An 86,411-nucleotide genomic window follows, 5' to 3' on the forward strand; every position below is an offset into this window, starting at 1 on the left:
CGCTGAGGCAGAAGCGGGAGTTGACGTTGCGGGTGATGCCGGTCGGCAGGCTGTCCTTGTCGGGGATCTGCGTGCCGATCAGGATGATCACACCCAACGCCCGGCCGAGCTTGATGACCTTTTCTAGGAGTTCCCCGGCGTCTTTGCCGTACTTGCTGGTCATCAGCTCTTGCAGCTCATCGAACCACGCCACCAGGGGGTGAAGCCCCGAGCCCTTGAGCGACGCCAGTTCGGGGGTGACCTTGTTCTCCGGTGCCTTGCCGAGCCTTGCGTAGTGCTCGATGCGCTTGGAGCGGCGGCGGCATTCCTCGTACAGCCACTCGATGAAGGCGAAGCAGCGGGCGAGGGTTTCGTCGTCGAAGCCGTTGCCGTACTCGGCCATGACCGGTTCCAACACGGCGAAGTCACCGACGCCCTTGAGTTCGTAGCCGCGGATCTCCGTGCGGGGGTCGAGGGCGGCGGCCAGGATCAGATCCCGCAACGCGAACGTCTTCCCGCTACCGGGCTGACCACCGAACAGGAAGTTGCGGAACATCAGGTCCACGCTCACCACGTCGAGGCGGGGTGTGGTGGCGAACGGGAACGGCTTGAACACGTCCACCTTCACCCCGGCGTTGAGCAGCGGCCAGGCGGGTTGCTTCATCTGCGACGCCGGTTCATACCCCACCCACAACGCCAAGCGGCCCGTGTGACCGGGGGCGGGTTCGGGCCACACCTGATCCAGCGGCAACCGCATCGCCGACGCCAGCTTGCCCCGGCGGGCGACCACCTCGGCGGCCTCCACCCCGTAGGGCAGATCCACGATGGCCAAATGGCCGGGGCCGTCCCGATGGATGTCGACCGGGAAGCTGATGGCCTTCGGGTCTTTGGCCACCGCCGAGTTGATGGCGGGCATTTGCAGCGACGTGAGGGCGCGGCGCACCAGGTCGGCGGTCAGCTTGCGGTAGCGGGTGCCTTCGGTGACCCGGTCCGTGATCGGCCGGTCCGCCGGGCGGCCTCGGGTGGCCAGCCACGGCACCACCACCGCGCCGGCCACCGCCGACCACCAGCCCGGCCCGGCCGCGAGCACGATGATGCCGGTTCCGGTGCCCGCGGTTCCGGCCGCGAGCACCCACCACCGCCACACCGACTGGCGCTGACGGCGCGCGTCGAGCTTCAACCAGGTGTCGGCGTCACCGCGTGAGGCGGCGGCTTGTCGTAGGTGCCAGTTCCCTTCCTCGGCGGCGGCCCAGCGCAGGGCTTGGCCGATGCTGCGGACCGCGCCGATCGGTGCCCATGCCAGGGCTTTCACCGCGTACTTCGGCAACCGGACACCGTGATACGCGACCACATAGCCGGCGTCCTTGCTCTGATGCTTCACTGCCGCGCGCAGGGCACGGCCGGAACGCGCCCACTCGGCCAGGATCGGCCGACGCTCACGCTGCCGGGCCACCACTTCGGCCGGGATGTCGTCGGCCATGTCCACCGGCCCGCCGACCCGCTCCGGTCCGTCATCCACCGTTTCGGCGTCGGCGGTGTCGGGGTCGGGGTCGGCCGGTGGGCGGGGACGGGGAGCACGACGGGCGCGGGCGTCATCGAGGTCGACCACCTCGGCATCCGGGCCGATGGTGAGGTCGTCTTCGGTGGCGTGCCAGTCGAAACGGTCGTTATCGGGGGCAGTCATGATGGGGGTTCCTCCAACGGTCTGTCGGATCGGTAGGGGCCGGCGGCACGGCGCAGGTTGGGAAGCCAGGGGCCGTGCCGCCGGGCGGGGTCAAGGACGGGCGCCGGGTCGGGGCGGCCGGGTCGCCATCGCGGCCACCGCGAACGCGGCGGTGCCGATGGCGTGCAGCACGCGGCCGGCGGTGTCGTCGGCGGTGACCATCAGGACCAGGTTGGCCAGGGCCAGCAGGTTGAACAGGTGCCACACGCGGCCGGCGGGGCGGCGGGCCGGCGGCAGATCAGCGGGGTTAGTCATCGGTCAGTGGTCCTCTCGCACAAGGTGAGCCAGAGCAGCGCCCATGCCAAGCACGGCCACAGGCAGAACGGAAACGGCAGTGGTGATCCACCACGGAGCACCATCGGGCGGCGCTACCAGCAGGTGATAGGCAACCTGCCCAGCCGCACCGACCAGCAGCGACGCGATGGCGGACCACTTCGCGAACCGGCGCGCCCGGTCCGGTACCCGGCCGGACAGCCACACGTACAGGGCGTACGCGCCGTACGTTTCGACACCGATCGGCAGGGTGATCGCGGTGTTGATCTGGAAGCTGTCCCAGATACCCGGTAGCGGGTGCACCACCCCGAACCCGGTGAGTCCACCGAGTCCAACCCACCCGGACCACACCGCCACGAACGCGGGCAGGGCCAGCAGCACCACCGGCCACGCGACCACCGGCCGAATCGGCTTGACCGGCGTGGGCGGGGTGGGCGTGTCCGGGTGACCGACCGGCGTGGCCTCGGCCGACGGCGCGGGCGGCGCGATCATCGGCGGGGCGGTGGCCGGTGGCGTGTGCTCGGGTACGGCCGGTACCGGTGCCGGGTCCGGGCCGATCGGCTCGGCGTAGTCCAACCGAGGTACGGCCGGTGCCTCGGTGTCGGTGTGGGTCTGCTCGGCTCGCAGTCGGGCCAGCAGTTCGTCGGCCTTCGGTGCGCCGATGCGGAACTCGCGCATCAGCCGGTTGCGTGACGGGAGCTCCTGCCCGTCGGGCAGGTCCAGGGCGCGGGCGGCGGGCAACAGCGTTTCGATGGGTTGTGGGTAGCGGGTGCCGTTGAGGGTGGGGGCAGTCATGACGGGGTGTCCTCCCGGTCAGTGAGTGAGGATGTCGGCGATCAAGTCGCGGTGGGCCGCGAACACCTGCCCGCCGTAGGTGTCGGCCAGGTGGGCGGTGAGGCTGGCGTAGTCGGTGGCGGGGAGCCAGGCGGCGCGGCGGGCGTCGTCGCGGCCGGTCACCGGTGGTGGGGTGTGCCAGCCTCGGCCGAGGTCGATGCGTACGGGGGTGGTGACCATCCACGACTCGTCGGAGGCGCGGGGGTCGGGTACGTAGCGGGCCGGCAGCGTCCTTACCCACGGGTCGGTGGGGTCAGCGGTCAGGCCGGTTTCCTCGGCCAATTCACGGAACGCGGCAGTGGTGGGGTCTTCGCCGGGATCGACGTAGCCGCCGGGCAGCGCCCACCCGTGCCCGTCGCTGCGCTCGATCAGCAGCAGCCACCGCGTGTCGTCGGTGTCGACGGCGGTGACGATCGCGTCGGCGCACTGCTGCTCACCCCAATGGCCGAGCTCGTTGCGGCCGTGTCGGATACCGGTTGGCGCGTACGGGTTGACCGGCCGTCCGTCGACCAGCGGGAACGGGATCGCGGCGGCGGCGCGGCGTGCCGTCCAGTCGATGTCGGCGGGGTTCATGGTCGGATCGGCCCACGGTGCTCTGGCGGTGATACCGGCCAGCACGGAGGGATGGGTGAACGTCCGGGCGGTCATCAGGCCACCGCCAGCGCGGTGAGCCGGTCGATGGTGGTCGGGTCGAGGTCGGGGCCGGTGGTGTATTCCTTGGCGTGGGCGTAGATCTCCCACCCGTGCAGGGTCGGGTAGGCGTACATGACCTGCCAGGGGCGGCCGTCGTCGGTGGTGCCGGTGTGCTCGGCGGTGAGCGTGTCCGGGGTGTTGAGTCCGGCGAGGTGAAGCCAGGACCGTAGTTCGGCAATGCGGTCGAAGGACACCGCCAGGGCTACGCCGTCGGTGTGGGTGCGGATCTCCGCCGGGTCGGCCAACAGCAGGATCTCGGCCATCACGGCACGTCGGGTCTTACGGGGGCTGTTCACGCGGACTCTCCTTCGGGATAGGCACAGTCGACGCACTCACCGAGCGAGCGCGGAATGCAGTACGCCCGGACCACACCGCAGACACGGCAGGTACGGCGGGCGGTCAACGCCGCGCGGATCGCGCGCAGCTGCGCGGGGGTGGCGGTGCGCTTCGGCCGGGCCAAATCCAGCCGGTACAGGTAGGCGGTGCGGGTACCGCCGACGCCGCGCCACAGGATCTGTGCGGCGATGGGTTGGCCACCGGGGCGTAGGCCGGCGGCGCGGAGTTGACGGCGGGTGGCGTAGCCGGCAGGTGCGCCGCGCCACCAGTAGGTCGGGATGCCGTACTTCGTCCCGTCCGGGTCGTAGTAGGCGGCACGGATGCGCGACATCAGGCCGCGCGCTGCGGGTCGTTGGTGCGGGTGGCCACCTCGGCGGCGGCACGGGTCACGCGGGCCTCAGCCCGGCGCAGCCTGCGCCAGTCCAGGGCGGTCGGTCCGCCGTGGTCTTCGGCGTAGATCAGGGTGATCTGCGCGTCCAACACGTCCAGCTCGGCGGCGATCAGCGGCCACTCGGTGTCGATCGCGGCCAGGTCGGCCGCGGTCGGCTCGGCGATGACGAGAGCGAGGTGCTTCCTCACGGGGAACCTCCGGTGATAGGTACGAACGGGTGAAGCGCGGCGGCACGGACCAAAGCCCGCGCCGCCGCGCGAATCAGGTGGAAGAGATGCACGGCCCTCAGCCGTGCGAGGCGACCTTTTCGGTGGGAGGTGCAACCCGATGCAGTTTTCAGCGGTACGACCAGACACGGCGGCTCGTAGGCGCGCAGCGCAAGCGCTGCCTTCCTCGGCGACCACCAGCTATGTCGAGTCCGTCCATACTGACTAGACAATGACTCTGGGCACAGGCTGCCAGGCGGCCGATGCGGGTGTCAAGGGTCTTGCCTAAACTGTCTAGACAGATGTGAGCGCGAGAGGGGGCGGCATGGCCGCAGCGAGGCAGGGCAGGGTGTCGGTGTGGGCTCAGATCGCCGAAGACCTGCGGTCAAAGATCGCGGACGGCACCTTGGCCGCCGACAGCCGGCTACCCACGGAGGCGGACCTTACGGCGCAGTATGGCGTAGCCCGTGCAACGGTCCGGCAGGCGCTAACAGCCCTTATCAATGAGGGGCTGATCGTTCCGCAAGCGCCGCGAGGCTACTTCGTCAGACATCGCAAACCGCTTTTTTACCGGCCCCAGACGGAGTTCCGGCCGCAGCCAAAGACTCCGGAAATGGACCGCTTCATGGCTGAGCATTCTGCGGACGGTCGTGAGCCTCGCCAGACGATTGATGTTGCAATCGTAAGCCCACCCCCCAACGTGATGCAGCGATTAAGGCTTGAAGCAGGCGAGTTGGCGCTAGTGCGCCGCCGAGTGCGCTACCTCGACGGCGAGCCATTCAACACAAACGACAGTTACTATCCGCTGCACCTAGTGCAGAGTACAGAGATCATGCACCCTGTCGACATCGCGCGCGGCGCCAATCAAGTGCTCGCCGATCATGGCTATCCGCAGGTGCGGGCGCTAGATGAGATCTACCTCCGGATGCCAACGCCGGAAGAGGTGCAACGCCTCGAATTGACCCCCGGAACTCCTGTCGCCTGTCATATCTGCACGGGGCTTTGCCCCGACGGCACGCCCGTTCGTGTCGTGGTAAACATCCTGCCGGGTGATCGGCATGTCATCGTCTACGAACGGGATGGGTTAACAGTGGACGGCGATGAGTGAGTTACGGATACGCGCCGCTACCCCAGATGATGCCCAACGGCTCCTAGATCTGTACGAGAGTGCACAGCGATGGCTTATCGGCCAGGGCACCGACCAGTGGGCAAACAATACGCGGGAGAAGATGCACCCAAGGTTCATGCGCTCCATCAAGCAGGGCGAGTGCTACGTCGCAGAAGATGACGCCGGACTGGTGGGAATGGTGACAGTTGACGAATACGCCGATCCGGAGTTTTGGCGGCCTGAGGATGAACCCGCCGATGCGCTATATGTGCATCGTATGGTCGTAGACCGGGCCAGGGCTGGCGGGGGAATTGGCGCTGCGCTTTTAGATTGGACGGCCAAGGTTGCGGCATCAAAGGGGCGCTGCTGGCTAAGGCTTGACGCCTGGCGGACCAATATCCCGCTTCACAGCTACTACGAGAGGCAGGGCTTTACTCCGGTCCGCATCGTTGAGCTTGCGCATAGAGGATCGGGAGCACTCTTTCAACGCCGCGTGAACTCGGCAGGCTAGCAGCGGAGTGATTTCCGCGCAGCGGTGGCGCTTCAAGGCGGCAGACCTTCCAGCCGCCGCTAATGCCACGCTCTGGCCTCGTGCGGAATCGCCATTCATAGGAGTCCCACTATAGAACGTTGCGCGTCCGCCACATCCGTGAATCGGAAGCTGCCCATTGCCGATCCGATGACCGTCGTCCGTCGTCCAGTCGGTTGACTCTTCCGACTCCCGCAAGGGAATTCGAGGTAGCTATTCTCTACTCTCCCTTATAGCCTGGACTGTTCGGTCCGGGCTCGCCCAACTGATGGCGAAGATGGATAAGCTTTTCCCGGGCCGACAATATCGTGCCTTCTAAATCGACCAGCTCCCGCTCCTTCAGTGCAATTTGCGCAACGACTCTCTCATGCTCGGTGTTGATACGCTCAAGCATGGCGTGCCGCCGATTGGCCTCCATCGGGCTAACGTCGCTCAGGCCAGTCTGTAAGCCGTAGGCACGCGCTTGAAGAGCTTGTAGCCGGTCGTACAAAGCCGCCATTTCGCTTTTCGAGATCTTTAGCGCTTCCTCGGCTGTGCGCATCCACGTTGCAAGCGCGGCCAAATCCTCCCGAGCGGACTCGATTTCTCGCAGCTCCCCTGCCTGCCGGATAGTCTCATTGCTAACGTCGGCGTTCAGGTACTTCCTGGCGTGATGCAGCAGTGTTTGCGTACTCATCAGTACGAGCTGCGCGTTACAGAAATCCCTAGCCTCCTGAGCGAGTTGAGGGTCCGCAATATGTTTGCCTTTCACCTTTAGGTACCAGTCATCTTTCTGGTCATTGGTGACGAAGACGAGGTGCTGGGCAGACCGGCGCTTCGCTTCATCGAGGGTCTGACGCCACAAAAAGTAGTCGCCGTAGAATTCCGGCTTGTCTGCATCTTTAAAGCCTGGCGGAATTCTTGCCACCTTCCTGCGCTCAGCCTCCTGCAAGGCATCCTTCCTTGCTTCCGCCGGGAAATCCTCACCGATGTTCTCACCGATAATCGAGTGAAGGCGTAGAAGGATAGGATCATCATCATGAATCTCGATGGCGCTGTGATCGTCATTCAATCGCTCGACCATTTTCCTGAGCGGCTCAAGGCCGTCTTCAAGTTGGCCAAGTAGAGCAAGCCTGTCCTGCCCGGTCAGCGCTGCCCTGTTGGAAAGTTGCCTAATTGAGTCTCCAATCTCCTTGCTCAACTCTGACTTGTGTTTGACGATCAGCCCCAATACAGTCTCGTACGCCGCACGCTGTTCGGCTATAACGTCAAGGCGGCGGCGGTGAAATTCGAGACCAACCCTGTGTGGCACCCACACCCGATCCTTCAGCTGATCCATCGTGGACAACAATTGCTCGCGGGCTTGCGGAGCAAATCGGTATGCCGAAAGAAGGACGTTCGTGTCAAAGACGACCATGCCAGTGGTAAGTGCCGTCTTGACGGCACGCTCGCTAGGCACTAGGTAGTGGGTAAAAGAAGAGCTGAAGGTGCGTGACATCGGCACTCCTTAGCAGGTTCTTGGCCACGCGCTAGTCGCTAAAGGTTACGGCCTGCGACTCAAGGAGCAAAGATCGCCACTCCTTCCGTAAGGGCTGTCGGGGGTCGGTTGGCCGCCAGGGGGCACACCACAGGCAGCGAGACCCGCGTTCTCTGCGCCATATACGTGCCCAAGTCACCCGAACTCTGGCACGTCAACTGGCGTAGGCCCAGCTCAAGGGAGGGGTGAGGCCGAAAGCAACACATCCCTCCGGAGGCGGGGGCGCAGGTTCGAATCCTGCCGGGGGCACCAGATTCGACCAGCACGAAAAGGCCGCTGACTCAGGGGGAACCCGATCAGCGGCCTTAGTCGTATGTCCGGTCACAGTTGCCTGACCTTCGGCACCTCAGAGGGCGTTCGCCCAGCTCAGAGGCGGCTCATACACTTCCCGCATGCCAGATGATCATCACGGGATCGAGCGGATGGCGCGAGCCGCCGCCAGCGGAGACCGGGACGCGCTGGAGACGCTGCTCGCGCAGGTACGGCCGGAGGTGCTCCGGCTCTGCGGGCGGTTCCTACCCAACCGGGAGGACGCCGAGGAAGCCTGCCAGGACACGCTGCTCGCGCTGGCCACCGGCATCGGGTCGTTCGACGGGCGCTCGTCCTTCCGGACCTGGCTCTACCGGGTCGCCGCCAACCGGTCCCGTTCGACCTATCACGTCCTGCGACGCCGGTGGATGGTCGAGACCGTAGGTGCCCTGCCTCCGGACCGGGCCGATCCCGCTCGTACCAGCGTGATCGCCGGTACCCGGCTGGACCTGTTGGAGGGACTCGACGCCATCGGCGCCGACCTCGCAGAGCCGGTGGCGCTGCGGGACGTGCTGGGGTTGAGCTACCGCGAGGTCGCCCAACTACTGGGGTTGCCCGAGGGCACCGTGAAGTCCCGCCTTCACGAGGGACGGCGCCGGCTGCGCGCCCGACTCACCGACGCCGGGTAGCACTTCAACGGCCTCCCAACGGGCTGAGGGCCAGGTCACAGCGGGTGGACCGAACAATCCCGACGCGGAAGTGGACCAACACTATGAAGATCCACTGACCCAAGGAGATGACCGCATGCCTCGCCGACCCCTCCGGCGTCTCTCCCAGGCCATCGCTCTGGCGGTGGCCATCCCGGTGCTCGCTGCCGGATGCGCCACCGAGGAACCTGTCGCCCCGCTCGACGATCAACAAGCCGCCGCAAACCTCGATACCGAACCCGACACATCGCCGACGCCGGGCGCACCGGTCCCGCTGGCGGGCTTCATCCCCCGGTCGATCTCGTACCTGAACGCCGAGATCACCGTGACCGGGGTGGAGGTGTCCCAGCAGACCCCGCGCAGCTACGGCGACGCGACCGGCACCCCCGAGTACGGCGATGCCCACTACGCGTACCTTGCCGTGAAGGTCGCCAACCAGCTCAACTTCACCACCTTCCTCGTCCAGGACGGTGTCTTCCTGGCGCTCGCCGACGACGAACTGATCCCGCTCGACTCCTCGGGCAGCCCGGCGACCGACGTGATCGCTCCCGGTGCGACCGCCACCGGGTGGTACGCCTTCGAACTGCCCGCCGGGGCAAGCCTGGAGAGGGCTTCGCTGGTGTTCGGCCCGGCCGGTCACCGGCAGGAACATCTGCCGCTGATCGGCGACCTGATCGAACCGGACTACCCGAAGCCGATCACCGTGGCCTCACCGGGCACCGTGCTCACCGGCAACAGCGGCTGCCCGCTGAAGGTCGAGGTGGAGGAGGCGTACCTGGCCCACTGGGTGGGCTTCGACCAGGACGGCCGGTCGCACACCACCAAGCAGGCCGAGGCCGGCCGGCTCAAGCTGCACCTCGGGCTCGCGGTCACCGGGCCGGCCGACCGGAGCGGCTGCTTCATCGCCACCGGCAGCGGCGGTGACGTCCACCTGATCGTCGACGGCGACCGGCTGGGCGACTACCCCGAGCTGGGCGGCACCACGAACGTCGCCGCCGGAGCCACCGACCGCCAGTACCTCGTCTACGACATCCCCGACTCCGGCCAGGTCGAGATCGAGTGGGGCCGGCTCGGTGGCAAGCAGGTCCGGATCCCGGTGCCGCTGCCCTGAGTCACCCGGATACGCGCACCCCGGCAAGCAGCGAGTCGACAAAACTCGTCCCGCCGCCTGCCGGGGGCGCGACCTGCACATACACCAGTCGACTGCCGTCCGGGGTGAGTCCTGCGGCCTCGATGACCTCCGGTTTGCCGTGCGAGCAGCCGGTGAACGACGCCACCACCCAGTCGATGTCGGCCTGGCGAGTGGTACGCACCCCCGAGGCCACACACTGGGCGTGTTCCCGGTCGGTGACGAGTTGGCGCGGGGTGGTCCGAGCTGCCAGCTGAGCGGACGCCCCGACGAACGCCCCCGGCACACCCGGGTCCGACGCCCAGCGGTCCGGGTCGGGCGAGATCAGCATCGCCGGCTCCAGCCCCCCGTCGGCGTTGCGCTGCCCCGACCAGCCGGAACCGGTGACGCGCCAACCGTCCGGCAGGGTGACGCTGACCTGTCCACTCTGGTCCGTGCCGGTCTGCGGACCCCGCTGAGACCATGCCCAGGCCGCGCCGCCGATGGTTCCCGCGAGCGTGAGACCTGCGACGGCCGCCGTCGCGCTCACCATTGCCAGGCGACGGCGCCGGGGCGGCGTGGGAACGCCCGGCTCGGCCACCTTCGACGGCACCGCGAGCGCCTTGTCGAGCGCTGCGCCGAAAACCGCCGCGTCCGGGTACCGATCGGCCGGGACCGCAGCGGTCGCCGTACGCAACACCGCCGCAACCGCCGAGGGCACCTCCGGCCGCAACCGGAACTTCGTCGACGGCTGCTGCCCGTCCTGGGGCACGGCCAGCAGCGTGACACCGAGACGGCCGAGGCCGTAGACGTCGGCACGGGCGTCGACGATCGCCAGCGGATCGTCCTGTTCCGGTGCCATGTAGCCGGGGGTACCGGCCCGGGCGGTCAGACCGGACGCGGCCGCGAGCGCCTTGGCCAGGCCGAGATCCGCGATGAGCACCTGTTCCTCGCCGGTGGCGCGGGTCCGGAACAGCACGTTGCCCGGGGTGATGTCCCGGTGCACGACGTCGCTGTCGTGGAGCACCGCCACGCCCGCGGCCACCTCGCGCAGCAGCCGGACACTCTGCGCTGCCGGCAACGGTCCGTCCGCGAGGCGGTCGCGCAGGCTACCGCCGTCCGCCCAGGCCAGCACCGCGTACGGCCGACCGTCGTCCAGTGCGCCAACCGCGTGCACGCTGACCAGCCGCTCGTGGTCGAGCCGCCACAGCAGTCGAGCCTCCTGGAGGAACCGTTCGCGTACCCGCAGGTCGTGACTCCAGTTCTCGGCCAGCACCTTGATCGCGACACGCGCGTCGAGCGACTCGTCGTACCCGAGCCAGACCGTGGCGAAAGAGCCGACCCCCAGCAGCCGCTCGATGCGGTAGGAGCCGATCCGGGTGGGCTGCACAGCCCGCACCGTACCAACCACCCCGTCGCGGCCGGCCCGGCAGCTGACCGGCTGCCGCCGCCGTACTCGGTCGACGCTCGCCCGGTGGCGTCATCGGGTCTGGAGCAGCCCGCGTTCGGTCATGAAGGCGCGCAGCGTCTCGGCGTCCTCGGCGGACATCAGCCAGCGCGGAATCACGGTCGCCGGCATCCCGCCGACGTACACGATCCAGAAATCCGGGGTGCCCTTCACCCGGGCGACGCCGTCCCAGGCGATGCCCCCGGACTCCGTACCGCTGCGCATCAGGATCTGCTCATCGGTGATCTCGTAGCTGCCGTCCACGGCGTAGCCGCTGGAGCGGCGTCGAGCCCGCAACTGCAACCACGGCCAGTAGAGCATCGCCAGCAGGCCACCCACGGCCATCGTCACCCAGAACGGCGAGATCAGCTCACCCCAGGAGGTCCCCCGGGAGACGACGAACCCGATCGCCCCGACCGCCGTGAGCACGGCGCCGGCGTAGCCGTACCTGCGTAGCCGGTCACCGCTGAGCGCAGCGGCCACCCGGCCCGGATAGGCGGGATCCGCGGGGACGTCGAACCGGATGTGCACGCCAGAACCTTACCGGCGCGCAGGTTCGGCGCTCCGCTGGCCGCCTACCGCCACCACGGCGGTACGGGAGCCGGGGCTGAACGTACCCCCTCAGGTCGGGACCTTGGTCCCGGTGGCCTGGGGTGTTCCGGCCCGCGCGGCGGCACCGCCTCCGGGGCGACAGTAGTGGTGACGGAAACAGACACCGGAGGCAACGATGACCATCCACCACAACACCCAGCGTTCGATCGAGCGGCCCCTTGAGCGGGCGGAGATGCCCGGCTCGATGTTGACCACCACCGCCGCCCGCGCCCTGGCCGTGCTGCGGGTCGCCACCGGCCTGATCTTCGGCTGGGCCTTCCTGGACAAGATGTTCGGCCTCGGCTACTCGACCCCGACCGAGCGGGCCTGGATCAACGGCGGCTCCCCGACCAAGGGCTTCCTGGCCAACGTCGACGTCGGGCCGTTCCAGTCGATCGCCCACTCGATCGCGGGCACCTGGTGGGCGAACCTGCTGTTCATGGTCGGTCTGGCCGCCATCGGTGTCGCTCTGCTCGCCGGCATCGGCCTGCGCATCGCGGCCGCCTCGGGCAGCCTGATGATGGCGCTGATGTGGCTGGCCGACTTCCCGCTGGCCCGGTTCAACGCCGCCGGCGACCCGACCGGTTCGACCAACCCGGTTGTCGACTCCCACCTGATGTACGCCGTGGTGCTGGTGGTCCTGGCCGCCGCGTACGCCGGACACACCTGGGGTCTCGGCCGGCGCTGGGCGCAGCTGCCCTTCGTGCAGCGCAACCGCTGGATGCTCTGACCTGCTCGACCACCGGTGCGCCGGACCGTCACCACGGTCCGGCGCACCGCCATGTCCGGGACAGCTCGACGCGATCTGCCGAAAGACCGGCGTGGCGGCCAGCACGGGAGCAGCGGTCGGCCCTGGCGTAACAGCCAGCGCGGGAGTAGGAGCAGGGTGCGGGTGCCGTCGGGTCAGTCGGCGGCGGCGCGGCGGGCAGCGGCGCGGCGGCGGCCCTCGTGCATGGCCTGCACTCGGGGCACCGGGATGGCCCGGCCCTCCTCGATCAGGTCGGCGGGAAGGGCTTGCGGTCGCGGCATCAGCTCCACCCACGGGTCACGCCGGGCCAGCAGACCCGGAACGGTACGGATGGTGAAGTCCGCCGGGGTCACGGAGGCCAGTTCGTCCCAGGGCACCGGGAAGGAGACCGGTACCTCCGGACGCAGCCGTGGACTGTAGACGCCGACGACGGTCGCACCCCCGGTACGGGTGGGATCGATGAAGACTCTGCCGCCCCGGTCCTCACGGATGAAGGCGGTGGTTGCCAGCGCCGGGTCCAGCCGTTGCGCCCGGGCAGCCAGCGCCCTGGTGGCCGCGGCCAACTGCTCGGCATCCGGGCCGGGTGCGATCGGAACGAAGACGTGCACGCCCTTGGCGCCGCTGGTCTTCACCGCACCGGCCATCCCGGCGTCGGTCAACGCCTGCCGGACCAGCAGTGCGGCGGCCACCCCGGCGGCGAAGCTGTCGCCCTCCGGCGGGTCGAGATCGAGCACCAGGTGGGTGGGGCGGCTCAGGTCGTCGACGGTGGCCAGGGTCGGGTGGTACTCGACCGCCCGCTGATTGGCGAACCAGAGCAGGGTACGGCGGTCGTCGCAGAGCGCGTACGCGATCTCCCGCCGGGACGCCTCGGCCCAGATCGGCACCCGCCGCACCCAGTCCGGGGTGTACCGGGGCAGGTTCTTCTGCATGAACGGGGGCTGCCCCGGGCGTACCCGGACCACCGACAGCGGCCGGTTCCGCAGCTGCGGAAGAATCCGGTCGGACACCGCGTCGAGATAGTCGACCAGGTCGCGCTTGACCGCCCCCGACCCGTCGAACAACGCCTGACCCAGGTTGGTCAGCGCCACCCCGTCCCGGGTCTCGTCCGCCCCGCTCACCCGACCACCATCCCGGTTGGACGCTCGGCGGTCAACCGCAACACGGCGATACCCGTGCGACGCTCGCGCAGCGCCAGCCTTCGCGTGCCGCCCGGCTCACCCGTCGATCCGTTCGCGCTGTCAGCTCGACAGTGCCCGAACCAGGCAGAGCGTCGGCCGGCGACCGCAACGCACCGTCCGCCGGCGGACAGACCGCTCAGGCGAGCCGGTCTCCAGCGGCGACCGAGGCGAGCAGTCGGGCGGTGTGCGCTTGGGTGGCCGCGTACAGGCCGGGGCCGTAGCTGATCCGGGCCACGCCGAGGGCGGCGAGCTCGGCCGGTGCCGGTGCCGCCGGGCGGGCCAGCACATTCACCGGACCCGGCACCGCCTCGATGAAGGTACGCAGCTCGGCGGGGTCGGCGAGGACGATCGGGTAGACACAGTCGGCACCGGCCGCCCGGTAGAGCTGGGCCCGGCGGATCGCCTCGTCGAGTCGTTCGGCCGGATCGCCGTACGCCCGGAGGAAGACGTCCGTCCGCGCGTTGATCACGATCGGCACCCCGGCGGCGTCGGCCGCGGCCCGCACCCCGGCCAGCAGCTCGGCCTGCGCCTGCGGGTCCACCATGGAGCCGTCGTGCGGTGCGGAGTCCTCCAGGTTCAGCCCGACGGCCCCGGCGTCGAGCAGCCGTTCCACCAGCTCGGCCGGCGGCAGTCTGTAGCCCCGCTCCAGATCGGCGGTGACCGGCACACCGACCGCGCGGGTGATCCGGGCAACCGCGGCGAGCATCTCGCCGACCGGGGTGCCCTCGCCGTCGGCGTACCCGAGTGACTGGGAGACGGCGGCGCTGGCGGTGGCGACCGCGCCGAAGCCGGCCTCGACCACCGCGCGGGCCGAGCCGGCGTCCCAGACGTTCGGCAGCACCAGCGGGTCGCCGGGTCGGTGCAAGGCACGCAGGGCGGCCGCCCGGACCGCCGGGGAATTGGTCATGGTGACGATTCTCGGCGATCCGCAGAAAGCTGGCGGAGATCCAATCCAGGGGCGGTGGTTTGTGGGGAACGCCACGAATCTGACCGTTCGGTCAGCACCTGACCGAACGGTCAGGCATGCTGATGGTCATGGCCCGCCCCACCCCGCAGACCCACGACGAGATCCTGGCCGCCGCGGCACGGCGTTTCGGCGTCACCGGCTACCGGGGCACATCGTTGCAGGACATCGCCGGCGAGGTGGGCTGTTCCAAGGCGGCCGTGCTCTACCACTTCGCCAACAAGGAGGCCATCCTCACCGAGCTGATGGCCCCGGCGATCGGGGCGTTGCGCTCGCTCGATGAGCGGATCATGGCCCAGCCGGACCCGGCGACGGCCCAGCGGGTCGCCGCCGAGGGCTTCGTCGATCTTGCGGTCCGCTTCCGCACCGAGATCGCCCTGCTTCGCGGCGAGTTCCCGGAACTGCTCCAACAGCCCGTCTTCGCGCACATCCAGCAGATCTCCGAACGGCTGATCGACGCCCTCGCCGGGCGCTCCGAGCGGGCACCGGCGCGGATCTGCGCGCTGGTGCTGCTCGCCGGCATCGCCGAGACCTGCGGCGAGTTCGCCGACGTACCCGACGACGACCTGCGCGACGCCCTGCTGGCGTTGCTGCGGCGGGCGTTGGAGCCCGCCCGTTGACCCGTCCCACCATTCACGATTGAGGGAAAGGACCTCATGGCGACCCTGCTCTACCGGCTCGGCCGGGGCTCGATGCGCCGGCGGCGACTCGTCGCCGCGATCTGGCTCGTCGTACTCGTCGCGCTCGGCCTGGCTGCGGCGACCCTGCGCGGCCCGACGGCCAGCAACTTCTCCATGCCCGGCACCGAGTCCCAGCGTGCGCTCGACCTGCTCGCCGAGCAGTTCCCGGCGGCCGCCGGCGCGACCGGCACGATCGCCGTCAAGGCTCCGAACCCCGGCCAACTCGGCACGCCCGAGGGCCAGGCGGTGGTCCAGACAGTCACCGAGGAGGCCACTGCCCTGCCCGGCGTGGTCGGCGCGGTGAATCCGTTCCAGGTCGGCGCCGTCTCCCCCGACGGCCAGTACGCGCTGATCCAGGTGCAGTTCAGCGGCGGCGCGGACACGGTCACCGACGAACAGCGGGACGCCTACGAAAAGGTGGGCGCCCAGGCGCAGGAGCAGGGTTGGCAGGTCGCCCCCGGTGGTGAGGTGCTCAACACCGAGCCCGAGGTCGGCTCCACCGAGGCGATCGGCGTCGCGGTGGCCCTCGTCGTCCTGATCATCACCTTCGGCTCGTTGGTGGCCGCCGGAATGACCATGCTCAACGCCCTGATCGGCGTCGGTGTCGGCATGGCCGGCCTGTTCGCGCTCAGCAGCGTGGTCGAGTTGACCAGCACCGCGCCGATCCTGGCGCTGATGCTCGGCCTCGCCGTCGGCATCGACTACTCGCTGTTCATCACCTCCCGCTACCGGCAGAACCTGCTCGACGGACTCCCCGCCGACGAGGCGGTGGGTCGAGCGGTCGGCACCGCCGGCTCGGCGGTGGTCTTCGCCGGCGCCACCGTGGTCATCGCCCTGGCCGGTCTGGCCGTGGTGAACATCCCGTTCCTGACCGTCATGGGTCTGGCCGCCGCCGGCACGGTGACCGTCGCGGTGCTGGTGGCGATCACGCTCCAGCCTGCGCTGCTGGGCTTCGCCGGTGGCCGGGTGCTGCCCCGGCGGCTGCGCTCCTCGGTCCCGGTGACGACCGAGGACAGTTCCCGGATCGCCGACGGCGCCGGCAGCGCCTCGACCGACCATGCGGCGCCGGAAGCGGCCACCCTCGCCGGTGAGGACCGCTCGGCCTTCGGGTTCCGCTGGGCCCGGCTGATCACCCGGTTCCGGATTCCGGTGATCCTGGTCGGCGTACTCGGTCTCGGGTTGCTCGCGCTGCCCGCGCCGGACATGCGGCTCGCCCTGCCGGACGCCGGCACCGCGCCGGCCGGCTCCCCCGCCCGGGTCTCCAACGACCTGATCACCGAGGGCTTCGGGCCCGGCTTCACCGGCCGCCTCGCAGTCGTCGTGGCCAGCGACGATGCTCAGGCCACCGCCGCGGCGATCCCGCAGGTGACCAACCTCGTCCAGGGCACCGAGAACGTGCTGGCGGTGGCCCCGCCGCAGTTGAGCCCCGACGGCAAGACGGCACTGCTCGGCGTGATCCCGCAGACCGGCCCGACCGACCCGGCCACCGAGACGATGGTGCACAACATCCGTACCGCCGTCGCCGACGTGCCCGGCGCCGACGTGCTGCTGACCGGCGTGACCGCGATCGGCATCGACATCTCGGAGAAGCTCTCCGACGCGATGCCGATCTACCTGGGCCTGGTGGTCGGGCTGTCGATCCTGCTGCTCATGCTGGTGTTCCGCTCGCTGCTGGTGCCGGTCAAGGCGGCGCTGGGCTTCCTGCTCACCGTCGCCGCCACCTTCGGCCTCACGGTGGCGGTGTTCCAGCAGGGCCACCTGGCCGACCTGGTCGGCCTGGACACCCCGGGCCCGCTGATCAGCTTCCTGCCGATCCTGCTGATCGGCATCCTGTTCGGCCTGGCCATGGACTACGAGGTCTTCCTGGTCTCCCGGATGCGGGAGGATTTCGTGCACGGCGACACCGCCCAGCAGGCCACCATCAACGGGATGGGGCACGGTGCCCGGGTGGTCACCGCCGCCGCGCTGATCATGACTGCGGTCTTCGGCGGTTTCGTCTTCCTCGACGACCCGGTGATCAAGTCGATGGGCTTCGCACTGGCCATCGGGGTGGCGATCGACGCCTTCGTGGTCCGGATGACCATCGTTCCGGCGGTGATGTCCCTGCTCGGCAAGGCCGCCTGGTGGCTGCCGCGCTGGTTGGACCGGGCGCTGCCCAACGTCGACATCGAAGGCGAGAAGCTGCGCGCCGAACTCGACGACAAGGCAACGGTGTAAGGAGGGGCCCCCTGTTAACGCCTCGTGCATAGCAGGGGGCCCCTGTTAACAACGCGTACCCGGCACGGCGTCACACGCCGGCCGGGTACGTTTCCATCTCGCCGGGCGTGGTGAGTGCGGGCAGCGGATGCAGCGCGGTCGTCTCGTCGCACCAGATGAACGCGTCGTACCGCTGCCCCAGCCGGGTCGGCACGTAGTTGCCCCACGACTCGAAGGACGGGTCGTACACCACTCCGATCGCCCGGTGGTCGAGCGTGTCGGTGACCCAGCCCGGCTGGTCGGGGCCGCCGAAGACCAGCACCGCCCGCTTCGGCATGAGCTGGTGCAGCAGATGCTCCACCGAGCCGGACCGGGCCGGCGGTACGACCATCGCCTCGGCCGGCGAGCCCCACCGCGGCGCCGCGATCACCGCGCCCCGCCAACTGCCGAATCCGATCAGTACGACCTCGTCGGCGCCGTGGCGTTCCCGGGCCAGCTGGCCGATGTTCACCATCCCGTCGGCGGCCATGTCGGTCGCCCGCGCGTCACCGATGTGCGTGTTGTGCGCCCAGACCACCCCACGGGCGTCCGGGCCGTAGCGTTCCAGCAGCCGGTCCAGCGTGTCGGCCATGTGGATGTCCCGGACGTTCCACGACCCCGGACCACCGGCGACCATCTCCCGGTAGTAGCGCTCCGCCCCGGCCACGACCTCCGCGTTCTGCCAGGCCGAGAAGGCGTCCGGCCCGTCGGTGGCGGCGATTTGCCGGGTACGCGCCAACAGCCGCACCACCTCCTGTTCACAGCGGGCGGAGACGAACCGGCTGGCCATCCCGTACTCCTCGACCCGTTTGCCGTACGGCTCGAAACATCGGTACGCGTCCTGCGCCGCCTCCAGCGACGCCGGGTCCTCCTCGCCCAGGTAGTCGAAGATCGCCTGCATCGACTCCCACAGGCTGTAGACGTCCAGGCCGTGAAATCCGACCCGGGACGGCTCAGCCCGATCCAGGTTCCACGCCCGCAGCCAACTACAGAAGCGGGCCACCTCGGCGTTGGCCCACATCCAGGTCGGCCACCGCTCGAAACGCTCCAGCGCGACCTGTGGCTCGACCGCGCCGCCCGCCGCGGCGACCACGCAGCGGTGCACCCGGTCGCAGTCGGGCCAGTCACCCTCCACCGCGACGAAGTCGAATCCGCACTCGGCGATCAACCGCCGGGTGAGCTGCTCGCGGATGCGGTAGTAGTCGTGGCTGCCGTGCGTCGCCTCCCCGATCATCACCACCCGGGCGTCCCGGGCTCGCTCCAGCAACGGGTCGAGGTCGCTCGGCGCACCGAGCCGCTGTACCAGCATGCCTGCGGCTACCCGGCACCCGGACGGGCAAACGCGAGGGCCGTCCGGGTGGTGTGCCGACCCGGTTACGTGGGTAGATCGGACGTCATGACCGAGCGCGGCGGCGCCTTGCCGGAGTACCTCGCGGGGCTGGACTATCCCGTCTCCCGCGAGGACCTGATCCGCTGGTGCCAGGAGAACGGCGCGAGCACCGAGCAGCTACAGGCCGTACGGGCCCTGCCGGTGGAGCAGATCGGCTCCGCCGCCGAGTTGTCCGACGCCCTGCCCGCCCCGTGGGGCCATTGATTCAGCGGGCCGGCAGGTCGATGAAGGTGCCCCGGGCGCGGGCGGTCTCGGCGGCGGCGAGCACGGTCACCACGTCGCGGCCGAAGCGCACGTCGCACCGGTGGTCCCGGGTGCCGGCGTCGACCTCGGCGAGCAGTTGGTCGATCGCCACCCCGAAGGCCGTCGCCGGGCTCGCGCCGCCCGGCGGGAGGGTCTCGATGCCGTTGTCACCGTAGAACGTGAACTCCGCCGCCACCGCCGCGGGCGGGGCGTCCAGGGTGAGCGACACCGTGCTGGTGGCACCGCCGTCGTGGGTGAGCAGCAGATGCACCAGGCCACCCGGCCCGTCGCCGGCCGCCACCCGGGTCACCCGACCCAGCACCGGCAGCAGGATCGCCAGCGCGTGCGGACCGATGTCCCACAGCGCGCCGTGTTCGCGGCGCCAGGGCGACTGGGCGTACGGGCTGCCGGGCTGGAAGATCGAGGCGAAACGGATCGCGTTGGCGGTGTGCCAGCCACCTGCGGCAGCCGCTGCGGCGACGAAACCGGCCACGTCCGGCTGGTAGCGGCCGGTGAAGAAGACCACCGAGGCCACGCCCGAGCGGGCCGCCGCGTCGACCACCCGGTCGGCGTCGGCGACAGTCAACGTGAGCGGCTTGTCCAGCAGCAGGTGCCGCCCGGCGACGGCGGCCCGCACGGCGATCTCCGCCTGCACGTCCGGCGGCAGCGCTACGGCGACCGCCTCACACGCCTCGATCAACGCGTCGACCTCGTCGAACGCCGGTACGCCGTACCGGGTGGCCAACGCGGCGGCCCGGTCCCGGTTGCGCCCCCACACGCCGACCAGTTCCGCCCTCGGGTGCCCTTCCAGCGCCGCCGCATGCGTCTGGGCCGCCCAGTGGCCCGTGCCGAACAACCCGAACCGCATCACACGTACCTCCAGCGTCGTCTGCGCCCACGCTAACCGCTGGCGCACCAGCACATCTGACCGCCGGGAGGCGGGCGCGCCGGCTCGTCTTACTACGCGGGTTAGTAGAGTGGTCCGGTGATCGGAACCAGCACCGGACGGGTCAGGTGAACGCCGCCGGGTCGCCGGTCGACGGTGCACTGGCCGTCGCCGCCATCGTGTTGTCCCTGCTGGTCGCCGTATGGGCGCTGATCGCCACGCTGCGCCACCGGCCCCCGGACTTGATCCAGCTGATCGGGCTGGGCGTACTGGAACTCGCTCTGCTCGGGCTGGCGGTGCTGGCGGGCGTGGCTCTGGCCGGCGGCGAGCAGCCGGGTGAGCCGGGGGCCTTCTTCGGCTATCTGGTGACGCTTGTCTGCCTGCCGCCGCTGGCCGGGGTGCTGGCCCGGATGGAGCCGACCCGCTGGGGCTCGGCGATCGTCTGCGCGATCTGCCTGGTGACCCCGGTGGTCGTGGTACGGCTCCAGCAGACCTGGGAGGTGCTCGGTGGCTGAGGTGCGTACCGAACAGCCGATGCGGACCAACAGCGGTCCCGGCCGGCTGCTGATCGCGGTCTACCTGATCTTCGCGATCGCCGCCACCAGCCGCGCCGCCCTACAGATCGTCACCCGGTTCGACGAGGCCCCGCTGGCGTACCTGCTCTCCGCGCTCGCCGCGGTGGTCTACATCGTGGCGGCGGTGGGCCTGGCCCGGGCCGGGCACGCGGGCCGTCGTGTCGCCCTGGCCTGCTGCGCCGTCGAACTGGTCGGCGTGGTGGGGGTGGGCGCGTTCAGCCTGGTGCGGCCGGACCTGTTCCCGGACGAGACGGTCTGGTCCGGCTTCGGCAGCGGATACGGATACATCCCCCTGGTCCTGCCCGTCCTCGGCCTCGCCTGGCTCTACAAGACCCGGTAAGGAAGGGCCCCTTCTTAACGCCTGCCGCATAGGAAGGGACCCTTCTCGACATCGGGTCGCGTCGCGGTGGGGTCAGTCGCGGGGGCCGCCGGCTACGTAGATGACCTGACCGGAGACGAAGGACGCGCCCTCGCTGGCCAGGAACGAGATGGTGTGGGCCACGTCCTCGGGCCGGCCGACCCGCCGGACCGGGATCTCCGACTCGGCGTGCTTCTGCATCGCCTCGAAGTCGATCTTCATTCGGGCGGCGGTGGCGGCGGTCATGTCGGTGACGATGAACCCGGGCGCGACCGCGTTCGCCGTCACCCCGAACGGCCCCAGCTCGATGGCGAGCGTCTTGGTGAAGCCCTGGAGGCCGGCCTTGGCCGTGGCATAGTTCGCCTGCCCCCGGTTACCCAGCGCGGACGTGCTGGAGAGGTTGACGATCCGGCCCCACTTCGCCTCGACCATGTGCTTCTGCGCGGCCTGACTGAACAGAAAGGCACCCCGCAGGTGTACGCCCATGACCGTGTCCCAGTCGACGTCGGACATCTTGAACAGCAGGTTGTCCCGAAGCACACCGGCGTTGTTGACCAGCACCGTCGGGGCGCCCAACTCGGCGGCGACCCGTTCCACGGCGGCCTCCACCTGGGCCCGGTCGGACACGTCGGCGCCGACCCCGAGGGCACGGCCGCCAGCCGAGGTGATCGCGTCCACGGTCTCCTTCGTCGCCGACTCCTCGATGTCGACCACAGCGACGGCCAGGCCGTCGGCCGCCAACCGGCGGGCGGTCGCCGCGCCGATGCCACGTGCGGCTCCGGTCACGATGGCGATGCGGGGCTGCTCCGACATGCTTACCTCCCGGTAACTTATGCTCGATCGGAGGAGCTTAACCCAGCCGTACGCCCTCTCCGGGCCGGCGAAGGCGGAGCCGGATCCGGTCCCGGCCCTTAGCCCGCGCCTACCGTTCGTGGCCCAGGCGCAGCCGGATCCACCGGTAGCCGTGGCCGGCGAGCTTGAGCCGGTCGAGCTTGCCGACGTCCTCGTAGTTGCGGTCGCTGAGCACGTCGATCGGCTGGTCCGCCTCCGAGGCCAGCATGCTCAGGTCGACCTGGACCTCCTCGGTACCGAGGTTGTGCAGGAAGACCATCGTCCCGGTACGCCCGTCGGCGCGGTGCGCCAGCACGCCGGATGGCATCGGTACGTCGATGTGGGTGGTGCTGCCGGAGCCGGTCTCCGGCGCCTCCCGCAGCGTACGGATCATCCGTTCGAACCAGCCCAACAGCGAACGCGGATCCTTGCGCTGGGCGGTGACGTTGACGTGCTGGTAGCCGTACTCCCCCTTGTCGATCACCGGGCGGACCAGCTTCTCCGGCTCGGCGGTGGAGAAACCGGCGTTGTCCTGATAAGACCACTGCATCGGGGTACGGATCGCGTCGCGCCCGTCCAGCTTCAGGTCCTCCCCCATCCCGATCTCCTCGCCGTAGCGCAGCACGGGGGTGCCGCGCAGTGAGAACTGGAGCGAGTAGGCCAGCTCGATGTGCCGGCGGTCGTTGTTGAGCATGGGGGCGAGCCGACGGCGGATGCCCCGGCCGTAGAGCTGCATGTTCTCGTCCGGCCCGAACTTCGCGAGCACGTCGTTGCGCTGGTCGGCGGTGAGCCGGGACAGGTCGATCTCGTCGTGGTTGCGCAGGAAGGTCGCCCACTGGCCACCGGTGGGCAGCGTCGGGGTGTCGCGCAGCGCCTCGATGATCACCTCCGGATCCTCCCGGGCGAGGGCGAGCATCAGCCGGCCGTTGAGCATGAAGTCGAAGAGCATGTGGATCCGGTTGCCCGAGCCGCTGCCGTCGCCGAAGAAGGCCGGCAGTTGGTCCGGCTCGACGTTCGCCTCGGCCAGCAGGACGGCATCCCCGCGCCGCCACTGCACGTGCTGGCGCAGGTCGGTGAGGAAGTCGAAGTCCTTGGGTGAGTTCGGATTGCCGGGTTCGGTGCGTTCGATGATGAACGGCACCGCGTCCATCCGGAAGCCGGAGACGCCAAGCTGAAGCCAGAACGAGGTGATCTTCTTGATCTCTGCCCGGACCTGCGGATTCTCGATGTTCAGGTCCGGCTGGAACTTGTAGAAACGGTGGTAGTACCAGGCCTTGGCGGTGCGGTCGTAGGTCCAGGTCTCGTGCTGCTCGCCTGGAAAGACCATGCCCTGGTGCCGGTCCGCCGGCTCGTGCTCGGACCAGACATACCAGTCGCGGTACGGCGAGTCGGGCGAGGACCGGGCGGAGACGAACCACGGGTGCTGGTCGGAGGTGTGGTTGACCACCAGGTCGATGATGACCCGGATGCCCCGGTTGCTCGCCTGGTGCAGCAGTTCGGCGAAGTCGCCGAGCGTCCCGAGTCGCGGGTCGACGTTGTAGAAGTCGGTCGCGTCGTACCCGTCGTCCTCGTTGGGCGAGGGATGGATGGGGTTGAGCCAGAGGCAGGTCACCCCGAGTCGGGCGAGGTAGTCGAGCCGGCCGATCAGACCCTGGAGGTCGCCCACCCCGTCGCCGTCGGAGTCGGCGAACGTGTCGATGTCGAGGCAGTACACGACCGCCTCCGAGTACCACCTGTCAGACATGCCCCAGTACCTTCTCCCGACCGGGGCGGCAGCAAACCCGAGGGCCCGTTACGGTTCCGTGATGCGGAGCATCGAGTGGTCCGGTGGCAGTTGGCACCGGCAGCCGGTACGGGCAACCGAGGACGCCGACGGTGGGTTGTGCGTGCAACCGGACGCAGGCAGCGACCTGTGGCGGCACACCAGCTACGGGTTCGTGCACGACGACGCCCCGGCCCTGCTCGTCGACTTCCCGGTCGGCAGCGCGGTCGAGGTGGACTTCCGGCTGGACTACGCCGAGCAGTTCGACCAGGCCGGGGTGCTGGTGCGGGTGGACGACCAGAACTGGGTGAAGGCCGGGGTGGAGGTCAGCGACGGCCAGCCGCAGGTCGGCGCGGTGGTGACCCGGGAATTCTCCGACTGGTCGGTCGCGCCGGTGCCGCAGTGGGCAGGCCGGGAGGTGACCGTACGCGTCAGCCGGGCCGCAGACGCGCTGACCGTACGCGCCCGGGTAGTCGGCGAGCCGTGGCAGCTGGTCCGGCTCGCCCCGTTGTCCCCGGACGCCCCAGCAGCCGCAGGGCCGTACTGCTGCTCGCCCAGCCGTGGCGGGTTGACCGTCCGGTTCAGTGGCTGGCGGCAGGGCCCGGCCGACGAGGCGCTGCACCCACAGGGGTGACGGACCCCGCGGCCTGGTGTTTACCGGCGCCCCACCGGGTAGGAACATCGGCACGCCGACTACCCGCGGAGGCATCAGCATGGCACTCGCCCAGGATGTCGATCCCGGTCAGATCGGTGGGCTGACCGGCTGGGTGGCCGGAGTGATCGACGCGGCCGGCCCGCTGGGCGTCGCCCTGCTGGTCGCCCTGGAGAGCATCATCCCGCCGATCCCCAGCGAGATCGTCCTGGCGATGGCCGGCTATCTCGCCGGCGAGGGCCGGTTCAACGTCGTGGTGGTGACCGTCGCGGCCACCATCGGCTCGGTGCTCGGCGCGCTGGTGCTCTACTGGCTCGGCGCCGCGCTCGGCGAGGACCGACTCAAACGCTGGCTCGACCGGCTGCCGCTGGTGGACCTGGAGGACCTGGAGAAAGCCGACCGGTGGTTCGAGCGGTACGGCCGCTGGGCGGTCTTCTTCGGCCGGATGGCCCCGGTGGTACGCAGCCTGGTCTCGGTGCCGGCCGGCGCGAACCGCATGCCTCTCATCGAGTTCATCACCCTCACCACGCTGGGCAGCGCCCTCTGGAACGGCCTCTTCATCGCCCTCGGTTATGCGTTGGGCTCCCGCTGGGACCAGATCGACCGCTACAGCTCCTGGTTCGACTACGCGATCCTGGCGATCCTGGCCCTGATGCTCGCCTCCTGGGCCCTGAAGAAGCACCGCCGCCGCACCCACCCCCGCACCCCCACCCACCCCCACCCCTAACCGCCCCCACCGCCCCACCGCCCTTCGCCCGTCGCCCCACCGCCCTTCGCCCGTCGCACCCCTCGCCCCGCCGCCCCGTCGCCCCACCGCTCCGTCGATCTTGCACTTTTCGTCGGGTCAGATCGGGGCATAAGCCTCGTAATGGCGACCGGAAGTGCAAGATCGACGGGCCGAGCCGGGCGGGGACGGGCGGGCGGGCGGGCGGGGACGAGGGGGGACGGGGTTAGGGGAGGGTGCGGAGGTGGGGGGCTACGGTGCGGGCGAAGGTGTTGTTGTGGGTGACGTCCCAGTTGATGGACCAGGTCATGGCGCCGCGTAGGGCGGGGTAGGTGCGCGGGGGACGGAAGCTGCCGCAGTTGGTGCCCCGGGTCAGGCAGTCCAGGGCGGCGTTGACCACGCTGGGCGCGACGACACCACCACCGGCCGCGCCGGGACCGGCCGGCAGGCCGAGCCCGACCTGGTCGGGCCGCAGGCCCGCCTCCAACTGGATGCAGGCCAGCGCGACGATGAAGTTCACCGACCCCTGGGCGTACGCGGCGTTGTTGTCGCAGCCGAGCATCGCCCCGGAGTTGTAGAACTGCGTGTTCACCACCGTCAGGATGTCTTTGATGTCCAGCGCGAGCTTGAAGTAACTCGTGGTCGGGTTCTGCATGTCGATGGTCTGCGGGGCCATCGCGATGATCAGTGAACTGCCCACCTTGGCCCGCAGCGACCGCAACGCCTGCGCCATGTAGGTCGGGTTGAGGCCGTTCTCCAGGTCGATGTCGACGCCGTCGAAGCCGTACCGCTGGATCAGCGCGTACACACTGTCGGCGAAGGCCACCGCGGACGCCGAGCTGTTGACCACCACCCGGCCGGTCTCACCGCCGACCGAGATGATCACCTTCTTGCCCCGGCTCTGAAGGGTGCGTACGTCGGCGGAGAAGTCGGCGTCGGTGTAGCCGCCCAGCGACGCGGACAGGCCCGGGTCGATGGCGAAGCCGACCGCGCCCGGCGTGCCGGTGGCGTCGGCGAAGGCGACCGCGACCAGGTCGTACTCGGCGGGCACGTCACGCAGCCGCAGCTCGACGGCCGGATTGTCGAAGTTGTGCCAGTAGCCGGTCAGGATGTGCTTCGGCAGCCCGGTCACCGGCGGCGGACTCGTCGGCGGTGGCGTGGTCGGCGGCGGGGTCGTCGGGGGCGGCGTGGTCGGCGGCGGCGTGGTCGGGGTGGTCCCGCCGGTGCAGGCCACGCCGTTCAAACGGCAGTTCGACGGTACGCCGGAACCGCTGCCCAGGAAGCCGAAGGAGACCGACGCGCCGGGGGCGATGGTGCCGTTCCAGGACCGGTTGGTGAAGGTGTAGCGCTGGCCGCTGGAGGTCAACAGCGCGTCCCAGTAGGTGCCGACCGTGCTGCCGGTGGGCAGGTCGAAGCCGAGGCTCCAGCCGTTGACGGTCGCGGTGCCGCCGTTGGTGATCGTGTACTTGCCCTCCCAGCCGGACCCCCAGTCGGACGTCTTGACGAAGCTCGCGGTGACTCCGGCGGCGTACGCGGCCGGCGCCAGCCACACCACTCCCAGAGCGGTGGCCAACGCACCGACCACCGACAACACCAGGGCTCTGGACCGTTTCATGTCTGCCTCCAGACCGGACATACATCCATGTACATCAACCTGGCGCCTATTATTAGGAGTGTTAACTATTCATGTCCAGCACTGGCGCTGGTTTTGTTAACAGGGGCCCCCTGCTCTACCGGAGGCGTTAACAGGGGGCCCTTCCTTGCACCTCAGCGGCGGAAGTGGAACCAGTTGACGTTGACGAAGTCGTTGGGCTGGCCGCTGCTGAAGGTGAGATAGACGGTGCGTCGACCGGTCACCGACGACACGTTGCCCGGCACCGACCGCCAGCTCTGCCACCCGCCGGTGTTCGCGATGGCGAAGCTGCCGATCGGCGTACCGGTCGGGCTGTCCAGCCGCACCTCGACCAGGCCACTGACCCCGCCCGCCGCACCGGAGGCGACCCGGGCCACGAAGTCACGCGGCCCGCTGGAACCGAACTCGACGTTGTCGTAGCGCACCCAGTCGCCGTTGCGCAGTGCGCCGATGTTCTGCCCGCCCTCGGAGCAGGCTTCCACGAGCACGCCGTTCTGGGCGTTGAACGACTCGGCCTGGATGGTCGCGTACGCGTCCCGCACGCCACCGGGCGGCGGGGTGGTGGGCGGTGGGGTCGTCGGCGGCGGGGTGCTGCCGCCACCTCGGCTGTAGACGGCCACGTAGTCGACCAGCATCGGTCGGCCGGGCACGGTCGCCGAGGTGGGCGTGGCGCTGCCGGCCACCCCGTTCGGGAAGGCCCCACCCATCGCCACGTTGAGCAGCAGGAAGTAGCCGGCGTGGCTGGTCATCTGCGACCAGTACGGCTCACCGACGCGGGTCTGGCTGACGGTGTGGTAGAGCTGCCCGTCGACGTACCAGCGCAGTTGTTGCGGGCTGACCGAGGCGTCCCACTCGAAGCGGTAGGTGTGGAACGCCGACTGGCAGGTGCTGCCCGGGCAGGCCCGGGAGGCGCCGATGCCGTTGAACTCGTCGCACGGGCCGCCGGGCGCCACACCGCAGTGCAGCACGCCCCACACCGTGTTGAGCCCGTTGACGTTCTCCATCACGTCGAACTCACCGATGCCGGGCCAGTTGTGATAGTTGCCCCGGTACGGCGAGCCGAGCGCCCAGAACGCCGGCCAGTAGCCGGAGGCGGCGGCGCCGGTGACGTTGGGCATCTGGATCCGGCCCTCGATGGCGAGCACTCCGCCGGCCGGGGCCTTGAAGTTGCTGCGCACGGTCTCGATGCGGGCCGAGGTCCAGTTGCCGGCGCCGTCGCGTAGCGGCGTGATCCGCAGGTTGCCGGCGCCGTCGTGGCTGACGTTGGCGGTGCTGTTGGTGTACGTCTGGATCTCGCCGGTGCCCCAGTTCGGTGGGCCACCCGGGTAGCTGGTGCCGGTGTCGATGATCCAGTTGCTGGCGGACGGGAGCGTGCCGGCGGCGCCGGTGAAGTCGTCGCTCCAGACCAGGCTCCAGCCGGACGGGGGCGGCGGCACGGCGGCGTCGGCGGTCGCGGCGAGCCCGGCCAGGCCGGTGGTGGCGGCGACGAGCACGGCCAACGCCAGCGGCAGTCGGCGTCTGGCGGGCGGGGCGGCAGCGGCCGCCGAGGTAGGTGTCATGGGCTTTGCCTCTCTGCGGGACGGTTGAGAGAGCGCTCTCTGGAGGAGTTGTACGTCCCACCCGGACAGTTGTCAATGTCGATCTGCCTTGTCCGGCCGACCACGGCCGAACCGGCCGAGTCGTACGCCACGCGGGGGCGGCGTTTCCGAGGGCCGCCACTACGGGTAATTGCCCGCCCGACCCGGTGCGGACCTACCGCCCCGGTTGAGGCGGACGGTGGTGGCGATGGTCAGGCAGCCTACGGTGGCTCCGAACCCTCCGGCGGAACAGACCGACCTGCTCACCGTCGGTGTCGAGGAGGAGTTCCTGCTCGTCGACCCGGACACCGGGGCCGCGGTGCCCGCCGTCGACGAGGTGCTGGAGCAGGTCCCGCCGGAGTTGCGCGGGCAGGTGGAGCGCGAGTTCCAGACCAGTCAGATCGAGATCGGCAGCCCGCCCGGGGTGGAACTCTCCTCGATCCGGCACTCGCTCGGCCTGCTGCGCGCCGCGCTCGCCGCCGCCGCCGAGCGGGCCGGCGTACGGCTGCTCGCGATCGGTACCGGGCCGGTCGACGGACCGGTACCGCCGGTGGTCGACAAGCCGCGCTTCGACCGGATGGTGGAGCGGTACCGGTTGCTGGTCCCCGGGCCGGGCAACAACGGGATGCACGTACACGTCGGGGTGCCCGACCCCGACACCGGTGTGCAGGTGCTCAACCACGTACGGCCCTGGCTGCCGATCCTGCACGCGATCACCGTCAACTCGCCGTTCAGCCGGAGCGCGGACACCGGCTACGCCAGTTGGCGTTCGATCGAGTGGGAACGGTGGCCCTCGGTGGCGCCGACGCCGTACCTGGCCTCGCACGAGCACTACCGAAGGCTGATCCGCCAGCTGATCGGCAGCGGCGTGATGCTCGACGAGGGGATGCTCTACTGGTACGCCCGCCTGTCGGCCAAGTACCCGACGGTGGAGCTACGCATCGGTGACGTCTGCCCGACGGTGGACGACGCCGTCCTGGTCGCCGCCCTGGTCCGAGGCCTGGTGGCGACCGCGTTGGACGACATCGCCGCCGGTCGGCCACCCCTGTCCACCGACCATCACCTGCTGGTCGGTGCGCACTGGCGGGCCGCTCACGACGGGTTGGAGGGCAGTGCGGTCGAGCCGACCAGCGGCGAGGTGCGACCGGCGTGGGACCTGCTGCACCAACTGGTCGGGCGGCTCGGCCCGGCCCTGGAACGGCACGGCGACCTCGCCGAGGTGACCGGGCTGTTGGAGAGACTGCGCGAGCACGGTACCGGCGCGGCGCGGCAGCGGATGGTGTACGCCCGTACCGGACGGTTGGAGGATGTGGTGGCGCAGGTTGCGCTACAGACCCGGGGCGAGGCCCGGGCGTGACAGGAGGATTGCGGTGGCCGAACGTTTGATCGTCATCGGCGGCGACGCCGCCGGAATGGCGGCCGCCGCCCAGGCCCGCCGCCGCCGTGACCGGGACGACCTGGAGATCGTCGCGTTCGAGCGGGGGCATTTCACGTCGTACTCGGCGTGTGGGATCCCGTACTGGATCAGCGGTCTGGTGCCCGAGCGCGATCAGTTGATCGCCCGGGATCCGGCAACCCACCGGGAACAGTTCGGCATCGACGTACGGATGCGGCACGAGGTGGTCGCGATCGACCTGGACCGCCGCGAGGTGACCGCGGTGGACCTGGAGGGCGGCGGCGAGGTCCGCGAACCCTTCGACATCCTGATGTACGCCACCGGAGCGGTGCCGACCAAGCCGGACTGGGCGCGGACCGACGCCGCCGGAGTGTTCGGGGTGCAGACGCTCGACGACGGATCGGCGCTGCGCGAGTGGCTGGACGCCGACCCGCGGCCCCGGCGCGCGGTGGTGGTCGGCGGCGGCTACATCGGCGTGGAGATGGCCGAGGCGCTGGTGCTGCGTGGCCTGTCGGTCACCCTGGTCGAACGGGCCGAGCAGCCGATGTCCACCGTCGACCCGGACATGGCCCGGCTGGTCACCGATGCGATGCGCGGGCTGGGCGTGGACATCCGCACCGGCGTGCAGGTCACCGGGCTGTCCGAGCGCGACGGCCGGGTGGCCGCCGTGCAGACCGACGCGGGTTCGATCCCGGCCGACCTGGTCGTCCTCGGGCTCGGCGTACGCCCGAACACCGCGCTCGCCGAGGCGGCCGGCCTGCCGGTCGGACCGACCGGTGGACTGCGGGTGGACCGCCGGATGCGGGTCTCGGGGGTGCCCGGAGTGTGGGCCGCCGGTGACTGTGTGGAGACGCTGCACCGGGTCAGCGGAATGCCGGTGCACGTACCGCTCGGCACGCACGCCAACAAGCAGGGCCGGATCGCCGGTATCAACATCGGTGGCGGGTACGCCACCTTCGCCGGGGTGATCGGCACCGCCGTGACCAAGGTCTGTGACCTGGAGGTGGGGCGTACCGGGCTCCGCGAGCGGGACGCGCTGGCCGCCGGTTTCGAGTTCGTCTCGGTGATCGCCGAGTCGACCAACCGGGCCGGCTACTACCCGGGATCCTGCCCGATGACGGTGAAGCTGATCGCCGAACGGCCCAGTGGCCGGCTGCTCGGGGCGCAGATCGTCGGCTGGTCCGAGGCGGCGAAGCGAATCGACACGCTGGCCGTGGCGTTGTGGAACCGGATGACGGTGGACGACATGACCGCGCTGGATCTCGGCTACGCCCCGCCGTACGCCCCGGTCTGGGATCCGGTGCTGGTCGCCGCCCGCAAGGCCGTCGACGCACTCGCCCGCTGACCGTTTCTTGTCGGTGGGGGCGGTTAGCGTTTGCCCGCCGCCCGGTCAGGGTTGGCGTCACCCCTCGGAGGAATGCCCCATGTCGCAGGAGACGACCTACCTCGAACTGTCCGAAGTGGACGGTGGAGCGCACAAGTTCTACGAGGTGGTGGTCGAGGACACCACGATGACCGTGCGCTACGGCCGGATCGGCGACCAGGGCCAGGTGAAGATCTCCGGCTACCCCGACAACGCGCGGGCGCGGGCCGCCGCCGCGAAGAAGATCGGCGAGAAGGTCCGCAAGGGGTACGCCCCGGCGGTGCCCGGCGTACGCCAGAAGCGGTCGGTCTCCCGGCGGCAGATCGTCAGCACCCGCTCCACCGCCCGCACCGCCCCGGTGCTCTGGCGGTACGACTCCGGCGCACCCGCCTTCGGCATCTTCATCGACGACCGCACCTGCATGGTGGGCAACGAACGCGGCGTGATCACCACCCTCGACCACGACGCCCGGGTGCTGGACCAGGTTCGCCTGCCCGACGGGGTGAAGTGCATCGTGGCCGACGACGCCTGGATCTACGCCGGCTGCGACGACGGCAACGTCTACGACCTCTCCGGCAAGATCCCCCGGGTGGCGTACGCGATCGCGCCCGACATCGACATCTACTGGCTGGACATCCACGACGGCGTGCTCGGGGTCTCCGACGCGGACGGCGGGATCGCCGCCATCGACCACGAGGACGAGTTCCTCTGGCGCCGGGCCGGGCGCGGCCGGTCGGCCTGGATGGTGCGCTGCGACACCGACGCGGTCTACCACGGCGACTCGACCGGGGTGAGCGGCTACGACTGGCGCACCGGGCGGGAGCTGTGGCACACCCGCACCGGGTCGGTGCTGTTCGGCTGGCAGGAACGCGACGCGGTGTTCGCCGGCACCGCCACCCGCGAGGTGGTCCGCGTCGGCAAGGACGGCCGGGCCGAGCAGACCTACCGCGCCGACGCGCCGGTCTTCTCCTGCGCCACCGCCTCCGACGGCCGGTACGTCTTCGCCGGTGACAGCCAGTCCTCGATCTACTGTTTCGACGCCGACGGCACCCGGCTGTGGAAGCTCGGCACCGGCTGCGGTTCGGCCTACTCGATGCAGTACCACGACCAGCGCCTCTACGTGGTGACCACCAGCGGCCACCTGGCCTGCATCGACGCCAGCGAGCCGGCGATCCGGGCGGCCGAGGCGGGCAGCGTGCCCGAGGTGGTCGACGTCAAGGCCCCGGCCCGACTGCCGGAGCCGGCCGCGTTCACCCAGGTCGAGGTGGTCAGCGGCGGCGGTGACGGGGTGATCGTGGAGTGCGTCGAGCGCGGCGGACGGCTGCGGGTGCACGTGCTGTCGACCGGCTACCACCGGGACTGGTCGGTGCAGTTCCCCAAGGGCATCCGCGAGCCGGGCGCCCGCTACCTGGTCACCGAGATCCGTGCGTCCGGCCGGGGCGGCTTCTACCGCGCGTACGGCGACATCCGCCGCCTGCGCTGACGCCTGTCGAAGACAGATCTTGGTACGAAACTGCCCCGTGCGGGGCGGAAGCGCACCAAGATCTGTCCGGCGGGCTGTGTCAGGCGGCCTGGCAGGTGGGGCACCAGTAGAGGTTGCGGGCGGCGATGGTGCCTCGGTTGATCGGGGTGGCGCAGACGTGGCAGGGCTGATCGGGGCGGCGGTAGACGTACACCTCTCCCCCGTGCCGGTCGACGCGGGCCGGGCGACCCATCGCCTCGGGCAGGTGTTCGGCGCGAACGGTGTCGATCCGGCCGGTGCCGACCGCCAGCCTCATCAACTCCACCAGGTCGGCCCAGAGCGCGTCCCAGCCGACGCGGGTCAGCTTCCGACCGGGCAGGGTCGGCGGGAGCCCGGCCCGGAACAGCGCCTCGGTCACGAAGATCAACCCGGTGCCGGCCACCACCGACTGGTCCAGCAGCAGCGCCGCCAGCGGCGTCGAGCTGCGGGAGATGCGGGCGTACCCCCGCAGCGGGTCGGCGTCGCCGCGCAGCGGGTCGGGACCGAGGCGGGCCCGCAGCACCGCTGCCTCGGGTGGGGTCAGCAGTTCGCAGGCGGTCGGTCCGCGCAGGTCGAGCCAGTGCCGGTCACTGGCCAGCCGCAGGCGGATCTGCCCGACCGGCTCCGGCGGCTCACCGTCACCGTCGGTGACCTTGCCGTACAGGCCGAGGTGCACGTGCAGGATCCGCTCACCGGCGTAGTGGTGCAGCAGGTGCTTGCCGTACGCCTCGGTCTGCTCCAGGACGGATCCGGAGAGCAGCGCGGCTCCCTCGGCGAACCGGCCCTGCGGGCTGGTGGCGAGCACCTTGTCCCCGGCGAACAGCTCCGCGTGTCGGGCCGCCAGGCGATGAATCGTGTGTCCCTCTGGCACGACCACCAAGCGTAGCCACCCCCACTGCTGGAAAGGAGGGGCCCCTTGTTAACGCCTCCGGTATAGGAAGGGCCCCCTATTAACAATCCGGCGCAGCACACACGGCTACTCAGCGCGAGGTGCGGTGCGGTGCGGTGCGATGCGGTGCGGTGCGGTGCGGTGCGGTGCGTGCGGTTCAGCTTGCGGCGGGCGCGGCCCGGGCCGTGCCCCGACCTCGCCGAGGACGGCAGCCCACCACTACTCGCCGGTAGGGATCGGGCAGGAACGTCTGGTTCAATTGCGCCTCAGGACGCCGGGGACGGCGGATGCCACGCGGTGCGAAAAGGGACGGTGGTCATGACGGATCGGCTGCGCTGCGCGGTGGTGGTCGGCAACAGCGACGGGATCGGGCTGGCGTTCACCCGTCGGCTGCTGGCCGACGGGTGGCGGGTCGCCGGACTGTCCCGCCGGGACAACACCATCGCCGTCCCCACGTACACCCATCACACCGTCGACGTGACCGCGCCGGACTATCCGGAGGTGCTCGGCAAGGCGATCGACGAGCTGGGCCAGGTCGACCTCTGCGTGTACGCCGCCGGCATCGGCGAGCCCGTCGACCTGGCCGACCTGGACACCCAGACCCGTACCTTCGAGGTCAACCTGATGGGCGCGGTACGCACAGCGGCCACCGTCGTACCCAGGATGACGGCGGCCGGTGACGGGCACCTCATCGGACTGTCCAGCCTCGCCGACCGGCTGGTCTCCGGGGATGCACCCGGCTACGCCGGTTCGAAGGCCGGGCTGTCGTCGTACCTGATGGGGTTGTCGGCGGCACTGCGCGGACAGGGCGTGAGCGTCACCACCGTCCGGTTCGGCTTCGTGGACACCAAGATGGCCAAGGGATCGGTACGGCCGCTGATGATCTCGGTCGACCAAGCGGTCGAGGTTCTCGTGCGATGCGTACGCGACCGCCCGGTGCTCGTCTCCCGGCCGCGCCGCCTGGCCCTGCTCACCTCCGTCCTCTCTCCCTTCACCCGCCCCCGCCGCTGAAATCGGCTGATCTTGGTGCGAAACCGCCCTCGGGCAGGCGGTTTCGCGCCAAGATCTACTATGGGAACGTGTCGGCAGGAGGGCGGGTGGGTACGTCTGGGTCGTATTGGCGCGTGCAGGTGGTAACGGGGTGGGGCCTGCCACGCATGACCAGGAGGTGACACCTATGAGATTTCCTTCGCTGTCCCGCCGGACGGAGCCGGCGACGACGGTCGACGAGGACGCCGACCGCAGTGCCACGGTCGCCACCGACACCCGTCCCGCCGCGGAACGTGACAACGGTGGGACCTACCGCGGCGGCACGACAGCCCTCACCGCCGAGCGATCCGCCACCCCGGCCACCGCGGGCCGCCCGGCCGACCAGACCACCACCAGGCGCGGCACGGCCACCGGCGGCGCCACGGAAGCTGCGTCCGGGCAGACCGGCAGCAGCGCCGAGCAGCCTGCCGCCGAGCGAGCGGCCGCCCGAGCCGCCACGGCCCGTTCCGGCGTCGACGGCTCCCGCCGAGCCCGCGCCACCGCCCCCGCACCACCCCGCGACCGCACCACCACCCCGGACCGCACCACCACCCCGGACCGCACCACCACCCCGGACCGCACCACCCAGGAGCGCACCACCGGCCAAGACAACACCACGGCCCGGAACGGCGTGGTCGACCGGGACCGTACGGCCGATCTTGAGCGCGACGCAGAGGTTGAGCGGGACGGCAGCACCGAGCGCGGCCGGAAGCCGGCCGTCGCTGGGGACGACCCGCAGGTGGTCTCCGATCGTCGGCGGCCTCGGACCAGCCTGCTGGCCACCCTCGGCCTGATCGTCGGGGTCGCCGGCCTGCTGTTCGTACTGACCGGGACACTCGCCGGGTACGGCATCGGCATCGGTGCGTTCGGCGCGGTCCTCGCCGTACTCGGGCTGATCGCAACCCGGCGTCGGCACATCGCAGGCAAGCCCGATGCCCTGTTCGGGATCGCCTTCGGCCTCGGCGCGGTGGTGCTGGGCGTGCTGGCGATGACCGGGCAGTACGACTGGCCGACCACCGACGGCGACACGGTGGCCCGGCTGCGCGAGTGGCTTGATTCACAGTTTGTGGATCGAATCTAGCGGGCACTTCTCGCCGCGCCGGTGGTTCACCGGCGCCCGGCCGGTGAGGAACCGGCCGCCGGCCCGACCAGTTCTGGTGGTTCACCAGCCGGGCACACACTTCGTCAGGGGCGGCGTTTCGCCGCCCCTGACGTGTGTCCTTCGCCGTTTCGCCGGGATGCCGGTATCGAGACAGGCCGGATACCGCCATCCCGGCGAAATGGTGTCGATCAAGCGGGTCCGACGCGGCGGACCGGCGTCGATCAAGCCGGGCCGACGCGGCGGATCGGTGTCGATCAAGCCGGGCCGACGCGGCGGATCGGTGTCGATCAAGCGATGCCTGCAACGATCAGTCGGTAGAAGCCGCTCAAACGCAACGATCAGCTGCTTCCTGCAAGGCTCAGCGGTGGATCCTGCGGGTCGGCGCCGCATACCGTTGAGCCACGCGCCAGCCCGTGGGCCGACGGTGGCCAGGGCGCGCGGAGACCCTGGGAGCAGGACAATGACGATGGACGCCACCCGAGCGCGCTTTCTGATGTGCCGGCCGACGTACTTCGCCGTCGACTACGCGATCAACCCGTGGATGGACCCGACCGCCCCGGTCGACACCGACCTCGCCATCCGGCAGTGGGAGCGGCTGCGGCAGGTCTACCGGGACCTGGGGCACACCGTCGAGGAGATCACCCCGGTGCCGGGCCTGCCGGACATGGTCTTCGCCGCCAACGGCGGCACCGTGATCGACGGCAAGGCGATGGCGGTGCAGTTCCGCGACCCGCAGCGCGCCGACGAGGCCCCCGCCTACCGTGCCTGGTTCGAGCAAGCCGGCTTCGAGATGTACGACCCGAAGCACGTCAACGAGGGCGAAGGCGACATCCTGCTGGCCGGTGACTACCTGCTCGCCGGCACCGGATTCCGTACCGCACACGCCTCACACGCCCAGTTGCAGGAGGTCTTCGGCTATCCGGTGATCACCATGCAGTTGGTCGACCCGCGCTTCTACCACCTGGACACCGCGCTGACCGTGCTCGACGAGCAGACCGTGGCGTACCTGCCGGAGGCGTTCTCCCCCGGCAGCCAGGCCGTGCTGCGTCGCCTCTTCCCGGACGCGGTGCACGCCACCATGGCCGACGCCCAGGTGCTCGGCCTCAACGCGGTCAGCGACGGCCGGCACGTGGTGCTGCCCGAGCAGGCCACCGGCTTGGCCGCCAAGCTGCGTGACCGGGGCTACCAGACCATCGGCGTCGACCTGTCCGAGCTACGCAAGGCCGGCGGTGGCCCGAAGTGCTGCACGTTGCGACTCCGTCAGGGAAAGGCAAGCCGATGATCGAGGACATGCTGCGGACCCCAGCCGCGGTGCAGGACGCGGAGCGCCACACCGCGCACAATTACCACCCGCTGCCGGTGGTGATCTCCTCCGCCGAGGGCGCCTGGGTGACCGACGTGGACGGTCGGCGCTACCTGGACTGCCTGGCCGGCTACTCGGCACTGAACTTCGGCCACCGCCACCCGACGTTGATCGCCGCCGCGCACGCCCAGCTCGACAGGCTGACGCTGACCAGCCGGGCGTTCATCCACGACCAGTTCGCCGACTTCTGCCGGGAACTGGCCGCGCTGTGCGGCAAGGACCTGGTGCTGCCGATGAACACCGGGGCCGAGGCCGTGGAGACCGGCATCAAGGTGGCCCGCAAGTGGGGCTATCAGGTCAAGGGGGTGCCGGCCGGTCAGGCCAACATCGTGGTCGCGGAGGGCAACTTCCACGGGCGTACGACCACCATCGTGAGCTTCTCCACCGATGCCGACGCCCGCGCCGACTTCGGGCCGTACACCCCGGGTTTCAAGATCGTCCCGTACGGCGATCTCACCGCGTTGGCCGAGGCGGTCGACGAGCACACCGTCGCGGTGCTGCTGGAGCCGATCCAGGGCGAACAGGGTGTGGTGGTGCCGCCGACCGGCTACCTGCCGGGGGTGCGGCAGCTCTGCACCGAGCGCAACGTGCTGTTCATCGCCGACGAGATCCAGTCCGGCCTGGGGCGTACCGGTGCCACGTTCGCCTGCGAGCAGGAGGGTGTCGTACCGGACATGTACCTGCTGGGCAAGGCGCTCGGCGGGGGCATCGTGCCGGTCTCCGCAGTGGCGGCCGACGCCGACGTGCTCGGCGTGCTCAGGCCGGGCCAGCACGGCTCCACCTTCGGCGGCAACCCGCTCGCCTGCGCGGTGGCCACCGAGGTGGTCCGGCTGCTGGCCACCGGCGAGTTCCAGCGCCGCTCGGCCGAGCTGGGCGAGCGGCTGCACGCCGGGCTGCACGCCCTGATCGGCAAGGGTCTGGTCGCCGTACGCGGCCGGGGCCTGTGGGCCGGGCTGGACATCGACCCGGCGCTGATGAGCGGCCGGGAGGCCTGCGAGCGGCTGATGGAGCGCGGCGTACTGGCCAAGGACACGCACGGCTCGACGATCCGGCTGGCACCACCGCTGACGATCACCGCCGAGGAGATCGACCACGCGGTCGAGCAGTTGGCGGCCGTACTGGCCGGCTGAACAGCCGTACCGACGCGGGTGGGTGCCAGGTCCCGGGCGCCCACCCGCGTCGCGGCGTCGGGTCAGCGGGGCAGGCGCATCGCCATCGTCGGGGCCTCGGACATCACCGAGTCGGGGTTGTACGGCGCACCCGTCGGCAGCGCGGCCGGACGACCGATCTGCACTCCCGGGTACAGCTCCACCATGTCGCCACTGGCCAGCACCCGGGACTGTTGCGGGGCCAGCGGGATGCGGTCCGCGTCCGCCAGCGAACCGGCCGGGCGGATGCCGGAACCGTTGGTACTCACGTCGGTGATCACCACGTCGCCGCCGCGCAACTCCAACCGCAGGTGGCTGCGACTGATCCACCGGCGGGCCTCGTCGTTGAGCCACTGGCCGAGCATGATGCCGCCGGTGCCGTCCGGCGCCCGACCCACCAGCACCGACTGTTCCTCGGTAAGCACGAACCGACGCCGGATCAGGCCACCGACGCGTACCGCGAGGACCTCGCTGCGTGGCCGGGGACCGGCGTCACGCAGCCGGGTGCCGTGCCGGGGACAGGTCGGTACGCCGTTGCGCAGCGACGGCGGCGGCTGACCGGTCGGCGCCCGGTCCACCCGGGCCAGGTCGGCGAAGGCACCACCGCCTCCACCGCCACCGAACAGGTTGCAGCCGGATTCGGAGCAGCGCCATTCACGGGCGAGCAGTTGGGCTGCGGCCGGCGCCGGTGGCCCGGCCACCGGCGTGTGACCGCCACCGACGTGGGCGATGAACACCGGCCCGCCGGCACCCGGGACCGGGGCGAGCACCCGACCAGGCTGCTCGACCAGCCACGGGAACCGCCCGCGCAGGCCGTCGAAGCGCACCCGGCTGAGCATCGGCAGGCCGAGCAGGTCGGCCACCTCCAGCATCCGGTCACCGGGGTTGTCGAGCACCTCGACCAGGCCGTCGTCGGCCCAGCGACGCACCACCATCCGCTCGTTCGAGGTCAGGTCCGCGTCGGAGAGCACCCCCCGGTGCACCACCGCGTAGACCGGGACGCTGTCCTCCTCCAGGCTGCGTGCCAGCGCGTCGATGACCATGCCGAGGCGCAGCGTGCTGGCCGGACGACCACCGTCGAGGTCCTGATACCGGATGATCTCGGCCAGGTCGACCACTGCGCGGGCCAACTGCGGATCGGTGCATACCCGACCCTCGATGGCGTCCAGCACCTTGCTGATCTCGAATCTCACCGGTCGTCTCCCACGATCTCGTCGATCCGCCGAGCCAACTCGATGTCCCGCCCGGTGACGCCCCCCGCCGAGTGGGTCACGCAGTGGAAGGTCACCGTGCGCCAGCGGATGTCGATGTCCGGGTGGTGGTCCAACTCCTCGGCCGTCACGGCCACCCGATCGACCAGCGCGATGGCGTCCGGAAAACTGGCCAGCTCCACGGTGCGGGTGATCCCGGCGGAGTCCTGCGACCAGCCCGCCAACCCACCCAGCTCGTCTCGTACCGCCTCAGCGGTGAGCACCTCTGCCATGGCCAGACCCTACCGCTGCCCTCCGCCACCACGCCGACCAGCAACGATCGATCGGCGGTGACCGCACCCCGCTCCGGCCGGCAGGCGGCTCGGGTCCGTGATCAACTCCGTTCTGCCGGCTTCAGCTCATCCGGCTGACCGTGGCGCGGAGGCGGAGCAAATCGCGGCGGCGACGCTCGTAGGTGGTGGCCAGGGCGATCAGGGCCAGCCCGGCGGCGCCGAGGTAGGCCCATCGGGGCAGCAGGTCCCAGCTGCGTACCAGCTCGTGCAGGGCGAGCACGGCCAGCGTCATCCCGCCGAGCAGCACCGGCGCCTGCCAGCGCCGGCTCGCCCCGAGCAGCGTCGCGGCGAGCGCGGCGGCGCCGAGCAGCAGCCGCCGCCACGGTTGCGGGTCGGCGCCGAACAGCACGGCGGCCAGGCTGGGCAGCAGCACCGCGGCCAGGCCGGGACCGAGCGCGAGCCAGCTGGTCAACCCCGGTCGGGTACGCAACGCCGCCGTGCCCGCACCGAGCGCCAACACCGCCAGCGGCACGGTGTACGCCTCCAGCACCGTCACGCCACCGGCCACCAGCAGCAGCCAACTGGCGAGCAGCACGTTGCCGGCGGAGATCGCGGCGAAGACCCACCGCCGCGCGGTCGACTCGCCTCGGCCCAGCAGCCGCAGTCCGACCGCGACGGCCCAGAGCACGCAGACCGTGGCGGCGTGCCGGGACGCACCACTGGTGAGCAGGAGCGCGACCAGCGCCACCGCCTGCGCGGCGGCGTCCAGTGCCCGGCTCAACAGCGCCGCCGGCGGGGCCGGCACGCCCGAGGTCTGGCCGGTGGCCCGGCGGGCAGGCCCGATCGCGGCCAGCGCCAGCACCACAGCGGCCACGCCGAGCACCGCGAACGCCGCCACCCGTAGCGGCAGCCCGCCGGCCAACGGGGCGGTGATCGCGAAGCCGGTCGCCGCGGTGACCGCGATCAGCCAGCCGGCCATCCGCACCGCGAGGCGCCGGGCGGCCATCCCGGCCACGGTCGCCGCCACCACCAGCAGGCCCAGCGCGGCGAGCGTCCCGGCCCGGGTGGCCTGGAGGTTGACCAGTCCGGCCCCGGTCAGCACCAGCCCCACCGGCACACCGACCGCGACGAACACAGTCGCGGCAGACCGCAGCGCGATGACCAGCAGCAGCGCCACGCCACCGAGCAGGGCCATCCCCGGCACCAGCGGCCACGGTGCGCGGGCGGCCACCAGCAGCACCGGCCCGGCGAGCGCCACGAACGGCAGCACCGCCGCAGCGAGACGCCACCCGCCGGCCCGGTCGGTCGGCCAGGCCGCCAGCACCGCTGCCAGGGCCAGCACCGCCAGGGCCAGACCGACCGGCACCGCGCCCGCGACCGACTGCACCGGCGGTGCACCGGACCAGACGGCGGGCGGCGGTCCGTACGGGGTCATTAGCGCGGTCAGGGCCACCGGGACAGCGGCCAACACCGCCACGGCGGCCAGCCCGAGGCCGGCCACCGACAACGCGACCGAGGGACGGCAGCGGAACCCGGCCAGCGCGACCAGCAGCGCCGCCCCGGCCGTGTAGAGGGCCAGCGGTTCGTCGGCCGGTACGGCAACCGACGCGAGACCGGTCAGGGCGGCCACCACGGCGAACCCGGTCGAGGCGTACGCCCGCAGGTCGGGCCAGTGTGCACGGAGGGTGAGCAGCGCGACCGCCGGCAGCGCGAGGGCCGCCAGTGCCGCCCGGGCCTGCCACCAGGGCGGCGCACCGGCGCCGATCAGCGCGATCGCCGCACCGGCCGGCACCACGAGCACCGCCGCGAGCAGGGCGTACCCGGCCACCACGCGTTGTGCGGGTACGCCGCGACGCCCCACGGCGGCCACCCCGAGGCCGGCGATGAGCACCACCGCACACGCCGCACCGGCCCCGGCCGGAGCGGCCAGGCCGACCAGCAACCCGTGCCCGAGCAGCACGGCTCCGGCCAACGCCGAGGCCAGCACCGTCGCCCGGCGCACCGGGCGGGCCACCGAGGCGGCCAGCAGTGCCACGGCGACCAGCAGGTCCAGGGCCACCACGGCCGGCCACGGGGCGGCCCAGGCCACCGGGAGGGCGAGCGCCGTCGCGGCGACGCCGACCGCCGCGATCGCCGGACGGGCGGCCCGGGGCAGCAGCCAGGCCACCGCCGCCGCACTCAACGCCACCGCGACCGGCAGCTGCCAGCCCCAGGCCAAGACCGGCCCGGCCGTGGCCCCCCGCCACGGCGGCAACGACCGGCCGACCGCGGCAACCGCCCACACCAACGTGATCAGCATGGTCAGCTGCGCAGCGGCGGCGGCCACCAGCACGGCGCCGATCCGGGGACCGGACTGCCAGCTCACCGGAAGCAGTCGCACCGCACCGGCCAGCACCGCCACCACCAGTGCCGCCACCACCAGCATCACCGACCCGCGCAGTTCCCCGACCGGGCGGATCAGCGCCAGGGCGAGCACCGGCACGAGCGCGCCAGCCGTCACCGCCCGCGCCGTCGAACCGCCGAGCAGCAGCGCCGCACCGAGCAGGGCCAGCGCCACCAGCAACATCGGTACGCCGGCCAGCACCGCCACCCCACCGGCCCGCCCGACGAGCAGCGGCACCAGCGCACAACCTGCGGCCAGCAGCAGCGCCACGGCGTACCCGGCCCCGGCGGTCACCTGGCCGGCGATCCGCACCGCCGAGGTCGTCGTGGCCCCCTCGCCCGCGACGTCCCCCGGCCGGCGCCGCAGCGCGACCAACACCGCCAGGTCGACCAGCGCCACCCCGACGAAAACCACCGCCAGACCGGCCGTCTCCGGCCGGGCCTCGGCGGCGAGCAGCGGCAGCACCGGCTGCCCGGCGAGCAGCGCCGCGAACCACGGCACGGTCAGCCGGCTGAGTCGGGCGTACCCGACGGCCAGGGCCGCGCTGACGGCCGCGACGAGAGCGGCGTACCGGCTGCCCGGCCAGCCGGTCACCCCGAACAGGTCCACCGACCAGGCGGCGTACCCGTCGAGCACCACCAGCAACAGCCCGACGGCGGCGAACGTCTCGGCGGTGCCGCGCAGCCCACGCCAGCGCGCCACCAGCGGAACGGCGAGCAGCAGCATGGTGAACGCCAGCAGGATCAGTGCCCGGCCCGGCACCCCCACCGAGGCCCAGGCCACCGCCGTGAACACCGTCGCGGCGGTGCCCAGCAGCAGCCCACCCAGGACGAACAGCAGCCCCTGCACGGTCCGCGTCGAGGCCTCCGCACCGCCCGGACGGGTCGCCGGGCCGACCGGCGTCATGCCGGGCCACCCGACCGGCCCCGCCCCCGCCCCGCCCGGCCCGTGCGCTGCCGGCGACGGCACGGCGCCCGGCACCGGAGCCGGCGGTACGACGCCGGGGTGGACGGCGATGCCCGGCGCACGGGTCACGATCGGCGTCGGGAACTCGGTGCGTATCGCGGCGGCCAACTCGGCGCGTCGCTGCTGCGCCGCCACGAGCCGACCGGTCAACCCTTCGTACGCCGCCCGAGCCCGCTGCGTCTCCGCGCCGAGCCGGAGGATTTCCTGGTCGAGCCGGATCACCTCGGCTGCGGCCGGGTACGGCGGGCGGCCGCAGCCGGGACAGCCCGAGGTGAGGTTCGCCGACGCACCACACGCCGGACAGGGGTAGCCGTTCACGCAGTCATCTTTGACTCGCGTGGCCGGTCGCACCAGAGTCCGGGTACTCAGGGACGGGTGTGTTCGAACACCCAGGCGGCGTACTCGGGGTGGCCGCAGTCCACCCGGCTGACCAGGATCTCCGGCACCTCGTACGGATGGCTGGCGCGGATCTGCTCCACCAGAGCGTCGGCCCGGTCCGTTGCGGTCTTGAACTGCACCGACCATTCGGTGCTGGTCTCCACCCCGCCCCGCCACCAGTACGTGCTCTCCACCTGGCCGCCCACCTGAGCGCAGGCCGCCAGCCGTCCGGCCACGGCAGCGGCGGCCAGCAGGTCCGCGACCGAACGCGCGTCGACCACCGTCGTCACCACGCTGATCTGGTCCATTCACGAACCCTACGCGGCGCCGTCCCGATTCGCGGCGATCCACGCGTCAATCTGACTCCACCAGTCGTACAACCAGTCGATGCGCTGTTGCCGCTCGGCCGGGATCTCCTCCGGCGGCACCGACCAGAACCGCATCAACAGCTGCTTGTCCATCGGCAGTTCCCGCCACACGTCACCGACGGTGAGCATCTTGTCCAGACCGGTGTGCGCCACGAAGATCACACCGGCGTCCGGTGCGGCGTCCAGCGCCGCCAGCAGCCCGCCGGGCTGCGGGGCGAGCACGTGCCGCATGGCCTCCGCCTTGAGCGCCATCCGATGGTGTCCCCGGTCCCGCAGCCGCTCGATGGCCCGCACCCGGCGTCTCGGGGTGAAGTTGCCGCCTTCCGGGAAGATCACGAAGGCGTCGTCGTCGTCCAGCCCGGTGGCCAGGTGCCCGACCTGCTCGCTGAGCGAGCCCCGGCCCTCCCGCCCGGGTGCGATGAAGCGACTCGGCAGCCGGTTGAGCAGCACGTCGATCGCCGGATCCCACTGAAGGGTGTCCTTGAGGACGATCCGTGGCTCCCGCTGGAACCAGTTCACCAGGGCGTGGATCAGGATGAACGAGTCACCCGGCCCGGCGTGCCGGCTGACGACCAGCTCAGGACGGCCCGGCAGGGCGGTGTCCGGGTCGGTGCCGACCACCTCGATGCTCAGTCGAAGCGCCCACCGGGCCTGCCAGAAGAACACCCGCAGGAACCAACCCGCCAGCACGTAGTGGGCGCGTTGGAAGGCCGGCGCGCTGACCCGCCAACCGAACCCGGACGCCAGCCAGAGCACGAACAGACAGATCAGTGCCGCCGCGTCCCAGATCAGGTAGAAGAAGCCGATCCAGAGCAACCGCAGCGGGCGCAGCCGCCCGGGTACGAACGGCGAGGCGGCCAGAGCGAGCAAGGCCCAGAACGGCACCGTGGTCACCAGCAGGGCGGCCAGCAGCACCACGCCGGGTGCCAGCAACAGACGGCGTAGCCACCTGGGCGGTAGCGGCATCAGCGTTCCAGGTTCGCCAGGTAGTGCCGGGACGCCGCGTAGGCGCGGCTGATCCGCCGGCCCACCGCCGCCATGTCCCGGTACGCCCACGGGGTGTCGTCGCGCGGCTCCAGGCCGCCGGTCGGCAACACGTGCACCTCCACCCCGTCGGGCAGGGCGGCCATCTCCCGGGCGAACCGGTGCCGGCGCGCGATCTCGAACGCGACCTGGGCGATCTCCCAGGGCCGCCGGGGCGGGGTCAGCGCCCGCTCGATCCGGCCCACCTGGAGTACGAAGATGCGGCTGGCGCCCGCCGCGACCGCCTCGCCGATCGGGATCGAGTTGACGATGCCACCGTCGACGTAGTGCTGGTCACCGATCCGTGCCGGCGGCAGCAGCCCGGGCACGGAGGCCGACGCGAGCACGGCGGGCACCACCGGGCCGCTGACGAACCAGTGCTCGGCAGCCCGCTCGATGTTCGCCGCGCAGCAGCGGAAGGGGATCTTCAGGTCGGCGAAGGTGGTCTCCGCGCCCAACTCGCTCTCCAGCAGCTTGCGCAGCGGTCGGGGCGAGTGCAGGTGGGTACGGGCGGCGAACCGGCGCAACTGCCGGGCGACCGAGTCGCCGTACACCTCGCTCGCCTCCGGCGAGGCCCAGAGCCGGACCAGCCGGTCGGTGACCGCCTCGGACGGATCGGCGGCCACCAGTGCACCGTTGACCGCACCGATCGACGTGCCCAGCACCATGTCCGGGCGGATCTCCGCCCGGAACAGCGCACGCAACATGCCCACCTCGACCGCGCCGAGCACTCCCCCGCCGCCGAGCACGAACGCCACCGGTCCCCGCGCCATGCCGTTCATCCTGGCACGCCCAGGCCGTAACCCGTTCACCCTGGTACGCCAGCCGGCGCCACCCCAAGCCCGTTGACAGGACGGCAACATTCGCGCAACCTGATACCGCTCCCAGCTATGAGGCAGGTGCAAAACGTGAAGCCGGCACTGCAGCCCGGCCGGTTGCTGGCCACCCGATACCGGCTGATCGACCAGATCGGCGCCGGTGGCATGTCGGTCATCTGGCGAGCCCACGACGAGGTCCTCGACCGGGTGGTGGCGCTGAAGGTGCTCGCCCCGTCACTGGCCGCCGACGCCCGGTTCCGCGACATGGTCCGCGAGGAGGCCCGGGCCGCCGCGCAGCTCGTCCATCCACACGTGACGTCGGTCCACGACTACGGCGAAACGGTGTCACCGGACGGCACCATCACCTCGTTCGTGGTGATGGAGCTGCTCTCCGGCGAGGAACTGGAGTTCCGGCTCACCGAAGGGCCCCTGCCCTGGCCTGAGGCGATAGAGATCGCCGCGCAGGTCGCCGACGCTCTCGCCGCCGCGCACCGGCTCGGCATCGTGCACCGGGACGTCACCACGGCCAACGTGATGATGACCCAGGTCGGGGCGAAGGTGCTCGACTTCGGGATCGCGACCCGGATCGGCGCCCCCGACGACGACGAGGACGGCGCCACCTTCGGCACCCCGGCCTATGTCGCCCCGGAGCGGCTCGACGGGGCACCGTCCCAACCGGCCACCGACGTCTATTCGCTCGGGGTGCTGCTGTACGAGACGTTGACCGGGCGGGTGCCGTACCCGGCGGAGACCTGGGAGGAGCTCAGCCTCGCGCTGGCTGACAGCTCGCCGCCCTCGCTCAGCGAGGTGCCCGGGCTACCGCCGGCCGTGGCCCAGATCTGTCTACGCTGCCTGTCCCGCGACCCGGCCGACCGGCCCACGGCCCGCCAGGTCGCCACTGTGCTGCGCGAGCAGATGCTGCCCGCCGATCCGCAGGCGAACACGATGCTCGCCCCGACCGTCACGCTGCCTGCGGTCACCGCACCGGTCACCGTCGCGTCCGCGCCCGGCACGGTCGGTGCACCGGAGGCACCGACCACCGGGGCGCCGGTGGTCGGCGTACCGCAGTCGGTTCCCGCCGCGGTCGGGTCCACTCCGGCCGGCGAATCGGATGCCCGTCGCGACGGCGGGTCGACCGTCGAGGGACGCCGGTCGTGGCTGCGTCCGGCGCTCGTGGTCCTGGTGATGCTCGTCGGGGCGGCGCTGGTGGTGCCGGCATTGTGGCCGGACGACGCCGATCCGCCCGCCGCGCTACCGACCGCCGGGCCGACCGAACCCCCGGAGCCGACGACACGGGCCACCGAGAGCGCCAGCCCGCAGCCGTCGGTCGCCCCGCCGACCAGTCCCGCCACGCAACCCAGCCCGACGGTCGTACCGTCCGCGCCGGCAGCACAGGACACCCTGATCGAGGCGGCGAATCGGCTCGAAGACGTGATCGGCTCCGGGCTGGCCGACGGCGGCATCCGCGAGGATGTCGGCCTCGACCTGCGCAACGAGTTGCGCAACCTGACTCGTGCGGTCAGCCTCGGCGAGGGTGAACTCGGTCCCGGGGTCACCCGGCTGCGCGAGAAGGTGGCCACCCGGCTCCGCGAGGACGGGCTGAGCCCGGCGTACGCGCAGCAACTGGAGGCTGCCATCACCGCCCTGAGTGCCGCGCGGGTCTGACCCGGCCGTTCAATTTCAGCCCGGGGTGATCCGCGCTGGTTCCCGCATCGCCGATCGCGGCGTCGCCGCCACGAGGAAACGGCGGTACACCTCCTCGTAGCCGGCCGCCATCCGCTCGATGGAGAAGGTCCGCGCGACGTGCGCCACACAGTCCGCCGGATCGAGGTGTGGTGCTTCGCGCAGTGCCGCCGGCAACTCCTCCGGCCGCTGGCAGATCAGCCCGGTGACGCCCGGCCGGACCAATTCCGGCACCGCTCCCCGGTTCAACGCCACCACCGGTGTGCCGGTGGCCATCGCCTCCAGCATCACGATGCCGAACGGTTCCTCCCACTGGATCGGCATGATGAGGCAACGCGCCTCCACCAGCAGGCGCAGCACGGCCTCCCGGTCGGCGTCGAGCACCACGGTGACGTCCGGGCCGAGCATCGGCGCGATGACCTCGCCGTAGTAGCGCCGCTCGGCGGGCTCGTTGCACTTGCCGGCCAGCACCAGCGGCAGGCCCGCCGCCCGGCACGCCTTGATGGCCACTTCCGGTCCCTTGTCCGGGCTGAACCGGGCCAGCCACACCACCGGGCCGTGACTGGGCCGGTGCTTGCGCGGGAAGTCGCCGATCTCCATCGCGTTGTGCACCGTACCGATCCAGGGCAGGCGGGGGTTCAGTCTTCGTTGGGCGTGGGAGATGGCCACCAGACCGACGCCACGGTCGGTGTCGCTGAGCACGGTGCCGTACTCCCCCACCGGATTACCGTGCACGGTTGCCACGGTGGGTACGTCGCGCCGCCCGGCGATCAGGGGACCGATCGTGCTGTGGTCGTGGACCACGTCGAAGTCGGCTGCGCTGATCAGATGGTTCACCCGGGCCAGGTGGGCCAGTTCGGGCAGCGACTCACCGAGTCGGTCGTACTGCAACTCGTCGAGGGTGGCCAGGAACTCACCCGTGGTGCCGTGTTCGTCACCGGCGCCCATCAACGTCACCGCGTGTCCCCGATCGACCAGCGCGTCCACCAGGCCGGCCACCACCTGTTCCAACCCGCCGTAACCGGGTGGCGGCACCGACAGCCAGGGTGGAACCACCATCGCGATCCGCAACTGGCGTTCGCCCGCAGCGTGGTTGTGGGCCACGAATCCTCCCCCGTCGGTTTGTGGCGCCGACCCGGTCCGCCGTATTACGCGGGCCGGGGATCGAAGCGGTTTCCCGGTTCCGGGTACCGGCAAACGAGACACCGGGCGATGCTCAACCGCCCACCAGCAGCTCGTTACGTACCGCACGGACACCCTCGGCCGACCACGCCACCCGGTCCGCCTGGTCCCGTTCCCACCAGGAACGCACCACTCCGCTCAGGGTCACCGTGTCGCCGTGCACCTCGACCGTCACCCGTTCGGTGCCGATCCCGCGCAGCAGTGCCCGCTGCACGTCGCGGCGGGTCCGGTCGGTGTCCGGGCGGGCCGATGGCCGTACCTCGATCAGGTTGGTCACCCCGCGTACGCCCCGGATTCGGCGTAGCTCCCGTTCGGCGGTACGCCGCTGCCAGCCGAACTCCACCTCGCCGCGCAGCATGACCCACCCGTTGGCGACGGTGATGTCCAACCGCTGGGCCGGTACGAAGCTGTTCCACTCCAGTGCCCGGCTGACGGCGATGGCCAGCGCACCGTCGGTGATGTCGACCGGCCCGACCGGAATCACCTCGATGTCATCGGCGACCGCCCGTACGCCGCGGATCCGCTGCGCGCTACGTACCGCCGCCCACCTGCGGGCGTCGCTGTCCACCTGGCCGGTCAGGGTCACCACACCGTCGGACACGGCGACACCGATGTCGGTCGCGCGAACTTGCGCGTCCCAGGTGAGTTCGTCGAGGACGTCGCGCTGGATCTGGTCGTCGGTCCGGGCGGCGGACGCGGTGGTGGTCATGTCACCCCCATACCTCTGCGGGTCTTCACCGCCGAGGCTGCCCGCGCCCAGGGTGAGCCGGGTTCATCCGGTCGGGGTGATCCGGGCCTGGCAAGGGGTGCGGCAGCCAAAAGGAGGGGCGGCGGGCGCCGCGACCAACCCCCTTGGCCGCGCCACCCGCCGCCCGGTAGGGAGGCAGGTCTTGACTTATGACGCTTCGGCGAGCGTCACGGTTGCCGATGATTCGGCACCATTTCGCTGGAAGGTCACCTCGACCTGATCACCGACCTTGCCGGCCTGCACGGCACCGACGAGGTCGTTCGAGTCATTGATCACCTTGTCGCCGAAACGGGTGATCACATCCCCGCGTTGCAACCCGGCCCGCTCGGCCGCGCTGCCCGGCGTGACGGCGTTGATCAGCGCCCCGCCGTCGGTGGTGCCGGTCACGCTCACTCCGAGCGACGGGTGACTGATCTTCTCACGTCGCTGGAGCTTGTCCGCAATGTCCTTGGCCTTGTTGCTCGGAATGGCGAAACCGACGCCGATGTTGCCGGTGTTGCCCTGCCCGGCGGTGGCGATCGCGGTGTTGATGCCGATCACCTCGCCGCGGGTGTTGACTAGGGCCCCGCCCGAGTTGCCGGGGTTGATCGGCGCGTCGGTCTGCAGCAGCCCGGAGATCGAGCTGACCGCCTGGCCGGGCAACTGCTGGCCGCTGCCGGCCTGGATGGTGCGGTCGCGGGCGCTGAGGATGCCGGCGGTCACCGAGCCCTGCAGGCCGAGCGGACTACCCAGAGCGAGCACCTGGTCGCCGACCTGCATCGCGTCGCTGTCGCCGAAGGTGGCCGCCTTGAGTTCGCTCACCCCGTTGGCCTTCAACACCGCCAGGTCGGTCTTCGGATCGGTGCCGACGATCTCCGCCTGGGCGTTGGTGCCGTTGGCGAAGATCACCCGAACGGTGTCACCACCCCCGGCGATCACGTGGTTGTTGGTCAGCACGTAGCCGTCGGCGGTGAGCACCACGCCGGAGCCCTCGCCACTGCCGGTGGTGATCGACACGACGCTGTCCTGCACCGACGCGGCGATGCGCGGCAGGTCGGCGCTGTCGATCACGGGAGCGGCGGAGAAGGTGCGGGTGATCGAGCCACCGTCGCCCAGCGCCAGGGCGAGCGCTCCGCCGGCGACACCGCTGCCGAGCATCAACGCGAACACCGCTACACCGGCGCCGGCGAACTTGGCGATCCGGCCCGGCCGAGGCCCGGTGGAATGCTGCGGTGCCCACGGCGCCGGCTGCCCGGGGTAGCCGGCCGACGACGCACCCGGATGCCCGGGGTGGTATCCGGGATGCCCAGGCCCGCCGGGCGGGGTCTGCTGCGGCTGGCCGGCCCAGCCGGACTGGCCCGGGTACCAGGGTGCGGCGGGATAACGCGGCCCGGGCTGGTACGGGTGCGAGCCGGGGCCCCAGGGATGCTGGCCGGAGACCGGCTGGGCCGGTTGGCCCGGGACCTGCTGCGCCGGTTGGCCGGGACCGGGGCTGGGCGGGCCCGCCTGCGGGGGCGGGGACGAGCCGGCGACGGGCAGTCCCGCCAGGGTCGGCTCGGCGTCCTGATCGCGGGGGGCCGACGTCTCGACGGCACGGACCGGGACGGTCGGTGCCTCGGCGGTGGAATCGGCCACCGGAACGGATGGGGAGTCGGACCGCGCATGATCGGCGCGGGGCAGCTCGGGGTGCGACGGCTCGGCGTCGGTAGGGGCCGGCCGGCGCGGGTCGGACTCGTACTCGGTCATGTCCCCACCTTCTCCCATCGCTCTGCGTTCCGCCTTAGCCTGGCCTGAGCGTTCGCTGAAAGTCACTCTGGCTCGCCGTCGATGTCCGGGGCGAGCGGCAGCCGGACCCGGAAGGTAGCACCCCCGCCCGGTGTGTCGGTCACCTCCACGGTGCCCTGATGCACGGTCACCAGCGCGGCGACGATGGCCAGACCGAGCCCGGTGCCGGTGTTTCCGCCCATCCGCCGGGTCCGCGAGGCGTCCGCCCGGTAGAAGCGCTCGAAGACCCGCTCCGCCTGATCGGGGGTGAGCCCCGGGCCGGTGTCGGCCACCTCGATCACCGCCAGGTTGCCCGGTTCGGCCCGCAGTCGCAACGTCACCGACGCCTCCGACGGGGTGTGCCGCACCGCGTTGGTCATCAGGTTGCCGATCACCTGCCGCAGCCGCGCGTCGTCGCCGCGCACCACCAGCGGCCCCGAGCCGGGTGCGATCTCCAGCTCGATCCGCCGGTCCGGCGCCATCACCCGGGCGGCGGCCACCGAGTCGGCGGCCAGCACCGGCAGTTCCACCGGGGCGAGGGAGAGCGGGCGCTCGCGGTCCAGCCGGGCCAGCAGCAGCAGGTCTTCCACCAGCAGGCCCATCCGGGCGGCCTCGTCCTCGATGCGGCGCAGCAGGTCGGCGGTCTGCTCGGGGGCGCGGGCAGCACCCTGCCGGTACAGCTCGGCGAAACCGCGGATGGTGGTCAGCGGGGTACGCAGTTCGTGCGAGGCGTCCGCGACGAACTGCCGCATCCGTTCCTCGGACCGGCGGGCTCGGGCCTCGGAGGCGCGCGCCGCCTCGGCGGCGTCCCGGGCCGCCGACTCGGCCGACCGGGCGGCGCTCTCCGAGGCCGCACGGGCGGTGAAGGCCATCTCGATCTGGCTGAGCATCGCGTTCAAGGCCCGGGAGAGCCGGCCCAGCTCGGAGGTGGGACAGGGCTGCCCGTGTTCCGGGTCGGGCACCCGGCGGCTGAGGTCACCGCCGGCGATGGCGGCGGCGGTACGTTCGATCTCCACCAGCGGTTTGAGACTGGTCCGGACGATCGCCGCACCGATCGAGGCCAGCAGGATCAGCACCGCCCCGCCGACCAGCAGGTCGATCCAGATCAGCCGCTTGACCGCCCGGTCCACGTCGGTCAGGTGCTGCCCGATCGCCGCCCACTGCCCGTTCGGCAGCTCGGTGTAGAGGATCCGCCAGCGCACCTCGCTACCGCGGGCGCGGGTGTCGAACGGCTGTCCGGCCTTCTCCTCGAAGCCGGCGACAGTGGTGGGCCAACGTGGCAGGTCAGCCTCGCCGAACCGCTTGTTGTCGAACCCCACCCCGTCGACGAGGCCGGTGCTGCTGTCGATGACCACCACCAGGTAGTCGGTGGGGATGCCGAGCGTGCTCGACCGCGCGGTGATCACGGCGGTCTCGATGGTGAGGCTGGCGCTCCTCAGCTCGGCGTCCACCTGGTCCACCAGATAGCTGCGCAGGAAGATCGTGGTCAGCGAGGCGATCACCAGCAGCGCGGCGGCGACCAGAGCGAGGACGGCCGCGACCAGCTTGACCCGCAGCGGTACCGCGCGCAGCCGGGTCTTGCCCTGCTGTAGCGCGTTCACGCCGCCGGCTTGCGCAGCACGTAGCCGACCCCACGCAGAGTGTGGATCAGCCGGGGCTCGGTGGTGTCGACCTTGCGTCGCAGGTACGAGATGTACGACTCGACGATGTTGTCGTCACCCCGGAAGTCGTAGTTCCACACGTGGTCGAGGATCTGCGCCTTCGACAGCACCCGGTTGGCGTTGAGCATCAGGTAACGCAGCAGCTTGAACTCGGTCGGCGAGAGCTGGACACGCTGGCCGGCGCGGTAGACCTCGTGGGTCTCCTCGTCCAGTTCGAGGTCGGCGAAGGTGAGCCGGGCCGGCGCCTGCTCGCCGCTGCTGGTGCGGCGCAGCACCGCACGGATCCGGGCGGTCAACTCCTCCAGGCTGAACGGCTTGGTGACGTAGTCGTCGCCGCCCAGGGTGAGGCCACGGATCTTGTCGTCGGTGGCGTCCCGGGCGGTGAGGAAGACCACCGGCGTACGCGTGCCGCCCTCGCGCATCATCCGGATCACCTCGAAGCCGTCGAGATCCGGCAGCATGACGTCGAGCACCACCAGGTCGGGCCGGTGGTCACGGGCCGCGCTGAGCGCAGCACTGCCGCTGGTGGCGGTGGCCACGTCGAAGCCCGCGAAGCGCAGGCTCGCGGAGAGCAGTTCGAGGATGTTGGGATCGTCCTCGACGACGAGCAGTCGCGCCTCGGTCTGGGTAGCCGCCATGTCGCCCATCATCCGTGTCATCGCTGCACCCGTGCTGGGCGGTACCTGAAAAAAGCCTGTGCTCATCGGCGGCGATCGGGCGTGGCCCACCTTCCGGCGTCCCAGGCAGATCGTGCGAGGCTGCCGGGGCGGCCGGCGATCGGCCGGTACGGCGGGAGGAGACCGATGATCATCGAGGCACGGTTCAACGGACCGCCCGGCTCGGGCAACGGCGGCTGGAGTGCGGGCGTCTTCGCCACGGCGTACGGCGGACAGCGGCCGGTCGAGGTGACGCTGCGCCAACCGCCGCCGCTGGACACCCCGCTGACGCTGGCCGGTGACCAGGTGCACGATCCGGCCGGGGAAGTGGTCGCCCAACTCCGTCCGGCGGAGCACCTCGACGACGTGGTGCCGCCGGTCGACCTGGCGACCGCACGGGCCGCCTCGGCGGCGTACCCCGGCCTGACGGAGCACCCGTTTCCCGGCTGCTACGTCTGCGGGCCGCAGCGGGTCGACGGGCTCCGGATCTTTCCCGGGCGGTTGCCCGACGGCCGGACGGCCGCACAGTTCTCGGTGCCCGCGCAGGTGACCACCGCCACGGTCTGGGCCGCCCTGGACTGCCCTGGGGGCTGGGCGGTGATCGAGGCCGGTCGACCATACGTGTTGGGCCGGATCGCGGTCCGTATCGAGGCACTGCCCCGGCCCGGTGACGAGTGCGTGGTGACCGGCGCGGTGGTGGAAGCCGTGGGACGTAAGGCGATGGTGCGCACCAGCCTGTACGGGCCGGACGGTGCCCTGCTCGGCCGCGCCCGCGCCACCTGGATCGCCCGGTAGGAACGGCCGTCGATCACGTAATACCTGGGGATGAGGCGGCTCCTGCCTGGGGCGGACTGCGATCTCCGGAGCGCGCCCGATTGATTTGGTTGACGGCTACCGTCACGCTGTGCAACGGCGCATCTCGGCGCCACGGGAGGAGAATGATGTCCGACGGGCAGTCACGCCCCACCAATGACGCGCAGATCGTGGTATCCGGCCTGACCAAGCAGTACCGCAACGTGCTCGCGGTCAACAACCTGTCGTTCACGGTCGCGCCGGGCCGGGTCACCGGCTTCCTCGGCCCGAACGGCGCGGGTAAGACCACCACGTTGCGCATGCTGCTGAACCTGGTCACCCCGAGCGCCGGCACGGCGACCATCGGCGGACGCCGGTACCCGGAGCTGGCCGAGCCGCTGCGACACGTCGGCGCTGTGCTGGAGGCGTCCAGCGCGCACAAGGGCCGGACCGGGATCAACCACCTGCGGGTGATCTGCGCGGCGGCCGGGCTGCCACGGCAGCGGGCCGACGAGGCGCTCGCGCTGGTCGGCCTGACCCCGGCGGCGAAGCGCAAGTTCAAGGGCTACTCACTCGGTATGAAGCAGCGCCTCGGTATCGCCGCCGCGATGCTCGGTGACCCACGGGTGCTGATCCTCGACGAGCCGGCCAACGGGTTGGACCCGGAGGGCATCCGGTGGATGCGTGGGTTCCTCAAGGCGCTGGCCGCCGAGGGCCGCACCGTGCTGGTCTCCAGCCACCTGCTGTCGGAGATGCAGTTGCTCGCCGACGACGTGGTGATCATCGCGGCGGGTCAGCTGGTCCGGCAGGGTCCGGTCGAGCAGGTGATCGGTTCGATGGCGCAGAGCGTCCGGGTCCGGGTGCGTACCCCGCAGGCGGAGGAGCTGACCAGGGCGCTGGCCGATGGGCCGGCCACGGTGCAGACCGACGAGCAGGGCGCGCTGCTGATCGGCGGGGTGGACGCCCCGACGGTGGGCCGGGTGGCGTTGACCGCCGGTGTCGAGTTGCACGAGCTGACCACCGAACGACCCGACCTGGAACGCGTGTTCCTTGAGCTGACGGCTGGAAAGGCGGGCATTCGATGAGCAACCTGGTCCGCTCCGAACTGCTCAAGATCCGCACGACCAGCACCTGGTGGTGGCTGGCCATCGGGGCGCTCGTGTCGATCGCCATGGCCTTCCCGCTCAACGCCTGGCTGTTCAACACGACGGTGGACGGCGGCGGCGAGGACCTCGGGGTCACCGGCGACGCCGCGTCCGCCCCGGCGCAGGCGGCCAACCTCTACACCTCCGGCCAGTACCTGGGCCTGCTGTTCGTGATGCTGATCGGCATCCTGATGGTCACCAACGAGTTCTTCCACCAGACCGCGACCACGACCTTCCTGGCCACCCCGCGGCGCGCTGCGGTGATCGTCAGCAAGCTGATCGCGGCGAGCCTGCTCGGTTTCGCGTTCTGGCTGGTCACCACGGTGATCGACCTCGGTGCCGGGGCCGCCTTCCTGACGCTGAACGACCACGGCACCCTGCTCGGCGAATGGGAGGTCCAGCGGGCGCTGCTGCTCAACCTGATGGCGTACGCCATCTGGACCGTGCTCGGCGTCGGCATCGGCACCCTGATCACCAACCAGCTGGGTGCGGTGATCACCGCCTCGGTGCTCTACCTGATCGGTACCCAGGTCATCGGCGTGCTCTTCCTGCTGCTGTCGAGCTGGCTGGACAGCATGGCCGTACTGAAGTGGCAGGTGATCTGGCCGGCCGCCGCGTCGCAGATCATGATCACGCCCGGCGAGAGCGAGATGTTCCCGCCCTGGTGGGTGGGCGCGCTCGTGCTGGTCGGGTACGCGCTGGCCAGCGGCATCGTCGGTCTGCTGCTCACCCGGCGGCGCGACATCTCCTGACGGACGCGGGAGCTCACCCGCCTCAGCGCCCTGACGATGGGCCCGGTACACCGGCGAGCGGCCGGACCAACCGGGCCCATCGGGTCGTTACAGCCAGCAACTGGACACGTGGCCCTTACCGAACTTCTAGCATCTTCTGTGAATCGGACCACGCGGCGGAGGCGGAAATGCCTTGGCGATCGGCACGGCGTAGCCTGGGATCCGTCCTCTGCGCCCGTTCCGGCGCCGGCGGACACCGCGTGACATACAAACCCGCGTGAAAGAGGCGATTACCGGCCGTGTCGACCCAGCAGACTTCGCAGGAGAACCCACTGGCGGGTTTCGGCCCGAACGAGTGGGTCGTCGAGGAGATGTATCAGCGCTACCTCGCCGACCCCGGCAGCGTCGACCCGGCCTGGCACGACTTCTTCGCCGACTACCGGCCCGGCCCGGGCGCCACCCGCTCGGCCGAAGGTGACGGCGCCGGCCGGTCCACGACCAGCACCGCCGAGCCCGCCCGCAAGGAAACAGCCCCGGCCAAGACCACGCCGGCGGCCAAGCCCGAGCCGGCCGCCAAGGCCGCCGCCGAGAAGGCCGAGCCGCGCACGGCGCCGGCTCCGGCGAAGACCCAGCCGGCGAAGGCCCAGCCGGCCAGGACCGAGGCGGCGAAGGCGCTCGCCAAGGCCGCGTCGGCGAAGACCGCCCCGACCGCCACCGGCCCACAGAACACCCCGTTGCGCGGCGTCGCCGCCAAGATCGTCCAGAACATGGACGCCTCGCTGGCCGTGCCGACCGCGACCAGCGTGCGCGCCGTCCCGGCGAAGCTGCTGGTGGACAACCGGATCGTGATCAACAACCACCTGGCCCGGGGGCGTGGCGGCAAGGTCAGCTTCACCCACCTGGTCGGTTACGCACTGATCCGGGCGCTGGTCGCGCACCCGGAGATGAACAACTCCTACGCCCAGGTCGACGGCAAGCCGACCATGGTCCGCCCGGAGCACGTCAACCTGGGCATCGCCATCGACCTGGCCAAGCCGGACGGCAGCCGCAACCTGGTGGTCCCCTCCATCAAGGGCTGCGAGCAGATGGACTTCCGGCAGTTCTGGCAGGCGTACGAGGACGTCGTCCGACGCGCCCGCCGCAACGAGCTGACCATGGACGACTACTCCGGCACCACGATCTCGCTGACCAACCCGGGCGGCATCGGCACCGTGCACTCGATGCCGCGCCTGATGCAGGGCCAGAGCGCGATCATCGGCGTCGGCGCGATGGAGTACCCGGCGCCGTACCAGGGCATGAGCGAGGCCACCCTGGCCGAGCTGGCGGTCAGCAAGGTCATCACGCTGACCAGCACGTACGACCACCGGATCATCCAGGGCGCGCAGTCCGGTGAGTTCCTCAAGGTCATGCACGAGCTGCTGCTCGGTGAGCACGGCTTCTACGACCAGATCTTCACCTCGCTGCGCATCCCGTACGAGCCGGTGCGTTGGATGCGCGACGTCGCGGTCGACAGCGAGGGCCAGATCAACAAGACCGCTCGGGTGCACGAGCTGATCCACTCGTACCGGGTCCGCGGTCACCTGATGGCCGACACCGACCCGCTGGAGTTCAAGATCCGCAAGCACCCGGATCTGGACGTGCTCCAGCACGGGCTGACCCTGTGGGACCTGGACCGCACCTTCCCGGTCAACGGCTTCGCCGGCCGGCAGCGGATGCGGCTGCGGGAGATCCTCGGCGTGCTGCGCGACTCGTACTGCCGCCGGGTCGGCATCGAGTACATGCACATCCAGGACCCGGCCGAGCGCCGCTGGATCCAGGAGCGGGTCGAGCGCAAGTACGAGAAGCCGTCGGCCGACGAGCAGAAGCACGTGCTCAACCGGCTCAACGCGGCCGAGGCCTTCGAGACCTTCCTCCAGACCAAGTACGTCGGTCAGAAGCGCTTCTCGCTGGAGGGCGGCGAGTCGCTGATCCCGCTGCTCGGCGAGATCCTGGAGTCCGCCGCCGAGAACGACCTGGACGAGGTCGTCATCGGTATGGCCCACCGGGGTCGGCTCAACGTGCTGGCCAACATCGTCGGCAAGCCGTACGAGAAGATCTTCTCGGAGTTCGAGGGGCACCTGGACCCGCGTTCCACCCAGGGCTCCGGCGACGTGAAGTACCACCTCGGCCAGAACGGCAAGTTCACCACCCCGGACGGCGACCACTCGGTCAAGGTCTCCGTGGTGGCGAACCCGTCGCACCTGGAGGCGGTGGACCCGGTGCTGGAGGGCATCGTCCGGGCCAAGCAGGACCGGATAGACCTCAAGCTGGAGGGCTACACCGTGCTGCCGCTGGCGGTGCACGGTGACGCCGCCTTCGCCGGTCAGGGCGTGGTGGCCGAGACGCTCAACCTCTCCCAGCTGCGCGGCTACCGCACCGGCGGGACGGTGCACGTGGTGGTCAACAACCAGGTCGGCTTCACCACCGCCCCGGAGTACAGCCGCTCCAGCCTCTACAGCACCGATGTGGCCCGGATGATCCAGGCGCCGATCTTCCACGTCAACGGCGACGACCCCGAGGCCGTGGTGCGGGTCGCCCGGCTGGCCTTCGAGTACCGGCAGACGTTCAACAAGGACGTCGTGATCGACATGGTCTGCTACCGGCGGCGCGGGCACAACGAGGGCGACGACCCCTCGATGTCCAACCCCCAGATGTACAAGATCATCGACTCGAAGCGTTCGGTCCGCAAGCTCTACACCGAGGAGCTGATCGGCCGCGGTGACATCACCGTGGAGGACGCGGAGGAGCTGCTGCGCGACTACCAGTCCCAGCTGGAGCGGGTTTTCAAGGCCACCCGCGACGCGGCCACCACTCCACGCCAGCTCGCCCGGCCGCCCCGGCAGGACGAGCCGGAGCCGCAGGTGGACACGGCCACCGACGCGTCGGTGGTCAAGGCCATCGGCGAGGCGCACATCAACCTGCCCGACGGCTTCACCCCGCACAAGCGGATCCAGCAGCTGCTCGACCGGCGGGCCAAGATGGCCGTCGAGGGCAACATCGACTGGGGCTTCGGCGAGATCATCGCCTTCGGTTCCCTGCTGCACGACGGCGTCACCGTCCGGCTCGCCGGGCAGGACTCGCGGCGCGGCACCTTCGTGCAGCGGCATGCCTCGATCGTCGACGCGCAGACCGGCGACGACTACCTGCCGTTGCAGTCGCTCACCGGTGACGGCGAGCGGTCCCGGTTCTTCGTGCACGACTCGCTGCTGTCCGAGTACGCCGCGATGGGCTTCGAGTACGGCTACTCGGTGGAGAACCTCGACGCCCTGGTCTGCTGGGAGGCGCAGTTCGGCGACTTCGTCAACGGCGCCCAGTCGGTGATCGACGAGTTCATCTCCTCCGGCGAGGTGAAGTGGGGTCAGCGCTCGGCGGTGACCCTGCTGCTGCCGCACGGCCACGAGGGACAGGGCCCGGACCACACCTCCGGCCGCCCGGAGCGGTTCCTCCAGCTGTGCGCGGAGGACAACATGCGGGTGGCCATCCCGACCACCCCGGCGAACTACTTCCACCTGCTGCGCCGTCAGGCGCTGTCGCCCAAGCGCAAGCCGCTGGTGGTGTTCACGCCGAAGTCCCTCCTGCGGCACAAGCTCTGCGTCTCCTCGGTGGAGGACTTCACCACCGGCACCTTCGCCCCGGTGCTGGCCGATCAGGCGGCGCCGGCTCCGGAGCAGGTGAAGCGGGTGCTGCTCTGCTCGGGCAAGGTTTACTACGACCTGTTCCAGGCCCGGCAGGAGCGCGGCGTCACCGATACCGCGATCATCCGGCTGGAGCAGCTCTACCCGATGCCGGTGGAGGAGATCCGGGCCGCGCTCGCCCAGTACCCGAACGCCGAGGACTTCGCCTGGGTGCAGGAGGAGCCGGCCAACCAGGGCGCCTGGTCGTTCGTGGCGCTCAACCTGCTGGAGCACCTCGACGGGGTGCGACTGCGCCGCATCTCCCGCCCTGCCGCCGCCGCCCCGGCCGTCGGCTCGGCGAAGATGCACGAGGTCGAGCAGACCGCCCTCATCGAGGCGGCCCTTCCCCGACCCTGACGAGACTCATCCCGGTCCCGTCCCACCCTCGAGTGGGACGGGATCGGCCGGTTTCACCGGTACGACACCGGTGAGGAAGCGAGTAGGCGGATGTACTTCACCGACCGGGGCATCGAGGAACTGGTCGAGCGGCGGGGCGACGAGCAGGTCAGCGTGGAGTGGCTCGGGCAGCGGCTGCGGGACTTCGTCGACCTGAACCCGGAGTTCGAGACGCCGATCGAACGTTTCGCCACCTGGCTGGCCCGGCTCGACGACGAAGACGACGACTGATCGCAGCGGCGGAGGGCCCGGATACCCGGGTACGAGGACCCGGGCGGGAGCGACCTGGATCTTGTAGCGTGAGTTCCGTGGCCCGAAGCGTGTACCTGACCAGTGTCGGCTCGGGCGGGGGGAAATCGACCATCGCCCTCGGCCTGGCCGAACTGCTGTCCCGACAGGTCGGCCAGATCGGCGTGTTCCGTCCACTGGTCACGTCGGACCGGCCGGACCCGATCCTCGCCCTGCTCAGCGAGCGGTACCGGGTCGGACTGCCGGTGGCCGACCTCTCCGGCACCACGTACGCCGAGGCGACCGCACTCGTCGCCGACGGCCGGCGGGAGGAGCTGATCACCCGGATCGTCGAACGCTACCGGGACGTGGAACGACGGTTCCCCGCCATGGTCGTGGTGGGCAGCGACTTCGCCGACGCCGGTGACGGTGCCGGCCCCCGCGAGCTGGCGTTCAACGCCCGGCTGGCCACGGAGTTCGGCAGTGTCGTGGTGCCCGTGGTCGACGGACTCGGGCAGCAGCCGGCGGCGATCACCGCAGCCAGCCGGGGGGCGTACCACGACGTGGTCGACCTCGGCGCGACCGTGCTCGCCGTGCTCGCCAACCGGGTGCCGGGCGACATGCAGCTGCCCCGCCTGCCGGTCCCCGCGTACGCGATTCCCGAGGTGCCCAGCGTCTCCGCGCCGACGGTGGCCGAGGTGGCGGCGGCGCTCGGCGCCACCCGGCTGGCCGGCGACGACACCGCGCTCGCCCGCGACGTGCTCGACTACGTGGTCGGCGCGGCACACGTGCCGACCGTGCTGGAACACCTGACCGAGGGCGCCCTGCTGATCATGCCGGGTGACCGCGACGACCTCCTGGTCGCCGCGAGCGCGGCGCACGTGGCCGGTCAGGTGTCGCTGGCCGGGCTGGTGCTCACCCTCGGGGTGGCGCCCGACCCCCGGGCGATGCAGCTGGTGGAGGCGCTCAACGCCCGCCTCGCGGTGCTCTCGGTGCCCACCGACAGCTACCACACGGTGGCCGCGTCGAGCCGGATCGAAGGTCGACCCAGCACCGCCAACGCGCGCAAGGTGGAGGCCGCGCTCGGCGCCTTCGAGGCACACGTGGACACGACCGAGCTGGCCAGCCGGTTGCGGGTCAGTCGCTCCACCCGGGTCACCCCGCTGATGTTCGAGTACGACCTGATCGACCGGGCTCGGAGCCGACGCCGACACCTGGTGCTGCCCGAGGGCACCGAGGAGCGGATCCTGCGCGCCACGGAGATCCTGCTGCGCCGGGGGGTGGCCGAACTGACCCTGCTCGGTCGGCCCGAGGAGGTCGCCCGTCGGGCCCGCGAGCTGGGCGTGGACGTCGGCGCGGCGCGGGTGGTGGATCCGGGCAGCAGCCAGTGGCGCGACGAGTTCGCCGAGGCGTACGCGAAGTTGCGCGCCCATCGGGGCGTCACCGCCGAGCTGGCGTACGACATCGTGGCCCAGCCGAACTACTTCGGCACCATGATGGTGTGGGCCGGCTATGCCGACGGCATGGTCTCCGGCGCCACCCACACCACGGCGGCGACCATCCGGCCCGCGTTCGAGATCGTGAAGACCATGCCGGAGGTTTCCGTCGCCTCCAGCGTCTTTTTCATGCTGCTGGCCGACCGGGTGCTGGTCTACGGCGACTGCGCGGTCAACCGCGACCCGGACGCCGCCCAGCTCGCCGACATCGCGATCTCGTCGGCCGACACGGCGGCCCGGTTCGGCATCGAACCCCGGGTGGCGATGCTGTCGTACTCGACGGGCAGCTCCGGCGCGGGTGCCGATGTGGAGAAGGTCGCGGCGGCCACCGCGCTGGTCCGTCGGCGCCGGCCCGACCTGGCCGTGGAGGGACCGATCCAGTACGACGCCGCGATCGACCCGGCCGTGGCGGCGACGAAGCTGCCCGACAGTACGGTCGCCGGCCGGGCCACCGTCTTCATCTTCCCGGACCTGAACACCGGCAACAACACGTACAAGGCGGTGCAGCGCTCGGCCGGAGCGGTGGCCGTCGGTCCGGTGATGCAGGGTCTACGCCGCCCGGTCAACGATCTATCCCGAGGGGCCACCGTGCCGGACATCGTCAACACCGTGGCGATCACCGCCATCCAGGCTGCCGCGCTGGCCGACGATGGGGTGACGTCGTGAGCAAGGCGCTCGTGCTCAACTGCGGCTCGTCCTCGGTCAAGTACCGGCTGTACGACGAGGAGCGCGTCCTCGCCAAGGGCACCGTCGAACGGGTCGGCGAGCCGGACGGCGGGCCGCCCGACCACGCCGCTGCGGTCCGGCAGATCCTCGCCGGGCTGGACCTGAGCGGGCTGACCGTCGTCGGGCACCGGGTGGTGCACGGCGGCCGACGCTTCACCGCTCCGGCGCTGGTGGACGATGCGGTGCTGGCCGCCATCGCCGACCTGGTGCCGCTGGCCCCACTGCACAACCCGGCGAACCTCGCCGGCATCACGATGGCTCGCGAGGCCCTGCCGCAGGTGCCGCAGGTCGCCGTCTTCGACACGGCGTTCCACCACACGCTGCCCGAGTCCGCCGCCACCTACGCGATCGACCGCGACACCGCACAGCGGTACGGCATCCGCCGGTACGGCTTTCACGGCACCTCGCACTCGTACGTCTCGCGGCGCACCGCCGAACTGTTGGACCGCCCGTACGCCGAGGTCAACACGATCAGCCTGCACCTGGGCAACGGGGCCAGCGCGTGCGCGATCGCCGCTGGACGCAGCGTCGCCACCTCGATGGGCATGTCCCCGCTGGAGGGTCTGGTGATGGGCACCCGCAGCGGCGATCTGGATCCGACCATCGTGTTCCACCTGCGTCGAGAGGGTGGGCTGGGGGTCGACGAGATCGACGACCTCCTCAACCACCGCAGCGGCCTGCTCGGGTTGACCGGCGTCAACGACATGCGCGAGGTGTTGGCCCGGCGGGCGGCCGGAGACGAGGCGGCCACGCTCGCCTTCGACGTCTACTGCCACCGGATCACCGAATACGTCGGGGCGTACTACGCCCTGCTCGGACGGGTGGACGCGGTCACCTTCACCGCCGGCGTCGGTGAGAACGCGGCACCGGTGCGGGCCGCCGCGCTGGCCGGGCTCACCCGGCTGGGCATCACCGTCGACGCGGAACGCAACGCGGGCAGCGGCGACCGGTTGATCTCGCCGGCCGGCGCCGAGGTGGCAGTCTGCGTGATCGGCACCGACGAGGAGCGGGAGATCGCCCGGGAGGCCAGGGCCGTGGTGGCGGCCGGCTGACTCCACCCGCGAGCAGATGCCCGGCCCGCGAGCGGATGCCCGGCCGCGGTGCGGCGCGCGGAGCCGCAGAGGTCAGCTGAGGGCGATCCAGCCGGCAAGGACGACCAGCAGCACCGCGACCACGGCCACCCCGACGATCAGACCGGTACGGGAGGACGACTCGGTCGGTGTGTCGGCGGTGTTGGCGGCGAAGGCGCGGAAGGCCTGTGTGTTGCCGCTGGGGTCGGTGTAGTTCTCAGCCATGCCGGAACCTTAGCGAAACAGGTCCAGTCGAATGGCCCGTGCCAGTCGGCCGAACGGCTCGCGTAGGGCACCGGGCAACCGGACCCGGGCGGGTGATCGCGGGATCTACCGTGATGCCGTGGGGATCAGGCAACGCTTCGCCGCGTCGACGGTGGCCCTGCTGTTGGTGTGGCTGACGGGTTGCGCCTCGCCCGGTGAGCCGCCCGGACGACCGGTACCGACCAGGGCCGCACCGCAGGTGCAGTACGCGGTCGGCGTCCGGGACTTCGTCGTCGACCCCGACTCGGCCCGCCCGCTGCCGGTGACCCTCTGGTACCCGACCCAGGACGCTCAGGTCGCCGAGGGGCGGTTCCCGGTGGTGCTCTACAGCCACGGTCTGGGCAGCCTGCCCGAGTTGCACGCCGGGCTGACCACTCGCTGGGCAGCCGCCGGTTTCGTGGTGGCCGCCCCGGCGTACCCGCACACCCGGCGCGGCGCCGCCCAGTTCTCCCGCGCCGACGTACGCCACCAGCCCGCCGACGGGTGGCGGGTGATCCGGTATCTGGTCCGGCTCGACCGCCGAGCCGCGGACCCCCTCGCCGGCCATCTCGACGTGCAGCGGGTCGCGGCGGCCGGCCATTCGGCGGGCGGTTTCACCACCTCGGGCATGTTCACCAGCGGACGTCCGGCCCGGTTACGCGCCGGCATCGTGATCGCCGGCGGCGGGATGGCGGGCAGTTTCGCGGAACCACCCGCACCGATGCTCTTCGTGCACGGCACCGCCGACTCGGTGGTACCGCTCAGCGTCGGCCGGGCCGCCTACCGCCGTACGACCGGACCGGCCAGCTTCCTCAGCCTGGTCGGCCAGGGACACGGCGAGTACCTGACGCCCGGCCGTCCCGGCTTCGCCCAGGTCCTCGGCAGCACCACAGACTTCCTCCGCTGGACCCTCTACGGCGACCAGCAAGCCGCCCGCCGCCTCCCCACCCACGCCCACCTCCCCGGCACCACCACCTTCGAAACCCGCCTCCCCTCCCACCCACCCCCACCCTGACCCACCCCCTCCCCGCCCTCTCTCCCGCGTCGATCTTGCACTTTCCGCCTCGACATAACCTGCCAAAGCGGGCATTCCGGCGACCAGAACTGCAAGATCGGCGCAGAGGGTGGGGTGGGGGTTGGGGCGGGGAGTGTGGGGTGGGGGAGGCAGAATTGGGGGCATGTCGCGTCGTGGTGTCTCCGTTCTGCTCGCCGGTGCGCTGGTTGCCAGTGCGTTAGTGGGGTGCTCCGCCGATACCGAGCCTGCCCCACAGGCGAGCGCGAGTGTCACACCGGCGGTCACCGCAGCCCCGTCGGCCAGCGCATCGGCACCGGCGATTCCCGCCGGCAATGCCCCGGCCAGCACCTTCGCGGTCGGCGTACGACAGCTGAAGCGCAACCGCGACGGCGACCGGCCGCTGCCGATCACCATCTGGTACCCGGCGGCCGGACGCGCGGGCGGGAAGCCGACGAACTCGCCGCAGGCCGCCGACGGACGGTTTCCGGTGGTCATGTTCAGCCACGGCCTGGGCGGGTCACCCAAGGATTATCAGGCGTTGCTGACCCGGTGGACGGCGGCCGGTTTCGTGGTGGCCGCGCCGACCTTTCCGCACACCTCCGGGTCGGGTCAGCCCAACGTGCTCGACGTGCTCAACCAGCCGGCCGACGTGTCGTACGCGCTGACCCAGGTGCTCGCCCTGGACGCCCGCGACGGCGATCCGCTGCGCGGCCGGCTGGCCACCGATCGGGTGGCCGCTGCCGGACATTCTGCGGGCGGGGTGACCACGATCGGGCTGTTCACCACCGGCCGGGACGAGCGGCTGGCGGCCGGGATCGTCTTCGCCGGCACCGCGCTGGGCGTGGGCACCGCCTTCGCGGGCGCCACGGCACCGCAGTTGTTCGTGCACGGTGAGGCCGACGAGGTGGTGGAATACTCGGCCGGCAAGGCGGTGTACGACAAGGTGCCCTGGCCGAAGGCCATGCTGAGCCTGCCCGACGGCGACCACGGCCGGGCCCTGCTGGGCGACAACACCTCGCTACGGGTCGTCGCCGACACCACCACCGAGTTCCTGCGCTGGACGCTCTACGGCGACACCGACGCGAAGGGTCGCATCGCCACCGCCGCCGCCCGCGACGACATCGCCACCCTCGACAACCACCTGTGATGGAAGGAAGGGCCCCTTCTTAACGTCTCAGGTAGAGGAAGGGCCCCCTTCTAACATCCTCGCGTCACGCGGTGTGATCGACGACGACCTTGCCGAAGACGGCTCCGAAGTGCAGGCGGGCGAAGGCGTCGGCGACCCGGCTGAACGGCACCACGCTGTCCACCACCGGGCGGACGTTCCGCTCGGCGCAGAAGGCGAGCAGGTCGGCCAGGTCGGCGGGGGTGCCCATCGAGGTGCCCAGGATCTCCAGCTGCATGGCGAAGACCCGGCGCAAATTGACCTTCGGCTCGTGACCGGCGGTCGCGCCGGAGACCACGATCCGGGCCCCGGTGGCGGCCGACTTCAGCGAATGGTCGAAGGTCGCCGCGCCGACCGTCTCGATCACCACGTCGACCCGTTCGGGCAGTCGAGCACCCGGCTCGACAGCGGTCGCGCCGAGGCCGGCGACCCGCTCCCGCTTGGCGGCGTCACGGCTGGTCGCGTACACCCGTTTGCCCATCGCGGCGGCGAGCGCGACCGCCGCGGTGGCCACGCCACCCCCGGCGCCCTGGACCAGCACGGCCTCGGCCTCGTCGACGCGGCCCTTGGTGGTGAGCATCCGCCACGCGGTCAGCCAGGCCGTCGGCAGGCACGCCGCGTCGGTCGCCGCCAGCCCCGCCGGCAGCGGCAGCAGATTCGACCGGGGTACGGCCACCCGCTCGGCGAGGGTGCCCGGGAAGTGCTCGGAGAGGATGGAGATGCCGCGCGGGTCTCCCGGGGTGGGCACCACCGGGTAGACGACCATCTCGTTGCCGTCGGGGTCGATGCCCACCGCGTCACAGCCGAGGATCATCGGCAGTTGCTCGGCGCGCAGCCCGACGCCGCGCAGCGACCACAGGTCGTGGTGGTTGAGCGAGCTGGCCGTGACGCGCAGGGTCACCCAGCTGTCGTCAGGCAAGCTCGGCTCGGGCTGCTCACCGACGGTGAGCGCGGCGAGCGGGTCGGCGTCGTCGAACCGGGAGACGTAGGCGGCACGCATGATCGGCACGGTAACAAGCTGCGCGTCTGTTAAGAAGGGGCCCTTCCTCTACCGGAGGCGTTAAGAAGGGCCCCTTCCTTACACCTCAGGCGCGGGCGACGCCGTCGCGGCGGGCGGCTTCGGCGACCGCCTCGGCGACGGCGGGGGCGACCCGCGGGTCCAGCGGGGAGGGCACGATCGCCTCCGGGGTCAGCGACTCGGCCACCACGGAGGCGATGGCGTCGGCCGCCGCGACCTTCATCGCGTCGGTGATCCGGCTGGCCCGTGCCGCAAGCGCACCCCGGAACACACCCGGGAAGGCCAGCACGTTGTTGATCTGGTTCGGGAAGTCGCTGCGGCCGGTGGCAACCACCGCGACGTGCCGCGCGGCCACCTCGGGGTGCACCTCCGGCGTGGGGTTGGCCAACGCGAAGACGATCCCGCCGGGCGCCATCGCGGCCACCGCGTGCTCGGGGATCTGCCCGCCGGAGACGCCGATCAGCACGTCGGCGTCGCGCAGCGCCTCGGCGATGTCGCCCTGCCGCCCGTCGGCGTTGGTCAGCTCGGCCAACTCCGCCTTCGTGCCGGTCAGGCCGGTGCGGTACGCGGAGATGATCCCCCGGGAGTCGCAGACCACCACCTGGTCCGGGTCCACTCCCCCGGCCACCAGCATCCTGGTCACCGCCACGCCGGCCGCGCCCGCGCCACTGACCGCCACCCGCAGGTCGCCGAGCTTGCGGTTGAGCAGGGTGGCCGCGTTGCGCAGCGCGGCCAGCACGACGATCGCCGTGCCGTGCTGGTCGTCGTGGAAGACCGGGATGTCCAGTGCCTCGTCGAGGCGGCGTTCCACCTCGAAGCAGCGGGGTGCGCTGATGTCCTCCAGGTTGATCCCGCCGAACGAGGGCGCGAGCGCCTTGACCACCGCGACGATCTCGTCGACGTCCTGCGTGTCCAGGCAGACCGGTACCGCGTCGACCCCGCCGAACTGCTTGAACAGCACGGCCTTGCCCTCCATCACCGGCAGCGCGGCGCGCGGGCCGATGTTGCCGAGGCCGAGTACGGCCGAGCCGTCGGTGACGACCGCTACGGTGTTCGACGCCCAGGTGTAGTCGTGGGCGAGCGTCGGATCCGCGGCAATGGCCTCGCAGACCCGGGCCACACCCGGGGTGTACGCGAGGGAGAGGTCGTCCCGGCTGGTCAGCGGGACGGTCGAGACGACGGCCATCTTGCCGCCCCGGTGCAGTTGGAAGACGGGATCAGCAGGGTCCACGGTGGACGAAGGCATGGTGACTCCAGGATCTGTCGAGCAGAGAACCAGCCGGTCGGGCACACGGTGAGGCGACGAGCGGCGGCGCGTGGTGCGGGGGGTCACCCGGGCACTTCCGAGCATAGTTGGATGGGCAGGTCCCCCATGTGAGCAGGGTCATAACGGTCGGGGCCGTACCCGCCCGGGGTGGGGCCAGTACCGGGCCACCACCCGGCCGACCACGTCGGCCACTCCGTACGCCCGGGAGTCGTCGGTGACCAGGTCGTTGTCCCCGTACACCCACCACCCGCCGTCGGTCGGACGGACCGCACGCTTGACCACCAGCAGGTCGGGACGGGTGCGGAAGACGGCGATCACCACGTCGCCGGGGCGGATCCTGCGGCCACCCCGGCGGACCAGCACCGCGTCGCCGTGCCGCAGCGTCGGCGACATGGAGGGACCGGTCACGAGTACGGGCGACAGCGGCCATCGCAACTGCGGCACGGACACCCGTTTCACCTCCACCGGTCTCGGGGACCTCGTCCAGGAGTAATGTCGTCTTGGATCATCGCAAACGTCTGATGGAGGATCCTGATGCGACTTGCCCGCATCCTTGCGCCCCGCGTGACCGCCAGCGCGCACTGCGACCTGCCCTGTGGTGTCTACGACCCCGCCCAGGCTCGGATCGAGGCCGAGTCGGTGAAAATGATCTGCGAGAAGTACCAGGCCAACACCGACCCGGAGTTCCGGACCCGCGCCATCCTGATCAAGGAGCAGCGGGCAGACCTGGTCAAGCACCACCTCTGGGTGCTGTGGACCGACTACTTCAAGCCGCCGCACTTCGAGAAGTACCCGCACCTGCACCAGCTGTTCAACGAGGCCACCAAGCTGGCCGGTGCCGCCGGCGCCAAGGGTGCCACCGACCCGGCCAAGGCCGACGAACTGCTCCAGAAGATCGACGAGATCTCCAAGATCTTCTGGGAGACCAAGCAGGCCTGAGTGCCCGCCCACGCGGCCGGCCCACCCCACCGGGGGCGGGCCGGCCGTCGGCGTCCTGGGCAGCGGCGTACGCCCGTTGTCGGTGTCGATGCACATGCAGCCGCCGTGGCCAGGTCTGCCGTGGCCGGCATCGGGCCAACCGCCGGCAAACGATGACGTGAGTCAACCGTCCGGCCCATTCAGCGGGTAGAGTCCCCGACCGGGGGGATGAGTGGTGACTCAACTGACCGGCCAACCGACGACCGAAGACGACATCGTGCACCTCACCGTGCCTGCCGACGGCGGGTACCTCGGCGTGCTCCGCACCGCCACCGCTGGCCTCGCGGCCCGTCTGCAGTTCGCGCTCGACGAGATCGAGGATCTCCGCATCGCTGTCGACGAGGCCTGCGCGATGCTGCTCGCCATCGCGCCCCGGGGCGCCGAACTCGACTGCCGCTTCGCGGTCACCGAGGATGCGCTGACCGTCGAGGTGACCGTGCCCACCGTGCGGGGGGCCAAGCTGCCGGCCGAGTCCTCGTTCGCGTGGAAGGTGCTGACCGCGCTGACCACGTCGGCATCGGCGACCGCAGCCGACAACCGCGCCACGATCTCCCTGCTGACCCGCCGCGCGTCAGGCTGGTGACGGCCGGCTCACTCGAACCCGAGGGCGCGGGTCGTGGGCGGGCTCACCAGTAGCCAGGTGACGCCGAGCCCGAGCGCGATCAGCGGCACCCCGAGCCAGCCCATCCCCCCTTGGATCATGAACCAGCCGATCGGCAGGAGCATGAGCTGGAGCACGATGGCGGGCGCGCGGGCACCCGCCCGGCAACGCACCAGCGCGCTGCCCAACGCCCAGAGCACCACTGCGGCGCCGATGGCGAAGGCTGTGACCAGCAATGCCGACGTCAGGTCAGTGGTGCTGGCCGTGAGGTCGGCGACGACCAGCCAGGCGGCGATCAGCCCGACGGCGACCGCCTCGACGCGCAGCAGCCGGACCGCCCAACGGAGCGTGACGGGGGTCGGGTTGGAGTCGATGGTCACGCGGTCACGATACCCGTGCCGTCGCGAGGTACAGTGCCGCCCATGCGGGCCGTCCTGCTGGTCAATCCGAAGGCCACCACCACCAGCGAGCGAGCGCGGGACGTACTGGTCCGGGCGCTGCGCAGCGAAGTCGACCTCTCCGTGCGGTACACCCGCCAGCGTGGTCACGCCACCAAGCTGGCCAGAGAGGCCGCCGTGGAAGGCGTTGACGTCGTGGTCACCCTCGGTGGCGACGGCACAGTCAACGAGGTGGTCAACGGGCTGATGTCGGCGACCACCGTCGGCGGGCAGCCGCCCACCGCCGAGCGGTTGCCCGCACTGGCCACCGTGCCGGGTGGCTCGACCAACGTCTTCGCCCGGGCCCTGGGTCTTCCTCGGGAGTGGGCGGAGGGCGCCAGCATGCTCATGGAGGGGCTGCGACTGGGCCGGCGCCGCACGATCGGCCTCGGCCGCGCCGACGACCGCTACTTCACCTTCTGCGCCGGTTTCGGGCTCGACGCGGCGGTCATCCACCGCGTCGAGGAGGCCCGTCGCCGTGGCCGGGTCTCCTCGCCGGGCCTCTACTTCCGCGCCTTCACCGCGCAGTTCCTGTTCGGCGCCGAACGGCGCCATCCGGCGATCCGGCTGGAGCAGCCGGGTGAGGCGACAGAGAGTGACCTGGCGAGCATCATCGTGCAGAACACCGCCCCCTGGACGTACGTGGGGGATCGGGAGGCCAACCCGAACCCGGAGGCGTCGTTCGATCTGGGGCTCGATGTGCTGGCCTTTCGTCAGCTTGGCGTTGCCAGCACAACACGCACAGTGACGCAGTTCCTCTCCGCCGCACCCAATCCGCGCGGTCGCCAACTTTTGCGTCGGCACGATGTAGCGGAGTTCACGCTGGTCGCGAGCCGTCCGCAGGCTTTCCAGCTCGATGGCGACTATCTTGGTGAGCGGGAAAAAGTCAGATTCACCTCCGTTCCCGCCGCACTCAGAGTAATCTGTTAGGTCTCCGGTACCACCGGACGGAGTTCTGGTCGACGCGACCCCCAGCGCGACGACCGCGACACCCCGACCGATGCCGGAAATGTCAGCATTGTCCGGCGGACTGTACTATATTGATTCTCGACTGTGGTAAGCCGGGTAACTGGAGTGATCCAGAACTCGGACAAAAGGGTTGTGGGCTTGCTCACCGCGCGGAGTTTTTCCGAGCGCCACCCTTGACATTGCGTAAGTTCGTGAAAGTATTCACAAGCGAACTTGAGTTGCCGGGACATTGCCTGGATACGCTCGACAGGTTGAGCTGTTCCAGCAGGTCCCGGGGCTAACAGCCTGCTCACGCATTGCCGAATTGACGATCGCGAACCGTCACCATCGGCATTGCGGATGCATATAGGAAAAGCACCAACTGCAACATCTGCCACCCACCCAGAATGAGGAGTGTTGCCGCCATGGACTGGCGTCACCATGCTGTCTGCCGCGATGAGGACCCGGAACTGTTCTTCCCGATCGGGACGTCCGGTCCGGCTCTCCTGCAGGTCGAGCAGGCCAAGGCCGTCTGCCGGCGCTGCTCCGTGACCGACCAGTGCCTGCAGTGGGCGCTGGAGTCCGGTCAGGACGCTGGCGTCTGGGGCGGGATGAGCGAGGAGGAGCGGCGCGCTGTCAAGCGGCGCGGTGGCCTCCGGGTGCTGCGCGCTCACTCCGCCTGACCTGCCACACACGCACCCCAGAACGCCCCGGCCGGCCCCCAAGCCGCCCGGGGCGTTCTGCCGCCCGCCCCACCCGTCAGCCCAGGTTGATCATGAGGTTAGCGGCAGTTCAGAGATCAACGACTGCCGTCAACCTCATGATCAACAAAGGCTGGCGGGTGGGTGGGAGAGGCGGTGGAGGATGAGGTTCACCAGGTCGGGGGCGTCGGTCAGGGGGGCGGCTACCGCGACTGCGCCGGCAGCCTGGGCGGCGGCCGTTACCGCGTCGTGGAACAGGCCGGGTGCCAGGAAGTACGCGGCCACGGCGACCCGGCGCGCGCCAGAGGCTTGTAGCCGCTGCACCGCCGCGCCGACGGCCGGGGGTGCCGCAGAGGCGTACGAGACCCGGGTCGGCGTGCCGAGGGCCGTACCGAGAGCCCGAGCCACCCGACCGACGGACGCGCGTGCGGCCGGATCCCGGGTACCGGCCGCAGCCAGCACCAGCGCGTCGAACCGGCCCGGCTCCGCCTCGTCCAGCCGGCGGCGCAACGCGGCCAGCAGCGCCTGATCCACCTCGTCGCCCACCGGGCCGAGCACGTCGGTGATGCCGACCTCGATTGGCGGCCCGGACTGCCGGGCGGCGGTGACCGCCGCGGGAATGTCAACCCGCCGGTGGTACGCGGCGGTGAGCAGCAGCGGCACCAGGATCGCCCGACGATGCCCGGCGGCAGCCAGCCCACGCAACGCCTCGGTCGGATCGGGCGCGGTGTGGTCCAGCCAGCTCGCCAGCACCGGCGCGCCGGGCCGGGCGACCGAGACCGCCCGGGCCAGCGCCCGGATCGCTTCGGCCGCCCGGGGATCACGGCTACCGTGGGCCACCAGGAGCACCGGCTCCCCGCCCGGCCCAGGCCCTCCGGACCGGGCCAGGCCGTCGAGCGAGCCCAGGCCGTCGAGCGAGCCCAGGCCCTCAGACCTGGCCAGGTCTTCGGACCGGGCCAGGTGGTCGGAGGGCTCCGCTCGTTCGGTCAGAGGTGCAGCCCGCACTCGGTCTTCTCGAACATCGCCCAGCGGCCGGCGCGCGGATCCTCGCCGGACTTCGTCCGCCGGGTGCACGGCCAGCAGCCGATGGAGCCGTAGCCGCGCCGGAACAGCTCGTTGACCGGTACGTTCCACCGAGCGATGTACGCGTCGACGTCCGCCTGGGTCCACGCCGCGATCGGGTTGACCTTGACCTTGCCCCGGCGGGCGTCGAAGGTCACCACCGGCGTGTTGGCCCGGGTCGGCGACTCGTCCCGCCGCAACCCGGCGGCCCAGGCGTCGTAGCCGGCGAGCGCCCGCTCCAGCGGCTCGACCTTGCGCAGCTGGCAGCACTCGTCCGGTGACTTGTTGAACAGCCGTGGCCCGTACTCGCCGTCCTGCTGACCGACGGTGAGCCGGGGCCGGATGGAGCGGACGTTGACCGGCAGCCGCCGGGCGACCGCGTCCCGGACGGCGAGGGTCTCCGGGAAGTGCAGACCGGTGTCGAGGAAGACCACGTCCACCCCGGGGGCCACCCGGGACACCAGATGGGCGAGCACCGCGTCGGCCATCGAACTGGTCACGCAGAACCGTGCACCGAAGGTCTCCGCGGCCCACCGGGCGATCTCCAGCGCGGGCGCGCCCTCCAGCTCCCGGCCGGCACGCTCGGCCAGTTCCCGCAGTTGCTCCGGCTCCCGCCGAGCGGCGCCGGTCGGCGTACCGGTCGGGGTGGGTGTGGTGCTGACCAGCCCCAGGCCGGCGGCAGAGACCAGGGCGCTCACTGCTGCACCGCCCGGGAGAGCAGGCCGGTGAAGCGTACGGTGAAGACCCGGGCACAGGCGTGGCATTCCCAGGCGCCGGGCCCGGTCTCGCTCGGCCGCAGGTCCTCCTCGCCGCAGTACGGGCAGTACAACGGTGCGGCACGGGTCTCGCTGCTCATCGCGTCACCTCGCTCATCGCAGTTGCTCCTCGTCGGCCCTGATCACCCAGTTGGCGAAGGTCTCGCCCGTGGTGCGGCCAGCCAGATAGCGCCGGGCCAGCCGCTCGACGTACTCGGGAAGCTCGTCGGCGGTCGTCTTCAGTCCGCGCAGCTTGCGGCCGAAGCCGGCGGTCTGCCCCTCGGCCATGCCCAGCCCACCGCCCAGGTGCACCTGGAAGCCCTCCACCTGACGGCCGTCCGGCCCGGTGACCAACTGCCCCTTGAGGCCGATGTCGGCGACCTGGGTGCGGGCGCAGGCGTTCGGGCAGCCGTTGATGTGGATGGAGATGTCTGCGTCGAAGTCCCGCAGCCGCTGCTCCAGCCGGGCCACCAGTTCCTCGCCGCGCGCCTTGGTCTCGACGATGGCCAGCTTGCAGTACTCGATGCCGGTGCAGGCCATGGTGCCGCGCCGCCAGGCCGACGGCCGGGCCTCCAGGCCGATCTCGCGCAGGCCCGCGACCAGTGACTCCGTCCGCTCCGGCGGCACGTCGAGCACCAGCAGCTTCTGGTACGGCGTCAGCCGCACCCGATCGCTGCCGTGCGCCTGCACCACGTCCGCCAGTTGGGCGAGCTGGGTGCCGGAGACCCGACCGACCACCGGGGCGGCACCGACGTAGTTACGGCCGTCCCGCTGGGGGTGTACACCGATGTGGTCGATCGGCTTGTCGGGTAGGTCGGGGCCGGGCCCGTCGAGCAGCGTCCGGCCCAGGTACTCCTTCTCCAGCACCTCACGGAACTTCGTCACGCCCCAGTCGGCGACGAGGAACTTCAGCCGGGCCCGGTGGCGCAGCCGGCGGTAGCCGTAGTCCCGGAAGATGCCGACCACGCCGGCCCAGACGTCCGGCACCTCACCCAGCGGCACCCACACACCGAGTCGTTGGGCCAGCATCGGGTTGGTGGACAGCCCACCGCCGACCCACACGTCGAAGCCGGGGCCGTGCTCGGGGTGGTCGACGCCGAGGAAGGCGATGTCGTTGGCCTCGTACGGGGTGTCCACCAGCCAGGAGATCGACGACTTGAACTTGCGCGGCAGGTTGGAGTACTGCTTGTCGCCGACGTACCGCCGGACGATCTCGTCGATCGCGGAGGTGGGGTCGACCAGTTCCGCCTCGGCCACCCCGGCGACCGGGCTGCCCAGCACGATGCGGGGACAGTCACCGCACGCCTCGGTGGTCTGCAGGCCGACCGCCTCCAACCGCCGCCAGATCTCCGGCATGTCCTCGACCCGGATCCAGTGGTACTGGATGTTCTGCCGGTCGGTGATGTCGGCGGTGTCCCGGGCGAACTCCCGGGAGATTTCGGCGATCGTCCGCAGCTGGGCCAGGTCGAGTTGACCGCCGTCAACGCGCACCCGGAGCATGAAGAACTCGTCTTCCAGCTCGTGTGGTTCCAACACGGCGGTACGACCACCGTCGATTCCTGCCTTACGCTGGGTGTAGAGACCCCACCAGCGGAACCGGCCACGCAGATCCTGTGGGTCGATGGAGGCGAAACCACGATGAGCGTAGATGTTCTCGATCCGGTCCCGCACGTTCAGCGGGTTGTCGTCCTTCTTGGTCCGCTCATTGGGGTTGAGCGGCTCGCGGTGCCCGAGCGCCCACTGGCCCTCACCACGGGCCCGGCGAGGCGCCCGTGGTGGGCGCGCCGATGGTTCCCCGGTGCGGGCCGGAATGTCGCTGACCGCCATCGCGGCGTCCTCCGTTGTCTGCGGTGCCTCGACTGGGTACGCGGACGTGACGACCGGCTCCCGATGGGGCCGTGGACAACGGTGTCTTGGGCGGTCGGCGCGCTGCGTACCCGAGGCAGAATGGTCGGGCGTCGTCAGTGGGCCGGACAGATGGCGCTGCGCACGCGGCCGTAATCGACGTGGCGACGAGCCACGAAGCGGCGGACCACGGCAGCAGTCATGAAGGCCATGCTGCCACACCGTCGACAGGCCAGCCAATGAGCGCGTGCGGGATCCCACATCACGGGCGGTCGCTGCCGGCAACGGCGGACACGATCGTGTGGCAGGCTCACGTCATGGGGGATTTGTCCGGTAGGTCGATTCCGGCCGCCGGAGCGGGCGTACGGCTCAACGGCTGGCGCCTGCGCTCCCTGCCGGTGTGGCTGCTGCCGGCGGTCCTCACCATGTTCGTCACGCTGGTCGGGCTGGACGCCGCACAGCCCTGGCGGGACGAACTGGCGACCTGGAGCGCCGCCACCCGGGGAGTCCCCGGCCTGCTCCGGCTCGCCGGCACCATCGACGCCGCGACCGGGCCGTACTACCTGCTCATGCACGCCTGGCTGATGCTCGCCGGGGACACCGTGGCCGCGCTGCGACTGCCGTCCGCGTTGGCGATGACGGCAGCCGCCGGGCTGACCGCCGTACTCGGTCAACGGCTGTGGAACACCCGGGTCGGCATCCTCGCCGGCCTGCTGTTCGCGGTGCTACCCGCCACCGCCCGGTACGGCCAGGAGGCCCGGCCGTACGCCCTGGCCACTGCCCTCGCCGCACTGAGCACCCTGCTGCTGGTCGACGCCCTACGCCGGCCCGGCCGGGGTCGGTGGGTGGCGTACGCCCTCACGACGGCCGCGCTCGGACTGACCCACCTGATCGCGTTGACGCTGGTCGCCGCGCACGCCGTCGTGGTGCTCACGCATCGGCGTCGAGCCACCGCACCGGCCGACGCCGAGCACGCCACGGCCGGCCGCCCGCCGCCGGTGCCGGACAGCTCCGGTCGTCATCGGGCGGGCCCGTTCGGGACACTGGGCTCTTTCCTGCTCGCGCTGGTGCCGACGGCGCTGCTGGTCACGCCGCTGGCCCTGCGTGCCCGGGAACAGCGGGAGCGTCAGTTGGACTGGGTGGACACCGCCCGGCTCGGCGATCTGGCCACGCTTCCCGGCGGTCTGGCGCAGACCGCCGCGGTGGGCGGCCTGCTGGTGGCGCTCGCGGCGCTCGGCGCCGGACGACTCGGCCGACGCGCGTCGCTCCCGGTCGCCTGCCTGCTGCTACCGGTGCTGCTGCTGTTCGCCGCCGGGCTGGTCGTCCCGCTGTGGGTGCCCCGCTACCTGATCTTCGTGGTGCCCTTCGGCTGCCTGCTGGCCGGTGCCGCGTTGGCCTCGGCGCGTTTTCGGGTCGCACTCGTCGTGGTGAGCCTGGCCGGGCTGCTCGGACTGCCGGATCATGTCGCGCTACGCCGTACGCACGAATGGCCGCGCACCGCCACCGTCGACTACCAGGGGGCGGCCCGGATCATCGCCGCCGGTCAGCGTTCCGGTGACGCGGTGGTCTACCACCCCCGCGACAGCTGGCTCTTCCTCGACCTCGGCCTGCGTTACCACCTGCGCGAGCAGGCACCCCACGACGTGCTGCTGACCGAGGGCCAACACCGCCGGGGTGACCTGTGGGCCGCCGAGTGCGACCGGCCGGCCGACTGCCTGGCCGACGTGCACCGGGTCTGGCTCGTGGTCGCCGGCCGAGGTGAGGGCCCGCTGGCCGCGGTTCCCGGTGCCAAGGGGGACGCGCTGCGCGCCGTCTACGCCGTCGAGCGGACCTGGCCCCTCTCCGGCCTCACCGTCGCCCTGCTCAGTCCTTCCGACTGAGCAGGACCAGGCGTACGCCCTCGAACTGGTCGTCCTGGATCACCTCGAACTTGCGCAGCAGTCCGGCGCGCTGCGGCGGGAGCCCCTCCAACGGATCCGACGAGTAGGTCGTGCTGATCAGCCAGATCCGGTCCGTGTTGCGCAGGCAGGCGGCCGAATCCCGGTCCTCGCACTCGGAGGCGGAGTACGACCCGCGGTCGACGGAGGTGACGGCGAGGAAGACATCCCGAGGCTTCACATCGTTACGCATCTCGTAGTCGACCGCCTCCCGGGCGAGGTCGGAGAGCTTGCCGAAGACATCGTTGTAGGCCAGTCCGTCACCCGGCTGCATGCCCCGCCGTATCGCATCGATGGCACCCTGGTAGTCCGGCTGGCCGGCGACCGGACTTGCCCGCACCACCCGATGGTCGGGTAGGACCAGATAGGCCAGGCCCGGCAGCACCAGCATCGCGGGCAGCAGCCAACTCCAGGCGGTGGTGGACCGGGGCAACAACCGCGCCACGGAACAGACGCCGATCGCGGCCAGGATCGCCCATGCCGGCAGGGTGAACAGCACGTACCGGGGCAGGAAGAGGTGCAGCACGTCGAAGGTCACATAAGCGAAGACCGGTGGCAGCAACGCCCAGGTGAGCAGTGCGGGCAGCATGCGGTTGCCAGTACGCCAGGCCACCAGCGCGCCGATTACGCCGAGCCCGACCACCGCCGCCATGCCCCGGGTGGACAGGAACAGGTCACTCGGAAAGCGCAGCACCGCGTCGAGATCGGCCTTGATCCACGAGATCGACGCGGACTGACCGGAGGCGACCGTCAGCAACGGCAGGACCAGGAGGCCGGCACCGCCGACATAACCGAACCACTGGTACCGGCGGTTGTCGTCGCGGTCGACCGTGCCGCGCAGCATCATCAGCAGGTGGGCGGCGAGCACCAGGAACGACACGAAGTGCAGCCAGCCCATCAGAGCGACGGCCAACAGGTAGAGCACCCAGCGACCGCGTACCGGCTTCTCCAGCGCCCGCAACAGCAGCAGGGTCGCGAGGGTGGCCGCCATGGTCACCAGCGCGTACGACCTGGCCTCCTGCGCGTACCGGCTCACCGAGGGAATGAGCACGAAGATCAGACCGGCCACCAGCCCCGGACCGGTACCCGCCAACCGGCGACCGATAAGTGTGGTGGCCGCCGCAGCGATCGTCATCGCCACCAACGAGGGCAGCCGCATCGCGAGTGGGTCGTCGCCGACCAGTTGGATCCAGCCCCGCACGATCATGAGGTAGCTGACGTGCACCAGGTCGGTGTTGGAGAGCAGGTGCCGCAGGTCTGCGGTACTCAGCACGGCGGCGTGCCAGGTGGCGTACTCGTTGTTCCACATCTGCCGATCGGCGGCACCCTGATAGCCGACGGCGAACGCCGCGAGCGCCGGCAGCAGCGCCAGCCATCCGGTGTGGCGGCCCGGGGAGACCTTTTCCTCCCGCGCCTGCGCCGGACTGCCGGCGGCAGCGCCACTGGTCAGCCGGTCGGGGAGGAGAACCTGGTTCGACATCATCCGCTCACCTCACCGGGAAGCCGTAGGTGGCGTTCTTCGCCTGCTGCCGAAACGCCCGGATCGCCGCAGTGTCACGGTCGATGTTCCACTTGGCCGAGCCGTCGTTGTTGAAGAAGACGAACCCGATGACTTCGGGGTCCTTGGCCACCCCGGTGAACAGGTCGGCGAGCCATCTGGGTCGTAGACTGCCCGGCTCGGCCGCGGTCTCCACGATCAGGAAGGGCTTGTCGGTGAAGCCTCGGACCTGCTTCATTGTCGGTCCGAAAAGTGCGGCGTAGGTGTTCGCCCCGTGGTGGGTGTAGTAGCCGTCGATGCCGATCCAGTCGACGTACCGGTCGCCCGGGTAGAGCGGCTTGAGCTTGACCTCCGGCATGGGATTGATGACGTTCGGCGTCCAGGCCCAGATGACGTTTGTCGCGTCGGCCTCGGCGAACAGCCTGTGGAGATGCTTCCACGCGGCCACGAAGTGGGCGGCCTTGTTCCCCTCGCGGCGCATGCCCCACGAGTACCAGTTGCCGTTCATCTCGTGGGCGAAGGTGAGCATGATCGGCAGGTTCACCTTCCGGACGCCCGCCGCGAACTCCTTGATGTAGTCGTCGTACCTGCCGGCGGCGATGTCCGACAGCTTCGCGTCGAACGGCTCCCAGCGCACCGCCGGCAGCGCGCCGTACTCGTAGATCTGCCTGACCTCGTCGGCCGCGAACCCATCGTCGAAGCTCAGGTAGAGCGTCACCACGTTGGGCTTCTTGCCGGTCTTCCTGGCGAACGTCTCGAGCAGTTCCATTTTCGGGGGCGCCCCGTCGATGGCCACGCCCAGGTACTTGCCGTCCTCGGGGCGGAGCAGGTGCGTGGGGTCGTACACCGGCAGCACGGATGATCCGGCGCTGACCGCCGCGTCGGCCTGCTGTCGAACAGCGGCATCGCCGGCGAGCATGCGGGTGACGTTCAGGTTCGCCACCACGGCGTACTCGATCGCGGCCAGCGCGATCAGCACAGCTCCGATGATCAGGTGACGGGTCTTCACCTGATCACCTCGACGTCCTTCTCGGGCTCCACCATGAGCGCCTGCGCCACAACCAGCAGGAAGAAGACGCCGCTGAGGAAGGCCGGCAGGAAGATCAGCGGGTCCGCTCCGGAGACGAGCCGCCACCCGGCGAGCCCGACCCAGACCAGGCCGCTGCCGGCGGTCCAGAACTTCAGCCCGGTCCAGAGCCGCTTGGTCTTGCTCTTCTTGGCGGTGCCGCCGGTGGGCTGCCAGCCCATCCGTCGGCCACGAATGATGTCGACGATGGCGAAGGCATGCGCCCAGCCGTAGATCATCTTCACGGTCCAGCTCTCCAGGCGGTACGAGGTGCGATGCCAGAGCGGGAAGATGATGAAGTTGTAGATCACGCTGGGCAGGATCAACGCGTAGTTCGCCAGGGCGATCTGGTCGGCGAAGACGGTCAGCATGAGGATCGGGATGATCGGCGCGACGAATGTGAACAGTCCGGTGTGCAGGTAGTAGCAGAAGCCCGAGATGTAGCTCAGCCGGGCCCGCCAGCGCAGCTTGGTGTCCCAGAACTTGCGCGATCCCATCAGGCTCATCGAGCCGGCGCACCAGCGGTACTGCTGGGTGAAGAACGAGTCGACGTCCGCCGGGCAGAGGCCGGCCGCGAGCACCACCGGGATGTAGCGCAGGTTCCAGCCCTGCCTGCGCAGGTCGAAGCCGGTGTGTACGTCCTCGGAATGCTCGATGAGGGTGGAGCCGCCGATCGAGTTGAGGGCCGTACGCCGATAGATGGCACAGCTACCGACGCAGATCGCCGAGTCGTGTGCCTGCCGGGACACCTGGACCGAGCGGTAGAAGAGTTCCTGGACCGCCCCGGCGCCCCGCTCCACCCAACTCTGCCCCTTGTGCACCCGGAAGTACTGCGGGGACTGCACGATGCCGGCGCGCGGTTCGGCGTCGAACCAGGGCAGCATCTGGTTGAGCATGTCCTTGCGCGGGACGAAGTCGGCGTCGAGGACGAGGATGAAGTCACCGAGGGTGCGCTCGAAGGCGTACCGCATGTTGCCGGCCTTCTTGAACCAGCCCCGGTTGGGCCGCCGCTGGTAGACGAAGCCGAAGGCCAGCGACATCCGCTCCATGGCCTCGTTGGGCGAGTCGTCCAGCACGTACACGACCACGTTGCCCTGGTAGTGCCGCTGCATGGCGCGGACGTGCTCCCAGGTGTTGCGCAGCACGTGCGGCGGCTCACCGCAGACCGGCAGGAAGACGTCCACCGTCGGGTAGCGCTGTGGCCGCCACTCGCGCACCAGCCGCTTGTGCCGCTCCATGTCGAAGCCGGGGGTGAAGGCGTTCACCCCCAGCGAGATGACGTAGTAGATGACCGTGAAGAACAGCAGCGGGGCGAGCAGCCACAGCCACGGGGTGAGCCGGACGAACAGCATCTGGCTGGTGATCAGACAGGCGAAGCTGATCAGCGACGGCACCATCAGGCTGGTCAGCCGACGCTTACGGTACGAGTAGAGCTCCTCGTCCGTCGGCGGCAACGGCACCGGCGCGTACGCGGGCCGCTGCTGGCGAAGCTCGTCGGCGGACCGCGGTGCCCACTTGCTGGTCAGCTGCCGTGGCACCCGCAGCTCGGCGGTTGGGTCGGCCACGGTCGTCGTCGACCGGTCCGCCGCCGGCGGTGAACTCATCCCCGTATCCCCGTTCTCCAGACAGCCACGGTCGTTCCCGAAGGTGGTGGACGACCGGTGCGCCTGCGTTCAGGAAGCCGGGCACGGCGGACGACCGTGCCGGTCGATGGTTGTCCGAAACGTATTCAGCAGGTCCTGGGGGTGTCAACCGGCCCGGCGCCATACGCCGCCAATCGTGATAGAGCAGACAGCAATTCTGCTCTATCACGAGCGCACCGGACATCGATCGAGCGGTCAGCTCCCGGCGCGGTCCGGGCTGCTGCGGGCCAGTGGGACGGTGAGGACGGCCTCGGTGCCGCCCTCGGATCCGGGGCGCAGCTGGATGCTGCCCCGCAGTTCCCCGGTGACCAGCGCGCGGACGATCTGGAGCCCGAGCTTGGCGCCGCCTTCGGCGTCGAACCCGGTCGGCAGTCCCCGACCGTTGTCGGTGACCGTGACGTGCAGCGTCTTGCGCAACCGGTGAGCGGAGACCACGACCTGCGGCGCCTCCTGCGGCTCCTGCGGTTGCGGCTGCGGCCCTTCCTCGTCGGCCTCATCGGCGGACGGGAAGCCGTGTTCGACGGCGTTGAGCAGCAGCTCGTTGAGGACCATCACCAAGGACGTGGCGATCTCGGCGGGCAGTACGCCGAAACTGCCCTTGCGCCGCATGCCGACCGTCACCTCGGTCGCCGCCACCTCGGTCGCCGCGCTGGCCACCCGATCCACGATCCCGTCGAACTCGACCGCCTCGTCGCTGGACATCGAGAGGGTCTCGTGCACCAGCGCGATCGACGCCACCCGGCGTACCGACTCCTCCAGCGCCACCCGCGCCTCGGGCATGGCGACCCGGCGGGCCTGGAGACGCAGCAGTGCCGCGACCGTCTGGAGGTTGTTCTTCACCCGGTGATGGATCTCCCGGATGGTCGCGTCCTTGGTGATCAGCGCCCGGTCGCGGCGGCGTACCTCGGTGATGTCGCGGACCAGGACCAGCGCGCCGATCGGCACTCCGGCGGGCATCAGCGGCAGGGCCCGGGTCAGCATGGTCGCCCCGCGAGCGTCGATCTCCCGCCGGGGTGGCGCCTCGCCGCGCAGCGCGGCGAGGATGCCGTTGGCGGCCTCGGTGCCTTCCAGTGGATCGTTGGCCAGCCGGCGGTGCAGCGCCGCGAGATCCTCACCCACCAGGTGGGAGGCGTAGCCCAGCCGCCGGTACGCCGACTGCGCGTTCGGGCTGGCGTAGGTGACCTTGCCGCCGGCGTCCAGCCGGACCAGGCCGTCGCCGACCCGTGGCGCCGAGGTGGTCTCGCCCGGATGCCGGGGCGGCGGAAAGGTGCCGTCGGCGATCATCTGGGCCAGGTCGTCGGCCGTGGTCAGGTAGTTCAGCTCCAGCTGGCTGGGGGTACGCGCGGTGGACAGGTTGGTGTCCCGGCCCACCACGGCGATCACCTCGCCGGACTCGCCGTCGGCGGCCCGCAGCCGGACCGGGATCGCCTCGTGCCGGGCGGGCACGTCGCCGTACCAGACCGGGTCGCCCTCCCGCCAGATCCGCCCCTGCCCGTAGGCGACCTCCAGGTGCGCCACCTCCGGTCCGCCGACGATCCGCCCCACCTGGTCGTCCTGGTAGGCGGTGGGCGCAGTCGTCGGGCGGACCTGGGCGACGCAGAGGAAGCTGCCTTCCCCGTCCACCGGCACCCACAGCAGCAGGTCGGCGAAGGAGAGGTCGGACAGCAGTTGCCAGTCACCGGCGATGCGGTGCAGGTGGTCGATGTCGGCCGGGCGCAGACGGGTGTGCTCCTCGGCGAGGTCGCGCAGCGTGGACACGCCGACCAGCGTGCCATGCGGGCGGTCACATCGTCGCGGTGACCTTCTTCAACCCGCGCGGCGCGTCCGGGTCCTCACCACGGGCCAGGGCCAACGCCAGGGCCAGCCGTTGCAGCGGCAGGATGTCCAGCAGCGGGGCGTACCGCTCGTCGACGTCGGGTACCGCGATCCGGGTGGCTCCGGCGATCTCGGCGGAGCCGACCACGACCACGTCGGCCCGTCGCTCGCCCAGCCGGGGCAGCACCTCGCCCATCGCCTGGCCGCCGGGGCCCGAGCCGACCACGGCCAGCACCGGCACGTCGGGGTCGGTCATGGCCAGCGGACCGTGCAACAGGTCGGCTCCGGAGAAGGCCAGTGCCGGCAGGTAGGAGGTCTCCATCAGCTTCAGCGCCGCCTCCCGCGCGGTCGGATAGGCGTACCCCCGACCGGTGGTGACCAGTTGGCCGGCGAACCGGTAGCGCGGCGCGAGTTGGGTCGCGGTGGGGTCGGCCAGCGTACGGGCGGCCAACTCGGGCAGGTCGGCCAGGGCCCGGCGTTCCGGCTCGGGCAGGACGCCGTCGCCGGCCCGGATCCCCTCGACCAGCATCAGCAGGGCGAGCAGCTCGGCGGTGTACGTCTTGGTGGCCGCCACCGCCCGCTCGTGCCCGGCGGCGATGTCGACGCCGAGTTCGGCGACGCCCGCCAGCGGCGAGTCCGGCGCGTTGGTGACCGCGAGGGTGAGCGCGCCCGCCTCGCGGGCGACCCGCAGCACCTCGGTCAGGTCGGGCGAACCGCCGCTCTGACTGACCCCGACGACCAGCGCGTCGGAGAGGTCCGGTCGGGCACCGAAGAGGGTGATCGCGCTCGGCGAGGCGAGGCCGGCGGGCAGGCCGAGTCGGATCTCGGCCAGATAGGCCCCGTACAGCGCGGCGTGGTCGGAGGTGCCCCGCGCGGTGAAGACCACGTGCCGCGGCCGGCGTTCGGCGATGGCCGCCGCGACGCGGGCGATCGGTGCGGCGTACTCGGCGGAGAGCAGTCGCTCGTAACCCGCCGGCTGCTCGTCGATGTCGGCGGCCATGCCGCTTCCTGGGCGCGTCACGAAAGCTCCTCCCCTGCGCGATACTCGCGCGCTTCCTGCTCATTCTTGCACCTTTGAACGCCTGCAAGCAATTTAACGAGCAGGATCGCGCAGCTGATCACCAAAAGTCGATGCCGTCACCTACGCTGACTCGGCCGCACCGCCAACCGGTACCGACCAGTGAGAGGACGACGTGGCCGAGGGAACGGACGATCGGGCGCTGCCGGCGACGGAGGAACTGGCCCTGGCCCGCAGCGCCCTGGAAGCCGGCAATCTGGCGCACGCCGCCGACCATGTCGCGGGCGCCCTGGCTCGGGCGCCGACCCTGCCCGAGGTGCACGAGACGCTCGCCCGGCTGGCTGCGGCCAGCGGCTCCGGCGGGCTGGATCTCTTTCCGCTGCAACATCACACCTTCGTCGGAGCGGTGGTCGCCCGGGCGCATCTGCTGGCCGCGGCCGGCCGCCCGGCCGAGGGCCTCGATCTGCTGGTCGCCGCCGCCGCGCACGCACCCGGTACGGACTGGGCGGGGGTGCCCTGGGTCACCTCACCCGAGTTGGCCGAACGACTCGGCCCGGACCAGGCGGCCCGGGTGCTGATGCAGGTCTGCGCCGCCGCCCCCGATCCGGTACCCCGCTCCGACCGGGCCGCCCTGGCGCCGTACCTGACACTGGCCCGCAACGCGATCACCATCCACCCCGAGCACGCCCTGCTGCTGGGCACGGCGTCCGCGCTGGCCCGGCGGATGGGCGAGGTGCCGCTCGCGGTCCGCTGGGCCAGTCGGGGCGTACGCGCGGTACCGTCCAAGATGGGCGAGGTCTGGCTCGGGTACGCGCTGCGCAGCGCCGGTCGGACCCGAGAGGGACTCGCCGCGCTGCGCCGCGCCGTCGACCACGACCCGGACGACCTGGCGGTGTACGCCGACATCGCCGGCACGTTGGCCGATCACGGCCGGCTGGACGAGGCCCTGAACTGGATCGAGCAGGCACTGGTACGCAACCCGTCCTTCGACTGCGCGGTGCACACCGCGCACCGGCTGCGGTTCCAGCGGGACGGCGACGTACGTCATCTGGTCGCTCTGGCCGACTTCATCCGGGACAACCCGGACGACTCACACGAGCACGCCGATCTGGCCGAATGCTGTCGGGGTCGTCCGTGGTTGGGACAGTTGACCCCGCCGTCGGTACGCCCGCAGCCGTCGCTGCCCGCCGGGTCCGATCCGGGGCGGTCGGCGCAACATCCGGGCACCCCGCCCCCCTCGGCGGAAGCGGCCCGCCGGCTGCGCCAGTTGACCCACCTGGCCTGGGCACACCCACTGGCGGCGTACGACACGGCGGTGGCGCTGGCCACCCTCGACCTGACCGACCTGCTCGGCCTGCTGGCCCACCCGCCTGAGACCCCGCAGAACGCGTTGGGCCGGGTGCTCAACGGCCAGGACCCGGCGCTGTGGATACGTTGCGTGCAGGTGTGGACCTGCCTCGGCCTGCTGCACCATCGCACCGACGAGCCCTGGGCCTCCTCGACCCGACGTCAGGTGCTGGTGGAGCTGGCCCACGCGCCGGAGGTCACCGAGGCGGCGCTGTTCGCTCTGGTGACGGCCGCCTGGGTCGACCCGTCGATCCGACCCGACGTGGCCCGGGTGGTCACCGAACGCCTGGCGGCGGCGGCCGGGGACCGGGCAGGCCCCTTACCGGTGACCGTCTCCCTGGCCCATCTGGCACTGGCCACCCCCGGTCTCGATCCGGAATGCACCACCCTGGCCCGCATGCTGGCCGGCCTACCCACCCGACCCGGCCCCGGCCCCCTACGCGCCCTGCTCCACCGCATCACACGCCCCTTCCGCCCCCACCTACCCACCCCCCCACCCCCACCCTGACCCACCCCACCGCCCCCGCCCCCGCCCCCGCCCTCCCCGCACCGCCCGCCCTCCCCGCCCCCGCGATCTTGCACTTTCTGTCGGGGCGAAGACGACAAAAGGGGTGTTTCGCCGACCAAAAGTGCAAGATCGGCGGCGGGTCAGGGTCAGACATCCCAGGAGCTTGGATGTCAAGCAGCGACGGGTTGGGTTCGGTGTGACCAGGCGGTTGCCTGGTCGTAGTGGGTGGCGGTTTTGA

General features: G+C 70.8%; 79 protein-coding genes (1 of these 79 only partly in view). 35 read left to right on the plus strand and 44 right to left on the minus strand.

Annotation, left to right across the window (positions count from 1 at the left end; all coding sequences use genetic code 11):
- From AB0M35_RS22170 to AB0M35_RS22200, 7 genes are all read right to left on the minus strand, one after another.
- On the minus strand, positions 1–1,663 hold the 5' portion of the coding sequence (locus AB0M35_RS22170; RefSeq protein WP_363747492.1) for a cell division protein FtsK. The gene continues 533 nt to the left of window position 1, outside the view; the window shows 1,663 of its 2,196 coding nt (coding positions 1–1,663); its start codon is at positions 1,661–1,663; its stop codon lies off the left edge, out of view.
- 90 nt (positions 1,664–1,753) lie between these two features.
- Positions 1,754–1,957, minus strand: coding sequence for a hypothetical protein (locus AB0M35_RS22175; RefSeq protein WP_363747494.1), 204 nt, complete (start codon positions 1,955–1,957; stop codon positions 1,754–1,756).
- A gap of 3 nt (positions 1,958–1,960) precedes the next feature.
- The gene (locus AB0M35_RS22180; RefSeq protein WP_363747496.1) at positions 1,961–2,770 is read right to left on the minus strand and encodes an ABC transporter permease; all 810 of its coding nucleotides are present in this window, start codon (positions 2,768–2,770) and stop codon (positions 1,961–1,963) included.
- Between the two features lie 18 nt (positions 2,771–2,788).
- A complete protein-coding gene (locus tag AB0M35_RS22185; RefSeq protein WP_363747497.1) occupies positions 2,789–3,457 on the minus strand; it encodes an NUDIX domain-containing protein in 669 nt (222 codons plus the stop codon).
- Entirely contained in the window at positions 3,457–3,765 is a 309-nt protein-coding gene (locus AB0M35_RS22190) for a hypothetical protein (RefSeq protein WP_363747605.1), read from the minus strand. The genes AB0M35_RS22185 and AB0M35_RS22190 overlap by 1 nt, the downstream gene beginning before the upstream one ends.
- A 29-nt stretch (positions 3,766–3,794) precedes the next feature.
- On the minus strand, positions 3,795–4,169 hold the full coding sequence (locus AB0M35_RS22195; protein ID WP_363747499.1) for an RRQRL motif-containing zinc-binding protein: 375 nt from the start codon (positions 4,167–4,169) through the stop codon (positions 3,795–3,797).
- A complete protein-coding gene (locus tag AB0M35_RS22200; protein ID WP_363747501.1) occupies positions 4,169–4,417 on the minus strand; it encodes a DUF6284 family protein in 249 nt (82 codons plus the stop codon). Before AB0M35_RS22200 ends, AB0M35_RS22195 begins: the two co-directional genes overlap by 1 nt.
- A 343-nt stretch (positions 4,418–4,760) precedes the next feature.
- Here AB0M35_RS22200 and AB0M35_RS22205 point away from each other — a divergent pair, with 343 nt between their 5' ends.
- Both AB0M35_RS22205 and AB0M35_RS22210 read left to right on the plus strand, forming a co-directional pair.
- Positions 4,761–5,543, plus strand: a complete 783-nt coding sequence (locus AB0M35_RS22205; protein ID WP_363747502.1) for a GntR family transcriptional regulator — start codon at positions 4,761–4,763, stop codon at positions 5,541–5,543.
- Positions 5,536–6,054, plus strand: a complete 519-nt coding sequence (locus tag AB0M35_RS22210) for a GNAT family N-acetyltransferase (RefSeq protein WP_363747503.1) — start codon at positions 5,536–5,538, stop codon at positions 6,052–6,054. The genes AB0M35_RS22205 and AB0M35_RS22210 overlap by 8 nt, the downstream gene beginning before the upstream one ends.
- Before the next feature lie 238 nt (positions 6,055–6,292).
- Here AB0M35_RS22210 and AB0M35_RS22215 read toward each other — a convergent pair whose 3' ends face one another.
- Positions 6,293–7,549, minus strand: coding sequence for a PIN domain-containing protein (locus tag AB0M35_RS22215; RefSeq protein WP_363747505.1), 1,257 nt, complete (start codon positions 7,547–7,549; stop codon positions 6,293–6,295).
- A gap of 431 nt (positions 7,550–7,980) precedes the next feature.
- Between AB0M35_RS22215 and AB0M35_RS22220 the strand changes: the two genes are divergently transcribed.
- Complete coding sequence (locus AB0M35_RS22220) at positions 7,981–8,526, plus strand: RNA polymerase sigma factor (protein WP_363747507.1); 546 nt, start codon at positions 7,981–7,983, stop codon at positions 8,524–8,526.
- Positions 8,527–8,641: 115 nt separating this feature from the next.
- Positions 8,642–9,655 carry a hypothetical protein gene (locus AB0M35_RS22225; RefSeq protein WP_363747509.1) on the plus strand — a complete coding sequence of 338 codons (1,014 nt, stop codon included), beginning with the start codon at positions 8,642–8,644 and terminating at the stop codon, positions 9,653–9,655.
- A 1-nt stretch (position 9,656) separates the two neighbouring features.
- On the opposite strand, the gene AB0M35_RS22230 is transcribed toward AB0M35_RS22225, so the two are convergent.
- Both AB0M35_RS22230 and AB0M35_RS22235 read right to left on the minus strand, forming a co-directional pair.
- Positions 9,657–11,042: a serine/threonine-protein kinase gene (locus AB0M35_RS22230; RefSeq protein WP_363747511.1), complete on the minus strand. Its 1,386-nt coding sequence runs from the start codon at positions 11,040–11,042 to the stop codon at positions 9,657–9,659.
- A 90-nt stretch (positions 11,043–11,132) separates the two neighbouring features.
- Positions 11,133–11,630, minus strand: a complete 498-nt coding sequence (locus AB0M35_RS22235; RefSeq protein WP_363747513.1) for a YcxB family protein — start codon at positions 11,628–11,630, stop codon at positions 11,133–11,135.
- A gap of 253 nt (positions 11,631–11,883) precedes the next feature.
- Between AB0M35_RS22235 and AB0M35_RS22240 the strand changes: the two genes are divergently transcribed.
- Entirely contained in the window at positions 11,884–12,420 is a 537-nt protein-coding gene (locus AB0M35_RS22240) for a hypothetical protein (protein ID WP_363747606.1), read from the plus strand.
- A gap of 173 nt (positions 12,421–12,593) precedes the next feature.
- Here AB0M35_RS22240 and AB0M35_RS22245 read toward each other — a convergent pair whose 3' ends face one another.
- A complete protein-coding gene (locus AB0M35_RS22245) occupies positions 12,594–13,556 on the minus strand; it encodes an ATP-dependent DNA ligase (RefSeq protein ID WP_363747515.1) in 963 nt (320 codons plus the stop codon).
- A gap of 196 nt (positions 13,557–13,752) precedes the next feature.
- Entirely contained in the window at positions 13,753–14,523 is a 771-nt protein-coding gene (locus AB0M35_RS22250) for an isocitrate lyase/phosphoenolpyruvate mutase family protein (RefSeq protein ID WP_363747517.1), read from the minus strand.
- 128 nt (positions 14,524–14,651) lie between these two features.
- Here AB0M35_RS22250 and AB0M35_RS22255 point away from each other — a divergent pair, with 128 nt between their 5' ends.
- Together AB0M35_RS22255 and AB0M35_RS22260 are read left to right on the plus strand one after the other, a co-directional pair.
- A complete protein-coding gene (locus AB0M35_RS22255; RefSeq protein ID WP_363747519.1) occupies positions 14,652–15,200 on the plus strand; it encodes a TetR/AcrR family transcriptional regulator in 549 nt (182 codons plus the stop codon).
- Positions 15,201–15,236: 36 nt separating this feature from the next.
- The gene (locus AB0M35_RS22260; protein WP_363747521.1) at positions 15,237–17,477 is read left to right on the plus strand and encodes an MMPL family transporter; all 2,241 of its coding nucleotides are present in this window, start codon (positions 15,237–15,239) and stop codon (positions 17,475–17,477) included.
- Between the two features lie 70 nt (positions 17,478–17,547).
- Here the strand turns inward: AB0M35_RS22260 and AB0M35_RS22265 are convergent, their stop codons facing one another.
- The gene (locus AB0M35_RS22265) at positions 17,548–18,804 is read right to left on the minus strand and encodes an erythromycin esterase family protein (protein WP_363747523.1); all 1,257 of its coding nucleotides are present in this window, start codon (positions 18,802–18,804) and stop codon (positions 17,548–17,550) included.
- Between the two features lie 87 nt (positions 18,805–18,891).
- Between AB0M35_RS22265 and AB0M35_RS22270 the strand changes: the two genes are divergently transcribed.
- The gene (locus tag AB0M35_RS22270; RefSeq protein WP_363747524.1) at positions 18,892–19,089 is read left to right on the plus strand and encodes a DUF2795 domain-containing protein; all 198 of its coding nucleotides are present in this window, start codon (positions 18,892–18,894) and stop codon (positions 19,087–19,089) included.
- Position 19,090: 1 nt separating this feature from the next.
- Here AB0M35_RS22270 and AB0M35_RS22275 read toward each other — a convergent pair whose 3' ends face one another.
- Entirely contained in the window at positions 19,091–19,996 is a 906-nt protein-coding gene (locus AB0M35_RS22275) for a Gfo/Idh/MocA family oxidoreductase (RefSeq protein WP_363747607.1), read from the minus strand.
- A 146-nt stretch (positions 19,997–20,142) separates the two neighbouring features.
- On the opposite strand from AB0M35_RS22275, the gene AB0M35_RS22280 reads away from it, so the two are divergent.
- Together AB0M35_RS22280 and AB0M35_RS22285 are read left to right on the plus strand one after the other, a co-directional pair.
- A complete protein-coding gene (locus tag AB0M35_RS22280; protein ID WP_363747525.1) occupies positions 20,143–20,529 on the plus strand; it encodes a hypothetical protein in 387 nt (128 codons plus the stop codon).
- A 19-nt stretch (positions 20,530–20,548) separates the two neighbouring features.
- Positions 20,549–20,929, plus strand: a complete 381-nt coding sequence (locus AB0M35_RS22285) for a hypothetical protein (RefSeq protein ID WP_363747609.1) — start codon at positions 20,549–20,551, stop codon at positions 20,927–20,929.
- A gap of 72 nt (positions 20,930–21,001) precedes the next feature.
- On the opposite strand, the gene fabG is transcribed toward AB0M35_RS22285, so the two are convergent.
- Together fabG and AB0M35_RS22295 are read right to left on the minus strand one after the other, a co-directional pair.
- The gene (gene fabG / locus AB0M35_RS22290) at positions 21,002–21,760 is read right to left on the minus strand and encodes a 3-oxoacyl-ACP reductase FabG (protein ID WP_363747526.1); all 759 of its coding nucleotides are present in this window, start codon (positions 21,758–21,760) and stop codon (positions 21,002–21,004) included.
- Positions 21,761–21,869: 109 nt separating this feature from the next.
- On the minus strand, positions 21,870–23,522 hold the full coding sequence (locus tag AB0M35_RS22295) for an alpha-amylase family protein (protein WP_363747527.1): 1,653 nt from the start codon (positions 23,520–23,522) through the stop codon (positions 21,870–21,872).
- 61 nt (positions 23,523–23,583) lie between these two features.
- On the opposite strand from AB0M35_RS22295, the gene AB0M35_RS22300 reads away from it, so the two are divergent.
- Complete coding sequence (locus tag AB0M35_RS22300; RefSeq protein ID WP_363747528.1) at positions 23,584–24,174, plus strand: DUF1349 domain-containing protein; 591 nt, start codon at positions 23,584–23,586, stop codon at positions 24,172–24,174.
- 79 nt (positions 24,175–24,253) lie between these two features.
- Positions 24,254–24,919 carry a DedA family protein gene (locus tag AB0M35_RS22305; RefSeq protein WP_363747529.1) on the plus strand — a complete coding sequence of 222 codons (666 nt, stop codon included), beginning with the start codon at positions 24,254–24,256 and terminating at the stop codon, positions 24,917–24,919.
- Between the two features lie 223 nt (positions 24,920–25,142).
- Here the strand turns inward: AB0M35_RS22305 and AB0M35_RS22310 are convergent, their stop codons facing one another.
- Both AB0M35_RS22310 and AB0M35_RS22315 read right to left on the minus strand, forming a co-directional pair.
- Positions 25,143–26,531 (minus strand): cellulose binding domain-containing protein, encoded by a 1,389-nt coding sequence (locus AB0M35_RS22310; RefSeq protein WP_363747530.1) that lies wholly within the window; start codon positions 26,529–26,531, stop codon positions 25,143–25,145.
- A gap of 152 nt (positions 26,532–26,683) precedes the next feature.
- The gene (locus AB0M35_RS22315; RefSeq protein ID WP_363747531.1) at positions 26,684–28,108 is read right to left on the minus strand and encodes a carbohydrate-binding protein; all 1,425 of its coding nucleotides are present in this window, start codon (positions 28,106–28,108) and stop codon (positions 26,684–26,686) included.
- 226 nt (positions 28,109–28,334) lie between these two features.
- On the opposite strand from AB0M35_RS22315, the gene AB0M35_RS22320 reads away from it, so the two are divergent.
- The 3 genes from AB0M35_RS22320 to AB0M35_RS22330 all read left to right on the plus strand — a co-directional run bounded on the left by AB0M35_RS22320 (position 28,335) and on the right by AB0M35_RS22330 (position 32,368).
- Entirely contained in the window at positions 28,335–29,483 is a 1,149-nt protein-coding gene (locus AB0M35_RS22320) for a glutamate--cysteine ligase (protein ID WP_363747532.1), read from the plus strand.
- Between the two features lie 13 nt (positions 29,484–29,496).
- A complete protein-coding gene (locus AB0M35_RS22325; protein WP_363747533.1) occupies positions 29,497–30,867 on the plus strand; it encodes an FAD-dependent oxidoreductase in 1,371 nt (456 codons plus the stop codon).
- A 79-nt stretch (positions 30,868–30,946) separates the two neighbouring features.
- Positions 30,947–32,368, plus strand: a complete 1,422-nt coding sequence (locus AB0M35_RS22330) for a WGR domain-containing protein (protein ID WP_363747534.1) — start codon at positions 30,947–30,949, stop codon at positions 32,366–32,368.
- Positions 32,369–32,447: 79 nt separating this feature from the next.
- On the opposite strand, the gene AB0M35_RS22335 is transcribed toward AB0M35_RS22330, so the two are convergent.
- Complete coding sequence (locus tag AB0M35_RS22335) at positions 32,448–33,257, minus strand: DNA-formamidopyrimidine glycosylase family protein (RefSeq protein ID WP_363747535.1); 810 nt, start codon at positions 33,255–33,257, stop codon at positions 32,448–32,450.
- A 336-nt stretch (positions 33,258–33,593) separates the two neighbouring features.
- On the opposite strand from AB0M35_RS22335, the gene AB0M35_RS22340 reads away from it, so the two are divergent.
- The 4 genes from AB0M35_RS22340 to rocD all read left to right on the plus strand — a co-directional run bounded on the left by AB0M35_RS22340 (position 33,594) and on the right by rocD (position 37,899).
- Positions 33,594–34,286 carry an SDR family NAD(P)-dependent oxidoreductase gene (locus AB0M35_RS22340; RefSeq protein WP_363747537.1) on the plus strand — a complete coding sequence of 231 codons (693 nt, stop codon included), beginning with the start codon at positions 33,594–33,596 and terminating at the stop codon, positions 34,284–34,286.
- A gap of 166 nt (positions 34,287–34,452) precedes the next feature.
- Positions 34,453–35,385 carry a DUF308 domain-containing protein gene (locus AB0M35_RS22345; RefSeq protein WP_363747539.1) on the plus strand — a complete coding sequence of 311 codons (933 nt, stop codon included), beginning with the start codon at positions 34,453–34,455 and terminating at the stop codon, positions 35,383–35,385.
- A gap of 487 nt (positions 35,386–35,872) precedes the next feature.
- Positions 35,873–36,688: a dimethylargininase gene (gene ddaH / locus AB0M35_RS22350; protein WP_363747540.1), complete on the plus strand. Its 816-nt coding sequence runs from the start codon at positions 35,873–35,875 to the stop codon at positions 36,686–36,688.
- Positions 36,685–37,899, plus strand: a complete 1,215-nt coding sequence (rocD, locus tag AB0M35_RS22355) for an ornithine--oxo-acid transaminase (protein ID WP_363747541.1) — start codon at positions 36,685–36,687, stop codon at positions 37,897–37,899. The genes ddaH and rocD overlap by 4 nt, the downstream gene beginning before the upstream one ends.
- A gap of 62 nt (positions 37,900–37,961) precedes the next feature.
- Here rocD and AB0M35_RS22360 read toward each other — a convergent pair whose 3' ends face one another.
- From AB0M35_RS22360 to AB0M35_RS22385, 6 genes are all read right to left on the minus strand, one after another.
- Positions 37,962–39,110, minus strand: coding sequence for an FHA domain-containing protein (locus AB0M35_RS22360; protein ID WP_363747543.1), 1,149 nt, complete (start codon positions 39,108–39,110; stop codon positions 37,962–37,964).
- Positions 39,107–39,400 carry a 4a-hydroxytetrahydrobiopterin dehydratase gene (locus AB0M35_RS22365; RefSeq protein WP_363747545.1) on the minus strand — a complete coding sequence of 98 codons (294 nt, stop codon included), beginning with the start codon at positions 39,398–39,400 and terminating at the stop codon, positions 39,107–39,109. The genes AB0M35_RS22360 and AB0M35_RS22365 overlap by 4 nt, the downstream gene beginning before the upstream one ends.
- Positions 39,401–39,521: 121 nt before the next feature.
- Complete coding sequence (locus tag AB0M35_RS22370; protein ID WP_363747546.1) at positions 39,522–43,067, minus strand: hypothetical protein; 3,546 nt, start codon at positions 43,065–43,067, stop codon at positions 39,522–39,524.
- Positions 43,068–43,114: 47 nt separating this feature from the next.
- Positions 43,115–43,435 (minus strand): divalent-cation tolerance protein CutA, encoded by a 321-nt coding sequence (gene cutA, locus AB0M35_RS22375; RefSeq protein ID WP_363747547.1) that lies wholly within the window; start codon positions 43,433–43,435, stop codon positions 43,115–43,117.
- Positions 43,436–43,444: 9 nt separating this feature from the next.
- A complete protein-coding gene (locus tag AB0M35_RS22380; protein WP_363747548.1) occupies positions 43,445–44,461 on the minus strand; it encodes a 1-acyl-sn-glycerol-3-phosphate acyltransferase in 1,017 nt (338 codons plus the stop codon).
- Positions 44,461–45,291 carry a patatin-like phospholipase family protein gene (locus tag AB0M35_RS22385; protein WP_363747549.1) on the minus strand — a complete coding sequence of 277 codons (831 nt, stop codon included), beginning with the start codon at positions 45,289–45,291 and terminating at the stop codon, positions 44,461–44,463. Before AB0M35_RS22385 ends, AB0M35_RS22380 begins: the two co-directional genes overlap by 1 nt.
- A gap of 135 nt (positions 45,292–45,426) precedes the next feature.
- On the opposite strand from AB0M35_RS22385, the gene AB0M35_RS22390 reads away from it, so the two are divergent.
- A complete protein-coding gene (locus AB0M35_RS22390; protein ID WP_363747550.1) occupies positions 45,427–47,001 on the plus strand; it encodes a protein kinase in 1,575 nt (524 codons plus the stop codon).
- Between the two features lie 15 nt (positions 47,002–47,016).
- Here AB0M35_RS22390 and AB0M35_RS22395 read toward each other — a convergent pair whose 3' ends face one another.
- From AB0M35_RS22395 to AB0M35_RS22415, 5 genes are all read right to left on the minus strand, one after another.
- Positions 47,017–48,078, minus strand: a complete 1,062-nt coding sequence (locus tag AB0M35_RS22395; RefSeq protein WP_363747611.1) for a glycosyltransferase family 4 protein — start codon at positions 48,076–48,078, stop codon at positions 47,017–47,019.
- A gap of 157 nt (positions 48,079–48,235) precedes the next feature.
- Complete coding sequence (locus tag AB0M35_RS22400; protein WP_363747551.1) at positions 48,236–48,910, minus strand: BON domain-containing protein; 675 nt, start codon at positions 48,908–48,910, stop codon at positions 48,236–48,238.
- Between the two features lie 186 nt (positions 48,911–49,096).
- Positions 49,097–50,674, minus strand: a complete 1,578-nt coding sequence (locus tag AB0M35_RS22405; RefSeq protein WP_363747553.1) for a trypsin-like peptidase domain-containing protein — start codon at positions 50,672–50,674, stop codon at positions 49,097–49,099.
- A 62-nt stretch (positions 50,675–50,736) separates the two neighbouring features.
- Complete coding sequence (locus AB0M35_RS22410; protein ID WP_363747554.1) at positions 50,737–52,293, minus strand: HAMP domain-containing sensor histidine kinase; 1,557 nt, start codon at positions 52,291–52,293, stop codon at positions 50,737–50,739.
- Positions 52,290–52,991, minus strand: coding sequence for a response regulator transcription factor (locus AB0M35_RS22415; RefSeq protein ID WP_363747555.1), 702 nt, complete (start codon positions 52,989–52,991; stop codon positions 52,290–52,292). The genes AB0M35_RS22410 and AB0M35_RS22415 overlap by 4 nt, the downstream gene beginning before the upstream one ends.
- A 165-nt stretch (positions 52,992–53,156) precedes the next feature.
- Here AB0M35_RS22415 and AB0M35_RS22420 point away from each other — a divergent pair, with 165 nt between their 5' ends.
- From AB0M35_RS22420 to AB0M35_RS22450, 7 genes are all read left to right on the plus strand, one after another.
- Entirely contained in the window at positions 53,157–53,804 is a 648-nt protein-coding gene (locus AB0M35_RS22420) for a hypothetical protein (RefSeq protein ID WP_363747556.1), read from the plus strand.
- A 146-nt stretch (positions 53,805–53,950) separates the two neighbouring features.
- Positions 53,951–54,886, plus strand: coding sequence for an ATP-binding cassette domain-containing protein (locus AB0M35_RS22425; protein ID WP_363747557.1), 936 nt, complete (start codon positions 53,951–53,953; stop codon positions 54,884–54,886).
- On the plus strand, positions 54,883–55,698 hold the full coding sequence (locus AB0M35_RS22430) for an ABC transporter permease (protein WP_363747558.1): 816 nt from the start codon (positions 54,883–54,885) through the stop codon (positions 55,696–55,698). The genes AB0M35_RS22425 and AB0M35_RS22430 overlap by 4 nt, the downstream gene beginning before the upstream one ends.
- Before the next feature lie 278 nt (positions 55,699–55,976).
- A complete protein-coding gene (locus tag AB0M35_RS22435) occupies positions 55,977–59,747 on the plus strand; it encodes a multifunctional oxoglutarate decarboxylase/oxoglutarate dehydrogenase thiamine pyrophosphate-binding subunit/dihydrolipoyllysine-residue succinyltransferase subunit (protein ID WP_363747559.1) in 3,771 nt (1,256 codons plus the stop codon).
- Positions 59,748–59,837: 90 nt separating this feature from the next.
- Positions 59,838–60,017, plus strand: a complete 180-nt coding sequence (locus tag AB0M35_RS22440; RefSeq protein WP_363747560.1) for a DUF6104 family protein — start codon at positions 59,838–59,840, stop codon at positions 60,015–60,017.
- 68 nt (positions 60,018–60,085) lie between these two features.
- The gene (gene pta / locus AB0M35_RS22445) at positions 60,086–62,176 is read left to right on the plus strand and encodes a phosphate acetyltransferase (protein WP_363747561.1); all 2,091 of its coding nucleotides are present in this window, start codon (positions 60,086–60,088) and stop codon (positions 62,174–62,176) included.
- A complete protein-coding gene (locus AB0M35_RS22450) occupies positions 62,173–63,288 on the plus strand; it encodes an acetate kinase (protein WP_363747563.1) in 1,116 nt (371 codons plus the stop codon). The genes pta and AB0M35_RS22450 overlap by 4 nt, the downstream gene beginning before the upstream one ends.
- Before the next feature lie 72 nt (positions 63,289–63,360).
- Here the strand turns inward: AB0M35_RS22450 and AB0M35_RS22455 are convergent, their stop codons facing one another.
- A complete protein-coding gene (locus tag AB0M35_RS22455) occupies positions 63,361–63,531 on the minus strand; it encodes a hypothetical protein (protein ID WP_363747565.1) in 171 nt (56 codons plus the stop codon).
- A gap of 118 nt (positions 63,532–63,649) precedes the next feature.
- On the opposite strand from AB0M35_RS22455, the gene AB0M35_RS22460 reads away from it, so the two are divergent.
- Complete coding sequence (locus AB0M35_RS22460; protein WP_363747567.1) at positions 63,650–64,564, plus strand: alpha/beta hydrolase; 915 nt, start codon at positions 63,650–63,652, stop codon at positions 64,562–64,564.
- 163 nt (positions 64,565–64,727) lie between these two features.
- Positions 64,728–65,711, plus strand: a complete 984-nt coding sequence (locus AB0M35_RS22465; protein WP_363747568.1) for a chlorophyllase — start codon at positions 64,728–64,730, stop codon at positions 65,709–65,711.
- 64 nt (positions 65,712–65,775) lie between these two features.
- Here the strand turns inward: AB0M35_RS22465 and AB0M35_RS22470 are convergent, their stop codons facing one another.
- The 3 genes from AB0M35_RS22470 to AB0M35_RS22480 form a co-directional block, all read right to left on the minus strand.
- The gene (locus AB0M35_RS22470) at positions 65,776–66,738 is read right to left on the minus strand and encodes a zinc-binding dehydrogenase (protein WP_363747569.1); all 963 of its coding nucleotides are present in this window, start codon (positions 66,736–66,738) and stop codon (positions 65,776–65,778) included.
- A 76-nt stretch (positions 66,739–66,814) separates the two neighbouring features.
- Positions 66,815–67,993, minus strand: coding sequence for an NADP-dependent malic enzyme (locus AB0M35_RS22475; protein WP_363747571.1), 1,179 nt, complete (start codon positions 67,991–67,993; stop codon positions 66,815–66,817).
- Between the two features lie 138 nt (positions 67,994–68,131).
- Positions 68,132–68,473: a S26 family signal peptidase gene (locus tag AB0M35_RS22480; RefSeq protein WP_363747573.1), complete on the minus strand. Its 342-nt coding sequence runs from the start codon at positions 68,471–68,473 to the stop codon at positions 68,132–68,134.
- Between the two features lie 75 nt (positions 68,474–68,548).
- Between AB0M35_RS22480 and sodN the strand changes: the two genes are divergently transcribed.
- Both sodN and AB0M35_RS22490 read left to right on the plus strand, forming a co-directional pair.
- Positions 68,549–68,953, plus strand: coding sequence for a superoxide dismutase, Ni (gene sodN, locus AB0M35_RS22485; RefSeq protein WP_363747575.1), 405 nt, complete (start codon positions 68,549–68,551; stop codon positions 68,951–68,953).
- Between the two features lie 214 nt (positions 68,954–69,167).
- A complete protein-coding gene (locus tag AB0M35_RS22490; protein WP_363747577.1) occupies positions 69,168–69,575 on the plus strand; it encodes an anti-sigma regulatory factor in 408 nt (135 codons plus the stop codon).
- 8 nt (positions 69,576–69,583) lie between these two features.
- On the opposite strand, the gene AB0M35_RS22495 is transcribed toward AB0M35_RS22490, so the two are convergent.
- The gene (locus tag AB0M35_RS22495) at positions 69,584–69,973 is read right to left on the minus strand and encodes a hypothetical protein (protein WP_363747579.1); all 390 of its coding nucleotides are present in this window, start codon (positions 69,971–69,973) and stop codon (positions 69,584–69,586) included.
- A gap of 42 nt (positions 69,974–70,015) precedes the next feature.
- Here AB0M35_RS22495 and AB0M35_RS22500 point away from each other — a divergent pair, with 42 nt between their 5' ends.
- Together AB0M35_RS22500 and AB0M35_RS22505 are read left to right on the plus strand one after the other, a co-directional pair.
- Positions 70,016–70,960: a diacylglycerol kinase family protein gene (locus AB0M35_RS22500; protein ID WP_363747581.1), complete on the plus strand. Its 945-nt coding sequence runs from the start codon at positions 70,016–70,018 to the stop codon at positions 70,958–70,960.
- Between the two features lie 443 nt (positions 70,961–71,403).
- Entirely contained in the window at positions 71,404–71,661 is a 258-nt protein-coding gene (locus AB0M35_RS22505) for a WhiB family transcriptional regulator (protein WP_007072794.1), read from the plus strand.
- Between the two features lie 141 nt (positions 71,662–71,802).
- On the opposite strand, the gene AB0M35_RS22510 is transcribed toward AB0M35_RS22505, so the two are convergent.
- From AB0M35_RS22510 to AB0M35_RS22525, 4 genes are all read right to left on the minus strand, one after another.
- Positions 71,803–72,567 carry a CbiX/SirB N-terminal domain-containing protein gene (locus AB0M35_RS22510; protein WP_363747612.1) on the minus strand — a complete coding sequence of 255 codons (765 nt, stop codon included), beginning with the start codon at positions 72,565–72,567 and terminating at the stop codon, positions 71,803–71,805.
- Between the two features lie 98 nt (positions 72,568–72,665).
- Entirely contained in the window at positions 72,666–73,439 is a 774-nt protein-coding gene (locus AB0M35_RS22515; protein WP_363747583.1) for a phosphoadenylyl-sulfate reductase, read from the minus strand.
- Positions 73,436–73,597, minus strand: a complete 162-nt coding sequence (locus AB0M35_RS22520; protein WP_363747584.1) for a hypothetical protein — start codon at positions 73,595–73,597, stop codon at positions 73,436–73,438. Before AB0M35_RS22520 ends, AB0M35_RS22515 begins: the two co-directional genes overlap by 4 nt.
- Before the next feature lie 13 nt (positions 73,598–73,610).
- Complete coding sequence (locus tag AB0M35_RS22525) at positions 73,611–75,323, minus strand: nitrite/sulfite reductase (RefSeq protein WP_363747585.1); 1,713 nt, start codon at positions 75,321–75,323, stop codon at positions 73,611–73,613.
- Between the two features lie 443 nt (positions 75,324–75,766).
- On the opposite strand from AB0M35_RS22525, the gene AB0M35_RS22530 reads away from it, so the two are divergent.
- Entirely contained in the window at positions 75,767–77,221 is a 1,455-nt protein-coding gene (locus tag AB0M35_RS22530) for a glycosyltransferase family 39 protein (RefSeq protein ID WP_363747613.1), read from the plus strand.
- Here AB0M35_RS22530 and AB0M35_RS22535 read toward each other — a convergent pair.
- The 5 genes from AB0M35_RS22535 to AB0M35_RS22555 all read right to left on the minus strand — a co-directional run bounded on the left by AB0M35_RS22535 (position 77,205) and on the right by AB0M35_RS22555 (position 84,300).
- Positions 77,205–78,761, minus strand: coding sequence for a glycosyltransferase family 39 protein (locus AB0M35_RS22535; protein ID WP_363747587.1), 1,557 nt, complete (start codon positions 78,759–78,761; stop codon positions 77,205–77,207). The genes AB0M35_RS22530 and AB0M35_RS22535 overlap by 17 nt on opposite strands.
- A 4-nt stretch (positions 78,762–78,765) precedes the next feature.
- Positions 78,766–79,785 (minus strand): glycosyl hydrolase, encoded by a 1,020-nt coding sequence (locus AB0M35_RS22540; RefSeq protein WP_363747588.1) that lies wholly within the window; start codon positions 79,783–79,785, stop codon positions 78,766–78,768.
- Positions 79,782–81,446, minus strand: a complete 1,665-nt coding sequence (locus tag AB0M35_RS22545; RefSeq protein WP_363747589.1) for a glycosyltransferase family 2 protein — start codon at positions 81,444–81,446, stop codon at positions 79,782–79,784. Before AB0M35_RS22545 ends, AB0M35_RS22540 begins: the two co-directional genes overlap by 4 nt.
- 234 nt (positions 81,447–81,680) lie before the next feature.
- Positions 81,681–83,243: a histidine kinase N-terminal domain-containing protein gene (locus AB0M35_RS22550; protein WP_363747590.1), complete on the minus strand. Its 1,563-nt coding sequence runs from the start codon at positions 83,241–83,243 to the stop codon at positions 81,681–81,683.
- Positions 83,244–83,268: 25 nt separating this feature from the next.
- Positions 83,269–84,300, minus strand: a complete 1,032-nt coding sequence (locus AB0M35_RS22555; protein WP_363747615.1) for an SIS domain-containing protein — start codon at positions 84,298–84,300, stop codon at positions 83,269–83,271.
- Positions 84,301–84,493: 193 nt separating this feature from the next.
- On the opposite strand from AB0M35_RS22555, the gene AB0M35_RS22560 reads away from it, so the two are divergent.
- Positions 84,494–86,173, plus strand: a complete 1,680-nt coding sequence (locus tag AB0M35_RS22560) for a tetratricopeptide repeat protein (protein WP_363747591.1) — start codon at positions 84,494–84,496, stop codon at positions 86,171–86,173.
- Positions 86,174–86,411: the final 238 nt, after the last annotated feature.

The sequence above is a fragment of the Micromonospora sp. NPDC051196 genome (assembly GCF_040682415.1).
In the GTDB taxonomy this organism is placed as follows: Bacteria; Actinomycetota; Actinomycetes; order Mycobacteriales; family Micromonosporaceae; genus Micromonospora.

What these genes read in the sequence shown, in the direction of transcription:
- AB0M35_RS22295 (WP_363747527.1), bottom strand. Translation starts at nt 23,522, where the DNA reads ATGTCTGACAGGTGGTACTCGGAGGCGGTCGTGTACTGCCTCGACATC.
- rocD (WP_363747541.1), top strand. Translation starts at nt 36,685, where the DNA reads ATGATCGAGGACATGCTGCGGACCCCAGCCGCGGTGCAGGACGCGGAG.
- AB0M35_RS22220 (WP_363747507.1), top strand. Translation starts at nt 7,981, where the DNA reads ATGCCAGATGATCATCACGGGATCGAGCGGATGGCGCGAGCCGCCGCC.
- AB0M35_RS22365 (WP_363747545.1), bottom strand. Translation starts at nt 39,400, where the DNA reads ATGGCAGAGGTGCTCACCGCTGAGGCGGTACGAGACGAGCTGGGTGGG.
- AB0M35_RS22275 (WP_363747607.1), bottom strand. Translation starts at nt 19,996, where the DNA reads ATGCGGTTCGGGTTGTTCGGCACGGGCCACTGGGCGGCCCAGACGCAT.
- AB0M35_RS22505 (WP_007072794.1), top strand. Translation starts at nt 71,404, where the DNA reads ATGGACTGGCGTCACCATGCTGTCTGCCGCGATGAGGACCCGGAACTG.
- AB0M35_RS22500 (WP_363747581.1), top strand. Translation starts at nt 70,016, where the DNA reads ATGCGGGCCGTCCTGCTGGTCAATCCGAAGGCCACCACCACCAGCGAG.
- AB0M35_RS22315 (WP_363747531.1), bottom strand. Translation starts at nt 28,108, where the DNA reads ATGACACCTACCTCGGCGGCCGCTGCCGCCCCGCCCGCCAGACGCCGA.
- AB0M35_RS22285 (WP_363747609.1), top strand. Translation starts at nt 20,549, where the DNA reads ATGCGGACCAACAGCGGTCCCGGCCGGCTGCTGATCGCGGTCTACCTG.
- AB0M35_RS22225 (WP_363747509.1), top strand. Translation starts at nt 8,642, where the DNA reads ATGCCTCGCCGACCCCTCCGGCGTCTCTCCCAGGCCATCGCTCTGGCG.
- AB0M35_RS22185 (WP_363747497.1), bottom strand. Translation starts at nt 3,457, where the DNA reads ATGACCGCCCGGACGTTCACCCATCCCTCCGTGCTGGCCGGTATCACC.
- AB0M35_RS22395 (WP_363747611.1), bottom strand. Translation starts at nt 48,078, where the DNA reads ATGGTGGTTCCACCCTGGCTGTCGGTGCCGCCACCCGGTTACGGCGGG.
- AB0M35_RS22545 (WP_363747589.1), bottom strand. Translation starts at nt 81,446, where the DNA reads ATGAGTTCACCGCCGGCGGCGGACCGGTCGACGACGACCGTGGCCGAC.
- AB0M35_RS22405 (WP_363747553.1), bottom strand. Translation starts at nt 50,674, where the DNA reads ATGACCGAGTACGAGTCCGACCCGCGCCGGCCGGCCCCTACCGACGCC.
- AB0M35_RS22265 (WP_363747523.1), bottom strand. Translation starts at nt 18,804, where the DNA reads ATGCTGGTACAGCGGCTCGGTGCGCCGAGCGACCTCGACCCGTTGCTG.
- AB0M35_RS22215 (WP_363747505.1), bottom strand. Translation starts at nt 7,549, where the DNA reads ATGTCACGCACCTTCAGCTCTTCTTTTACCCACTACCTAGTGCCTAGC.
- AB0M35_RS22520 (WP_363747584.1), bottom strand. Translation starts at nt 73,597, where the DNA reads ATGAGCAGCGAGACCCGTGCCGCACCGTTGTACTGCCCGTACTGCGGC.
- AB0M35_RS22205 (WP_363747502.1), top strand. Translation starts at nt 4,761, where the DNA reads ATGGCCGCAGCGAGGCAGGGCAGGGTGTCGGTGTGGGCTCAGATCGCC.
- AB0M35_RS22465 (WP_363747568.1), top strand. Translation starts at nt 64,728, where the DNA reads ATGTCGCGTCGTGGTGTCTCCGTTCTGCTCGCCGGTGCGCTGGTTGCC.
- AB0M35_RS22385 (WP_363747549.1), bottom strand. Translation starts at nt 45,291, where the DNA reads ATGGCGCGGGGACCGGTGGCGTTCGTGCTCGGCGGCGGGGGAGTGCTC.
- AB0M35_RS22250 (WP_363747517.1), bottom strand. Translation starts at nt 14,523, where the DNA reads ATGACCAATTCCCCGGCGGTCCGGGCGGCCGCCCTGCGTGCCTTGCAC.
- AB0M35_RS22415 (WP_363747555.1), bottom strand. Translation starts at nt 52,991, where the DNA reads ATGGCGGCTACCCAGACCGAGGCGCGACTGCTCGTCGTCGAGGACGAT.
- AB0M35_RS22240 (WP_363747606.1), top strand. Translation starts at nt 11,884, where the DNA reads ATGCCCGGCTCGATGTTGACCACCACCGCCGCCCGCGCCCTGGCCGTG.
- AB0M35_RS22430 (WP_363747558.1), top strand. Translation starts at nt 54,883, where the DNA reads ATGAGCAACCTGGTCCGCTCCGAACTGCTCAAGATCCGCACGACCAGC.
- AB0M35_RS22345 (WP_363747539.1), top strand. Translation starts at nt 34,453, where the DNA reads ATGAGATTTCCTTCGCTGTCCCGCCGGACGGAGCCGGCGACGACGGTC.
- AB0M35_RS22555 (WP_363747615.1), bottom strand. Translation starts at nt 84,300, where the DNA reads ATGGCCGCCGACATCGACGAGCAGCCGGCGGGTTACGAGCGACTGCTC.
- AB0M35_RS22310 (WP_363747530.1), bottom strand. Translation starts at nt 26,531, where the DNA reads ATGAAACGGTCCAGAGCCCTGGTGTTGTCGGTGGTCGGTGCGTTGGCC.
- AB0M35_RS22400 (WP_363747551.1), bottom strand. Translation starts at nt 48,910, where the DNA reads ATGACCACCACCGCGTCCGCCGCCCGGACCGACGACCAGATCCAGCGC.
- AB0M35_RS22525 (WP_363747585.1), bottom strand. Translation starts at nt 75,323, where the DNA reads ATGGCGGTCAGCGACATTCCGGCCCGCACCGGGGAACCATCGGCGCGC.
- AB0M35_RS22455 (WP_363747565.1), bottom strand. Translation starts at nt 63,531, where the DNA reads ATGGCTGAGAACTACACCGACCCCAGCGGCAACACACAGGCCTTCCGC.
- AB0M35_RS22440 (WP_363747560.1), top strand. Translation starts at nt 59,838, where the DNA reads ATGTACTTCACCGACCGGGGCATCGAGGAACTGGTCGAGCGGCGGGGC.
- sodN (WP_363747575.1), top strand. Translation starts at nt 68,549, where the DNA reads ATGCGACTTGCCCGCATCCTTGCGCCCCGCGTGACCGCCAGCGCGCAC.
- AB0M35_RS22255 (WP_363747519.1), top strand. Translation starts at nt 14,652, where the DNA reads ATGGCCCGCCCCACCCCGCAGACCCACGACGAGATCCTGGCCGCCGCG.
- AB0M35_RS22175 (WP_363747494.1), bottom strand. Translation starts at nt 1,957, where the DNA reads ATGACTAACCCCGCTGATCTGCCGCCGGCCCGCCGCCCCGCCGGCCGC.
- AB0M35_RS22340 (WP_363747537.1), top strand. Translation starts at nt 33,594, where the DNA reads ATGACGGATCGGCTGCGCTGCGCGGTGGTGGTCGGCAACAGCGACGGG.
- AB0M35_RS22530 (WP_363747613.1), top strand. Translation starts at nt 75,767, where the DNA reads ATGTTCGTCACGCTGGTCGGGCTGGACGCCGCACAGCCCTGGCGGGAC.
- fabG (WP_363747526.1), bottom strand. Translation starts at nt 21,760, where the DNA reads ATGTCGGAGCAGCCCCGCATCGCCATCGTGACCGGAGCCGCACGTGGC.
- cutA (WP_363747547.1), bottom strand. Translation starts at nt 43,435, where the DNA reads ATGGACCAGATCAGCGTGGTGACGACGGTGGTCGACGCGCGTTCGGTC.
- ddaH (WP_363747540.1), top strand. Translation starts at nt 35,873, where the DNA reads ATGGACGCCACCCGAGCGCGCTTTCTGATGTGCCGGCCGACGTACTTC.
- AB0M35_RS22305 (WP_363747529.1), top strand. Translation starts at nt 24,254, where the DNA reads ATGGCACTCGCCCAGGATGTCGATCCCGGTCAGATCGGTGGGCTGACC.
- AB0M35_RS22330 (WP_363747534.1), top strand. Translation starts at nt 30,947, where the DNA reads ATGTCGCAGGAGACGACCTACCTCGAACTGTCCGAAGTGGACGGTGGA.
- AB0M35_RS22180 (WP_363747496.1), bottom strand. Translation starts at nt 2,770, where the DNA reads ATGACTGCCCCCACCCTCAACGGCACCCGCTACCCACAACCCATCGAA.
- AB0M35_RS22425 (WP_363747557.1), top strand. Translation starts at nt 53,951, where the DNA reads ATGTCCGACGGGCAGTCACGCCCCACCAATGACGCGCAGATCGTGGTA.
- AB0M35_RS22260 (WP_363747521.1), top strand. Translation starts at nt 15,237, where the DNA reads ATGGCGACCCTGCTCTACCGGCTCGGCCGGGGCTCGATGCGCCGGCGG.
- AB0M35_RS22535 (WP_363747587.1), bottom strand. Translation starts at nt 78,761, where the DNA reads ATGATGTCGAACCAGGTTCTCCTCCCCGACCGGCTGACCAGTGGCGCT.
- AB0M35_RS22475 (WP_363747571.1), bottom strand. Translation starts at nt 67,993, where the DNA reads ATGCCTTCGTCCACCGTGGACCCTGCTGATCCCGTCTTCCAACTGCAC.
- AB0M35_RS22210 (WP_363747503.1), top strand. Translation starts at nt 5,536, where the DNA reads ATGAGTGAGTTACGGATACGCGCCGCTACCCCAGATGATGCCCAACGG.
- AB0M35_RS22190 (WP_363747605.1), bottom strand. Translation starts at nt 3,765, where the DNA reads ATGGCCGAGATCCTGCTGTTGGCCGACCCGGCGGAGATCCGCACCCAC.
- AB0M35_RS22380 (WP_363747548.1), bottom strand. Translation starts at nt 44,461, where the DNA reads ATGCCGCTACCGCCCAGGTGGCTACGCCGTCTGTTGCTGGCACCCGGC.
- AB0M35_RS22320 (WP_363747532.1), top strand. Translation starts at nt 28,335, where the DNA reads ATGGTCAGGCAGCCTACGGTGGCTCCGAACCCTCCGGCGGAACAGACC.
- AB0M35_RS22195 (WP_363747499.1), bottom strand. Translation starts at nt 4,169, where the DNA reads ATGTCGCGCATCCGTGCCGCCTACTACGACCCGGACGGGACGAAGTAC.
- AB0M35_RS22270 (WP_363747524.1), top strand. Translation starts at nt 18,892, where the DNA reads ATGACCGAGCGCGGCGGCGCCTTGCCGGAGTACCTCGCGGGGCTGGAC.
- AB0M35_RS22300 (WP_363747528.1), top strand. Translation starts at nt 23,584, where the DNA reads ATGCGGAGCATCGAGTGGTCCGGTGGCAGTTGGCACCGGCAGCCGGTA.
- AB0M35_RS22420 (WP_363747556.1), top strand. Translation starts at nt 53,157, where the DNA reads ATGATCATCGAGGCACGGTTCAACGGACCGCCCGGCTCGGGCAACGGC.